We start from the raw sequence: 86436 nt of genomic DNA, 5'->3' as shown, positions 1-86436 counted from the left end.
ACGGCAGATCCATCATCAGCCACACCCGCACCAGCAGCTCGCGCGACTGCTCCGAATACCGTTTCGGCCGTGTCTTCCTGGCCGCCGGCAGCTCGCGCGGCTGCGTGCCGGCCTCGGTGAGCCTGCGCCTCGCGGTGCTTCTGCCGATCTTCAGCACGGAGCACATCTCGTCGAGGATGCGCCCCTTGTCCTTCTTCGATGCCTTCATGTACTCGTCCCTGAACCTCAGGGTGACCTGCCGCTTCGTCGCCATGCTGATCTTGCCTTCCATACGACAAGCCAAACAGGACCGGTACCGTTCGCGCTCATTTCCGATGAGGCACCACTAGCCATTACGCGCTCAAAAAACGTGAGTCACGTCGGTCACCACCTCACTTTCTTAAAAACTATATAATCGAGGTTCATGCTTTCACCCAGATACTGTTCAACAATGGCATCATGACATTGTTAATGAATCAACCATAGTAGGCAGTAGTTTCGTTACATTTATCATTAATGCATCTCGCATATCGCGCATGTTATGAGAACAGACAGGATTCGATGATTGATTTGCCGCGCAGTGTGCTAATCCATTCGCTAGGAATACCTTGCGTACCGTATACGATGCCAGCTAATCCACCTGCTACAGCCGCCGTAGTATCCGTATCAGCACCAAGATTTACCGCTTTAAGTACGCACTGTGCGTATGAATTCGTGGTCATCAAACACCATACCGCTGCCAGCAGCGTGTCTAGCACGTAACCTCCGGATCGAATCTTAGAAACCGGCAATGTCGCAACATCCTCTCGTACCACAGCTGACTTGCGCAAAGCCAGTTCTGCAGTATCACCGTTAATGAGACACCGTGCAAAAGCAACCAAACGGACACACGCGTCCGTACTAGTCGGATGCGCGTGCGTAATCGCACTCACCGCACGTATCTCTTCATCTGAAGCCGTAGTGAAAGCAAGCGGAATCGTACGCATGAGTGAACCGTTGCCATTGTCATACTCGCCATCGCAACCGTGTCCTTGAATAAGCGCCTCGACTGTAGTGTTACCGATATCAAACAGCCCATCAACCGTGTACGAACCATACCGATACCATGATTCAAACCGCTGCCGCATATCGCTGGTATCAATATGACCATCATTGACACGAACAGAATCGCATATCGCGAGCGCCATACTCGTGTCGTCGCTCCACGTACCAGCCGGTTGATCATGTGTGCCGTGCCCTGTCATGCCTGTGGCGTGGAAACTGCCACGCATCTTGAATTCGTACGGCACGCCCAGCGCATCGCCTATAGCTTGTCCGTATATGGCATCTTTCAATGTTGCGGTCATCGTTGTCCTTATCTCAGTTCGGTTTGTTGACACGAATATGTCTTTGTGTTGGACGGACTAACATTGTTCTCGTCCATGTTGCTCATTCTGGTTGATTTTTGTGAGAATCTCGCCGACTTTGGTCATGTCGACGTCACGTTCGCCGAACGCTTGACGCTCATAGGTGAGGTCCATGTTGTGATCATGCGCATAATCAATTACAGCTCGCGCCAGATTAGCGGTTTCGCCAGTTTTGTTCAGCGAGCGCCCGCGTAATATAACGCGCTGCAACAACGGACGGAGCGACTTGACCAGTCGGTAGTGGTCGGACTTCACTTTTACCATCCAACCGTCAGCAAAGTACAGGACAACGCCTTCACGGTCGGTTTGCCGCGCGTCTGCAATCGACCGCGCAATCTCCTGTGAACAGTGGCATATCGACACCACATCAGGTCTTGCAAAACCGCCGATCATAGCGAACTGAGACTCATGGTCATAGTCAATGGCGAACGCTTCTTGATTGCGAATCAGGTGCAACAGGCGCAATTCTGAACGTTCGTAGCCGACAATATGCCGATCTGACTCCCTATCCAACACCTCGAACGCAGCGGTAACATCCCACGCATGAAGTAGCTGCCACAGCTGCTCTCGAACGGCTAGGTCGGACGGAAATAGCCGTTCAATCAGCGACGAGTAATCAGTTTGTCCAGATTTCGACCAAAAACGGAACTGTCCTTGTTGCGAGGCGGCACCGATCAAGCCGAGAAAGCCGTTCTCCTTACGCTCCACTCGCACAGGAAACGCATCAGGATGCGCGTCACCGTAAGCAACCACCTTGTCGAATGTTGTCTGTTCGGTCTCGTCCACAGCGAAGAACTTTTCGAAACCACGTTGCACGACGCGACCATTCGAATCGACGAACAGTCCACGCGCGTTGATCGTACGCTCATTCCACCGCCCTTTACGAAACGCTTCCGGCGTGAAATTACAGGCGAATACGTCCGTCTCTCCACGCACCGGCACAACTCGCACATACGGGTCGGCACGCATGCGTTCGAGCAGATTGCCATTCGAGTCTCCGGGAGCGAGTGGTCGGAACATCACCGTATGGAACCGCTTCCATGACGTGCGAATATAGTCCTCAGGCACACGATCCGATTCGGCTCTACCAGCATTGCGCCGTAACAGTTCGTCCAACGGAACGTCAAAATCTTGTGTCTGCCACAATGCCCCGTGCTGCACCGCAAGACGTGCCAATTCGTTCGCATACATGGGATTAACATGTTGAGCGTCGGCTACCACATCCCAGCCGGCGTCGAGCGCGTCGGCAACCATATGTCGTCCCATCGCGACCACGAGATCCTCAAAATGATGCCCATACTTATGACGCAAACGGTCGCGATTTTCCGCAGACCCGGCAATCGCCAGACGAATCGCATCGAGCGACACCACACAATGCGGCCACGTATTGGACGGATCGCTCGCCCACTCACGAGCCCATGTCGACTTGCCAGAAGCCGGCAATCCGCGCAGAATAATCAGCTTTGCCATGAACACTCACCACCTTCTGCGTTCGGAATCCTGTTGTTCGATGCGGAATTCGTTTCCGCAGCTGGCTCTGGGAACGAAGGCATGTCCAGTTTCGGCACAGACGAACTAGCAGACGTATCACCTGCCCCTTGGCCGGCAGTGCGATGCTTCACTTCGCGGAACCATGCGGCAACCTGTGTTTGCGATACCGGCGTGAGATTCCACGCGTCCAGTCCGACGTTCAATGCTTCCGGACGTGCTCCTGCCGGCGAAAGCTGGTGCGTGTGACCGTACAGCAGTTTGTGCCCGTCGAACGGCAACGCCTGATCGTGGAAGCGCACCGCGTCGTCAGGCCAGCTGTACGCAAGATCCTCCCGATACGGGAAATGCGACAGGTTGACGATTTCGACGCGGTCAGATTCTGTTTCATTGAAACCGGTCAGCTCCACTGTACCGTTCGGTTCGATACTTTCAAACAGGTTGAGCGCCGGCTTGTCTGCCATCCACCAGTCGTCGTGGTTGCCGATAATCGCATGCAAGTGCTGGCATCGCAGCTGACGCAAGCAATCCTTCACATGGTTGATGGACGTGCGGTATCCGATATCACCGAGAATCCAGAGTTCGTCATCTTCGCCAACCTGCGTATTGATGTTGGCAATGACCGCGGCATCATGCGCATCCGTATCAGCCGCCTTGCGAAAGTTGAGCCGGGAATCGTCCAGCACAATCTGCTTAGCCCAGTCTTCGGCGGCCTTGCGTCCCTGTTCACGTAAAATATGCGTGTACTGAGCCCGATCTGGATCAAATGTAGTGAATCCGCGTAATACCGTGACGAGCGGATGGCCGAAATGCGTGTCCGTGGTGAAATACTTCATGATTACCTCTGTTTCATGGTGTTGATTGTGTTGTGTTGATTGTGTTACCGCATTGGGCTCAGACCATATCGTGATGTATCAGATACTATCAAACCAGCGATGAGCATCCTCTTTTACCCATTACAGCCGGCGATCGCTTGAATAGTCAACAGCTGCGCAGACGCCTGCGATCAACACGTATGACGTTTGCGACTTATCGTCGATTAAGTACGAAGTAGATTTAGCGGACGACTATTAGTACTGGTATTACTGGCTGCGTTTTAGCAGATCGACAGGCGAACAGTATGCGCTGCTGAATCTTGCTGAGCTGGTTTTCGATACGTTTGGACAGCGTCAACAGCACATTCTGCTGGCGCAGCATGCGACCACATCCAGTCGTAAATCCAAACTGACAACATCTTTATGAGTCTCCCAAATCGTTTCAGCCAAAGCCCAAGATAGATGTCATCGAAAACGAGCGGAGGAGCAATGGCTCTCCACTCAGGCAAGGTTTGTCCACTCATGAGTTCTCAAGCATTCGCAGCGCGTTCGGCCATGTTTTGCCGACATGATCGATTTCATCTGCCAATGTACCATCCATAACGTTATCGATCGTTCCATCGCATGACGAATTAATCAGGTCATTAGTGATCGCATTATTGGCATTCGGTACGTATACGCTCTTCCATTCAATATGCTTCGCTAATTGCACTCGCTCACCTAAACACTACTAGGAAACAGCTTCGTCTCAACCGCTTCACCCTGCTATATACTCATAGTCATGAAACTGCCAAAGTTGTCTACCATGTACTTGATCGTAACCGTAATTAACGCCCTATCCACTATCCTTGCTGTGATAGACCGAGATCCTGAGAACCGACATGATACGTATCGCATCGCAGCACGCGGACTTAACACATGCATGTGGGCTGTGCTTGCCGTTGCCTATTTCTACCACGAGAAGGAAGAACAAGAACACGAGAAAGACTACGACGGCAACGATGCTTGCAGCACTGAAACGGCGATCTCCAAGTAATCATCTGACCAAGCGATTACCACAGCCTCGGACAGGAATGAAGTAGCGCCCCTGCGGAGCGCGCCGAGAGTTGGTGAGCGCTTAAGTGAAAGCCCCGTGGAACCAGTACGATTCCATGGGGCTTTCACTTAAGCGCTCACAAACGAATCATTAGCGCTGTCAGCAGACTTTCCACATCCAATTGTGCGGATCGTCGATCTCGCCGAGCTGGATACCGAGCAGCTCGTTACGCAAAGCAACAGTCAGCTCGCCAGAACCGCCGTCAGCAACGGTCACATCGAACTTTTCGGACTTGAAACGTCCGATCGGCGTAATGATAGCCGCAGTGCCGCAAGCGAACACTTCGGTAACCTCACCGGACTTGATGTCCTCAAGCAGCTGGTCAAGCGCAATCATGGTCTCGACTACGTCGTGTCCCTTGTCCTGCAGCAGCTGGATCAGCGAGCGACGGGTCACGCCCGGCAGAATGTTGCCGGTCAGTGACGGGGTCTCGACATGACCGTCCTTGTGCACGATCATCATGTTCATGCCGCCAAGCTCCTCAAGGTAGGTCTTGGTAGCCGCATCAACGAAGCACACCTGCTGGCAACCGTTGGCAATACCCGTATACTCGCCGAGCAGAGAAGCCGCATAGTTACCACCGCACTTGGCGAAACCAGTACCACCAGGGCCAGTACGGAACCACTTGTCTTCAACCCAGATGCTTACCGGCTTAACACCGCCCGGGAAGTACGGACCAGACGGAGAAGCAATCACACAGTAGTCCACTTCTTGCGGAGCGCGCACGCCGAGGAACGGCTCGGAAGCGAACATGAACGGACGCATGTACAGCGTGTACTCACGACGAGATGGCACCCAGTTCGCATCACGCTTGACAAGAGCCGCGACAGAACCGAGGAAATCGTCAATCGGCAGTTCCGGTAGGTACAGACGCTTAGCCGAGTTCTGGAAACGCTCAGCATTCGCATCCGGACGGAATAGCCACGTGGAACCATCAGCGTGACGATAGGCTTTAAGGCCCTCAAAGCACTCTTGCGCGTAGTGCAGCACGGATGCACCCGGGTCCATCTTGAGCGGTGCGTACGGCTCAATACGACGATCGGACCAGCCTTCGCCCTTGGTCCACGTCATGTGAGCCATGTTATCGGAGAACACCTGTCCGAACGCCGGCTTGTCGATAAGCTCCTGACGCTTAGCATCGGACGCCGGATTATCGTTCGGCAGCACGGTGAACGCTTCGGTGAGCTTGTCCAGCGCCGCGGAATCGTGATGAGATTGTTCAGTCATTGCTAACTTCTTTTTATGACAGATGCCTGTTGCGACTGTCGTTATGCTGTGCGTGTCACAACCGGCATGTGCTGGTAAATACAAGCCGGCGCTTCTGGCACCGGTTCTGGTTGTTACTCTCTCACACACCCAGCGTGTCAGGTGTGCGACATTTCACATTATGAATACTCGATGTTGCTGATGCTAGGCCAACGTTCAGCCACTTGCACCGCATCGACTTCTATTGGCACATCAAACAAACAAAATCAGTACACTATAACGAAATAACAAAGTCCGCACGAGTGTATCTCGTACGGACTTGTATCATTCATCGTCCGCCAACTGCCGGCGGAATGAATCACTTAGCGTCGGCAGCCGGAGCAGCGGCGGCAGCATCAGCCGGAACGGCAGCAGCATCAGCTTCCGGAGCAGCGGTGGACTCGGTAGCATCTTCCGGCACCTCAACGGTGACGACAGACTCTTCGAGATCATCCATATCGAGTTCGACACCTTCCGGCAGAACAACGTCCTTGAGCAGCACCTTGGTGCCGTCGGTCATGCCGTCCACGTTGATCACGATCTTCTCCGGCAGGTTCGCCACATCGGCGCGAACCTTGAGCTCCTGCACGTCGACGAACGCGACAGCAACGCCCTTCGGGGTGCCTTCAACGAACACCGGCACTTCAACGTCGATCTTCTCGCCAGCCTTGACCTCGTAGAAGTCAATGTGCTCAACGATACGCTTGAGCGGGTTGCGCTGCACGTCCTTAACGACGGCCAACTTGGTCTGGTCGCCGAATGCGATGGAGAACAGTGCGTTGGTGTGACGCAAGGACAGGGTGGTTTCCTTCATCGGGAGCTTCACGAACACCGGGTCTGCGCCGCCTGCGTAGATGGTAGCCGGAATCTGCTTGGCAACGCGCATACGGCGTGCAGCGCCCTTACCGAACTCGTCGCGGACTTCGCCCTCGAGCTTAATAGTGGTAGCCATAATGGTCTCCTTGGTTAAGTGTTACTTGTCGTTCTGTCTGTTTGACGCCACGACGCGCCGCAGAACACACTCCAAGGAGTAAGTCATACGCCGAGTCGATTACGGAAAATATCGATCCTTACAAGGCTGTATTTTCCCTCGCCAAAGCAACAGCAACCTAGTATACACGCAGCGCAGACATGTCACGAATATACGTGGATAGAATGGTAGCAGAGTATGTTTTCCAAGCGAATCGAGGTTGCAATGAAGCAGGTTACACGTCGTCTACTGGTTGCCGCAGGAGCTGCCGTAGGCGCAACAGGATTATTATACGGTGCAGGCGAGTTTCTCTTCCGTTTTACGATTGATACTCAGTTTCCGTGGTCAATGATGAAACTCGTGAAAACAGGTAGAGTCAAGGGCGCTGATTTAGCTGGCGCACATCATGATGCAGATGAGGAGACTGAAGCTGCGCGATGGTTTGCTGAGTCGAAGCAGCCAGTGACGACGTTTAGTAACGATGGCTTGAAACTACATGGTTGGCTGCTTGATCCTGATTGTGTGAATCCAAAACCGCATCTTTACGCGATTTGTGTTCATGGATATACGGGCGTGCCGGACGAGATGGCAAAGTATGCGCATCGGTTTGCTCGTCTTGGGTTTACGGTGTTGGCACCTGCAATGCGCGGCCATGAGTTAAGTCAAGGCCGATATACTGGCATGGGCTGGTTGGAGCGTCGTGATCTGATGGCGTGGATTCGGCTGATTGTCGAAAGCGATCCTGATGCGCGGATTTTGCTTGATGGACTGTCTATGGGTGCGGCATGTGTGATGATGACGGTGGGTGAGCCGGATTTGCCGCGCAATGTGGTAGCGGCGATCGAGGACTGCGGATATTCATCTGTATGGGATCAGTTCTTGTATAACGCGAAGGGCATGTACCATCTGCCGAATAAGTTCTTAGCGATGCCGATAGTTGAAACCATGAGTATGGCATGTCGCCGCACTGCGGGGTATGGGTTTAAAGAAGCGTCGAGCGTTGCATCATTGAAACGTGCGACTATTCCTATGTTGTTCATTCATGGTGATGCGGATACGTTTGTCGATCCGTCGTTTTTGAGTCGTAATTATGAAGCATGTGCGAGTATTCATCGTGAGCGGTTACTCATACCGGGAGCGGGTCATGCGATGAGTGCCAGTACCGCGCCTGATTTGTATTGGCGCAAAGTAACTCGTTTTGTTCGTGACACGTTCGAGCTATAAATGCACCCCACGAAGGCGCATCTGTGCGTGGCGGTTTTCTCTCACTTAGACCACTGTCAGTGAGAGAAAACCGCCACGCACTAGGAGGAGCAACGTTAAGTCTCCCACAACGCAGATAACGCTCCGTCAGTTGATTAATGAGAACTCATTGCGTAATGCGCGCGTCGGCAAGGCGCACCGAGGGAAGCTGTACTAAGTACAGCGACCGAGGAGCAACAAGGTCACTACATTCACTGGAATTAATCAACTGACGAGTGCGGTATCAAGGCGCGGGAGACGAAGGCGTACAAAGGTACGTCGAGTCTCCCGCAACGCAGATAACGCTCCGTCAGTTGATTAATTCCTTGACGGCTGCGATGACGGATTGTAACCCCTTCTTCGCGTCACCGAATAGCATCTGCGTGTTGTCGGTGAAGTACAGCTCGTTTTCAATGCCAGCGTAGCCTTTGCCACGTCCTCGTTTCATGACGACGACGTGTTGGGCTTTGTCGACGTCGAGGATTGGCATGCCTGAGACGGGGGTGCCTGGGCGGCGTGCGGCGGGGTTGGTAACGTCGTTAGCGCCGACGACGAGGGCGACGTTGGCGGATGGAAACTGTGGGTTGATGTCGTCGAGATCGACGAGTTCTTCGTATGGCACGTTGGCTTCGGCGAGGAGGACATTCATGTGGCCTGGCATGCGTCCGGCGACGGGGTGGATAGCATATTCAACTTCAACACCGTGCGCTTTGAGTAGTTCGCCGAGATCGGCGAGTTCGCGTTGGGCTTGGGCTTGTGCGAGACCGAAACCGGGAACGAAGATGACTTTGTCTGCGTAGACAAGTTGCACGGCAACATCATCTGCTGTGGTTTCTTTCATGGTGCCTTCTGGCCCTTCTGCATCACCAGCAGCACCGGAACTACCGCCGAATCCGCCGGCGAGCACACTCATGAGTGGACGGTTCATGGCTTTGCTCATGGCGAGCGACAAGGTCACACCTGCTGCACCGACGAGTGCACCGGCGACGATGAGCGCAATATTGTTGATTGCTAGACCACTCATGGCAACTGCGGTTCCAGTGCAGGCATTGAGTACGGAGATGACAACGGGCATGTCGGCACCGCCGATGGGGATAACGAATACAAGTCCGTATCCGAGGGCGAATACCGTGGTCAAAATGCACCATAGAACCGCGTTGGACGGCTGAATGCACAGCATCACAAAGGCAATAATCGTCAGTGCAATGAGCGCAATATTCCATACGCCTTTAGCTGGCAAAGTCAGTTTGCGTAAGAATTTGACGCCCTGCAGTTTGCCGGCAGCTACCAGTGAGCCAGTGAACGTGACTGAGCCGATCATAATGCCGAGTCCAGCGGTGATGAGCACTACTAGTGTGGGCAGTCCGTCTGAGTTGAGGATATCGTTCAAAGCAACGAGCGCTGCCGCTCCACCACCTACGGTGTTGAAGATGGAGACAAGCTGTGGCATGTCAGTCATTTTGACTGTTTTCGCACTCCATACGCCTGCGATCGCACCGATAGCGATGCCAACAATAAGTAGCACTACAGCAATGCCATGTTGGAATCCGTTGGCGATTTCACCAGCGAAGAGCACGATGAATGCCATCACGCAAGCCATGATCATGCCTGCTGCGGAGATCATATTGCCTTGCCGTGCGGTTTTTGGTGAGTTCATGAGGTGCAAGCCGATCACGAACATAACGGCGGCCAACAGGTAGACAAACCATTCGATAACACCGAGTGGCGTGCTCAGTGTCTGTGCGAGCGTACCCATTTACTTGACCTCCTTGTCTTTGTCAGACTTGTCAGACTTGAACATTTCGAGCATGCGATCAGTAACCACGTAACCGCCAACGACGTTCATTGTGCCAAGTACTGCGGCTAGGAAGATAAACACCCAAGCGAGCACGCTCGTAGCATGTGCGGCTACGATAACGACACCGACGATAACGATGCCGTGGATGGAGTTTGCTCCTGACATAAGTGGTGTGTGCAGGGTGGCTGGCACTTTGCCGATGACTTCAACACCGATGAGCAGCGCGAGAACGAATAATGTGATCGCTACGACGATATCCATAATGATTGTTTCCTTTGCTCTAGTCACGCTTGTGTTGCCGTAACGGAACGTCCGGCGACGATGAGTGCATCATCGAGTTCGTCGCCTGTTTGGACGGTCAGCTTGCCGTCTCGAATGAAGTGGACGAGTACATCGGCGACATTGCGTGCAAGTAGATTAGCTGCTGTATTCGAGACTTCACTGGCTAAGTAAGGTGCACCGATGATGGTGACACCGCCGTCAGTGACCTGCTTACCAATTACAGATCCTTCGACATTACCGCCGAGATCGCTCGCTGCACAGTCGACAATTACTGCGCCACGCTTGAGCCCATCGACGCCAGCTTTGGTGAGAAGTACCGGGGGTTTGCGACCGGGCACTTTGGCGGTGGTGATAATAACGTCGAATCCTGCAGCTTTTTCGTCAACCGCAGCCTGCTGGGCAGCTTGCTCATCGGCGCTGAGAGCGCGTGCGTAACCACCTTCGCCTTGTCCTTGAGAAAAGTCGAGACCGAGATCAAGGAATTTTGCGCCAAGTGATTCAACTTCTCCACGTGAGGCTGGTCGCACATCATACGCGGTAACGACAGCACCAAGACGACGTGCCGTACCAATCGCTTGTAGACCTGCGATACCAGCTCCGAGAATGAGTACTTTAGCTGGTCGTATCGTGCCTGCAGCAGTGGTCATCATGGGAAAAAATGATCCGTACGCATCAGCTGCAAGAAGCGCCGCCTTGTATCCCATCACTGAATTCTGTGATGTCATCTCGTCCATTGACTGCGCGGAACTGAGCTGACGTGGTAGTTTTTCCATACCAACGCCGATCAAACCAGCGTGATCGAGCGCGTCAATATACGCAGTATCAGTGAACGAGCCAAGCATACCGATTACCCATGTTCTAGGCCGCAATCGTGCAAGTACGTCAGCAGATGGGCGATCTACGAATCCGAGCGCATCAGCGTTGTCGATTACCTCATCAGCGCTCAGTACACGCGCACCAACCTTCGTGTAATCATCGTCCGTATAGTGAGCAGCTAATCCTGCTCCTCGCTCGATTACACAAGACACGCCAGCTTTGCGTAATCGTGTGACGATATCTGGCGTCAAAGCAACACGAGACTCGTGTTCTGACGTTTCGTCGAGTACACCGAATGTCACGGTGGATTCCCGGGTTTCAGCCATGAGACCCCTTTCTTTTTAAGCGATCATTGCTTACACTGACCTAAGTGTAGCGAGTTGACAGAATTTGTGATGTTTTATCCCACGTTGTGGAGTGATGACTAGCAACTGATTGCTCGCGTCAATTATGCGTATATCACAAAAGCACTCGTTGAATCACATGTCAATAACACTCTCCTTACGCTACCGTAAGGTGACGTGTGCATGAAGAACGATTAAGATGTAAAGATTGATCGACCATTGAAGTGGTCCGCACAACGTCAAGGAGAGTTTTCGTGTCCGTCATCACCTCATTGAACAAACAAGCGGCCAGCCTCGTGCAGAAGGCTCTGCGTCTGGGGGGTGACTTCGTTCACCCGATCAGCGACGACACATCCGACGCGCCCGATTACATCTCTCCTGACGAGATTGTTGAGGGCAATCGCGCACTGCCGCACAGCGATGAATGGGGTCCGGGTTATCCGACCACTACGTTTATTGATCCTGCGAATGGATTACTTACTGCTGAAACTGCCGGCAATCCCCCGCTGGATGAGCATACGACGATTTACAGCGTGTATGAGGATCGTGCTCAGCGCATGGGTGATGAACCGCTCTACACGTTTAAGTCGAATGGCGAATGGGTTACTAAGAGCGCTAACGAATTCCTTGCTGAAGTTCGCCAAGTTGCTAAGGGTTTGATTCATTATGGTCTGAAGAAAGGTGATGCGGTTGCGTTCATGTGCCGCACATCGTATGAGTGGGATTTAGCTGATGCAGCGATTATGGCTTGCGGCGGCATACTCGCGTCGATTTACGATACCGATTCTGCTGAGCAAATTCGTAACATCGTCAACAATTCTGATGCGCGTCTGCTGATTGTGCAGGATACTGCAATGCGAGACAAGGCGGATGGTGCTATCGAAGACTGCCCGTCGCTGGAGCATATTATCTGCATTGAAACTGGTGGTCTTGATGAAATCGCAGCATACGGTAACTCAGTGAGCGATGATGAACTTGATGAGCGTATTAACTCGCTTCGTAAAACTGACTTGTGCTCGATTATTTACACATCCGGTTCTACATCCGCGCCGAAGGGCGTGGAGATGACTCATGAGAATTACTGTACCGATGCGTTCAATCTACGCGACTACATGCCTGATTTGTTGAAGCATGACAAGAACGGTTCTATTCTGCTGTTCCTACCGCAGGCGCATACGTTTGCGCGCGCGATTAACTATATTTGTGTGGCAAGTAGCTTGCGTATTTATATTGCTACCGGTATTAAGACGCTGATCGCAGATCTTCAAGTCGCAAAACCGACAGTAATGATTGTGGTTCCTCGCGTGTTGGAAAAGGTGTACAACGCGGCTTCTCAGAAGGCTGGTCATGGTGCGAAGGGTGTTGTGTTTGCGGCAGCAGTTACCGCAGCCCAGCAGTATATGAAAGAGGTTAGCGAATTCGGTAAGGCGAAGACACTCACTGCTATGCGCCGTGCCTCGTTCGACCCGATTGTTTATCAGTCGTTGCGAGAGGCGCTAGGTGGTCGTGCCAAGTGGATTGTTTCCGGTGGCGCGCCGCTTGACCCAGAACTCATGAACTTCTTCCGTGGCGCTAATATCCCGGTGTATGAGGGTTATGGTTTGACGGAGACCACTGCTCCTTGCGCGTTTAACCCGCTGGGTGTGCCATTCCATGAGGGTTCGGTCGGTGTGCCGTTCCCGAGTTTCAAAATTCGTATTGCAGACGATGGCGAGATTCAGGTTGGCGGACCGGTAGTCTTCCATCGCTATCACAAGAATGATGAGGCGACTGAGAACGCGTTCACTGCGGACGGTTGGCATGCGACCGGCGATCTGGGTCGCCTTGACGACGATGGATTCCTGTATATTACCGGACGTAAGAAGGACCTCATTATTACCGCTGGCGGTAAGAATGTGGCTCCGGGCCCGATTGAAGAAGTGATTCAGCGCTGCGAGTTTGTATCTCACGCGCTGGTGCTTGGCGATAAGCGACCGTTTATCTCAGCGTTGATCACGCTGGACGAAGAAACTTTGCGCCCGTGGCTTGAATCGAAGGGTCTTGACCGTAACATGTCGCTTGAGGATGCGGCAGGCAATGCGGCCGTACGTGCTGAAGTACAGAAGTGGGTTGATCAGGCTAATGAAGGTGTTTCTCGCGCTGAATCGGTGCGTAAGTTCATTATTCTGCCTGAAGATTTCACTCAGGAAAATGGTCTGATGACTGCTTCACTCAAGGTGATTCGTCCAAAGGTAATTAAGCGTTACGCAACCCTGCTCAACACGCAGATGTACATTAAGCGTAAGTAATGTGCGAAAGTAGCTATACATTGCTGCTTTCATTGTCGTAAAGCAATGAAAGCAGTTCCCCTTGTCAGCACGTTGCCTACAAACAGCGGAGCTGTTTGTAGGCAACGTGCTGACAAGGGGAACCAACAAACTGCCCGCCAAGCGCGTCCATAATTGCAGGGGAGCCAGCTATCACACTAGAATCCTAATTTTTCCAACTGCTTAACTGAGCCGTTAAACAGACGGTCCAGCGGACCGTCTGTAGGCGAAGTGAGCGGCCGCGACAGCGAGCCACGAAGCGAGCCTAAAGTTGGAGAAGCTAGAATCCTAGCTTCTCCAACTGCTTAGGATCGGACTGCCAGCTTTTAGCAACTTTCACATGCAGGTCAAGACGAGCCTTGCCGCCAACGATACGGTTCACTGGCGTGCGCAGCTTTTTCTTGACTCGCACTAAATGTTCCGCTCCCCTGCCAATAATGATCGGCTTTTGCGAATCACGCTCCACATATACCGATACCATCACCTGAATCTTGCCGTCGTAAGATTCTCCAGACTCGTTGTCCTGCGGATATTCAATCGAATCAACAACAACAGCTAGCGAATGCGGCAACTCATCATCCAACTCTTCAAGGAACGCGCCACGGACCAGTTCAGCAATCGTCTCTTCAGGACGTTCCTCGCTAATCTGATCTTCCGGATACATTTGCGGACCTTCAGGCGTGTGATCGATCAGTACATCACGTACTTCGTTGAGATTGTCATGTTCCAGCGCACTAACCGGCACAATGTCAGAGAAGTCAGCAAACTCATTAATCTCAATAAGTTTGTTGATGAGCTGTTCACGATTCAATTCGTCAATTTTTGTGACGATCGCAATCAGCGGCACTTTCCACTTGAACGTACCATCATCGCGCTTAACCGCAAAATCAGCACGCAACCTACTCAAGATACGCTTATCACCCGGGCCAATTTCCTGATCAGCTGGTAGCAAAAACGCCACAACATCTACTTCAGACAGTGACTCTTCGACGATATCGTTCAGTCTTTGTCCGAGCAATGTACGGGGACGATGAATGCCAGGCGTGTCAACGAGTACAAGTTGCGCATTATCAGTAGTTAAGATACCGCGAATGGCTTTACGCGTTGTCTCCGGACGAGATGACGCGATAGCGATCTGCTTGCCGATTAGTGCGTTAATAAGCGTTGACTTGCCGACATTAGGCCGACCGACAACAGCCACAAACCCCGAACGGTACGGCTGCTCACCCTGAACTGGTTCACTTACTGATGCTCCGTTATTCAGGTCTGTGTCGTTAACAGGCTGTTGTTCGGTGTCGCTCATATTACTCCTTGTCGTCATCGCGGCTTGTGTGTTCTTTACTGTCTGATTCACTGCCATGTTTTGCTGCGGCATCATCCGTTGAACCGCCATCTTCCCTGACGCCCTCGACGTGCGCCGGCTCGACAACGATCGTGGACACCTTTTTACGCCGTCCAGCAGAGTCCACAGCAGTCAGTCTCAAACCGCGTGTCACCGCCGACGCACCAACAATCGGCACGCGTCCGATCAGCTTGGTGAGCAGACCATACACGGTATCAACATCATCTTCATCGATATCGATCTCGAAAATTTCTTCTAAATCAGCGATAGGCGTACGAGCCGGCATACTCCACTTATTCTCACCGATTTTTTCCGGTTCGGCATGCTGCGTACGATCATGCTCATCTTCAAGTTCGCCAACAATCTGCTCGATCGTGTCTTCGATCGTCACCAAACCTGCAATACCACCATATTCATCCACGACAACTGCAACATGCTGACGAGTACGCTGCATTTCGTGGAACAAATCATCGACAGGCTTTGACTCAGGAACAAGCATCGGCTGGCGAATAATCGTATCGACCGTGCGGCTAATAGCGGATGGGTTAAATGCAGTCGCGCGCACAGCATCCTTAAGATATGCGATACCGATCAAATCATCCACATCGTCACCGATTACGGGAACACGTGAGAATCCAGATCGAGAACACAGCTTCAGCATGCTCGCAAGCGTCTGCGTACGCTCAATGCAAATCATATCGGTGCGCGGCACCATAATTTCGCGCGTAAGCGTCTCCGACAAGGTCAACACATTACGCAGCATCTCGGAAACTTCCGGATCAAAATCGTTCGCTTCAACGAGCCGATCAATAGTAGCGCGACCTTGTTCGAGCTGAATTTTCTCAAGCTCTTCATCATCCGACAAATCCGAATCCTTGTCGCGTTTCTTTGGATCGTGTTGTCCACCAATGCGGGCGAATGGTGTTAGCCATGTGACAACCGAAACCAGAGTGGCGCGTCCAAGCATGATATCAACTGGCTTAAGCACGCCCGCTGATCGTGGACGAACCAAAATAGACACCACGCCTACAATAACTGCGAACACAACGCCAGCCAGCAACTCAGCCCACATCGGTACGGAGAATAATGCAGCAATACACGTCACCAGTACGCCGTCGAGTACGTTGCACGTAATGCGGAAGAACGCACATGAGCCAGCAGTTGCATACCGGTCAGCAATTAAATGCTGTACTTTGTGAATACGACTGATTTTTTTCATCCGCAAAAACTGCGATGTTTCCGAATCAGTCTGTACTTCAAGGATGAGATTATTCAAGCTCGCTCTAGTCACACGAGATACCGCGCCTTCAGCTGCAGCTAACGTCAGAGAAAGCCACACGAGTAAAGCAGCTACGAGAATAAGGATTACGGTCAGCACTATCGCCGACGTGTCGGAAGGCATCTTCATTCCTTACAGGTTGATGAGTCGATATAGGTAGGTTAGTTGGTTCTTATGGATAGATAGTAACCCATTCGCATCACGACTGGCATATCAAACATCGGACTTACGGTTATGCCAGATTATGCCAGTCGCGTACGCAGGGCAGCGGGTTAGTGACCGAGTTGACGATTGGTTCCATGAATACGATCATATTCAGCGAGTACATCAACAGTGCCAGCAGGTAACACGACTGGATCTCCGATAGTACGTCGCACAGCAATGAACGTGAGCAGTAACTGACGTTGAAGGCCGAACATTTGCCGTTCCTGTTCAGGACCAACATGATCATAGCCAAGCAAGTGCAGAATACCGTGGATAGTGAGCAGTAACATTTCTTCAAGTGTGCTATGTCCGGCAGCTGCAGCTTGTTGAGCGGCAACCCACGGGCAAATCACGATGTCACCGAGCACACCTTCGATGACCGTTTTGCCGTCTCCAGGACGTAACTCGTCCATCGGAAAACTCATGACATCGGTTGGTCCTTCGAGGTTCATCCACCGTTCGTGCAACGAGGCAATTGGCTCAGGATCAACGAACATAATCGTGAGATCTGATTGCGTGCTGACGTGCATCTGATCCATCACCCATATGCCAAGATCGGAGAACACTTTGGGATCGATAGTCCAAGGAGTTTCGTTAGTCACGTCGACGCTCATCGTGTGGTCTCCTTTCCGGTATTGCGTTCGTCAGCTACATCAGCATACGAAACCGGTCGTAATCCACGCTGTTTCGCATCGCCATACTCACGACGAGCTTTGGTACTGTGGTCTCCGGCAATAGCCGAATGATGTTCGTAAGCAGCAACAATCTGACCGACAAGACGATGACGAACCACATCCGCTGCTTCAAGATGAGCGAACGCAATGTCATCAATACCGTCGAGGATGTGCTCGATAGTAGCGAGACCAGATCGTGGCACGGTGAGATCAACCTGCGTAATATCGCCAGTAATCACCATCGTGGTATTAAATCCAAGTCGTGTCAAGAACATCTTCATCTGCTGTTCAGTGGTATTCTGCGCTTCGTCAAGAATCACGAACGCATCGTTCAATGTACGGCCACGCATATATGCGAGCGGTGCGACTTCGATCGTACCGTCATCCATAAAACGACGTAACTGATCAGCACCAAGCATATCTGACAGAGCATCGTAGAGCGGGCGCAGATACGGATCGACTTTCTCATTCAACGTGCCCGGCAGAAAACCAAGGTTCTCCCCCGCTTCCACAGCTGGACGAGTCAGAATAATGCGCCGAATCTTACGCTCCTGAAAAGCCTGCACTGCTTTCGCCACAGCTAAGTATGTTTTACCGGTACCTGCGGGACCAATGGCAAAAGTGATGGTATGTGACGAAATCGCGTTGATATAAGCAATCTGACCAGCCGTTTTGGCTCGTACTGGCACACCAAGCGCATACGTAATCACACCGGGTACGCGAGGCTTGCGTTGTTCAGAGGTATCCACAGTATATCCATCCGTTTGCACAGACTCAGTGTGTGCGCTAAACGTCGCTCGCGAGGATCGCGGCATATGCACGTCGTGCCGCGTATCCTGTCTCGTGGCTCGCTCGTGTCGCACGCGGTTAGGAAGCACTTGCTGTTCGAGCATACGGCGAACCGTATCGGCATCCATCGGCGCAGTGTATGCAGCTCGGATGATCGTGTTCACGGTATCCTCAGCTTGAGCAGCCTGAGATTCAGTCTGCTTACCGTGTGACATGATTGCGATGCGATTGCCACGTACGATGATCGTCAGATCAGGGAATGCGCGTTCCACCTCGCGCAGCACCTCGTCAACCGGGCCAAGCACCGCGACTGGATCGAGTTCGGACGGGATAGTGATAGTTCGTGTCGTCGTTGCCACAGGCTACTCGTCCAGCGTCTCACCAGTGAGCACATGTGCATGCACGTGGAATACCGTCTGCCCAGCATCAAGTCCAGTGTTGAACACTAAGCGGTATGCACCGTGGAATTCCTTATCGGCGATCGACTGCGCAACCTCGACGATATGCGCAAGCTCAGCCGGATCAGCCCCAGCAAGCTCAGCCACATTCGTGTAATGCGTACGCGGCACGATCAGCACATGTACCTTAGCCTTCGGATTGATGTCCTTAAACGCATACGTAGTGTCATCCTCATACACTTTGGTACTTGGAATGTCGCCTGCGATGATCTTGCAGAACAGGCAGTCCGTAGACTCGCTCATATTGCTCCTTCATTCGATTGCTGTATCGTCTCTAATGCTATTGCGCAGGGTGGTCGTTTGTCGCATTGCAACACGTATGTGTACCACATATGGCAATAATCAGTTGATCACATACGGCCGAGCGCGCGTGACAGCAATGTCAGTGCCACTGGACCGGCAAGTGATGCACGCAGAATAGTGGTACCGAGCACACATACGTGAGCTCCAGCGTCACGAAATGCGGTTATTTCATCATCACTGATACCACCTTCTGGGCCGACCACCACATTGATCGTGCGCGAGCGGCCATCGTCAAAACACTGATCAGCAAGATTTCGCGCGAGCGTTTCAATACCATCCCACGTATCAGTCGCATCCTGATGCAGTACTACCACGAGATCGCCGTGTACGCAGGCACGACGGCAAATAGCTACCATTTGACGGCTGGTAATACAGTCAGACAGCTCAGGCATCCACGTACGTCGCGATTGTTCTGTAGCGGCAGCAAGCGTTTGATGCCATTTGCGATCAGTACGACCATCTTTCCACTTGGCAATCGAACGGTCAGCTTGCCAAGGAATAACCTGATCCACACCAATTTGCGTAGCAGCGTCGATGGCTTGCTCATCATGACCGGTTTTCGCCAGCGCCTGAATCAATGCGAGCTTCGCAACCGGCTGCGGTTCGCGACCAACTTCACGTACTTCAGCTACACCAGCAGTAGCATCAGCAATTACTGCACGAACGCGCAACCCTGCGCCGTCAGACAGATCAAGTTCGTCACCGTCAGATAATCGCATCGCTTGAATGGCATGTCGCTTTACTGAGGCTGGCAACGTGATTTTCCACCCTGTATTGAGTTCGTCGCTATTGACCGGCACGTCATCACGCTCAGGATCGAGAAGAAACAGAGGATTTGTCATGAACACTAGGCTACACAATCCCTGCAACGATTCATACATCGTTGCAAATACTTGCGACACGCCGAAGAGCATCCACGATTTGACGATCGGATTATCGATGGTAAAGTATCTACTCGTTGTCTGAACAACGCACTCGTCCGGGTGGCGGAATGGTAGACGCGCTAGCTTGAGGTGCTAGTGCCTATTTTATACAGGCGTGTGGGTTCAAGTCCCATCTCGGACACGAGCAAGACCCCGTGGAAACACGGGGTTTTCTTGTATTTACAGCATTATCAATACTCAGCATCACTGCATTACAGCGGAGGTTCAGCACATGCGCTTCATCACCATCGATTCCATCGACGACGAGCGTGTCGCAGCATACACGAATCTCACAGAAATCCAGTTACGCAATCGACTCGAACCAGAGAAAGGATTATTCATTGCCGAATCCCCCAAAGTAATCGATCGAGCGCTTGCTGCCGGACGCGAACCAATCTCATTGCTCGTCGAAGAGCCGTGGATCGAAGGCATGACTGACACCTTCGACTTCGTAGACGCACACTGGGGCAATGATATTCCCGTGTATGTTGCCTCCCCCGAACAGCTCAAACAGTTAACCGGTTACCGTCTGCATCGCGGCGCACTGTCAGCAATGCGACGCTGGCCGTTGCCTTCTGTCGCTGATGTTTGTGCTGGAGCACGACGTATTGCTGTGATGGAAAATATTGTTGATCACACGAATGTCGGCGCACTGATGCGCTCTGCCGCGGCCCTCGATGTCGACGCTGTGCTTGTTACGCCATCGTGCGGAGATCCGCTCTACCGACGTGCAGCTCGCGTGTCAATGGGCACGGTGTTTCAGATTCCGTGGACGCGTATTGACAGCGAGTCACGACACGCGTGGCCATTCGATGGACTCAAACAACTGCATGATCTCGGCTTTACTACAGTGGCGATGGCACTAACTGACGACTCAATCAGTCTCGACGAACTCGTTCGTCGGCTCAACACCAATTCTGACGCTCCAGACTATATTGAGCGGCTTGCATTGATCTTCGGGACTGAAGGTGACGGACTGAGCCGTCATACGATTGCCAACGCTGATCTGACCGTGAAGATTCCGATGAGTCACGGCGTCGACTCACTGAATGTTGCCGCATCAAGTGCCGTTGCTTTCTATTCGACTAGAATTCGCTAAAAAGTCATGCAAGACTTGCGACATGCCAGCGCGGCTACCTTGCGTGTCGCCGAATTTGTGCGAGTATTGACATGACACCCATACGAAGAAGCGTGGGTACAAGCAGTTCGGTGTCGCAAGACGCTGTGGATGACCAAAAGAGAGGAGCATCAGATGGCGAAGAACAAGCAGAAGATTCTGTCTATTGTCTTAGCGGGCGGTGAAGGAACTCGCCTGATGCCATTAACCCGTGATCGTGCGAAACCCGCAGTCCCCTTCGGAGGCGTGTTCCGTCTGATCGATTTCCCGCTGAGTAATCTGGTGAACTCTGACTACCGTCATATCATCGTGCTCACACAGTACAAGTCACATTCGCTGGACCGTCATATTTCCCAAATGTGGCGTTTCTCCTCACTGCTGGGCAATTATGTCTCCCCTGTACCGGCTCAGCAGCGTCTTGGCAAGCATTGGTATCTCGGCTCTGCTGACGCCATTTATCAGACGATCAATATTATCGAAGACGTGCAGCCTGACATCGTCGTGATTGTCGGTGCGGACCATGTGTATCGTATGGACTTCGGCCAAATGGTCGAACAGCATATTGCGTCAGGAGCTGAATTCACCGTTGCAGGTATTCGTCAGCCGCTTGCTCAGTCGAACCAGTTCGGCGTGATTAGCGTAGACCCTGACCACCCGAACCAGATTCGTGAGTTCCAAGAAAAACCAGCTACTACTGAAGGTTTGCCCGATGATCCGAACTCATTCCTCGCTTCAATGGGTAACTATGTAGCCAACACGGATGCCCTGTTCGATGCGCTTGCCAAGGATGAGAAAGCCGAAGACACTAAGCATGATATGGGCGGCGATATCGCTCCGTACTTCGCAGCACGCGGCGAGGCTGGCGTATACGATTTCAACTCGAATATTATTCCAGGCGCCACGCAGACTGACCACGCGTATTGGCGTGACGTGGGTACGCTTAAGCAGTTCTACGATGCGCATATGGACTTGATCGCCTATGTGCCAGAATTCAACCTGTACAACCAAGCTTGGCCGATTTACACTGATTCCGGCACGTTGCCTCCTGCAAAGTTCGTGCATGCTGGTCGCGATCGTCTCGGCCACGCCACCGATTCGATCGTCTCCCCCGGCGTGATTGTCTCAGGCGGCGAAGTACACCACTCTGTGCTTTCGCCAAATGTGCGCATTCATTCGTGGGCACAGGTGGTCGATTCCGTGCTCTTCGACGGCGTGATCATTAACCGTCGTGCACGCGTCTACAAGGCGATTCTCGATAAGAACGTCGTACTCACCGAAAACTCGACAGTTGGTATCGACACTGAACATGACCTCGAACGCGGCTTCACAGTGACTCCGGAAGGTATTACTGTCGTGCCGAAGGGTACTGTCGTCGACGACTAGCCATGCGATAGCACGGCATGAGTTGAGACTCATATGAGAAGCCCCCGACTTCAGGTCGGGGGCTTCTCATATTTCTCAATAGCGAGAAGTATACACTCAGTACTGCGGCATATTGTCGAAATTGAATCCGAGAGCTGCTAACTGATCACGACCTTCTGGCGTGATCTTGTCAGTGGTCCAACGCGGTTGCCACGTCCAATCAATACGGAATTCTTCAACTAATCCAGCTAAGGTACTCGCACACTCATCTTCAATGAGATCGGTTAACGGGCAAGCTGGCGTTGTCAAAGTCATCGTAATAATTGCACGGCCCAGCTCATCGATTTCAATACCGTATACAAGGCCCAAATCGATGACATCAATGCCCAATTCAGGATCAATAACCTGATGCAGAGCTTCCTTCACATCCTCAGCCGTGGCGCGACCGATATCATCAACAGCTTTGAGTGGAATATCATCTTCACTACTGTGTTCACCTTCATGACCACATTCATGCTTTGGATGACGACCACATGCACACATCTCGACAGACCCATCTGTATTATCCACCGTTTGAACCGGTGACGGATGTCCATTCGGGAAGCCGGCAGCCAGTTTTGGATTGGCCATCACGCGACGTGCGGCCTCCTCGTCGCCCAGTACCTCATTCACCGCGTCGAACACCGACGATTCGGGTTCGGGCACTAGATTGTCGCTCATATCACTCCAAACGTTGTATAGAACTCTTGTGCTCTTCAATATACTCCGGCTCCCCATATAACAGAGGAGCCGAAAATGATTATTTCGCAGCCAGCGCTTTAGCTACCGAGTCGCGCATGCCTTCCCAGCCGAGCAGTGCGCATTTGATACGCATCGGATACTTGGAGACACCTTGGAAAACAACCGCATCCTCAAGTTTCTCTTCCTTAGCGTCATCGTTAAGACCCGCTCCGCGAGACTCCATGAGCTCATGAAAATCACGGAACAGCTCCATCGCCTCATCTACGGTTTTCCCTGCGCACAGATCAACCATAACCGACAAGCTGGCTTGAGAAATAGAACAGCCGTGACCATCCCAGACAAGTCGTTCAATACGGTGCGGCTCAGCATCGGAAACCTCCGCATGAACAGTCGCTTCATCACCGCATGTCGGATTAAACTGATGAGATTCACCCGGCGTGCAGTACTCATGTGAAGCTCGTATCGTGGTGTTCCCCGCCTGAGCACCATGCTCAGACGATATATCAGGCGCGAACGACTCTTTGCCATGCGGATCACGCGCAGCTTCGAGAATAACCTCCTGATACATCTGTTCGAGGTCGTCGCCACTCATACCAAAATCACTCATACTTTAATACCCTAATATAGTAACGATTTCACGCTTTAAAGAACGGACGAACCTTTGCGACCGCATCAACCAATGCCTGCGCATCAGCAACCGTATTATAAACGCCACTCGATGCACGATTAGAAGCGTACAACCCGAAATGACGATGTACCGGCTGAGCACAATGGTGACCAACGCGAATAGCGATACCCTGAGCGTCGATAAACTGACCGACATCATGCGGGTGCACGCCAGCTACGTCAAAAGCGACAGTGCCGATACGATCCACGTTCTCACGAGGACCGAGAATGCGCACACCATCAATATCACCGAGCTTAAGCAGTTCGGCAGCAATCGTACGCTCATGAGCCTCGATATTTTCCATACCGATAGCCATCATCCAATCGGCAGCGACTCCTGCCGCCACGACCTGCGCAACCGGCTGAGTACCAGCCTCAAATCGTGCTGGAGGCTCCATATACTGCGCCGGCTGATCCATCCACGCAAGTTCAACCATTGAACCGCCAAAGTTCGCCGGTGGCAACGCTTCAAGAAGCTCACGCTTGCCATAAAGGAATCCAACACCAGTCGGTCCATACATCTTATGCGCACTCCATGCCGCAAAATCGACATCAAGCGCATGGAAATCAACCTTGAGATGCGGCACAGACTGGCATGCGTCGAGAATAAACACAGCCCCCACTTCATGTGCGCGACGCACAATCGGAGCGATATCAGTAATCGCACCCGTAGTGTTGCCCACATGCGTGATAGCGACAACTTTAGTCCGTTCAGTAATAACCTCGTCAGCCGTATCAGAGCGAATGCGACCATCTTCAGTCAGATCAAACCACTTCAGCGTCGCACCAGTACGATACGCAAGTTCTTGGAACGGCAGTAACACTGAATGGTGTTCCGCTTTGGAGACGACAATCTCATCACCGGGCTTCAACGCGAAACGCTTGGCAGCCTCTCCCCCACGTCCAAGGCTCGCATTACCAAACGCTGTAGCCAGCAGGTTCAGACCAGCAGTCGCACCACCAGTGACAACAACCTCTTCCTGACCTTCCTCAGCATTCGCACCGACCAAATGAGCAACTTTGGTGCGAGCTTCTTCAAACGCTACCGTCGAACGAGCAGCCAACTCATGAGCACCACGATGCACACCAGCGTTGATCGTGCGATAGAACTCAGCTTCCGCATCAATCACGCACTGCGGCTTTTGCGATGTCGCCGCCGAGTCAAGATACACCAGCGGATGCCCGTGAATCTCCTGATCTAAAATCGGGAATTCTTCCCGAATCGCTGCAAAATCAACCATTCATTCCCCCTTACGATGTCCATGCCTATGCTCAGTCACTGTAATTTCCAGCGGTGACCGCGGGGAATGGAGACATGTGTATCGTGACACGCTCCGGGCCGCTCGGCCAAGTCTTACGGTCACAATACACATATCTCCATTCCCCGCTCACTTATTACACAACCGTTGCGTATTACTGATATCTCAATCGTATTACGTAAGCTGTTAAGCTGTCTACGTTACAGAGCGTGTGGTCGAGAACAGAACATCCTGACCACACGCGGCAACCCTTGAGACTATAACTTACGAAGGTAAAGCCCAGCCTCAGGCTAGTGCGGACTCGGAGTCAGCACCTTCAGGCAGATATTCGTCGTAGCCGTGCTCTTCAAGGTAGTCAGCGAGCTCAGGACCACCGGTCTTGATGAAGTGACCATCCGCGAATACGTGCACAATATCCGGCTTAATGTACTTCAAGATGCGCGTGTAGTGCGTCACCATAAGGATACCGAAATTGTTGGCCTCCTTGGCGCGGTTCACGCCTTCGGACACGATGCGCAGAGCATCGACGTCAAGACCGGAGTCAGTTTCGTCGAGAATTGCGAACTTAGGCTTGAGCAGTTCGAGCTGCAGTACTTCGGCACGCTTCTTCTCACCGCCAGAGAAACCTTCATTGACAGAACGAGTAGCGAACTTCGGGTCCATACGCAGCCGCTTCATCGCTTCAGACAGTTCCTTGGTCCATGTGCGGATAGCCGGAGCTTTGCCATCGATCTCGGTCTTTGCAGTGCGTAAGAAGTTGGTCATCGATACGCCTGGCACTTCGACCGGATACTGCATGGCAAGGAACAGACCTTCCTTAGCACGCTCATCCGGAGTCTGCTTCAAAATATCAACACCATCGAGCAGCACTTCGCCGGAGTCAACTTCATACTTGGGATGGCCTGCGAGTGTGTAGGCGAGCGTAGACTTACCGGAACCATTCGGTCCCATAATGGCGTGCGTTTCACCCGAGTTGACAGTCAGGTTCACGCCTTTGAGGATCTGCTTACGGCCTTCCTTAGTTTCAACGGAGGCGTACAGGTCCTTGATTTCCAGAGTGGACATTAGATTCTCCTGTTTGCTAACGATAAACGATCTTTGTTTACTTATCTTCTAGAACTGCCTGCATAGCCGCATCCTCGCCGCGGGCAAGTCTGCGGTCGATTACATCCATGAGGTGTTGAGCGACAGATGGTACGCCAATTTCTTCAACGAGTTCACCGAAGAAACCACGCACAACGAGCTTGCGAGCTTCCGTTTCAGGGATGCCACGAGACTGCAAATAGAACAGCTCTTCGTCATCGAAACGACCCACGGAACTAGCATGCCCTGCACCGATAATGTTGCCGTTCTCAATCTCAAGATTCGGTTCAGAGTCGGCGATTGCACCCGGCGTGAGGACCAGATTGCGATTGAGCTCATACGAGTCTGTGCCAGGAGCAGTCGGCTCGATAAGCGCATTGCCAACCCATGTGGAGTGTGCGTCTTTACCGTCAAGAGCGCCCTTGTATACCACGCGGGACTTGCATTCAGGATAATTGTGCACAACCATCGTGCGGTGCTCGATATGCTCGCCCGGATCGACAAAGTAGATGCCGAGCATGTTGAGATCGCCTTGTGCTCCGCCAAAATCCTGATCCATACGGATACGGACAACATCGCCGCCGAGCGTGATAACAGAATGGCGTAGTGAAGCATTCTCACCGACGTGAATCCGATGGTTGCCTACATGCTTGGACCCTTTATCCCATTCTTGGATGAAGGTGGCAGAAATGTGTGAATCCTTGCCAGTTGTGATTTCTACGCCTTCTGCAAGACGCGCAGTACCGTTGTGTTCAACGACAATATCGCCGTGCGTACCGTCGTCAGCAATAATCGTCAGATGTAATGCATCGAGATCATTGCCACCGCCGATTACACGAATCAGTGTCGGCTGAGTAAGTTCGCCCTTCAACTCGATAATGGTCGCCGTATGACCTGCATTCCATTCGACAGCAGCTGCGCGATCGCTAGGCTTGGATACAGAACCAGAACCACCTTCGCCGAGCGGCTTCTGACTGACTGTGACATGCTGCGGATCGACTGGAGTGCCATCCACATTGGAGATAACGATGGCAGTTTCACCGCTTGGCTTGAACACATCAAGGAATTCACTGATACGGTCAATCGGAGTGTATCGCCAATCCTCTTGCTTGCGCGTCGGCATAGGAAAATCGTTCACGTCGAATGAACGAGGCTCTTTGTCAGCGCTTGACGGCATGGCTGCCGGAATAGCGTACGGATCGTTCGGGTCCGCAACAGGAATATTGAGTTCAGTAGTGTTTTGCATGGGATCAGCCCACCGATCCTTCCATCTGCAGTTCGACCAAACGGTTGAGTTCGAGCGCATACTCCATAGGCAGCTCACGGCTAATCGGCTCAACAAAGCCGCGCACGATCATGCCCATAGCTTCCTTTTCTTCAAGTCCGCGGCTCATAAGATAGAACAGCTGATCTTCGGAAACTTTGGAGACAGTCGCCTCGTGTGCCATAGTCACGTCGTCCTCACGCACGTCAACATGCGGATACGTGTCCGAACGAGAGAAATCATCAACGAGCAGTGCGTCGCAAACAGTCGAATTGGATGAACCATAGGCACCATCAACGATCTTGACAAGACCGCGATATGCAGAACGTCCACCACCACGAGAAATAGACTTGGCGACAATCGTAGACTTAGTGTGCGGAGCGAGATGAATCATCTTCGCACCCGTATCCTGATATTGTCCCTTGCCAGCGAAACCGAGCGACATCGTGGATGCGGTAGCATACGGTTCAGCAAGAATGCAAGCCGGGTATTTCATCGTCGCTTTGGAACCAATGTTGCCATCAACCCATTCCATCGTGCCACCTTCGCGCACATAGGCGCGCTGCGTGACGAGGTTGTACACGTTATTCGACCAATTTTGCACGGTCGTATAACGCACGCGAGCATGCTTCTCAACGATGATTTCGACGATGGCCGCATGCAGGGAGTCTTCAGACCAGATTGGCGCAGTACATCCTTCGACATAGTGCACGTAGGAGCCTTCGTCCGCAATAATTAGCGTACGTTCAAACTGACCCATTGCTGGCGTATTGATACGGAAGTACGCCTGTAATGGGATGTCGACGTGCACGCCTTTCGGTACGTAAACGAACGAACCGCCCGACCATGCGGCAGTGTTGAGCGCACCAAACTTGTTATCTTCAGGGCTGACAACCGTACCGAAATACTTGCGTACAAGATCAGGATATTCTCGCACTGCAGTATCAGTGTCGACGAAGATCACGCCTTGTTTTTTGAGATCTTCCTGAATGGAGTTGTAAATAACCTCAGACTCATACTGTGCAGCGACGCCGGAAACCAGACGCTTTTTCTCCGCTTCAGGAATACCGAGACGGTCATAGGTGGAACGAATATCGTCAGGCAGTTCTTCCCACGTTTTAGCTTGCTTATCGATCGGCTTGACATAATACTTGAAATCGTCAGCATTAAAACCACTGAGATCTACGCCCCAGTCAGGCATTGGCTTGTCGAGAAATGCCTTGTATCCGCGCAACCGCATATCGAGCATCCACTGTGGCTCGCCTTTATCGGCACTAATAGCTCGTACGACGTTTTCGTCAATACCTCGTTTAGCGGCTTCACCTGCAGCGTCTGAGTCATGCCAGCCGTAACTGTAGTCTCCAAACTGCTGGATGATTTCATCATCCTGTTTGATCTTTTCCTCGTTGACGCGCGCGCGATCAGCCACATACTGGCTCATCTCCACGTCAGCCGCGGCGTTTGGCGCTTGGTTGTCGTTCACCGTACGCTTCCCTCCAATCGACTTCACAAAGTTCCTACGCAAACCTAACAGAACACGGGGTCAAACACGAGTGTCTACATCGAATATTGGCTGACCGCGGACACGAATGTGATTCAGACGACAACACCAGTAAACGGAAACGGGCCTCGCCAAATAGCGAAGCCCGTCATAACTTTTGTGCAAGCTCAGACCTGAACATGCACAGATGTGCCCATTACAGCCCATCCGTAGAACCATTCAGCCTGATCCCATCCAATACCCACACAGCCGTGCGATGTGTTGCCAAGCTCAGCAACTTGCGCATCATTGATTGCACTCTGCGATGCAATACGGTGAATGGCACAACCTGAATGTGAGAAGTAGTTAACAAATCCCACACCTTTCACATCCCATGATTCTTGCGAGCCATCAGACAGAGTCAGGTTGCCACTCATATCTTGCGACTGGTATTTGAGCCAGATCGTAAAATCGCCGGTAGGTGTGCACAGATCACCGCCTGTGCACTCACCAGTCTTGCGATCGTTGCCTTGACCAGCAGACATGCTCATCGTACGGATAAGCTTGTCGTTCTCATAGGCGTACACCTTATTGTCAGACAGATCAACAACGACATGGCGCTTCGTACTCTTGGTCTGCATTGGATCAACGGTGCCCGTCACGCTCACTGAACCGCTTCCCTTAGCAAGGGCTGCAACTGCATCCTGTCCAAAACTTGAGTCATCGCTAATGGTCACGCCATCATGACCTTCCTTGAGTGTATCAATAACATCGCCGTTATTATTGACGATGACCTCTTGATCGACACGAGTAGACGACAACGAAGTTTTTACGGAATTGTCGAAGTATTGCTGCAACTTATCAGCGTCAAAAACCACGTAACCATTGCGCGTTTCATTCGCCGTCAACTTAGCATTTTCATTAGCATCGAGTCGCATGGACGCAGCCAATGCTGGGGCATCAACAGTAGCGATCTGATGATCACCAATCGTGACGGCTACTGGCTTATCAACGAGCTTGTCGATCGTAGCTTTTGCTTGCGTGGCAATGTCGTCCGTAACAGCAGGCTGAGTCGTGCTTAACGTAACTGCTACAGTTTGTGTCTTACTACTATCCAATGATTGCACGGCTTTGACAGCTGCCTGCGCAACTGGAGTCGGATTGACACCTTGTCCTTGCTTGCCTGCGACTACATCAAAACCTGTGCCTTCTGCGTTAAGCTGCAATGAAGCGTCAACAGGCTTAACTTCCTCAATAGACAGCTTCTCATTGAGCGTATCGGCGATCGCAGCCTGCGGATTAGCTGGTTCAGTTGTTATATCGTTGGTTTTCCAGAACGATATGTACCGCTGCCACCACGGGTCATTACGTTTCGCGTCCATGACTTGCGAAGCAATAGTTTCCGAGTCCACGCTCAGTCCAAGATCTTTAAGGGAGATCTTCGCAGTTTTGCCTTCATATGATGCAGTCACCGTGGTATTGGCTACAGCATCATCGATCTGTGAGACGAGCTGATTGTATGAACGACCAGTTACCGGAGTGCCCCACAATGTCACGCCCGGCAATACATGTGACTGGAAAAACCAGATAGACCCTCCAGCAAATGCACCGAGTAGTGCAACCACAGCTAATACAATCCACGGCCAGATCGCATGCTTGCGGACATGACGATGTGCACTCTTCGCATGAGCGTGTGCTGCAGGTGTTGCCACTGCGCTCAGGTCAAGTGGAGCGAACACTGCTGTCGTCTCGCCGTCCGCGAATGACCCTGCACTGTGCATTTCATTGTTTTCGTTCATTTGCGTTCATTCTCTTACTATGTGCGAGCAAATCCAGAAAGTGGTTTGCACTAGCCTCATTATGCATCATGGCCATGAATTCCTTGTGAAGAAATTCATGGCCATGATCTTGCATCTTTGTTCAGCGCTCAGCAATCATAATGACCGTACATACCGATGGCCCAATATGGTTTTCTCACTGCTCAGTTACGGCCAGCCTCTTGATGGTCGAGCGCTGCCTTAACCAGACCTGCGAACAATGGATGCGGTTTGGTCGGGCGAGACTTAAACTCAGGATGAGCCTGCGTACCTACATAGAATGGATGTACGTCAGTCGGCAGTTCAACGAACTCCGTAAGTTCACCGTCTGGGCTCTGACCAGAAATACGCAATCCAGCTTCACGCAAACGATCCTTGTAGGCAACGTTCACTTCATAACGGTGACGATGACGTTCGGTCACATGGGTTGTACCATACAGTTCAGCCACTAGCGAACCCTCTTCAAGTTCGGCCGGGTAAGAACCCAAACGCATGGTGTGACCCATATCGCCGTGGCCGGCAACAATATCTTTCTGCTCCTCCATAGTGGCGATTACCGGATTTGCGCATTCCGGCTCAAATTCAGTGGAGTTCGCATCCTCGATATCGAGTACGTGACGAGCGTATTCGATCACCATTGACTGCAGACCGAGACACAGACCGAGTGCCGGCAACTTGTTTTCACGCGCATACTTGAGCGCGCCGATCTTGCCGTCAATACCACGAATACCGAAACCACCAGGGATGACGATACCGTCAACCTGATCGAGAGCTGCGGCCGCGCCTTCCTCAGTCTCACACTTATCGGCAGCAACCCACTTGACATTAACCTTGGCCCAGTTGGCGAATCCGCCGGCCTTGATCGCCTCGGTCACCGACAGATAAGCGTCCGGCAGATCAATGTACTTACCGACGATCGCAATGTTTACTTCGTGCTTAGGATGATGCACACGTTCAAGCAGATCCGCCCATTCATCCCAGTCGACGTCATGGAATGGCAGCCCGAGCTCACGCACAACATACGCATCGAGACCCTCGTTGAACAGGATCTTCGGCACATCGTAGATGCTCGGCGCATCCACACAGTTGACAACACCTTCTTCATCCACGTCGCACATCAAAGAGATTTTGTCCTTAATGGACTTGTTGAGCGGACGGTCAGAACGTAGCACAAGCGCGTCCGGAGTGATGCCGAGCTGGCGCAACATCATGACGGAATGCTGGGTCGGCTTAGTCTTAAGCTCGTGCGCTGCGGAAATATACGGCACAAGGGAAACGTGCACAAACATGCAGTTTTCAGCACCGAGGTCACGGCGAACCTCACGAGCAGCTTCAAGGAACGGCTGCGATTCGATGTCGCCAACCGTACCACCGATCTCAGTGATGATGACATCGACATCATCAGATGCCTGTGCTCGCATACGCGACTTGATTTCGTTGGTGATATGAGGGATGACCTGTACACACTGGCCGAGATATTCGCCAGCACGTTCCTTACGCAATACTTCCTGATAGATCTGACCAGTAGTAACGTTCGCCTTTTGCGACAAGAAGACGTCAAGGAACCGCTCGTAGTGGCCGATGTCAAGATCTGTCTCAGCACCATCTTCAGTCACGTACACTTCGCCATGCTGGAACGGGTTCATCGTACCCGGGTCAACATTGATGTATGGATCGAGCTTCTGCTGGAGAACATGAATGCCACGGCTGCGCAACAGACGGCCGAGTGATGATGCAGTTAGGCCCTTGCCGAGTGAGGATACGACGCCACCAGTAACGAAAATATGCTTAGTGACGTGTTCTTGGGAATTGCCATGTTGTCTTCTAACCATGGAATTTCACTGTATCATCCGCGCGTGACCCGGCGTGTTCAACAATGCTAGCCGTGGAGCCGCTAGTCGTTCACGAGGTGTGCAATAGCTTCGAGTGCGAGCCGATAGCCGAAGAAACCAAGACCGGTGATCGTACCAGTGGCGACCGGGCTGATCACCGAACGCTTGCGGAATTCATCACGTGCAGACGGGTTAGAAATATGCACTTCCATCAACGGTAAACCAGCATCACCAACCATATGCGCAGCATCTGCCAACGCGTACGAGTAATGTGTGAATGCGGCCGGGTTCATCACCACTGGAGTTTTCTCGTCAGCAGCCTGATGCATCCAACGAACCATTTCAGCTTCATCATCGGTTTGACGAACGTCAACGTCAAGACCGAATTCTGCTCCCCACTCGGTGCACAGTCGACGGAGTTCTTCGAGATCTTGGCGGCCGTACACATCGGGCTGCCGAACACCAAGACGGCCTAAATTTGGTCCGTTCACTACGATCACTGTGGTCATCAATCACTCCTTATGATTTTTTCAAATCGTTATCAGTGCTGAATACGACGGAAAGCCTCTTCGACAGCGTCCGCTGGCGGATTGTCAAGATGCACTGGATGACCAATACCGTCGAGTACAACGAATCGTAGCGTATTGCCGCGTGCCTTCTTATCGCGGTGCATAAGCGCGAGAACATCGTCGAATGAACCGCCGTTCCACGAAGTCGGCAATCCAAGCGAGCTCAGCACAGAACGGTGATACTCCACCAGATCACTGTCAATATACCCGAGCAAATATGCCAGTTCAGCCGCGTACACCATGCCGACAGCAACAGCGTTGCCATGACGCCAACGGAAATGCTCGATCTTTTCAATCGCATGTCCCAGCGTGTGTCCATAGTTGAGAAACTCGCGTAGACCAGCTTCTTTAAGATCAGCTGCTACATGGCGAGCTTTAACTTGTACCGTTCGTTCGATGAGTTCTGCAACAACATCTTCAAGTGGAGAACCGATAAATGTCGAACCATCAAACGCTCGAAGTTCATCAGCATGATCTTCGAGAATATGCAGAATCTCAGGGTCGGAAATAAAGCCAGATTTAGCGACTTCGCCGAGTCCCTCGATGAAAATATCGTTTGGCAGTGAAGCAAGCGTGTTGAGATCAGCAAGTACGCCAGCCGGCGTATAGAACGAACCGACAAGGTTTTTACCAACCTTGGTGTTAATACCAGTTTTGCCACCTGTAGAAGCATCCACCATCGCAAGTAATGATGTCGGGCAGTTCACATAGCGAATACCGCGCATCCATGTTGCGGCGACGAATCCTGCCACGTCGGTTGCTGCTCCCCCGCCAACGCCAACTACAGCGTCTGATCGAGTAAATCCTTCACTGCCTAACCGCTCCCAAATGCCGTTTGCCACAGTAATGGTCTTGCCAGCTTCAGCGTCAGGAATCACGATATCGCAAACCTGATAGCCCGCCTGCCGCAACAGCGCACGAGCACGATCAGAATGGCGTTGCACAGGTTGCGTGTGGATTAAAGCAACACGCACCGGGCGATCGCCAAGGATGCCGGCAAGATGGTTAAGCGTTCCTTCACCGATGCGCACGTTGTAGTCGTCCGCGGCAACGACATCGACATGGACAACGCGTTCCTCGATCATGTTCATCACCTTTCTCGCCGCCATTTGCGGCGTGGACCCGTGGGTACGTACGTGAACATTCGCAATACGATTGAATACTGGGTCACGCTGTTGATACAATCGCATCCATCGAGCGTCAGCGTCGTCACCGGCTAACATCGGTCGTCCACCGCCACGGTTGGCGCGCTCCATTGCTTCTTTGGGATCAGCCTGCAAATAGATCACGCGGCCGCCATCAGCAATGTAATCAGCAAGCGCATCTTGTGTTGCTGGTGTCATCGGCGCTCCGCCACCGAGTGCGAATAAACCGTCGAAATCATTGAGTGTACGCTGAATGAGATCAGTTTCGACCTGTCGAAATGCCGGTTCACCGTATCGATTAAAGTACTCGGGAATTGACATTCCTACTTCGTGTTCAATCTCAATGTCTGCATCGCGGAACGGTAGTCCTAGCATCTGCGAGACTTCGCGACCAACGCGAGTTTTGCCGGCGCCCATCATGCCGATAATGACAGCGACTGGCCGGTTGCCTGTGTTACTCATCTCATGTGCTCCGGCCATGAAGCGAGGTAGCCAGCCGCGTTGCGACGGATTTCCTCGATACTGTCCCCTCCGAACTTCTCCAACACGAACTTCGCCAAAGTCAGACGAACCATTGCCTCCGCTACAACAGAAGCTGCCGGAACTGCTGTCGAATCGGAGCGCTGATTAATAGCTGCTGCTGCATCTCCGGACGTAACATCAACAGTGCGCAGAGCACGAGGAATGGAAGGAATCGGTTTCATCGCAGCGCGTACGCGAATCGGCTCACCATTCGACATGCCACCTTCAATACCGCCTGCGCGGTTTGTCAGTCTTGTGATATGTCCATCAGCGCCCGGCACCATTTCATCATGCGCAGCTGATCCTGGGCGTACTGCTTCGAGGAAACCATCACCAATTTCCACGCCCTTAATTGCTTGGATACCCATCACGGCGCCGGCCAATGCCGCGTCAAGACGGCGATCAGATTCGACATACGTACCTAAGCCAGCCGGCACACCGTAGGCGATCACTTCAATCACACCGCCAACCGTATCGGCGTTGGCTTTGATCTCATCGATACGCGAGATCATACGCGCTTCAGCGTCTTTATCGAGTGTGCGCACTGGCGACGCATCAAGGGCCGCAACATCATCCGGTGTAGGCAATACACGGTCAGCAGCCGCCTCGTCTACGCCAGCGCCACCAATCGACAGCACATGCGCAACCGTGCGAATACCGACACTCTGCTCAAGGAAACGTGCCGCTACTGCACCCAAGGCAACGCGAGAAGCAGTTTCTCGAGCGCTAGAGCGTTCAAGCACTGGACGAGCATCATCAAAACCGTATTTGCGCATGCCGGTTAGATCAGCATGCCCCGGTCGAGGACGACTCAACGGCGCATTACGTCCCTCACGAGCAATCTCATGATCGAGCGGATCAGCGCTCATTACCTCAGTCCATTTTGGCCATTCAGTATTCGCGATTTCGATAGCGACCGGTGAACCAAGCGTTAGACCATGTCGCACGCCGGTGAGTAGACGAACCTTATCTTGCTCGAATTTCATACGCGCACCACGACCATATCCGAGACGTCGACGCGCCAGCGCATCTACGATATCGCTACTGGTCACCTCCACGCCTGCAGGAAGTCCCTCAATCATGGCGACCAGCGCCTCGCCGTGTGATTCGCCCGCCGTCTGCCAGCGCAACATTCGATACTCCTTTGGTTGGTGCCCTCGTTAACTTCGCACTAGCATAGCGGTATGGCTTGCCTTGCGTTGTTACCGAGTCTGATCTGTGGACTGGCAGTGAGTATCGAAGACGTGCGTCGCCGCCGTGTGCCGCGCGCGTGGATCATAGTGGGATGCTTGACGCAACTCATTGCGAACATTATCTACGCGCTGAGTATGAACAGTTTATTTGTAGTAGTGCAAGCACTATTATTCGCTGCGATTGCTGCCATATTGCAAGGGTTGCTCGCTCTGGCGAAGCCGGGATCATTAGGTTTCGGCGACGTGACTTGCACTGCGATGACCGGTTTAGGCGTGGGATTATTTGGACTGATGGCAATTGTTTCATGGTGGCTGTGTATAGGGTTGCTGGGATTGGCATGGATGACACTATGGATTCGTTTCGATCCGCAAGCCCATACACCATATGCCGGTAAAGTACCGTTCGCGCCCGTAATTGTAGCAGCGAGCGTTATCGCGGTTGGTATCACGCTGTTCTAAGTATTCTGCATCAGAAGTTTGTTTGCGAATTTACTATCCCTTAATTATTGCGGTTCCCCTTGTCAGGGGAGCCGCAATAAAACGTAAACGGATCTCTGACACCGGATGCTAGTTTGCGTTTTCGTTGCCAGTTTTGTACTCGTTGACATACTGTTGGAATTGCGCGTTCTGCTCATCGAGCGAACCAGTTGTAAACTTTGTCTCTCCAGTAGTCAGATTCACCGTCACAAAGTAGAGCCAATCGCCTTCTTCGGGTTTAAGCGCAGCTTGAATAGCCTTATCAGCTGGATTGCTGATTGGTGTTGGAGGCAACCCCTTGTTCGTTCGCGTGTTGTACGGATTGCTTGCATCATCGAGCATACTTTGCGTAATTTTCGACGGCTCAACATTGTTACCGTATGCGATGGTCGAATCCATACCAAGCGTCATATCTTGTGCAAGACGATTTTCGATAACGCGCGTAACTTTGCCGTAGTACTCGTCCTTGTTGACTTCTGCTTCAGCAATGGATGCGATCGTCAACACACGTTGACGGCTCTCTGCCGGCACCGACAGTGAATCAAGCTTGGCAATACGCGCGTCAACCATTGCTTTGACAACATCAGAAGCACTACGGTTAGTCACCGTGTACGTTCCAGGCTCAAGCCATCCTTCAAAACTGCCCTCAGCCTCAGCTGGCAGAATGCCAGAGCCATCACCCTTAAGTACACTAGCGAAATCGTCGGCATTCACACCGTCAATTGTCGCCACGTTCGCAAGAACCGTCGATACACGCTCGCCGGGCTTGACTTCAAGGAAACCCCCCGCTTTACTCTGATCAGAGAGAATTGCCACTACATCGGAGGCTTTCATCTGCTGCTTCAGCTGATACGTTCCTGGATAAAGCGTAGCATTAGCAGAAGCGACCGCATTAGTGAATGCTTCCACCGATTTGACAATATCCTGATCAAGCAGATTCTGTCCGATATCAGCTGGGCCTTGTCCGGATTCAACCGTGAACGCCACATCATTCGCGCCCGGTCCGCTGTAATCAGCGATTACAGCACTCACATTACGAGCATTATTCCACGCACGCAAACGGTGATAGCCAGCGTATACGCCGCCAACAACCACAACAATAACAACAATTATTGCGATCAGGGTACTGATCATTCGCCGCTGACGTTGTGCACGACGCTTACGCATCTCCCGCCGCGATTTCGGTGGCTTTGGTGGTGCCGCCGAACTCACAGGCGTTCCGTGGTCCTCAACCCACTGGGTATTGTCGGAGAAAAACTCTTCGAAATCCTCAGCCATTGGACTATCCTCATTCTTCTCTAGCGTCGTCCGCTACGCCTGTCCGTACGCGACCATCCAACGCCGATTGCAATATCACCACTGCTGACTGCTGGTCTACAAACGGACGATGCCGACGTGTAGTCACTTGTGCTTGGAGTAATTGACGATGCGCGCTCACCGTAGTAAGACGTTCATCAAGTAGCACAATGGAGGGAATGTGTTCAATACTACATTCCCCATCATCCATCATTCGCTGGATACGAGTAGCAAGGTTTGCTGCCCAACGACGAGCTTTCTTCGCACTTTTGCCTTCTGAACCATCCAACAACAATGGCAAACCGACAACGACATGGTCAACCAATTCGTCTTCAATGACGTTGATAACCTCGTCGAGGGCTTGAAAAGAATCACCGTACACCCGTACATTTCCCGCAGGATGTGCGAGGGTGAGCTCCGGGTCAGACAACGCAAGTCCGACCCGAGCATCACCCAAATCAACACCGAGCCATACCACTAGGCAGCTCAGCCCTTCTGTGCCTCGTTCTTCAACGCGGCAACTGCCTCGTCAATCTTCGAGGCGTCAGCGCCACCGCCCTGCGCAAAGTCAGGCTTGCCGCCGCCACCGCCGCCGAGGATCTTGGAAGCGCCACGCACCAAGTCGCCAGCCTTAATGCCAGCCTTGCGAGCCGCTTCATTCGTGGCTACAGCAACCATCGGCTTATCATCTTCGGACACGCCAGCGAGAGCGACAACAACTGGGAATTCGTCGCCAAGCTGTCCACGCACGTCAAGAACCGTCTTGCGCAGTGCATCGAAGGAACCAAAGTGTCCAACGTTCTTCGCAGCAACCTTGACTGGAGCCTGTGAAGCGCGCGTATCAGCAACCAGTTGCGGTACAGCCGCAGCTAACTGGCTTTCATACATAGCCGCCAGACGACGATCTGATTCCTTGAGCTTGGCGAGCAACGTATTCACGCGATCCGCCAGCTCATCGGGGCGAGCATTGAGCTTGTCACTGAGCTGGGAGACAAGTGCATGCTCACGCGCGTTGAAGTCATATGCACCAGCGCCGACAAGCGCATCGACACGGCGAACTCCTGAACCGATGGAGGCTTCCGACATGATGTTGACCATACCGATCTTGCCAACATGATCAACATGCGTACCGCCGCACAGCTCACGGCTCCAACCGTCTTCACCGATCGAAACCACACGCACAATATCGCCGTACTTTTCGCCGAACAGGTGCATCGCGCCGAGGGCGATTGCGTCATCGAATTTCATTTCGCGCGTGGTGACCGCGAGATTGTCACGCAGTTTCTCGTTGACACGTGCTTCAACAGCGTTCATCACGGTCTTCGACGGGGCCTTAGACCACTGGAAGTCAAAGCGCAGACGGTTCGGCGCATCTTCGGAACCACGCTGGGTGGCCTGTGGGCCGAGCTCCTCGCGCAGTGCCTTGTGCACCATATGCGTAGCAGTGTGCGAACGAGCGATTGCACCACGACGATCAAGGTCAATGCTCGCGCTTACCGGAGCACCAACGCGCAGTGTGCCTTCCGTCAGACGGCACTGGTGAACAGTCAGACCCTTGATCGGCTTCTGTACGTCGTCCACTTCGAGCACAGCACCATCATCAGTCAGAATCTCGCCCTGATCGGCGAGCTGACCGCCGGCCTCCGCGTAGAACGGAGTACGGTCGAGAATGACTTCGACATTGGCCGGAGCCATAACAACCGGCACCGAACCCTTGCCTTCCTGCATGATGCCGAGTACGGTGCCACGGGCGGAGTATTCGGTGTAGCCAAGGAAGTCAATCGGCTTAGCAAGCGTCTTCTTGAAATCGTCGTAGACAGACAAATCCACATTGTGACGCTTCTTCAATGCGTCGGCACGAGCGCGAGATTTCTGCTCGGCCATAAGCTCACGGAACTTCGCTTCGTCGACCTTCACGCCCTGATCGGCAGCCATTTCGAGGGTCAGCTCAATCGGGAAACCGTACGTGTCATGCAGGGTAAATGCGTCGTCACCAGAAACAGTCGGGTCAGCAGTCTTCTTAGCGTTCGCAACAGCCACGTCAAGAATCTGAATGCCGTTGTCAAGCGTGCGGCGGAACGCATCTTCCTCACCATATGCAGCTTCAGACACATCATGGAACGTGGTTTCGAGCTCCGGATAGCTGGCTACCATCGCGTCCTTAGACACTGGCAGGAGTTTGGGAATAACCGGATCGGTAACGCCCAGCACACGCATGGCCTGAATAGTACGACGCAGTAGACGACGCAGCACATAACCGCGACCGACGTTGCTCGGACGCACACCGTCGGACATGATCATGAGCGCGGAACGCACGTGATCAGCTACGACACGGAACTTCACATCCGCTTTCTCATCCTCGCCGTATTTGCGGCCAGACAGACGCTCAGCAGCTTCGATAACAGGGAAGACTTCGTCCGTCTCGTAGATATTCTGCTTGCCCTGCATAAGGTAAGCAAGACGTTCAAGACCAGCACCCGTATCAATATTCTTGTGCTCAAGCTCACCTACAATGTGCAGGTCAGTCTTGGACTTAACATTGTCGACTTCATAGTTTTCGAACACGAGATCCCAGATCTCAATGTACCGATTTTCGTCAGCGATCGGGCCACCTTCAACACCATATTCAGGGCCACGATCAACATAGATCTCGGAGCATGGACCGCCAGGGCCAGGGCCACCAGTGGTCCAGAAGTTGTCTTCCATGCCCATGATCTGGATGTGCTCAGGATCGACACCCTCGTTCTTCCACATCGAACGAGCTTCCTCGTCGTCGGTGAACGTGGTCATCCACAGCTTTTCGGGATCAAAACCATAGCCGCCTTGATCTTGCGGCGTGGTCAACAGCTCCCATGCATAGTGGATAGCTTCTTCCTTGAAGTAATCACCGAAGGAGAAGTTGCCGAGCATCTGGAAGAATGTGCCGTGACGGGTGGTTTTGCCGACTTCATCAATATCAAGCGTACGCACGCACTTCTGGTTGGATGCCATGCGATGCTTCGGCGGAGTTTGCTCACCCATGAGGTATGGGATGAACGGCACCATGCCGGCAATAGTGAATAGTGTGGTCGGATTCGGCGAGATCAGCGATGCTGACGGCACGATGAGGTGGTCATGTTTGCCGAAATAGTCAAGATAGCGCTTCGCGATTTCTGAAGTGCGCATGAGTAGTATGAACTCCTTGTTTGTGAAGGGATCGTGATTCGATCCGTTCCCGATATTTGCAGATACCGTCCGATAGAACCGTCTATGAGATTGGCGTTACAAGCGATATGCGACTACCGGTCCGCACGGCTCGTATATGCCTTGTTTAACTCAGCCTCACGGGCTCGACGGGTCGCATTGAACTCGTTGATCAAACCCTCGAGTGTACGCATCGTAACATGATCCTGATCAGGACCGAGTACGAACTGACGCATCGCATCCGGTGTGTTTGCCTTGACATAAGCGTTCGCTTTGGACACTGCGATCACACCAGCTGCAAATCCGAGGCCGATCCAAAAGAGTCGTTTGAACATCACTCCCCCTTCGTGGTACCGCCAGCACGCTTCGCAAGGAAGGACTGCGCAGTTGATTTAAGCGCGTAAGTCGCGGAAGCGATCTTGATAATAGGCTTGCCGAGGAACGATCCATACAAATCAGTCAGCGCACCGACGTTGTTAGCCGTGGTAGATGCAGCGGCAGAGATACGATTGACATCTTCGAGAGACTTGTTCACCTGCTTGACCGTAGTTACACCTTCGTCAAGAGCCGGAATCGCATGTTCACCCGATTCCCGAACCGTTTCGGAAATCTGATCAAACAGCTTTCCAAGACGAATCAACGGGTAAATCATGAATCCGGCGAGCACGGCGAACGCGATCGCGGCAATCAGTCCGGCGATTTCTCCAACACCCATCTGAACCTCTTTTCTGCATCACGGCAGGACCGTGCACACAATACCCGCACAAGACTAGCCAACGGCCGCGACGCATGCAACTTATCACCAGTTGTATCGCACAATAGTCAGTGCTTCGTTAAACGGTTTTGTTGTATCGAAATCAATATCGGTAACTGATCCGTTAGCTGGACGCTCGCTTAAATCAAGTGTGTCATCGCCGAATCGATGTGCCAAACTCAGCAACGTGTTACCGTGTGAAATCTGCAACACATCATCACCGTCTTTCAGTGCTGTGTTGGCCGCAATCAATGCGAACGCACCTTCGACACGTTCCCAATATTCGGCATCCGATTCTGCATCGTGGAATGGGTCGGCTTCTTTGAGAAAGTCTCGCGTGGCAGCCAGTCCGAATTTTTCTACGATGTCATTATAGTTTTTTGCACCATGAGGACCGCCAGCCGCAGTCCACGCAAGGGACATATCTTGCCCTTCGAAATAGCCGTAACATTGCTCTCTAAAGTGCATGTCAGACACCAGTTCGGGTCGTACATGACCGGCAGCTTCATTGATGTCGAGGATGCGAGCAGCAGTGATTTGTGCGCGCGATGTATCGGAGCAGTAAGCCGCGGCAAACGTAATATGCTCAAGTTTATGACCGGCTTTATCGGCATCAGCGAGTCCGGAAACAGTCAGTGGCGCATTGCACCAGCCCTGCAGTCGGTTATAGCGATTGAATGTGGTTTGCCCGTGACGGACAAGATGCAGATGCAGAATCATGGTTTGATTATGGCACTGTGCATGGTCGTGGGCGCGCCGAGCCGCTCGAAGATACATGAACACCCCGGGCGTATGCCACGGGGCGTTCATGCGTATGTATGTCCTTAAGCTGTAAATAGTTACAGTGTGAAAGAGATCCAGATCAGCGAGCGTAGAACTCGACGACGTACTGGATGTTGACCTGAACCGGGATCTCTTCGACTTCCGGCTTGCGGGTCAGAGTAGCCTTCAGAGAGGCGAGGTTCACGTCAAGGTAGCCCGGAACTGCCGGCAGCACGTCACGGTGCACGCCTTCAGCAGCGATCTGGAACGGAACCATAGTCTGGCTCTTCGCCTTGACCTGAATGGTCTGGCCCGGCTTGACGCGGTAGGACGGGCGGTCCACGATGTTGCCGTCAACGAGAATGTGACGGTGCACCACAAACTGACGAGCCTGAGCGGTGGTGCGGGCGATGCCAGCACGCAGGACCAGGTTGTCGAGACGGGTTTCCAGATCGGTCAGCATAGCGTTACCAGTCTGGCCCGGAGTGTGGGTGCCCTGCTCGTAAGCACGACGCAGCTGCTTCTCGGACACGCCATACTGGGCACGCAGACGCTGCTTCTCGCGCAGACGGACTGCGTAATCGGATTCGGTACGGCGACGAGTACGGCCGTGCTCACCCGGAGCATACGGACGCTTTTCGAAGATGCGCTGAGCCTTCGGGGTCAGTGCAATGCCGAGGGCGCGAGAAAGACGCACCTGACGGCGGGAACGCTGAACGTTCGTCATTGGTTTATTCCTTTGGTTGTTCTGTCGTTGTCTGAACGGAACGAGGGTATCGGGTGACACCCACGCTGAGCCGGCCTCTCCAGCGCTTGTTCGCGACGTGCGCGAACGGCAGGGAACTATGCAGTTCCCAGTCGCCGACCCGCTGACGGGCTAAGGCTCCCAGACGATGTGTCTTGGCGACACACCGAGTAAATAGTATATGCACACGCCATAGACAACCGTGTGTGGCAGAAATCTCTCACTGAGCGTCGCTCAGTGAGAGATTTCTGCCACGCACCATTAAGCAGCCAACTGTCTGTAGGCGAAGTGAGCGACCCTGCCGCGAAGGCACCCAATCGAAACGCTCGCCAGAGCTTCTCAATAGCTGAGCCGTCAAACAGACAGTCCAGTGGACTGTCTGTAGGCGAAGTGAGCGGCGTAGCCGCGAAGGCGCCGATTGAAACGCTCGCTAGAGCTTTTCAATCGGCGCAACCCGCAGCATCAGCCGCTTAACCCCAGCAGAACCGAAATCAACGGTAATAACCGAGTTACGACCCTTATCCTGCGTATCAATAATCTTGCCCAGCCCATACTGGTCGTGCGTAATACGATCGCCAACGTGAAAATCAGCAATATTGAGCTGGTTATCTTTCTTGAGAGACGATGCCGGTACCCCACCATTCGCCTTAGGAGCCACACGCCGCGTAGTCACCTTGCCGCCGCGAGTCGAACTTCCTGTGGTAGAACCAGATGAACCGTATCGATTCGCGTATCTCGAACCATATCGAGACGATGATCCATATGCGCTCGCCCCTGTGCCGGAACCGTATGTTGACGATGTTGACGAGCTATACGACGATTGTCCGGCACCATATCCGCGCCGTGAACCGTACGACGAAGACTGCCCCGAACCATACGATGAACCACCGTACGACGAACCACCAAACGTAGTGCTGCCCGAGAAATCGTCGTCACCCCATCCGCCAAATTCGTCCGCGTCATTGAAGTCAGACTGCCAGCTGCCACGCATACGATCAGTACTCGTCTCGCGACGTTTCCAGTCAATCAGTTCAGCGGGAATCTCATCAAGGAATTGACTGGGCAGCATTTCGTTTGCTTGTCCCCATTGAGTACGTACCGCAGCACGCGTCACATACAGTCGCCGCTTCGCACGAGTGATACCCACGTACGCAAGTCGTCGCTCTTCAGCAAGTTCACTGGTATCTTCCAACGCACGCGAATGTGGGAACGTACCTTGCTCCATACCGGTGAGGAACACTACCGGATATTCGAGGCCCTTCGCTGTGTGCAACGTCATCAACGTCACTTTGCCGCTGTCTTCACCCTCGGATGGTAGCTGGTCAGAATCAGCCACTAACGCAGTGGTTTCAAGGAATCCAGCCAGTGTCGCATCCGGCGTATTCTGTTCAAATTCGGCAGCAACCGACTGCAACTGCGACAAATTCTCCACGCGCGACGAATCTTGCGGATCTTCAGATTTCTTCAGCTCGTCAAGCAATCCAGACTTAGACAAGACCTCAGCCACGATTTCACTCGGGCGATTCACCGGATCTGCCGCAAACTCGCGCAAAGCGGCCATAAGATCACGGAATGCACACAACTGATTCGCTGTACGCTTCGCCACGCCTTCGATCGAATCGAGACGTTCGATAGCCGTATAGAACGGAATCCCGTTCGCGTCAGCATATTCGGCAACAATCGCTTCAGCTCGCGCTCCAAGTCCTCGCTTTGGCACGTTGAGAATACGTCGCATATTGACATCATCAGCCGGATTGACAATGGCTTGTAAATACGCAATCGCATCTTTGACCTCGCGCCGCTCGTAGAATCGAGTACCACCAACTAGCTGGTAGGGTAAACCAGCGTTGATCAGTGCCTCTTCAAGCGAGCGCGACTGTGCGTTGGCACGATACATGATGGCCATGTCTGAGTAAGCAATGGATTCTTCACTGTGTAAACGTGCAATTTCATTGGCGATCCATCCCGCTTCTTGCTGCGCGTTGTCAGCCGCGTAGCCGACGATCGGTTCGCCTTTGCCAAGTGCAGTCCACAGTTTCTTTGGCTTGCGTCCCTCGTTACGTGAGATCACTGCGTTCGCTGCATCGAGGATAGTTTGCGTGGACCGGTAGTTTTGCTCGAGCATGATTGTTCTCGCGTTGGGAAAATCTTGCTCAAAATCTTGGATGTTGCGGATGTCTGCGCCGCGGAAAGCGTAGATTGACTGATCTGAATCGCCGACGACGGTAATCCATGCTTGTCCTTCGCGGCCAGCGTTGCGAGGAGTTTGCGACTGTTGTGCTGTTGGCGCCGTTGGCGCTGTCGCTGGTACGCCGGCTGGCATTGTCGGCATCATGGCTTGGTCTTCCCAACCACCCCAGTCATCCCACTCGTTTTGTGGTTCGCTGACTGGCAGAATATGCACTGGCTGTGGATTGACGGTTGGCGCAGCAGTCATCGTCATAGTCGATGATTGTGTCTGATGTGCTGCGTCAACGCCGGCAAGTTCGCGTACGAGTACGTACTGTGCGTGATTGGTGTCCTGATACTCGTCGACGAGGATGTAACGGAATTTATGTCGATAGTATTCGGCGACAGTTTGATCAGTGCGTAGCAGTTCGACAGTGCGACCGATAAGATCGTCGAAGTCGACAGCGTTTGCGGCGGCAAGTCGGTACTGGTATTCCGCATATACCACTGCGTACAGCGCTTCAACATCACCGGGATTGCCGATACGGTACCCGCGCTGTCCAGGCTTGTAATCGGGAGCGTACTGCTTGAGGCGAGTCTGCCAGCCTTCAAGATTGTTTTTATAATCTGAGATACGCGCGAGGATGGCACGCGGCGTGTACCGTTTGATATCAATGTTGAGGTCAGCGGCAATGAGTTTGATTAAACGTTCACAGTCAGCCGTGTCATAGATAGAAAATCCCGAGTCCAAGCCAATGGCTTTGCCGTCACGACGCAGAATACGGACGCATGCCGAGTGGAAGGTGGATACCCACATACGCTCGGCAACCGGTCCAATAAGCGCAGCGAGACGTTCACGCATTTCTGCAGCAGCTTTATTCGTGAAGGTAATAGCAAGTACTTGACTTGGCCATGCACCGAATTGGCTGAGAATATATGCAATACGTCGGGTCAGTACGCGGGTTTTACCTGAGCCTGCGCCAGCACCAATGAGCAGTGCCGGACCACGATACTGTACAGCCTCAGCCTGTTGAGGGTTGAGATCACCGACGAGTTCGTTCGCAGTTCTGACAATGAGATCCGAATCCTGCTGCACGCTGCTCCCCTTACGTTCATCACTTGTTTGTCCGTTGCCTTGCCCATTACTCATTGGCAACGATCATTGCTGGACTTTCTTATCTACCATATGTTGCGGTCAGACGCGTTGCGAATGCGCAATTGATCGTTCAACAACCATCTATGCTGTGCCCGCTCAACCAATCACACACCGTGATCAGCGATCCACCCAGCAATAGCATTTTTAACCGTCTGCGCATACAATTCCTGACCTTCAACGCCGGGGTGAATACCGTCGCTGCCCAATAGTTCCGGGTGAGCGCCGATTGCAGCATTCCAATCAGCCACGGTTACATTACCGGCATGCATACTCGCGTAATCAAATGCTGCTTGGTTTGCAGGCGGAATCCATGAACGGTCGCCGTAGGCAGTAACGAGAATGAAGACATGACCGTCACCAGCCGCATTGACAATATCGTCAAAGTCTTGTGTGGTAGATTGCGAATTAGTATTCAACGACACCACAACGTATTTGCGTAACTGTCCTTGAGCTTTGAGGGTGGAGACTACTTCCGGACCTTTCAAGATAGAACGCGACACTTGCGCGTCAACAACAATACCTGGTAGTAATTTGCTCAATGCTGGCGACGCGCCGACAGTCACTGAATCTCCTACAACGCTTACCTGCTTGCCGTCAAGGTTACTCAGCGCCTTTTGTATCGCTTGTTCCCGTTTACGAGCAGCTTCTTCAGCACGTTTCTTCGCCTCCGCTGCAGCCTTCGCAGCTTGCGCGTCACTAGCTCGCTTGTCAGCTTGACTATTGAGTACACCTTGATTGCGCTCAAGCTCAATCTGTATGCGAGATTTGGCTGGAGCTACGTGCACGCCAAACACAAAACCAATGATTGCCGCCACCGTCACTACAACAGTTACTATTCGTCGCAATATCACACTCGCGCGAGACGAGACTAATGCTGATGAGGCGGCAACCTGTTGCGGATTGTGAACGTCACTGGCTGTATCAAGAGCATGAGCTTCAGCCAAAGGCTGGAATGACACAGATGCCCCGTCTAGGGCGCTAGAGGCGACACGGCTTGCGGCCGGTACAGCCTGATCATGCGGAGCAATTGAGGCAGTTCCACGATTGTTGCGTATCAACATGCTAAACGGCTGCTCGATCATCCACCATGACAGTGCTGCCATACATCCGCTGGCAATAAGCGTCAATGTCCAGATCAGCCACATGCCACGCCCACGCCAACCTGGCAACAGTAACTGGAACATCACAAACAATGGCCAGTGCCATAAATACACGCCATACGAGTATCGACCCAACAGTGCGAGCGGTCGCCATGTAAACAGTTCGTTCATCCACGAATCTGGTTGAATACTGCCACAGATAAGCACAATAGTGAGTAGTGCGGCTGCGAACAATCCTCCACGAAATGCAGATGCATCCTGATCAACGTGCAAGGTGAGTGCAAACAACACCAGTAATGCACCAGTAGCCAGCCAAGGCATAATTGGACGAATGCGTTCAGGCATCGTCATCTCATGCTGCTTAATATCATGGATTGCCCAAGCGAGTGCAAGGCCAAACAAAATACCAAAACAGTGCGTATCCGTACCGAAATACACGCGAGTCGGGTCCGCGTCAGGCTTATATAGGACACCCATCAGTATTGCAGAAACTAACGCTAACGTAATCGGAACAACTACGCGCACGCGCTGCGGAACAAATTTATGTACAGCCACTACGAATAACGGCAAAATAAGTGTCACTTGTGCGAGTAACGCAACAAACCATAAATGTCGCAACGGCTGCGGCGACGTTAACGCAAAATAGCTGCTTCCACTCACAATCGCTTGCCAATTCGAGGAGAACGTGAGCGCAGCAAGGCTGGCACCGGGAATACCAACCAAGAGATCACGGTCAATAAGCAGCCCCAACGAGACGACAGCGATCACCATGAATGCCATTGCAGGCCATAGACGAACCAGACGACGCAGGTAGAAGCGTCGAAGATCAATCCGCCCATCACGTGCTATCTCGCGCAGCAAGCCAGTCCCCAGCAGAAAGCCAGAAACCGTAAAAAACATGTCAACGCCAATAAAACCGCCGTGTAGCGTTGACGCCGACAAGTGATACCACATAATACCGATTAACGCGACACCCTTAATGCCATCCATGCAACGATATCTCGTGCTCGCGGTCTGCCGTGCCGATTGTGCTTGCGTTTCCATCACCCCGATATCCTACGACGAATATGGACTGTCAGCGCGAGACTGGCCTACCACACCACTTGCACGGCGTGGCGCGGTCGAAGTCGGCGGGCGAGAGCAATGCGCAATGAAGTGAGTGCGGCACGACTCTGCTTCAACGGTCATCTGGACGGCGTAGACTGGCGGTTCACGCGATATTGACCTGTCCGCATTCATCGATTGCCAATCGATTCATGACGTAAGGAGTGACATGCAGGAACTCGAAGAGCGCATCCGTAAGGAAGGAACCGTTAAAGAAGGCAACGTACTGAAAGTGGATGCCTTCCTCAACCACCAATGCGACGTGGCACTCTACGACGCTATGGGCAAGGCATGGGCCGAACATTTTGCAGGCAAACATATCACTAAAATTCTTACTATTGAAGCGTCTGGCATTGGCATAGCGTGCGTTGTGGCACGTCACTTTGGCAATGTACCGGTTGTGTTCGCAAAGAAAGCGCAGTCGATCAATCTCGATGGCGATCAGTATGTAACCACCGTGTACTCGTTCACAAAGCAGCGCGAATTTCCAGTGATCGTTTCGCGCAAATATCTTGGTCCTGACGATCATGTACTGCTTATCGATGATTTTCTAGCCAACGGTAAGGCGCTGCACGGACTGATCGATATTTGCAAGCATGCTGGTGCAACGATTGAAGGCATTGGTATTGCCGTGGAGAAGGGATTCCAAGGTGGCGGTGACCAATTGCGAGCGGAAGGTTACGACGTAGATTCGCTGGCAATTGTCGAGTCGATGGACCCGAAAACCGGTGCTATCGAGTTCCGTCACTGAGATTCACTGAAATACTGACGGCATAGCTCGAAAAGCATACGGTACGAGAGTAAGAGAGTATTTTAAGAGAGGGATTAACATTGTCTGAGCAGTCTGAGCACAAGCAGCCCGCAGGTGTTTCAGTTGAAGCACTGACGAGTCTTGACGCACCAGTGTCGTTCTGGCGAGGTATTCCATTCGGTTTGCAACATGTCATGGCGATGTTCGTTGCCAATCTTGCGCCGATTTTCATTGTCGCATCTGCTGCGAAAATGGACGCGCAACAGTCTGCGGCGATTATTCAAGCTGGCCTGTTGGTTGCCGGCCTTGGCACATGCTTGCAACTATATGGCGCGTGGCTTATCGGTTCAAGGTTGCCGATGGTTACCGGTATTTCATTCACATATGTAGCCGCTGCGGTTGCGATTAGCGCTGATAAAGGATATGGCGCTGTAGTTGGCGCGGTTATCGTCGGCGGTTTGCTTGAACTCGTGCTTGGATTGACTGCTCGGTATTGGCGCCGATTTGTGCCGCCGATTGTTTCAGCAATCGTGGTCACGTCGATCGGTTTTTCACTGCTGACGGTTGGCGCGGAAAGTTTTGGCGGAGGTTCAGGAGCGAAAGATTTCGGTAGCTGGCAGAATCTGACCCTCGGCTTGATTTCGTTGGTTGCTTGTCTCGCGTTCCAGCTGCTAATGAAAGGTACCGCTAAGCAGCTGTCTGTGTTGTTCGGTTTGGTTGTTGGTTATGTGGCCGCGATTGTTATGGGCAAGGTGGATTTTTCTGGGTTTTCTCACCTTGCGATCGTATCCGTACCGCAATTCATGCCGTTCAAACCGGTGTTTGACTGGGGTGCGATTATTTCGCTCGGCTTGCTGTATGTGGTTTCCTCAGTTGAGGTTCTTGGTGATACGGCTGCGCTGACCAAAGTTGGTTTGAACCGTCAGCCGACCGAACGCGAAACAGCTGGAGCGATTGCCGGTGATGGTTTGATTTCAAGCGTATCTGGCCTATTTGGATGCTTGCCGTTGACTTCGTTCGCACAAAATATTGGACTCGTCGCTATGACCAAGGTCGTCAACCGCAAGGTGATTCTATCGGGTGGTTTAATTCTGATACTGGCGAGCTTCGTGCCGGCTATTGCTGAGGTGTTTAATTCTTTGCCACAAGCAGTGCTCGGTGGCTGCACGATTATGATGTTCGGCAATATCATTCTCTCCGGGTTCCAAATGATCGCTGAGGCCGGTTTCTCGCAGCGCAATATTACGATCGCCGCACTGAGCCTGACCATCGGCATCGGTTTCACACAGGTGAGCGGCATTTTCGCTCAGTTCCCGGCTCTATTCCAGCAGATCTTCGCCTCGAACTGCATCGCCGTCGCCTTCGTTGTCGCCGTCATCCTCAACGCAGTCCTTCCAAGTGAGGAGCACTTTCTTGCTGCTCGCAGCGAGAAATAGATAGCACAGCCTCGCTGCGAGCAGCAAGAAATAAACAGCTCTATTGACTCCCTAGCTCCCCTTGTCCTGACAAGGGGAGCTATTTTTCGCTAAGGGCTAGTGAGTTTACGAACTTCTGATGCGGGATACTAACTCCATGATGAATTCTCGATGAACCGTCGGCGCGGCGTGATTTCGTGCGGCACAATGGTGCCAAGGAGGCGTGTCATGACCGACGACTACACCGAGAAAATGACCGAACTGATCGAACTCATGCGGCTGATCGGCAACGACACGCAACAGTGCGAGGTCAAAGAGTGTGCGCGCCGCATCTCGTCAACCATCACCGATACGCTGTCTGCTTTCTCTAACGGGTCGGGCGGCTGGATCATTCTCGGCTTGTCGGAGCGCAATGGGTTCACACCGGTCGAAGGGTTCAATGCGCGGGCTATGCAAGAATCATTGAGCCAAGCGTGCGAGAAAATGACGCCGGTAGTGCGCCCGACGATTGTGACCTGCCCGTTTGAAGGTGCCAATCTCGTGTTCGCACGAGTCAATGAAATGTTGCCGCGTGATAAACCTTGCTTTCTGACGGAACAAGGACCATATGGCGGCTCATATATTCGCACCGGTGACGGTGACCGTCATATGAACTCGTACGAGGTCGACCGTCTCATCGAGGAACATTTACAACCTACCTATGATCTCGATCTCGTGCCGCATGCGAGTGTTGACGATCTTGACCCCACTTTGACTGCCAGACTATTGGCACGCGTACGCGAGCAGCATCCGCATGTATTTGCGGATCGCAGTGATGAGGACGCATTACTCGATCTGCAAGTGTTGCGACACGACGATTCGGATACAGCAACCGTGGGTGGCGTGTTACGTCCGACTTTAGCTGGTCTGCTTACATTGGGCCGCTATCCGCAAAAGTATTATCCACGACTGTCCATTACGATCGCGGTGTTTCCCGGAACGAGTCGAGATGATGTGTTTCGCGGTGACGAACGACTGGTTGCATCGAAGTCGATTGTTGGTCCAATTCCGGTCATGATTAACGATGCTGTTGAATCGTTGATGCATTGGATTGGAGCCAAACGACCTGATTACCCACCGCTCGTATTGCGCGAGGCTATTGCGAACGCATTAACGCACCGTGATTATTCTCCTGATGCGCGTGGCACGCAAGTCACGATTAGTGTGTTCACCGACCGTATTGAGATCACGAATCCCGGTGGCTTGTATGGTACTGTCACTCATGATGTGCTTGCTCAAGCGCATCCTGTGGCAGGTATGCCGCTTCAGTCAACACGTAATCAGTTCCTGTTTACGTTACTTGAATCCACGCCGTATCCTGGCGGCGGATTCGTGAATCCTGAGGGCGGCGATGGTTATCAACGTATCGCTGCCGCGTTGCGCGAAGCAGGCATCGAACCTGCGACAACAGTCAACACGATTAACACATTCACGATGACCATCACCCGGCACCGCACCACCACGTCGGGCAATCCTAGCGATATCGCCAAGGCAATCACCACCGTGTTGGAACGCCATTCAGCCATGAGTCTCAAAGAGATTATCCGTGAACTGCAATTAACACCACTCGCCGCAACTTCCGGCATGCGTGAATTATTGCGTGAAGGTAGGGTCACCCGAGTGAGATTGGATGATGACCCTACCCAGCGGTACCGTCTCAAAGCAAGTTAGCTAGCAATCTCATACCACTTCGGCGAGTTGCGTTTGTGTGGATGTCACGAGTGTCGAACGTGTGCGGCGAATGCGTCCCACAGCCAGTCCGATGCAGATGAACGCTATACCGAACAGCATCACCAGTCCAACCGATGATGCCCAACTCATCACATCACTGCCCTGTTGCGACGCGGTTCCGATACCAAACGCATTGTCAATCGCCACGCAATACCACCAGCCTGGCAGCATATGACCGATCGCGAGCATCGGCGCAGGCATCATGTCCGGAGGGAAGGAAATACCGGATGTGAACATAATAAGTAAGCCGAACAAGTTAGCAAACCCGTTCGTCATGGTGTCGTTTAATCCGCATTCGCCGAGCATGAATCCGCACGCTACAGTCATCAACGCATACGCGCAGGCAGCCACAATAGTCATCGCTACACCGCTTAACGCAAGTTGAGACGGATTGAGCCCAGCAGCCAGCATGAGTCCCAGCGTAGCCAATACATATACTGCTACGACGATCACCGCGAACACACAGATGACAGCCAACCGTTCGAGGCCCATAACCGATGCACGTTGCGGGGACGCGAGCAAACGCCGTCGAGTTTCACCGGCGTTGAATACGCTTATTACCAGAGCCGTGCACACAGTCATCGCCAAGAACAGTGGGTAGAGCGCGGTTTTCATGGTCGTACCAAAACCGCGAGTAGCCAACGCAACCGTATCAGTATCCGCTGCAGTTTGATCACTGTGATCTACTGCGATTGCATGATTCGCGGTCTTGTCTCGAGCGACCGTTAGTACCTGTTGTGTGGCTTTCGCTACATCATCCAAACTGAGATGCTGTACTCGACCTTCCGGCAGCATGTCCAGCGTGTCCTGACCGCTCTGTTCATTCTGGCTTTGCTGATTATTTCCGTCAGCTGTTTGCCCGTCAACGCCGTTGTACTTGGCCTTCCAATCTTCCACGCTCACCGTCACGTTGTCACCAATCAGTGCAGTGCGAGTCATGGATAGGAATCCGCTCACGCTCATTGACGCCATCGAACCAACACCAGACGTATAACTCGTCACCGTCTCAACCTTAGGCAACGTTTCGTCCGAGGATACAGCGGCAATCAAACTATTCGCATAGCCGCTAGGAATGATCACAATAAGGTCCACCCAGTTCGAGGCGACCGCCTGCTGCAACGTCTGCGGCTCGTCAGCAAGATCAGTCACATCGTGACTCACTGACAGATACGAACGCATGGTATCGGCAATATGACCGCGGTCGGCGTCGCGATCAATAACAGCCACTGTCGCCCGTCCCGGCGTATACGTGTCGTTATCAGATGTCTGCCCAGTAAGCTGCGCACCGCTGATCGTAAACATCATAATGCCAATAAGTACTAGGTAGATAATGAGGTAGAGTCGGTGTGCAGCGAGCACACGCAGCGTTGCTTTACAGGTGTTCATAGCGTTGCTCCTTAAGCATGATGACACTTACGACGAGGAATATGGCACTCATGGTGAGTAGCACTCCACAAGTGTTGAGGAACGGGCGATAGCTGTCGTAGTACAGCAGCCCATAGAATAGGTTGGTCACCTGTTGAGCAGGATTGAGCAGAGCAAAGATCGGAACGTTGCGGGTAATCCAGTTGCTCAGTGACATTGCGAATCCTCCGTACAAACCGGAGAATAATGACAATGCACACGGAATAGCACTGGTCAAACCCATTTTCACGCCCTGTGGCAATTTCGGAATGGCGCCAATCATCGTGCCGAATGCACATGCCATGAACGAGGCAACTGCCACCGCGAGTACAGCCGCGGGTTCACGACCTCCAATCTCAATACCGCACACATATCGCACATAAGCCAACGCGATGAGAAGACTCACGCCTGAGCATAGCCAGCTGGCGAGGAATCCGGCCATCAGTTGCGTTACTCGATTCAACGGCGCAATCGAACGGCGCAACCCCAGTGCAGACAGATTTGCTTGCGCTGTAGTAACTGCGGAAATCGAATATCCCATCGCCATCAGGCAAGCCATGCCAAGCATTGCATAATAATACCGGGCCATTGCCTCTGGCTTGAAGTTCGTGAGTTGCACTTCGCGGGTCATACCGGTGACGTCACTCAGCGACGACCAGAACGCTCGACTAGTTGCAGCTTGAGAATTCTGTTCAAGCAGCTTGCGAGTCATCACGTCAGTTCGGTTATAGAGATCGATTGCTCCGCCGAGTGCAGCAATGGTGATGGCTTTGGCTGAACCAGACGACATGGTATCCCCGGCGCTACCAGCCACACCCGAAGCTAGTGTCAGCTCCAAGAGACCATCCTTGTCGACAAGCACGTAACCGTCTACAGTACCGTCTGCGAGCGCCTTGCGTGCCTGATCAATGGAGTCGACTGTTGTAGCGTTGATCAGTGTGGCGATGTGGTTGTTGGTTTGCTCGGGTTGAGATTGCCCGGATTGAGATTGTGTAGGCTGTGCGGATTTGTCAGACAGTGCGTCAATGAGCGCGCTTGCTCCTGCGGCTTGCTTCCAATTGTTGTTCTCTACGATGGCTAGTGGCATGGCTTGGACGTCGTAGCCTTTGGCGAGATTGCTGAACATGCCGGTGAATAGGGTGGCAAGTACTAGTGGGAAGACGATGAGCCAGAACAGTGATGCTTTGTTGCGTAGGTTCGTCTTCATGGTCATGATGAATGTGGACCACATGCGTGTTCTCCTTTCCCGGTTAGTGTTCCGGTTGTTCACGGTTAGTCGCGTAGCGCTTTGCCGGTCATTTCAAGGAAGACGTCGTTTAGCGTGGGCGGTTGGCTGGTGAGATGACCAACGTTTGCGCCAGCGCCGTGTAGTATTCCGAGGAGGTCTACGAGATTGTGGTCGCCGCGCCGGCAGCGTATGTTCAGTTCGCGGCCGTTGTATGTGGCTTCGATGACGAAGGCAAGGGCCCGAACGTTGTCAAGCGTTGTGTCGGTCAGGTCGAGTGTTTCGATGGTGATACGTTCGCCGGTGTCGATCATGGATTTGAGCTCGTCGGCGGTGCCGAGTGCGAGATGCTTGCCGTGATCCATGATGAGAATACGGTCGCAGATTTGTTCGACTTCTTCCATGTAGTGGCTGGTGTAGATTACGGTGGCGCCGGCTTTGTTGAGCTGTGTGATGCCTTCGAGGATGGCGTTTCGGCTTTGCGGGTCGACTGCTACGGTTGGTTCGTCGAAGAAGATGAGGTCCGGTTTGTGTGCGATGCCGCAGGCGATGTTAAGTCGTCTGAGAAGACCGCCGGAGAGTTTGCCGGGACGGAATGTACGGAAGTCTTGCAGTCCGACGAAAGCGATTGCTTCTTCGACGAGTGGCTCGCGTTCGGCTTTTTTGGGTACGTATAGTGAGCAAAAATAGTCGATGTTTTCGCTCACGGTGAGTTCGTTGAAGACGGCTACGTTTTGTGGCACGATGCCGATGCGGCGTTTCAGTGCGTACGAATTCGGGGTCATTGGTTGTCCGAATACACGAATGGTGCCGGCATCGTAAGTCAGTAGTGCGAGAATGCAGTTGATTGCAGTGGTTTTGCCGGAGCCGTTTGGTCCGAGCAGGCCAAAAATTTCACCGGTTTTCACGTCAAGATTGAAGTCGTCGAGGGCTATCATATCGCCGTATCGTTTGACCAGTTTCGATACAGTGACGGCCGATTCTGTCGTCATGTTCGCTCCTTTCCGTGCGATACTTCTATTGTCGACGTGTGTAAGCGGCTGTACTATAGCCGTTTGTCACTTTTTGCGGCCGATACGATGACATTTGTCACGAATACGGTGCTTACGATACTGTGTCGGCACGCTGGGCAAGGCGATGAGATTGTGTGCGCAAATCGCACGCATCCCGCCGACCGGCTACCATAATGCACAAAGGCGAGGGGGTGAATGCATGCGATCGCTGATAGATAAAACATTGCTGTTACTGTTGGCAATGGTACTGACGTTCCCGGATGACGTTAGTACGCTGATTGGCGTATTGACAGTGATTTCATGCTCATGCCTTGTTGAATGGCTGCTGTATCAAACCAACAAATACAGTTGTATAGCGTGGATACTGCTCATCATCATTATTATGGCGTGTATTCCGATCGGTTCATGGTGTGTACTGTTACCTGTGGTGGTGTATGACATGCCGCGTTTGCCCGTGCGCAATGAGATTGCATTTGCTCCACTGTTGATGTGGATTGCGCGTTGTATATGGGTTTTGCCGCTCATGTGGCATGGTATAACCGCGTTTGATCGTACGATCGTAGTGATTGCAGTTGTCACTGTGATTAGCTTCGCGTGGGGATCATCATCCCACGATACTGCGCAGTTTCGTCATGAATTACGTCGTGTGCAAGATCACGCACGTACATTAGCCCGTACGTCACGTCGTAGCAAAGCAGAGTTCGAGGAGGAACGCGCGCAGTCGGTGCGTATGGCCACGCTCAATGAGCGTACTCGTATTGCGCGTGAGATTCATGATAATGTTGGACATCTGTTAACACGCGCGATTATGCAAGCGCAAGCTGGTAAGGCTGTGGCTGATGCGACTGGAGATGAGACAGCAGCACATGAGTTTGCTGCGTTGACAGATACTGCTTCTGCCGCGATGACGATGGTACGTCGTTCTGTGCACGATTTGGCAGATGATGGTACTGATTTTGCTGCGCAAATCGAAGATGCGGTACGCTCAGTTGGTAGTGCGTCACCTGATTTTGCAGTAACGCTTTCTAATGAAGTATCTGACGCTCCTGCCGCGGTCGCTCGATGCTTTTCGATGGTGATTCGAGAATCATTATCGAACGTGGTTCGGCATAGTGGAGCAACGTCAGCAAGTGTAACGATCCGTGAATTTCCTGCATTATGGCAATTAGTTGTGCAAGATCCTGGTCCTGCACGGCACGATGATCGGCAGCAGATTGACGACGATGATGCGATGCGTGGCATGGGTCTTGCGGATATTGACAGTCGAGTGCGAGCCCTTGCCGGTATGGCTTCTTGCGGCCCGTATGATGGAGGTTGGCGTGTGTTTGTGACTGTGCCAAAACATCGCCAAGATACATCATTGAACGGCGGTAATAATGGTTAAAGGGGATAATCATGAGAACAGCAATCGTAGATGATGATTCAATCGTATGCCAGTCACTGCAAACTATTCTGACTGCAACTAGTACTGCAAATGTGATCTGGACTGCCAACGATGGGGACACGGCTGTACGTCAGTATTTTGCTTCACCATCAAGTCGGCCTGATGTGCTGCTTATTGATATTCAAATGCCTGGTACGAACGGTCTTGATGCGGCGCGAGCAATTCTTGCGCAAGACCCCGCTGCACGTATTTTATTTCTCACAACGTTTGCTGACCGAGCATATATTGCGCAAGCCATTGATCTCGGCGCGAAAGGCTATCTCATCAAACAGGATGTTGCTTCAGTCGCTCCAGCATTACAGGCAGTGATGGCTGGGCAAATCGTACTCGGCGCTGACGTATTAGATAAACTCGCTCGGCACGATGACACGACGATCAGTCATGACACCGATCCGCAAGTATTTGATATTCTCAGTGAGCGTGATCGTGCAATCGCATCACTTGTCGCGCAAGGACTCGATAACCGAGATATTGCGACCACGCTCTACTTAAGCGAAGGTACCGTACGGAACCGTATCAGCAGTATGTTAGATAAGCTGGGACTGACAAATCGTACGCAACTCGCTATTCTATGGATCAATACTCACCGATAGTTCATTGCAGCAATATGTCAGCTGTTCTTCATCACAATACTGTCAACAGTATTGGCAACACGTTCGCAGTCATCAGCACACTGCTCAAGATGACGATACACGTCATGCCATGCAAACACTTGCAAAGCATCATTACTAGTAGTGTGCAAAGTGCGCATCGCCGTGATGAACATATGGTCCGCGTCTGTTTCAATCGTGTTGATTGAAAACACGCGTTCTCTCAATGATGCGGAACGTTTGAACTTGGGTAGCTCACTCATGAGTTCTTTGATTTGTTCACAGGCTCGCACGATCATATCCGTCATTTCGATCGCATCTTGACGCATAACGGTCACGTTGTCATAATACAGACGGTCGAGCACGCCTTCGATACTGTCAGTCACATCGTCAAGTACGTAGCTTAACTGAGCAATGTCTTCACGGTCAAAAGGCGTAATGAATGCAGTGACTAACTCATCCATCATCTCGTGCCGTACTTCATCAGCCGCTTGCTCAATGCGATGCATAGCATCCATTCGTTCACGCAACAGAGCAGGATCATAGTCATGCATAGTATCGTGAAGCAAACGAGCTGCTTCACACGCGCAATGAGCACTACGAGCGAACCCGTTGAAATAAAATGAATCATTTTTTCGTGTCATGGGTATCCTCCTTACACGTATCAGTACGGTTAGATCAGTACGGTTAGAACACGAGCATGAACAGTTTGGCCATAACGAAGCTGATCATGCCACACCCGGGAAAAGTGAATACCCATGTGAGCATCATGTCGCGTACTACAGCAAAATTGATGGCGGACAATCGACGTACGGCGCCGACTCCCATGATGGCGCTGGTTTTAGTATGTGTGGTAGAAACTGGTATGCCTAGGACCGTCATTACTAACAGGCACAGGGCGCTGGAAAGATCAGCAGAAAATCCTTGATATTTCTCCAGTTTGACCATGTCCATGCCAACAGATTTGATAATCCGCTCTCCCCCGACCGACGTGCCGACGCCCATAATGATGCTGCAGAGAATCATGAGCCACAACGGAATGATCACGTTGGCGACAGATGATTGTCCCGCACAAAATGCCATGCCGAGAAAGAGCACGCCGATAAACTTTTGTCCATCTTGCGCACCATGCATAAAACTCATGGCTGCGGCTCCAACCACTTGCGCATAGGTGAAAAATCCGTTGGCACGTCTGCGGTCAAGATTCGCGCACAATAGAGTGACCGCTTTACACACTATCCAACCCATGCCGAACCCGATGACAAGGCTTGCGACTAAGCCATAGAGTACTTTAACCCACTCGCCTATGTTGATGCCTTCCATACCGCCTTGTATGGCAATAGCAGCACCGGAAAGACCCGCGATAAGACTGTGACTTTCCGACGTGGGAATGCCCAGCAACGAAGCTCCAACGCTATAGATAACAATGGAGAATAACGCTGCGCACAATGCGATGAGTGCCGCATGGGTATCACCGCCGAAGTCAACCATATTTGAAATGGTCGAAGCAACTGACGCATTAAGCTGCGTCATAATAAGCACGCCAAGAAAATTGAATATCGCCGCCATAATAACCGCTGAGCGCACGCGCATGCATCGCGTTGTCACACAAGTTGCGATGGCGTTAGGCGCATCAGTCCATCCGTTGACAAAGATGACGCCGAGCGTTAGCAACGTTGTTACAGCTAACGCTGGGTTGGTAAGCACCTGTTGGATGAAATACGACAAGGACACGTCCAATGCGGATCAGTTCCTTCTTCTTCGAGGGCGAGCAACAACGATTCTGATTGTAGTCGAACCATTGACTACGTAGTTATTGTCATCGTGCCGTGTCGTATCAATACTGCATATCAAGAACTGTGCATGAGGAACACTGCATCATAACAGTTGATTACTGTGCGATTACTGTCTGCACATACACGATGGCCCAGAGGCACGAAGCCTCTGGGCCATCGAATACCTTTATGACCTAGCGATCAGGCTATTATCACTCGTTGTCGCCAGCGGTTGCAGCGGTAGCGGTGACAGCACCCTTCTCGTCGGTGTTCAGGCCGGAGTACACCCAGTCGGTGTAATCCGGGTGATCGTAGCCGTTATCGACTGCGAACTGGAAGGCTTCCTGACGGAAGGCTTCGAGCTCGTTGATCTTGTCGGCGTACTTGTCGGCGTCGATCATGCGCAGAGCCTCAGCGGTCAGCTCGTAACGATCGATCTCGTTCACGCGAACCATGTCGTACGGGGTGGTGGTGGAGCCTTCCTCCTCGTAGCCGTGGACGTTGAAGTTGTCGTGGTTCGGGCGATCGTAGATCAGGCCACGCACGTCGTGTGCGTAGGAGTGGTATGCGAACAGGACCGGCTTGTCAGCGGTGAAGATGTCAGCGAACTCCTCGTTGGAGAGGGCTTCGTCGTTCTCCTTAGCGGACTGCAGAGCGAGCAGATCCACCACGTTGACAACCTTGAACTTGATGCCCATAGCCTTGAGCTTGTCGGAAGCGGCCATGATCTCCTGAGTCGGGACATCGCCAGCAGCGGCAAGGACGATCTCGGCTTCATCGTTGGTCTTCGCGGTGGAAGCCCAATCCCAAGCGGCAGCACCCTTCTCGAGCTCAGCGCGAGCTTCGTCGAGGGACAGCCACGTGGCGGCCGGCTGCTTGCCAGCGATGATGGCGTTGATCTTGTTGGTGGACTTGTAGCACTTCTCAGCGATAGCCAGCAGCATGTTCGCATCGGTGGCGAAGTAGATGCCGATGACGTGATCGTTGTGGAAGCACTTGTTCAGCAGCAGGGAGGTGACACCCGGGTCCTGGTGCGAGAAGCCGTTGTGATCCTGACGCCACACGTGAGAGGAGACGAGCAGGTTCATGGAAGCGATCGGCTTACGCCACGGGATCTCGCGGACGGTAGCCTCAAGCCACTTGGCGTGCTGGTTGAGCATGGAGTCGATCACGTGCACGAAGGACTCGTAGGAGCTCCAGATGCCGTGACGGCCGGTCAGCAGGTAGCCCTCGAGGAAGCCTTCCATCTGGTGCTCGGACAGCTGCTCGACAACCTGACCGGAGACGTGCATATGCTCGTCAACCTCGTCAGAGATGTAGCCGGCATCCCACTGCTTGTTGGTGACTTCGTAGGAAGCCTGCAGACGGTTGGAAGCAGTCTCATCCGGTCCGAAGATACGGAAGTCATGCGGGTTGTTCTTGATGATGTCACGGGTGTACACACCGAGGGTACGGGTAGCTTCAAGCTGGCCCCAGCCGTGGCCATACTTCTCGACTTCCTTGACGGCGTAGTCTTCGATGTTCGGCAGCTTCAGGTCGTCGCGAATCACACCACCGTTAGCGTTCGGGTTGGCGCCAATGCGCAGTTCGCCCTTCGGCATGAAGGCAACAACGTCGTCCTTCACAGCACCGTTCTCGTCGAACAGCTCTTCCGGCTTGTAGGACTCGAGCCAGTTCTTGAGGACTTCGAAGTGAGCCTCGGTATCGCGAGCGGAAGCCAGCGGCACCTGGTGAGAACGCCAAGAACCTTCGGTCTTCTTGCCGTCGATGTACTTCGGGCAGGTCCAACCCTTCGGGGTGCGGAAGATGAGCATCGGGTAGAACGGACGATGCACGTTGTCGGTCTGGGCGGTTGCCTTGATGTCGCAGATCTCGTCCCAGATGGTCTCCCACAGCTCGGCGAAACGACGGTGGATGGACATGTGATCCTCATCGTCGAAGCCAGCAACGAACTCGTACGGCTCGTAGCCCATGCCGTGGAAGAACTCGTGGAGCTCTTCGTCGGAAATGCGGGACAGGATGGTCGGGTTGGCGATCTTGTAGCCGTTGAGGTGCAGGATCGGCAGAACGATACCATCGGTGCGCGGGTTCACGAGCTTGTTGGACTGCCAACCGGTAGCCAACGGGCCGGTCTCAGCTTCGCCGTCGCCGACGATAGCCGGCACGAACAGGCTCGGGTTGTCCATGATTGCGCCGTAAGCGTGGGACAGAGCGTAACCCAGCTCGCCACCTTCGTGGATGGAGCCCGGGGTCTCCGGAGCGAAGTGGGACGGGATGCCGCCCGGGTAGGAGAACTGACGGAAGAACTTCTGCAGACCAGCCTCATCCTTGGTGATCTTCGGGAAGGTCTCGGTGTAGGTGCCGTCCAGGTAGGACTGGGAGGTACCAGCCGGGCCACCGTGGCCCGGGCCCATGATGATCACGGTGTTCTGGCCGTGGTCAGCGATGAAACGGTTGATGTGACCGATGAGGAAGTTCAGACCCGGAGTGGTGCCCCAGTGGCCGACCAGACGGTGCTTAACATCGTCACGGGTGAAGGGAGCCTTCATCAGCGGGTTGGAACGCAGATAAATCTGGCCAATAGAAAGGTAGTTGGCGGCGCGCCAGTACTTGTCAACGCCTTCGAGGGCTTCCTCGGAAACCGGAGCGTTGAGCTTCTTCCAAGGGGTGCCAATAACAGGACTCGTCATATGTACTCCTGTACTCCTGCACTATATCGTGCGATTGGTTGTTATCGGTAGGTCATGAGCCGTGCCGCACCTTGCGATTCAGCCGTGCTCAATCCCAATCACTTGGCATCATACGATCGAAGCCCGACTTTTGACCGATTTTTTTCATGTGTGTTCGAAATTGTTATAAAAATTTCCTCTTTTGTTTTCTTTTCATGGTTGTTTTGTGAACACACACTTTACCTTCCAGTAACCCAGAAACGGCAAAATTCCAGCGAAACCAACGATTCGAACCGTTTCGCTACGTTCGTTTCCATCACCAGACACGCGCGTGTTGTTCAACTGAACATAACGTGATGTCACATTTATGACTAATACAAACCAATATAAGCCAATACACCAATTCACACACGCAATGTCGCCTTACGCCGTCACAATGGACTGGTAATTATCCGTAGCTCATCTTGCATATATAAGGGAGAATTCATGGCAACAGGTCCTGTGCTCGTCGTTGACTTCGGAGCCCAGTACGCCCAACTTATCGCGCGACGCGTGCGCGAAGCCGGCGTTTACTCCGAGCTCGTGCCCCACTCCATGCCCGTCAACGAGATCCTCGCCAAAGATCCCAAGGCCATCATCCTGTCCGGCGGCCCTGCCTCCGTATTTGAACCGGGCGCTCCACGCGTTGATACAAAGTTGTTCGACGCTGGTGTCCCCGTGCTCGGTATCTGCTACGGATTCCAAGCTATGGCTTACGCGCTCGGCGCTGACGTCGACAAAGCGGCTCTCGGCGAATACGGTAAAACAGAAACTACCATCGATCACGCCGACGGCCTACTCGCCGGTTCACCATCCGAGCAGAACACGTGGATGAGCCACGGAGTTGCCGTTAAAACCGCTCCTGAAGGATTTGAAGTCCTCGCTCACACCGAAGGCGCACCTGTAGCCGCCATGCAAGACGAATCCCGCAAGCTCTACGGCGTACAGTGGCACCCGGAAGTCAAGCACACACCGATGGGCCAGCAGCTCATCGAAACCTTCCTCCACAAGTGCGCCGGACTGCCCAACGACTGGGACGCATCCAGCATCATCGAAGATCAGGTCAAGAAAATCCGCGAACAGGTTGGCGATGCGGAAGTCATTTGCGGTCTTTCCGGTGGCGTTGATTCTGCTGTTGCCGCAGCACTCGTGCACAAAGCAATCGGCGACCAGCTCACTTGTGTGTTCGTCGACCACGGTCTGCTGCGCAAAGGTGAAGTCGAACAGGTCAAGCATGATTTCGTTGCCGCAACCGGTATTCGACTCATCACCGTCGACGCGGCCGACGACTTCCTCACCGCGCTTAAAGGCGTCTCAGAACCAGAACGCAAGCGCAAGATTATCGGCGAAAAATTCATTCGCACCTTCGAAAAAGCCCAGCGCCAAGTACTCGAAGAAGCAGGTGCCCGCGGCAAAGAAGTCAAATTCCTCGTCCAAGGTACCCTCTACCCCGATGTCGTCGAATCTGGTGGCGGCGATGGTGCGGCCAATATTAAGAGCCATCACAATGTAGGCGGCTTACCCAAGGACCTCAAATTCCAGCTTATCGAGCCATTGCGCACCCTCTTCAAAGACGAGGTACGAGCCATCGGCACCGAACTCGGATTGCCCGACGAGATCGTCTGGCGTCAGCCGTTCCCTGGCCCTGGCCTCGGCATCCGCATCATCGGCGAAATCACCAAAGAACGTCTCGACCTCTTGCGTGAAGCCGATGCCATTGCTCGCGAAGAACTCACCAAGGCCGGTCTCGACCGTGACATCTGGCAGTGCCCTGTCGTCCTCCTCGCCGATGTTCACTCCGTTGGTGTACAAGGCGACGAACGCACCTACGGCTCCCCCATCGTTCTACGCCCGGTATCCTCCGAAGATGCTATGACCGCCGACTGGTCACGTCTGCCCTACGACGTCCTCGCCACCATCTCCACGCGCATCACCAACGAATGCCGCCAAATTAACCGCGTAGTGCTGGACTGCACTAGCAAACCCCCAGCAACCATCGAATGGGAATAATGTGATGACGGAGCGTTAGCTGCGTTGCGGGAGACTCGACGTACCGTCGTACGCCTTCATCTCCCGCGCCTTGCTACCGCACGCATCAGAGCATTTCACAACGTGATCGTACGGTAACGCTTGTTGCATGGTTCCTTGATGAACGACGCGGTGTTGCGGATCATTGTCGAAGCTTTCTTTGCTGGAGTACTCCCACAAAGAAAGCTTCGATGTCATCGGAATTCTTCAATCGGATTCGTTCCTGGCACCGGCATGCGGCTCGTCATACAACTCAAAGGACAAATCGGAAGAATCCACGTCAGGCATTCTCTCGATGATGCGGCGCAGAGCTTCGATCTTGGTGGCTGTGGAGTTTCCCGGATTGAACCACAGTCCCGGTCCGATTTCGAAGCCATATTCCAAGGGATCGTTTGAGAAGTATCGCGCCGGGAACTTATCTCCGAATGCTACAGCGCGGACCGCGTCAGGATCGATCTCATACAGGGATCCCAGAATGCTCTGCATCATCTCCACCCAGGTTTTCACAGTATGTCGTGCCCCCTGGAAGACATAGGCGGCAACCTTGCGGTTCGTGAAGTTGAAATCTTCATCGAGCGGATGGCTCTCATGTTCTTCGGCCTTCGGATGATAGTCGGTGGTGATACAAGGCCATATGGTCAGAAAACGCCGCCAGATGCGGTCGTCTCGCTCCCGCATCTCAGGCTCTCCCCAAGACTCGCAAGTGGAGACAAAGCGGTTAAGTTTCAGTCCGCTGTCCTTGAATCCATGGTCGCGATCACGCTTATCAGAGAATTCGTTGTTCGAATACTGGGAGTTATAGCCGGTCAGTGTCAGATTGCCCATACGGTTGAGCCATTGCTCATGAATGGCATCGGCGTTCGTTCCGAGCGAGTCCCTCCATTTGCGTGACAGCGTTTGCGGCATGATGTGTTCCACAGAGAGCGTGCCATCTTCAAGCATATCGACGACATTCACTCGTTCCACATTGTCTCGGTTCTCCAGACAGTTGTACAGGTACAGTCGTTTGCGCCCGATGCCATAGAAATTGCGCTCAGTATACGATTGTCTGAACTCATCATCGCGAGGGAAGCGACCGTTCGACTCCCTGCGAAGCAGGGAATATTTGAGCGCCTCACAATAGTCCGCGCCATCCGACACGCCTCGAACGGCGTCATAATGAAGGTTCTCGAAGACCTTGTTGAGGGCGTTCGTCCCAATGTTGCACACCCAGCGTCTGAACAGATAGTCCTCGATGATGCCTATCGCTGCGAGAACCTGATCCTCCGCAAGGTTCCCTGCATCGGCGTAATCAAGCATGGAGAGCAGGAACGGGGCGGTGATGCTCATCTCCAACAGGCCGAGGCGCCGCAGAGCCACATCTACCCGCGAATTGGCTCGTCCCAATCCGATGATTCGGCGGTAATGCACGGAATACCGTAAAAGATCAGCCAGCGGGAGTCTGTCTTGAAAGCCTTGGCATACGACCTGAACGATGGGTATACACGACTGATGATCGGGGTCTTTCTCGTTTTCGCCGCGATGTAGTCGCGGATGAAGGAGCTGACTTCGTAGTCGGTGTTGGCCTCAATGATATTCCAATACTGCTCGTAATATCGGTTCTGCAAATCTTCGGGAAGGTTCATGAGCACGTAGTTTCGGATCTTGTCTCCCTCGCTCAGGCTCAGACCCGTCGAATTCAGACTCTCGAAAATAAGCTGCGCGTCATCGTCTGACTCCAGCATAATATCGATAACCTCAAGGCTTTCGACGGCATCCTTGAGCTGGTCGGCAGAAAGGTCAGTCTGGCTGATGCGCTCCAGAAAATACCGGTAGTTTTCGGTCACGTTTGAGCCTTCGACAAGATGGTCATCCTCGTCCATGATCTTGCCGAGGGCTTCCTGATCGTCTTTAACGAGCTTGAGCTTGAGCTTCTGGTCGCTCTCGTCGTATCTGTCCATCAGATACTCGTAGCGGATGAATTCCGGCAGCGTGTCCTTTCTGGCTTCGATCGCTCCGCTCTTAATCTGCCTCAGCAGTGCCGCAAGCAGAAGATACACGGTGGTCACTCGTTGCTGGCCGTCGATGAGAACGCGCCTATCCATATTCATCTGGGAGACAATGCTGCCAAAAAAAGCGATTCTCGGCTTTGCTGTACGACATCTTCAAGATCATCGAAGAGACGTTTACACTGTTCGCGTTTCCAGTCGTAGTTCCGCTGGTAGACGGGTATCACGAAACGTGTCTGCGCGCCCTGCAGCATTTTCGCCAGCTTTTTCGCATCACCACGCATGAGAGTTCGCTTTCCGATGGTCGGCCCGGCCTGCCAAGGACCACTTACTGTCCGGAGGTTGGTATTGGTGCAGGCCTGCTTCGCTGCCACGTTCTGCACGACAGGGAGCCGGTCTCCATTATATCTGTCGTTTTGTGGATTTCCGGTATAATCATGTCGTTTTACGACGCCGTGCGAAAGGATTGCCAATCTCTATGCGACAAGGATTCGACAACGACAAGTACATCGAATTACAAGCCGACAACATCAGGAAGCGTATCGCACAATTCGGTGGCAAACTGTATCTCGAGTTCGGCGGAAAACTGTTCGACGACTATCATGCGTCACGAGTATTGCCAGGCTTCCAACCGGATACCAAATTCCGCATGCTTGACAGCATGAAGCAGGACGTGGAAATCGTTATCGCCATCAACGCCAACCATATCGAAAAATCAAAAATGCGCGGCGATCTTGGCATCACTTACGACGAAGACGTATTACGACTCATCGATATTTTCCGCTCACGTGGCTTCTACGTCGGTTCAGTCGTACTTACTCAATATGCTGCTCAACCAGCCGCCGATGCGTATCGTCATCGACTTACTCAGCTCGGCATCACCTGCTATCTGCACTATCCGATTGCCGGTTATCCTCACGATATCGAACGCATCGTGTCGTCCGAAGGATACGGTCGCAACGATTACATCGAAACTAGCCGTCCGCTCGTCGTCGTCACCGCGCCAGGTCCAGGTTCCGGCAAACTCGCCACTTGTCTGTCACAGCTCTATCACGAGCATCAACGCGGTATCACAGCCGGTTATGCGAAATACGAGACATTCCCGATCTGGAACCTACCGTTAAGTCATCCGGTCAATATTGCCTATGAGGCAGCAACAGCCGATCTCGACGATGCGAACATTATCGACCCATTCCATTTGGATGCTTACGGCAAAACAACCGTCAACTACAATCGCGATGTTGAAGCGTTCCCCGTGCTCAAAGCCATGATGGAACGCATTATGGGAACCAGCCCGTATCAAAGCCCAACCGACATGGGCGTAAATATGGCCGGTTATGCAATCTCAGATGATGAAGCATGCCGCGAGGCCGCAAATCTTGAGATTGTGCGTCGATATTTTGCTGCAGCTGAACATTGCAAGCGTACTGGTGAAGGAGAGGATCAGGTCGAACGATTGCGTTCGATTATGAAGCGGGCCAGTGTAGATGTCGACCTCTCCCCTGCTCGTCAGGCCGCGCTTGATAAAGAAACAGCAACTGGCGCGCCTGCAGGCGCAATGGTTTTACCCGACGGTCGTGTGGTCACTGGCAAAACCGGTGTACTCATGGGAGCGGCCAGTGCGCTACTCATGAACGCGCTTAAAGCAGTAACTGGAGTAGACGCGCAAATTCCAGTCATTGATGATGCTGCAATCGAACCAATCTGTACACTCAAAACGGAACATCTGCATGCGGCAAATCGTCGTCTGCATTCTGATGAGACACTTATCGCACTGTCTATTACGAGTTCCACGAGTCCTATCGCAGCTCAAGTTATCGCAGGATTAGAGCAATTGCGCGGATGCGACGCGTTTTTCTCTGTCATCATCTCACCGGCTGATGAAGCCTTGTATCGCAAGCTCGGTATCAACGTGTGTTGCGAACCGAAGTACGAACGCACGAGCTTGTATCACAAGTAAGCAAGTGGTCTGTCTGTACCACATTACTTAGGTCGTGAGTCGTAACGCACCGACTCACGACCTAAGTATTAGAATGAGCGATATGTGTGAACAGAGCGGTCACACGGCAGTCTGTCCCCAAGCAAGGAGTTCACTGTGGCAGTTACCAATATCTACATCGCCAGTCCTGAAGGAGCTAACGGTCGCAATGTCGTCGCTTATGGCGTTCTCAAGGCATTGACCACCAAATATAAGACTGCGGTGTTCCGCCCTGCTGTCTCTAACCATGATCATTTCACGCCGATTCTGCTCGGCGCGTCGAACGCAGGCCTCGGTGTTGCACTGTCTAGCGGTCTTGACATTCATAAAGTGCGCCGTGATAAGGAAGCCTCTCGTGGCGATATTGTTGCCGCTTTCGACGATGCGATGAGCGTTTCGCGTGCTGATGCAGCACTCATCGTGGGCACCGACAAGTCGCATGTCAATGATCCGACTGCTTATGAATTCAACGCAAATATTGCAGCTGATTTGCAAGCTGGCGTTTTTCTCGCGATCTGCACGATCGACCGTTGGCCCGACGAGTTGCGTGAAACCGTACAGCTGTCGATCGAAGGCATGGAAGCGGCTGGCAATAAGGTACTCGGTATTTTCGTTACCGGTTGTGACCCACGTCATTCGGTGTTCGTTAAGAATACGCTCGCTGAATTCGGCCTGCCCGTATGGACTATCCCGCAAACACCATTTACTGAAGAAGCACAAGCAGACGCTGCACTCAAAGCATTCCAAGATAATGTGCCTACTGAAGAAGTGCTCAAGGCACTCGATGTAGACATTGAATTCCCGGTTACCTCGTACGCATTCCAGCACAGTCTACTCGGCCGTGCGAAAATCAATAAGAAGACGATCGTCCTGCCAGAAGGCGAAGAAGACCGTATTATCAAGGCGGCTGATTACCTGCTTGAACGCGAAGTTGTCAATCTCATTATTGTCGGCAATCGTGATGCGATTCTCGCGCGCGGCGCGGAACTCGGCCTGCATTCACTTGATAAGGCACGTTTTCAGTCAATGGATGACGAAAACATCGTCAAGCCGATGGTTGCTAAGTTGTGCGAACTGCGTGCGAAGAAGGGCATGACTGAAGAACAGGCTCGCGAGCAGCTCAAAGATGCCAGCTATTTCGGCACGATGCTCGTTGTACTCGGTTACGCTGACGGTTTGGTATCTGGCTCAATTAACTCGACTGCGAACACGGTGCGTCCGGCACTGCAGGTTATTAAGACGAAGCCGGGCGCGTCTCTGGTTTCCGGCTCGTTCCTCATGTGTTTCAAAGATCATGTGGCGGTGTTCGCGGACTGCGCGATTAATCTCAATCCAACTGCTGAACAGCTAGCCGATATTGCTATTCAATCCGCCGAAACAGCGAAAGCATTCGGCATTGAACCGAAGGTTGGCATGCTCTCCTACTCCACACTCGGTTCAGGTAAGGGACCGGATGTGGATGTTGTCGAAGAGGCCACTCGAATCGTTCGTGAGAAAGCGCCAGAGCTACCAGTGGTGGGCTCTATCCAGTTTGATGCTGCATGGTCACCAACTGTGGCTGCGACTAAGGCCAAGGGCAACGATGTTGCCGGTCATGTGAACGTGTTCGTATTCCCGGATCTATGCGCAGGCAATATCGGTTACAAGGCCGTGCAACGTTCCTCGGGCGCGCTTGCAATCGGCCCGGTGCTGCAGGGACTCAACAAGCCGGTCAACGATCTGTCACGTGGCGCGCTCGTACAAGATATCATCAACACGATTGCTCTCACCGCTATTGAAGCGCAACAGTAAGCAGTAGTACTACGGTAATACGCAAGTAGCAGCAGGATTACTCGCAGTTTGTAGTAAGCAGCGAGTAATCTGACAAACGGTAACCCGTGTCAGCGGGAAACAGACAAATTACAATGGAGGATGCCCACAATGGCGAAAACCGTCCTTGTCATCAATTCCGGTTCCAGCTCGATCAAGTACCAGCTGGTTGATCTTGAGTCCGGCGAAGGTCTCGCTTCTGGTCTTGTCGAGAAGATTGGCGAGCCGATCGACGGTCATTACAAGCACGAGTACAACGGCGAGAAGCATGAGCTTGAGGAGCCGATTCACGATCACGAGCAGGGCTTGAAGCGTGTGCTCGGCTTCTTTAAGGAGTACGGCCCGGACCTGTCCGAGGCTGGCATTGTGGCCGTTGGTCACCGTGTGGTTCAGGGTGGCTCCATCTTCCCGAACCCGGCTCTGGTCACCGATAAGACCATCAACCAGGTTAAGGATCTGGCTGTGCTCGCTCCACTGCACAATGGCCCGGAAGCCAAGGGTGCTGAAGTTATGCGCGCACTGCTGCCGGATGTTCCGCAGATCTTCGTGTTCGACTCCTCCTTCTTCTTCCAGCTGCCGAAGGCTGCCAGCACCTACGCGCTGAACAAGGAAATCGCCGACCAGTATCACATCCGTCGTTACGGTGCTCACGGCACGTCTCACGAGTACATTTCCTCCGTGGTGCCGGAAGTCATTGGCAAGCCAGCTGAGGGTCTCAAGCAGATCGTGCTGCACATCGGCAACGGTGCTTCCGCTTCCGCTGAAATCTCCGGCAAGCCGGTTGAGACTTCTATGGGTCTGACCCCGCTTGAGGGCCTTGTTATGGGTGGCCGTACCGGCGATATCGACCCGGCCGTGGTCTTCCACCTCATCCGTAACGCTCACATGAACGTGGATGAGCTGGATGCTCTGTTCAACAAGCGTTCCGGCATGATGGGTATGACCGGTTTCGGCGATCTGCGTGAGGTTCACCGTCTGGTTGCTGAAGGTAACGAGGACGCTAAGCTGGCTCTCGATGTGTACGTGCATCGTATCGTCAGCTACATCGGCAACTACACTGCTCAGATGGGTGGCGTAGACGTGATCACCTTCACCGCTGGTGTTGGCGAGAACGATGATATCGTGCGCAAGATGGTGTGCGACAAGCTCGCTCCGTTCGGCGTCAAGCTCGACGAGGAGAAGAACGCGACTCGCTCCAAGCAGCCGCGCGTCATCTCCACCCCAGACTCCTCCGTGATCATCGCTGTGATCCCAACCAACGAGGAGCTGGCCATCGCTCGCAAGTCCGCTGCTATCGCGGAAGCTGGCGAGGATGCCTACGGCAACACGTTCGCCAAGTGAGTAACTGACTCACTACACTGAACGTTTGAGTCGTTACAGGCTGGTGATTTCCCACAGAGGGAATCACCAGCCTTTTGCTTATACGCTATGTCCCCTTCCTGCGTGGCGGAAAACGCTCGCTGAGACAGTGCTCAGCGAGCGTTTTCCGCCACGCAGCATACAGGTTGACCCGCTACGACAACATGCTGTTCCACATACCAACAAAGTCAGGCAGGGTTTTGCGAGTGGTTGCCACGTTGACAATACTCACGCCCGGCACTGCCAGTCCAATCATCGCTGCGAACGTAGCCATGCGATGATCAGCATACGATTCCATCACCGCGCCGTGCATTGTTTCGCGCGCAACCGGCGTAATCTCAATACCGTCCGGCAGTTCGCATGCTACTCCCCCAACACGTTGGATCTCTGTAACAAGTGCCGCTAATCGATTCGTCTCATGACCGCGCAAATGGCCAATGCCGATCATACGTGTCGGCGCATCAGCGAACACGAGGATTGCAGCCAGTGACGGCGCAATCTCTCCAGCTGCAGTCAGATCGAAATCTCCAAGACCGTGAATATGTCCATCGGACGATACCTCACAGTACCGAACACCCTCACGTTCTGGGAACAACACTCGCGCACCCATCTGCTCAAGATAACCAGGTAACAAACCGCCCGGTTGAGTAGTTTCCACCGGCCAATGCGGCACACGCACGGTACCACCAGCAATCAATGCAGCGCCTAAAAATGGCGCCGCATTCGACAAGTCCGGTTCGACAACCACGCGTTCTGGCAACTGCAACGAGTGCGACGAAACCGACCAACGATGATGTTCCTCGTCGGCAAGTGCGTGGCCGCCAGCACCGTTTACGTCTGCAACGGTCATACGAATGTGCGGTAAGCTTGGCGTTTTTTCTCCCGTATGCGTCAACGACAGCCCGCCGGGCAGACGTGATCCGATCAACAGCAGGCCGGAAATGAACTGAGACGAGCCAGATGAGTCGATGCTTACTTGGGCGAGGCTTTGCGGCAATGTTGCGGGCGGCGTGATCGTAAACGGCAAGTAGCCGGGTTCTGCATGATAGTCGACGCGTGCGCCGAGCTGTTCGAGTCCGTCGAGGACCGGCTTCATAGGGCGTGCGTACGCTTGTTTATCGCCGTCGAAATGCACCGGCCCGTCGGCGAAGAGAGCAAGCCCCGGCACGAATCGCATAACCGTGCCGGCAAGTCCACAGTAAATGTCGACGTTACCGTGGAAGTGTCCGTCTGCCGGTGGTGTAACCGTTACTGTGGTGTCAGTATTTGGGTCAACGTCACAGTGCACGCCGAGTTGTTCGAGTGCGCCCATCATAAGTTCAGTGTCTCGTGAACGTAACAGCCCGACGAGGGTGACTGGCTGCGAACCAAGAGCCGCGAGGATGAGATATCGGTTCGACAGTGATTTGCTGCCGGGAATAGTGACAGTAGCGTTAATCGGTCCGTTCGGCATTGGCGCGGGCCAAGGATCGGTGATTGCTGGTGTTGTCGTTTCGCTCATGAATGTTATCGTATCGGTTACGGTTACTTTTTGTATCCGTACGTCCGTGTCCGAGTTATATAGATTGTCGGATAGTGTATGGTCAGCGTAATCTAATTCGACAAACTAGCTATGATTACGGCTCCTCATACGAATCCTCTATACCGATTATTTAGATTATTTATGATGCTTGGCGCACAGATTCTTTCTCGATAATCGCGCAACGAATGTGACCGTGATCGACCGATAGGTCTGGCATTACTGCGTCAGTGACTACCGTGTCAAGCGCATCACTCAAATCGCGTCCTTCGATCATTGAGATGAGTTTGCACGCACCCCAGTATCCCATTTCATAGTGTGGCAATTCAATAGAGGTCAGTCGAGGTTCAAAAAATCCGGCGAGCAATTCAAAATTATCAACGCTCACAACAGACACATCTTGGCCGATGTGCAATCCTCGTCGTTCAGCTTCCTCGTAGATGAATCGCACGCGCACATCATTGAAACAGAAGATACCGTCTGCACCGGCGTCGAATACTGTTGCAGCTCTCTGCGCACCGTTAACATTTTCGTCTACTGTTAGAGCAAGTCGATTTTCAGGCGCAATGCCAGCATGATCTAATGCTGCTTCATATCCAGCCAATCGTCTCGGTTGTGCAATGAGCACAGGAGGACAACCAAAGTACGCAATGCGCGTGCATCCAGCAGCGAGCAAACGATTGGTTGCATCCTTGCCAATGCCCCACTCATCTGGACCGATGGATGGGCATTGCCCGTCTGCATCTTCAGCATCAACCATAACAGTTGCACAGCCATCGAGCGCATCTGGCAGTGTGCGAATTTGGTTGTACATGGTTGCGTAGAGGAATCCGTCAACACCATATCGACGCATCATAGTGATCTGTTCATGTTCGAGTTCAGCGTCATCGCCAGTGTTCACGACTGTTAATAGGTAACCGAATGCTCGGGCTGCATCTTGCGCACCGAGAATGATGCGGCCAGCGTATGGTGTGGTGGCGATCGCGTCGCTGATCAGTCCGATCATATGACTGCGATTAGTGCGCAAACCGCGGGCAATCGGATTGATCGTGTATCCCAGTACTTCGGCTTGGTGACGCACTTCGCGAGCGATTTCTGGTTTGATACGTCCTTGATCTTTACCGTTGAGCACGCGTGATACTGTTGCTGTAGATACGCCTGTTTTCAGCGCGATATCTTTCATCGTAACCATGCGTGGCTCCCGTCGCGTTAAGTGTTGTCGCAGCACCGATCATAGTAGCCTATCCCGTTCTTTTTCTCGCATGTTGCGGGTAATCGTGTAATAGCGAGATGGTACAAACGGACGGCAAGTCGATACGGAAAATATTGATTCCGATTGACTTGCCGTCCGTAATCTGGTACGTACGTTCGATCATAGTGAATAGCCGAACGTGAATAAGCCGATCAGCCCTTGACTGCTCCGAGCATGACGCCCTTGTTGAAGTACTTCTGCAGGCACGGGTAGAGCACGAGCAGCGGAATCGTAGCCACGATAATCACACCGAACTTGATCTGATCAGCGAGTTGCTGCTGCGCAGCGGCGTTGAGGTTCGAGGCAACTGACTGCGAGACGAGCAAAATCTGCTGGAGCACGACCTGTAGCGGCTGTTTGTTCTGATCGGTGATGTAGATAAGACCGGTCATGAAGTCGTTCCAGTGTCCAACGAAGTAGTACAGACCGATCACCGCAAGAATTGCTGGGCTCAGTGGTAGGACAACGCGGAAGAAGTAGCCGAGATAGCCAAGGCCATCGATCTGTGCCGCGTCGTGCAGGTCTTCCGGAATGGAGGTTTCAAAGAATGAACGAGCGACAATCACGTTATACACGCTCACTGCACCGGGCAGAATGAACACCCACATCGTGTCGATAATGCCGAGTTGTTGGAAGAGCAAGTAGTTCGGAACGAGGCCACCAGCGAAGAACATGGTGACAGTGAACAGGAATAGGATAACGCGACGCGGCTTGAACTCACGGCGCGACAGTGCGAACGCGCACGGAATAGTCACCACCATATTGACTGCGGTACCGAGCACCGAGTAGACGATCGTGTTCCAGTAGCCGCGCCAAATCTGTGCGTTTGCGAAGATTTTCGCGTAACCCGCGAAGGTGACGCCCGTGGGGAGCAATCGAGTCTGACCAGATGCGACGCTGTTCGGGTCAGAGAATGACGAGATGATAACGAACCATAGTGGGTACAGTACGATCAACACGACAACCACAATCAGGGCGTTGATAACACCGGAGGTCACCCAATCTCCCATAGTGAGATGTTGCGGTTGCTTTTTGTTCCACGGAATATCGTTGCCGTTTGATTTGGAAGCTGGATTGCCATTCATGGCGATTGATGCGCTCATTGCTGTGTTCCTCTCGTTTTAGAAGATGCTCGCGTTCGAGACGCGCTTCGAGATTGCGTTAGCCGAAACTAGGAAGATGAAGTTGATAACCGTATTGAACAGGCCGATGGCCGTAGAGTAGGAGAACTGGAAGTTGATCATGCCGATCTTGTACACGTAAGTGGAGATCACTTCGGTGGCCGGCAGGTTCAGCGTGTTCTGCATAAGGTAGATCTTGTCGAAGCCAACATTCAGTACGGAACCCATGTTGAGAATGAGCAGCACGCCGCAGGTAGGCAAAATTGCTGGGAAGTCAACGTATCGGATGAGTTGCAAGCGACCAGCACCATCGAGTTTCGCAGCCTCATATAGAGACGTATCGACTGAGGATAGTGCAGCTAAATAGATAATGGCGTTCCATCCGCAATGCTGCCAAACTTCAGAAATCCAGTAGACTGCGGTAATTGCGCCGGTGCTACCCATCAAGCTTTCGTCGCCGAAGAACTGACCGATGATGCCGGTATTCGGAGCGAGGAAGATGTTGAGCATGGAAACGATAACCACGATCGAAATGAAGTGTGGCATGTAGGTGATGGTCTGCACAAAGCCTTTGATCTTCGGTGAATGAATCTGGTTGATGAGCAGAGCCAGAATAATCGGGAAGAGAAAGCCCATTACTAGGGTCCACAAGCTGATGCGGACTGTGTTGGTCATAATCTCACCGAATAGTGGCGAGTGGAAAAATTTGTTGAAGTATTTGAATCCGACGAAGTCGCCACCAGTCAAGCCTTTGTCAGGATCAAATTCGCGGAAGGCGAGCTGAATACCCCACATTGGAACGTATGCGAACAAAGCAACGAATACGAGTGCAGGCAGGGTGAGCAGCCATAGTTCCCAGTATCGGCGAAAATGTTCGGCAATACGGGATGGCAAGCTAGTTTTGATCGGCTGCTGTGGGGACCGGCTGGATGCAGTGATAGTGGTGGATGACATGATGTGCTCCAATGTGATAGGAACCGTATGTTGTTTGTGCTGTAAGACCATGTGTTGTGGCCACTGCGGATACTGAGAAAGATAAGGACATGTCGGCCGGATTGGCGGTCACAGCCGACGTAGTCCTGTAGGAAGTTGCGCCGGAAAAGGAAAAAAACGACGCAAGTATTATCTGTGGTTGAGAATGATCAGCCGTGTGACAGAGCACAGGTGACGATGGTCACTTGACAGCCTTGTCGTAGTATTTCTGCCAGATCGCAATATTCTCTTCGAGTCCAAGCGTAGGTTCGGCAATGTTCTTGAGATACTTATCCCATTCCTTATCGATGCCGCCACTCTGTACCCACTTTGCCAACTGGTTGCCGGCGTAGTTACTGATAGACGTGTTGTTGTCGGATAGCGTGTCGAGATCATCACTGCTAGGGCGCACGTAAATCGGGATGACATCTTTGGTTGGATCGACGCGACTCAATGCTTCCTCTACGGCATTGTTGGCTTCAGTTACCTGATCAGCGTTATCATCGTTGACGATCGTTGCTTCATCGGGCACCCATCCAGCGAAACGATCCTGCAATGCGATAGCGCGTGTATCTGGGTACTCGGCGTATGCCTTAGCGCGGTCGATGGTGTAAGTGTGATTACCATCGTCAGATAATGTGGTCGGGATAGAACCAAAATATCCTTCCACTGACAGTTTCTCGCTGTACATTGCGTTTATGATTTTGTAGACGGCAATTTTATTCGCGGCCTTCGGGCTAACAGACAAGCTGTATGCGAACTCAGTAGCGTCTTGTGAATAATCCCATTTAACGTCCTTATCTGGTGTGGAAGCGGACTGCTTGAGAGGCGGAATGCTCATGTACTGCTTGGCAAGTCCGTTGCCGAATTCACTGTACGCAGACCATCCAAAGGTGACGCCAGTCAATGCAGTTTTACCATCGTTGACTGCCTGTGCAACGTATTGCGAAGCATCGCGAGTAAACGTATCTTTCGGAATCAGGCCGTCAGCCATCAAGCTGTGCAGGTAAGTGATCACATCTTTGAGTTCATTAGATGTGTAGTAACTCTTAACCTTGCCATCCTTGACATAGTAGCCTTGCGTAGAAGCACTAGAACCCATAAAACTGGTGACTATTCCAGTAGAGTTGAGCAATACGAGCGGGCTCCAAAGGCCGAATCCGAGACCGCGGATGTTCATCGGCACTTCGTCAGCTTTACCATTGCCGTTGGGGTCCTGCGTTTTGAACGCTTCAAGAACATTCTTGAGCTCATCCCATGTGGTTGGTACCTTCAGCCCAAGCTTGTCCAGCCACTGCTTGTTGATGAACATATGCGTGGCAGAAACACGGTAACCTTTACCACGGTCAGATGGCAGCAACTTGATCTCACCGTTGCTGTTTTCAACCATCTTCTTAGCTACTGGATGTGCCTGGAAGAATTTTTCCACGTTTGGCAGCTCGTTGAGATGCTGTGAAATATCTTCAAACTGATTCGGGTAACGGCTAACGTCGGTTGGATCGTAAAGAGTCAGGCCGATATCTGGGAAGTCGTTAGCCACCATCTTTGGTGCTTTCTGCTGACCCCATGAGCTATCAGCGATCTCTTCCCAGTTAATAGTGCAATCGCAAGCTACTTCCAGTTGCTTGGAATATTCCGTGTTCTTCATTGGATGATCGGTGACGTTACGACGCACCCGAATGGTCACAATCGGTTTGCCGTCTGCGTCGACGGTGGGCTTCTTTTGTCCGCATCCGGCGAGCGTTGCGCATAGTGACGCAATCAGGACGGATACGACGAGTTTGTTAACATGCAAACCACAGCGTCCCATGAAGTTCTCCTTAACCATGTGTTCTCTTCCATCCAAAATGCAACATATTTCGTTGTTGCTAGCGGCGATCATCGCCGTCTCTCGGATGTAACTAAAGATAACACGGCAATCGATTTCCGGCAATCGATTGCCACTCGGCGTGTCGAACCGATTCGATACTACTGACTTACTATCTCAACTCTGTTGTATTTCCACATATCTCAACAAATCATCTCGCGTTTGTTCCCAGCTGCCGTGGTGTAACATCCACAGCAAACGAGCTAGCAACGATTGAGCGCAGCATGGGGGCACATCTACTGAGAAACCTATACTCAGTAACCAATGACTGAAAAATACCGTGCACACACATTTCGCGTTATGGTGATCATATGCATATCATTGAGCAGTTCTGTCAGGGTAAGCGTGATGATCAATCCTTGAATGAGGATGGGATGGTTGTCACAGATGGGTTTGCTGCTGTTGTGGATGGGGTGACCAGCAAAAGTGTACGCCACTTGTGGCATCCAAGTGCTGGCGTTGTAGCGAAGGATCTGCTACTGGACGAGATTAGTCAACTTGCGCCTGACGCGACCATGCGTCAAACGCAAGCCGCACTTGACGAGCGGTTGCATGCACAGTATGAACACTGCACTACCGACGATGCCACTGTGTTCACATCCGAGCCGTGGGAACGACTGCAAGCAAATGCGGTGATATATAGCGCGTATCAGCATGAGGCATGGCTGTTCGGTGACTGTCAGATCATGGTTAATAGCGTTCACATTCCCACAGTCAAACGTGTGGACGTGCTGCTGGGTGATTTGCGAGCGTTCGTCGCACAAGCACTAGAGCTGAGTCCTGAGTCTGTCGAACAAACAGCCTCTGCTACAACAACATCCGATCCGACACGCGATACGATCATGCCATTCCTACGATTGCAGTCACGGTTTGCGAATCAACGCGGCGAATATGGTTATTTTGTGTTCGATGGATTCACCGACCTCACGTATCCGATTCGCACAGTTTCCATCAACCCTGACGACGACGTCGTGCTTGCCTCGGACGGCTATCCCCTGCTTCGACCGACACTCACTGAATCAGAACAGGAGCTGAACCGATTGCACATCACCGATCCGCAGCTCACTCATGAATATCGCACTACGAAAGGCTTCTCCCCCGATCTTGCATCGTTCGACGATCGCACTTACCTGCGTTTCATTGCATAAACACACTTCTTACCGAGAAACTCATAGGAATACAGTTGCGTTACTTGCATTACAACACATCCTCCGGCTCTCGTTAAACCAACTTTGATATACGCTCGCACACTATTCCTCAGTCAATTATCCTTTGTCGACTGAAGAGTAGCCTGAAGGGTAGTCTGCCAGCACATGTCAAAAATGGTTTAACAGAGCCTATCCTTTAGTCATTGAGCCGCATAGTCATGTGCTGTAGACTGCAACAGTATTCCGGGAAATGTTCAATCATTTCAGCATCCGATGTCACTACATAATCAGCATGTGCCTGCCGCGCCGCTGCGATGATGAGATCATCCTCAAAATCATTATGCCGTGCACGATAGGTCATCACATCATCACATGTCTGCTGGTCAACAGTAACGACTTCGCACAGTTCACGAGACTGTTCAATACAACGCCACGGTACACTATCGATCAGCATGCGTAAAGTAGCTTTCTCCAGTTCCGAATCTCCTGGCTTACACTGCCGTTTGATCATCGCAACAGATATATAAGCAATATCCTTCAATGACATTGCAGTACAAAGCATAGTGACATCCCTGCGTACGCAGCATTCCATAAATCTTTTCACAGCATCTGCCCGCTCGTCACGTTGCAGTAGATGATCAAGTAGCACATTCGTATCGAGCAATACGCGACGCACACGGTCAACAGTCATACTCACACTCGTTTCATATTCAGATAGTCGTCAAGCCGCTGATCATACATATCATCATGCAGTTGCTCATATTGCTCATCCTCCACCAGATCAACATCATTGTTAGCCACACCAGCTTTGACGAGTTCCTGCTGAATATATCCCGAAGAATGCTCAATTAACGACAGCTTATGCATCTTGCGCTCTTCGCGAATTCGATGCTCCTGCAAAGTCTCCAATTGCGGAATCTCATGGTGGTCAGCAATGTACGACCATAGTGAACGAATAACATCGCTCGTTGATATTCCTTGTTGTTTCAGCACTTGTTCAACTTCATCTTTCACGAGCGTATCAATACGCACGTTCAATTGTGTCATCGTCATTGCCCGCTCCTCATCGATCACATATCGCTGCTATACAGTATAGCAGCGATGCGTAACCTTCGCGATTGCCCATCCGTTATCAGATTGACTCTGTACATGCTCAATATGCCGCGCAACTACAATGAACGGACACGTTCAGCGGTTCAGTCAATATCACTGAGCCACTGAGCATGCCCGTATTGATGACGATACTTGTGAAGTTATAGATTCACTGCTCGCTCAGGCTGCGAGCGCATTTTTGATTGCGCCGACGAATGCGTCGAGATCGTCGGGTTTACGTGAGGTGATGAGTTTCCAACCGTTTGTATCATCTACCGTGAGTTCGCGGTCGACGTAGTGTCCACCCGCGTTTTCGATGTCGGCAGCGATGTAGCGGCATGGTGATGCGGTTTTGCCTGCGATGAGTTCGGCGTTGACGAGTAGCCATGCGCCGTGGCAGATTGCGGCGATTGGCTTGCCTTCGTGTGCGAATTCTTGTGCGAGCGTGATCGCATCCTTGTTTACGCGAATGCGATCGACGTTGCAGGTGCCTCCCGGTACGACGAGCAGATCGTAATCGGCGGCTTGCACGTCGGATAGCAAGGCATCCGGGGTGAGTGTCTCGCCTTCGTAGCGGTCGTGTTGTACAGTTTCGCACGGTTCGAGTGTGGGTGCTGCGAGCGTTACTTGTGCGCCGGCTGCCTTGAGATCGCGCAGTGGACGGGTCAGTTCGGTTTCCTCGATGCCCCAGTTGGTTACGATGATCAGTACTTTGGCGTTGTTAAGTGTCATGGTTCCTCCTTGTGCTGGTGAACGTGGGTCTATTCCATTATGCGTGTGAGTTGGAAGACTATATGTCACTCGAATATGGTGACCCAATGAGGATCGCGATGTGCAGCAAAGCACATGGCAATTTGCTCGGTAGTGTTCTTTGCTTCAGCGAGTTCAGGAAGTTCGTTCTCGGCGAAATATCGCGATTCTGTAGTTTCGATATTCGTCGCAAACTGCCCGCCAATACGCGTGCATAATACGAAAATCTTGCATACGCCGTATGCATATGGAGGTTGATTGTGTCGTGCGCGATCTTGAATGGCAATGATTTTATCTGCAGTTACGTCAAGACCGGATTCTTCTTTGGCTTCCTTAATCGTGTTCGATCGCACTGACTGGTTGACGTCCACCCAGCCGCCGGGCAGTGACCATAAGCCGTCGGATTCGTGTACGAGTAGAATACGATCATGCTCGTCGAATATGGCGGCACGTGTGTCGAGTTTGGGTGTTTGATAGCCGATTTCGTTGCAGAATAGGTCACGTACTCGTTCGATCGGCATATCAGCTTGTACTGCGAGCATTTCGGCGGCAATGTCTCGAATACGCTGGTAACGTTCGAGATCATATGGACTCGCACCGTACGTGAGTCCGGCTTGCGCTAGCGATTGCAGTTCGATTGCCCAGTCCAACAGAGTATGTTGAGATGGCTGTTCAGACTTCTTGTTGGCTGTGTCGACAATTGCATTCGTAGATTGCGGTTCCTTGTGAACAGGAGCAGTTCCGTCTGCTGGCAGCGATGTTCGTTCATCTTTTATGTCACTCATGATGCTCATCGTATATCGAATATCCCACTGTGAGCACATGTGCAATGTGATATCCGCGATTCCCGCACGTTGGAGCACGTCCATCGTCGTGGATACACATATGCATAAGTACAAAACAAGTACAAAGGTGGGTGTGATGGCCCTGACCATTCGAGCATATACAGCAATGCCACGCGAGGCGCGAGACATTCGTGAGCGTGTATTTATCCGCGAGCGCGCGTGGCGCCCGGAATTCGACGCAAGAGACGAACAGGGAGCGTCAACACATCTGCTGGCGTTTGATGCTGTCGGGCAGGCGGTAGGAACATGCCGGTTCTATAAGGACGATCAGTATGCGAGCTCTGACGACGAACGGTCTGTGCATCCTAACACGTTTGTGATCGCACGACTAGCAGTACTACCTGACGCTCGCGGTCGGCGAATCGGCTCTACGCTACTTGATGAGGCAGAGCAACACATCGCAGCAACCGGAGGCACTGCGGCAGCGGTCCATGCGGAATGTGATTATTACCAGTTCTACGAACGCCGCGGCTACCGGCTAACCGATGACGTATATGAGAACGGACGTCATGGCTGGCTTGTCAAACCGCTTACTGTTACTGATTAGCATCCCCACGAACATCAGATTTTCTCAAGCTCAGCCAAGGCCGCATAATGCAATATGTTGAACCGTTCAGGAGCGATACGTTCCAACATCGCAAGATGTTCTCGCTCCCATGCGGCAATCTGCTCCGGCGCAAGCGATGCGCCAATGCCACGGCATGCTTTCATACGGCCATTCCATCTGTCTCTCGTGAACGGGACCGTGAACTTACGCTCCTCATGATAAGCAAGCGTAAAACCATTCGAGTAGCAGGCAGGAATATCAATCGGATGCATGCGTTCGCCAGCACCACTCCAATGTGGACTGTATTTGAGCACGAGCTGTTCGCTCGCACCAGCGATCCGGTCTTCAAACGGTAGCCATTCCATAACCAAAAACAGTAATCGACCACCCGGTTTGAGTAAACGATGCAGTTTCTTACACGTGATTTCATGATCGAAATACCAATAGCATTGGCATGCGGTAATCACGTCGAACGATTCATCCGGGAAATCAACGTCTTCTGCTGACGATACCTGATATTCGATATTGGGTATGTTTGTTGACAGTCGACGCGCCTGTTCGATCTGTTGTTCCGATACGTCGACACCAATCCATGTGGCACCGTATTGTGCCATGTTTCTTGGAAGCACGCCGGTACCCGTACCCAAGTCAAGCACATGCTGCGCGCCTTGGCACAGTCCCCTGTCGAGAATCATCTGGTAAAACTGCTCAGGATAAATGTCACGATACTTGGCATAGTCCGCCGAAGCGCGTCCCCAGTCGAACGGCGTGCCATCATCAATACGTTTGTCAACAATCATGAGAAACCCCTTATTACTCCATAATGTGGTAAAACTCCCATGATGCGGTTAAGCATAATGGCTTTATTCTGCGGATATTACGCTGATCGCGCTTCGACATAAACCGCACCATGTGAGATTTACCGCATCATGGAAGATTTACCGCATCATGATAAGCATCATTTTGGATGGTTCTACCGCGTACACCGCGTGTGGCAGTCGAGTCGGAAAATGCAGGATACCGCCCGGAACGAGATCCACAGTTTTACCACCACCGGTCACTTTGAGATGACCTTCGAGACACTGGACCAATACTGGCATGGCAGCGGTATGTTCACTCAGTTCCTGACCTTTGTCGAAGGAGAATAGCACCACATTCGCGCCCTCCACCTGCATTACCGTTCGTGACACCGTTGCTTCCGGTTGAACTTGCACCAACGGAGCGAGCTCATCAATGAACTCCATTACCATCGGCGGATTATTGTCGATCGTAGTAGTTGTAGGATTTGTTGATACATCTGCCATAGCGATACTCCTATATTTTTCTTGTATGTGATCGTCATATTATTCGTAAGCAGCAATGCTGACACAACACTGTACGACACCTATGTATACAGCATATCCGTATCAAACAGGCCGATCACGAGATGGCATTTCGCAACGTTTTCCATACCGTGATCGAAGCATTACTCACGCGATGGCATGATACCGGTTTCATGCCATCGCGTGACCTCAATTATTGTAAGAACTCGCTGCTGTCGAAGTAGCCAGCGATATCGTTGCTGTCGATGATAAGCTGCGGATCGATAGCAAGCGTGTGATGCGCATCCTCGGTCCCACAGTACACCCTCTCATGTTCTAAGAGCCGTTTATCGAAGAACATACGCGTGCCACCCAAAAACAACGGGCCGACCGTACCAACATCATATCCGGTATGTTCTCTAACAAGTTCAGACGAGGCCAAATGAATCTGATGCAGGCCCAAGGCTCGGCCAAGCGAACGCCATTTCAGATGCCCTACGGCTGATGCAACAATAGCGAACACACCTTCCTTGGCTTCTACGATATAAGTGGCGGCAGCTTTGGTAATGTCGAACACTTTCGCACCGGACACCAGATCGATGATTGCCGTTTTGTGTTCGATAATCTTCGCCTGCTGCGGATAATTATTGACGAATTGCTCAATCTGCTCGAAACTAGCCACGAGCATGCTCCTTATAGGGTCTTTCATATTCTCGTTGTAATTGTATCGAAGAATGCTGCTGCCCTTTCATGGAGACGCTTTGCAAAACCAACTATTTTGAGTGGACCGAATACCATTGCAATCAAGCCGATTCTAGACGGTAGTGCCCGGATTCTTGCGCACTTTGGTCTTCGCCCGGCTCTGCGACGATGATCAGTTCGCTACTGGTACGCTCTCACCGAGTCGGGACATGTCGAGGTAGCGGCGCGTCGACCACTCGTTGGAGGTCACGTAGCGGACGCGCGCGCAGATGAGCATCAACGCGCTTCTGCCATCCGGGAACGAGCCGACTACGCGCGTGCGTCGCCTGATCTCGCGGTTCAGCCGTTCGATCATGTTGTTCGTACGGATGCGCCGGCGATGCTCCCTCGGATAGTCGTCGAGCAGGTAGGTCGTCGTCTCGCCGATGCCTTCGCGCAGGCATTTGGCGGCCTCCTTGAGCTTGCGCGATTCCATGTCCTTGGCAACGGATTCCGCCTTCTCCAACGCCTTGTCGCGTGATTCCATGCTGAACACGGCCTTGAGCGCGTCCGCAGCCCATTCCCGGTTTCTGGGGTTGACCTTGGCAAGGATATTACGTTCGAAATGCACCATGCACCGCTGATAACGGGCGTTGGGCAGCAGTTCGTTCACGGCGGCCACGAGCCCCGCGCACCGGTCACCCGTTACCAATCGCACGCCCTTCAACCCGCGTGCGAGCATGCCGGTGATGAACAAACGCCAGCTTTCCGCGTCCTCCTTCATACCCTCCGCCACGGAGAGCACCTCGCGCCGCCCGTCCATGCCAACACCGATGGCGACCAGCACACTCACGTTCTCCACCGAGCCACCCCAGCAGCGCTTGTGCCATACGCCGTCCATGAACACGTACGCATACTCCTGCACGAGCGGGCGCTCCCGCCACGCGTCGATATCCGCGTAGATGCGCTTGAGCTTGTCGGAAAGGGTCTGCGAGGGCATGCGGTCGCCCCACAGCAGCTGGCTGACGTCATCGATCTGACGCGTGGACACGCCGGCCAGATACATGTCGATCAACGCCTCCTCGACGCTCTCCTCGCGCCGTCGGTAGCGTTCGATCACGGCCGACTCGAACAACGCGCCCTTGAGCTTGGGCACCTTCAGGCTCATTTTCCCGGCCTTGACGGTCAGGTCGCGCTTGTAATGGCCGGCCCGGTACGCCTTCCGATCCCCGCTGCGCTCGTAGCGCGCGGCGCCCGTGATCTCGTCGGCCTCGGCGTCGAGCATCGCGTTCAACGTCTCCTCGACGCTTCTACGGACCATCCGGTCCAGGGTGGTCTCCAACATGGCCTGGTCGACCTGTAGAATCTGCTGTGACATGGCTTCGTGCCCTCTTTCCAATCGCGATTTGTTTTGTTTGGCGACAGAAAATCGTACACAGGACACGAGCCATGCCCTTTCATCTCAAGCCCAAGCCAAAGTGCGCAAAATTTCGGGCCTTATCACTCTTGAGAATCTGAATAAAAGAAAC

General features: G+C 52.6%; 73 protein-coding genes, 1 tRNA gene and 2 pseudogenes. 18 read left to right on the top strand and 58 right to left on the bottom strand.

Translation table 11 applies throughout. From position 1 onward, the window contains the following. The 5 genes and pseudogenes from BHAP_RS06170 to BHAP_RS06150 all read right to left on the bottom strand — a co-directional run. Window positions 1-271, bottom strand: a pseudogene (locus BHAP_RS06170) (integrase catalytic domain-containing protein); the annotation flags it as partial. A 247-nt stretch (window positions 272-518) separates the two neighbouring features. Further along, complete coding sequence (locus BHAP_RS06165) at window positions 519-1325, bottom strand: ADP-ribosylglycohydrolase family protein (protein WP_094729859.1); 807 nt, start codon at window positions 1323-1325, stop codon at window positions 519-521. A gap of 57 nt (window positions 1326-1382) precedes the next feature. Beyond that, window positions 1383-2855: an RNA ligase gene (locus BHAP_RS06160; protein WP_094729858.1), complete on the bottom strand. Its 1473-nt coding sequence runs from the start codon at window positions 2853-2855 to the stop codon at window positions 1383-1385. Further along, window positions 2843-3709 carry a metallophosphoesterase family protein gene (locus tag BHAP_RS06155; protein ID WP_094729857.1) on the bottom strand — a complete coding sequence of 289 codons (867 nt, stop codon included), beginning with the start codon at window positions 3707-3709 and terminating at the stop codon, window positions 2843-2845. Before BHAP_RS06155 ends, BHAP_RS06160 begins: the two co-directional genes overlap by 13 nt. 499 nt (window positions 3710-4208) lie before the next feature. After that, entirely contained in the window at window positions 4209-4400 is a 192-nt protein-coding gene (locus BHAP_RS06150) for a hypothetical protein (RefSeq protein WP_094729856.1), read from the bottom strand. Between the two features lie 69 nt (window positions 4401-4469). Between BHAP_RS06150 and BHAP_RS06145 the strand changes: the two genes are divergently transcribed. Further along, the gene (locus BHAP_RS06145) at window positions 4470-4724 is read left to right on the top strand and encodes a hypothetical protein (protein WP_143248749.1); all 255 of its coding nucleotides are present in this window, start codon (window positions 4470-4472) and stop codon (window positions 4722-4724) included. Between the two features lie 159 nt (window positions 4725-4883). On the opposite strand, the gene BHAP_RS06140 is transcribed toward BHAP_RS06145, so the two are convergent. Beyond that, window positions 4884-6011, bottom strand: a complete 1128-nt coding sequence (locus BHAP_RS06140; protein ID WP_094729854.1) for a branched-chain amino acid aminotransferase — start codon at window positions 6009-6011, stop codon at window positions 4884-4886. Between the two features lie 337 nt (window positions 6012-6348). Then, window positions 6349-6981, bottom strand: coding sequence for a 50S ribosomal protein L25/general stress protein Ctc (locus BHAP_RS06135; protein WP_094729853.1), 633 nt, complete (start codon window positions 6979-6981; stop codon window positions 6349-6351). Between the two features lie 216 nt (window positions 6982-7197). On the opposite strand from BHAP_RS06135, the gene BHAP_RS06130 reads away from it, so the two are divergent. After that, complete coding sequence (locus tag BHAP_RS06130) at window positions 7198-8223, top strand: alpha/beta hydrolase (protein ID WP_244569322.1); 1026 nt, start codon at window positions 7198-7200, stop codon at window positions 8221-8223. A 328-nt stretch (window positions 8224-8551) separates the two neighbouring features. On the opposite strand, the gene BHAP_RS06125 is transcribed toward BHAP_RS06130, so the two are convergent. Genes BHAP_RS06125 through BHAP_RS06115 form a run of 3 tightly spaced genes read right to left on the bottom strand, consistent with a single transcriptional unit; the run spans window position 8552 to window position 11463 of the window. Beyond that, complete coding sequence (locus BHAP_RS06125) at window positions 8552-9997, bottom strand: NAD(P)(+) transhydrogenase (Re/Si-specific) subunit beta (protein WP_094729852.1); 1446 nt, start codon at window positions 9995-9997, stop codon at window positions 8552-8554. Then, window positions 9998-10300, bottom strand: a complete 303-nt coding sequence (locus BHAP_RS06120; RefSeq protein ID WP_094729851.1) for an NAD(P) transhydrogenase subunit alpha part 2 — start codon at window positions 10298-10300, stop codon at window positions 9998-10000. It abuts the gene before it with no gap. 23 nt (window positions 10301-10323) lie between these two features. Further along, window positions 10324-11463, bottom strand: a complete 1140-nt coding sequence (locus BHAP_RS06115) for an NAD(P) transhydrogenase subunit alpha (protein ID WP_094729850.1) — start codon at window positions 11461-11463, stop codon at window positions 10324-10326. 272 nt (window positions 11464-11735) lie between these two features. On the opposite strand from BHAP_RS06115, the gene BHAP_RS06110 reads away from it, so the two are divergent. Then, window positions 11736-13769 carry an AMP-dependent synthetase/ligase gene (locus BHAP_RS06110; protein ID WP_094729849.1) on the top strand — a complete coding sequence of 678 codons (2034 nt, stop codon included), beginning with the start codon at window positions 11736-11738 and terminating at the stop codon, window positions 13767-13769. A 298-nt stretch (window positions 13770-14067) separates the two neighbouring features. On the opposite strand, the gene era is transcribed toward BHAP_RS06110, so the two are convergent. The 6 genes from era to BHAP_RS06080 form a co-directional block, all read right to left on the bottom strand. Further along, window positions 14068-15090 carry a GTPase Era gene (era, locus tag BHAP_RS06105; RefSeq protein ID WP_094729848.1) on the bottom strand — a complete coding sequence of 341 codons (1023 nt, stop codon included), beginning with the start codon at window positions 15088-15090 and terminating at the stop codon, window positions 14068-14070. A 1-nt stretch (window position 15091) separates the two neighbouring features. After that, a complete protein-coding gene (locus tag BHAP_RS06100; RefSeq protein WP_094729847.1) occupies window positions 15092-16531 on the bottom strand; it encodes a hemolysin family protein in 1440 nt (479 codons plus the stop codon). A 149-nt stretch (window positions 16532-16680) separates the two neighbouring features. Further along, window positions 16681-17226 (bottom strand): rRNA maturation RNase YbeY, encoded by a 546-nt coding sequence (ybeY, locus tag BHAP_RS06095; protein ID WP_094729846.1) that lies wholly within the window; start codon window positions 17224-17226, stop codon window positions 16681-16683. After that, window positions 17223-18434, bottom strand: coding sequence for a PhoH family protein (locus BHAP_RS06090; protein ID WP_094729845.1), 1212 nt, complete (start codon window positions 18432-18434; stop codon window positions 17223-17225). The genes ybeY and BHAP_RS06090 overlap by 4 nt, the downstream gene beginning before the upstream one ends. Window positions 18435-18437: 3 nt before the next feature. Continuing rightward, window positions 18438-18776 carry a histidine triad nucleotide-binding protein gene (locus BHAP_RS06085; protein WP_094729844.1) on the bottom strand — a complete coding sequence of 113 codons (339 nt, stop codon included), beginning with the start codon at window positions 18774-18776 and terminating at the stop codon, window positions 18438-18440. Window positions 18777-18883: 107 nt separating this feature from the next. Next, on the bottom strand, window positions 18884-19678 hold the full coding sequence (locus BHAP_RS06080; protein WP_094729867.1) for a 16S rRNA (uracil(1498)-N(3))-methyltransferase: 795 nt from the start codon (window positions 19676-19678) through the stop codon (window positions 18884-18886). A gap of 135 nt (window positions 19679-19813) precedes the next feature. On the opposite strand from BHAP_RS06080, the gene BHAP_RS06075 reads away from it, so the two are divergent. Continuing rightward, window positions 19814-19901, top strand: a tRNA-Leu gene (locus BHAP_RS06075). Here the strand turns inward: BHAP_RS06075 and BHAP_RS12130 are convergent. Further along, complete coding sequence (locus tag BHAP_RS12130) at window positions 19860-19964, bottom strand: SWIM zinc finger family protein (RefSeq protein ID WP_420807718.1); 105 nt, start codon at window positions 19962-19964, stop codon at window positions 19860-19862. The genes BHAP_RS06075 and BHAP_RS12130 overlap by 42 nt on opposite strands. 27 nt (window positions 19965-19991) lie before the next feature. Between BHAP_RS12130 and BHAP_RS06070 the strand changes: the two genes are divergently transcribed. Together BHAP_RS06070 and glgC are read left to right on the top strand one after the other, a co-directional pair. Beyond that, window positions 19992-20858: a TrmH family RNA methyltransferase gene (locus tag BHAP_RS06070; RefSeq protein ID WP_094729843.1), complete on the top strand. Its 867-nt coding sequence runs from the start codon at window positions 19992-19994 to the stop codon at window positions 20856-20858. A gap of 129 nt (window positions 20859-20987) precedes the next feature. Further along, entirely contained in the window at window positions 20988-22259 is a 1272-nt protein-coding gene (gene glgC / locus BHAP_RS06065; protein WP_275542099.1) for a glucose-1-phosphate adenylyltransferase, read from the top strand. A 96-nt stretch (window positions 22260-22355) separates the two neighbouring features. Here the strand turns inward: glgC and BHAP_RS06060 are convergent, their stop codons facing one another. The 11 genes from BHAP_RS06060 to aroC form a co-directional block, all read right to left on the bottom strand. After that, complete coding sequence (locus BHAP_RS06060; protein WP_094729841.1) at window positions 22356-22958, bottom strand: metal-sulfur cluster assembly factor; 603 nt, start codon at window positions 22956-22958, stop codon at window positions 22356-22358. A gap of 79 nt (window positions 22959-23037) precedes the next feature. Further along, window positions 23038-23586, bottom strand: coding sequence for a Fe-S cluster assembly sulfur transfer protein SufU (sufU, locus tag BHAP_RS06055; RefSeq protein ID WP_094729840.1), 549 nt, complete (start codon window positions 23584-23586; stop codon window positions 23038-23040). Between the two features lie 28 nt (window positions 23587-23614). Beyond that, entirely contained in the window at window positions 23615-24886 is a 1272-nt protein-coding gene (locus tag BHAP_RS06050) for a cysteine desulfurase (protein WP_094729839.1), read from the bottom strand. A gap of 303 nt (window positions 24887-25189) precedes the next feature. After that, window positions 25190-25969, bottom strand: a complete 780-nt coding sequence (gene sufC, locus BHAP_RS06045) for a Fe-S cluster assembly ATPase SufC (RefSeq protein WP_094729838.1) — start codon at window positions 25967-25969, stop codon at window positions 25190-25192. 37 nt (window positions 25970-26006) lie between these two features. Continuing rightward, window positions 26007-27233 (bottom strand): Fe-S cluster assembly protein SufD, encoded by a 1227-nt coding sequence (gene sufD, locus BHAP_RS06040; protein ID WP_094729837.1) that lies wholly within the window; start codon window positions 27231-27233, stop codon window positions 26007-26009. Window positions 27234-27237: 4 nt separating this feature from the next. Beyond that, window positions 27238-28692: a Fe-S cluster assembly protein SufB gene (sufB, locus tag BHAP_RS06035; RefSeq protein WP_094729866.1), complete on the bottom strand. Its 1455-nt coding sequence runs from the start codon at window positions 28690-28692 to the stop codon at window positions 27238-27240. 227 nt (window positions 28693-28919) lie between these two features. Beyond that, window positions 28920-30530, bottom strand: a complete 1611-nt coding sequence (locus BHAP_RS06030; protein ID WP_094729836.1) for a L,D-transpeptidase family protein — start codon at window positions 30528-30530, stop codon at window positions 28920-28922. A gap of 182 nt (window positions 30531-30712) precedes the next feature. Next, window positions 30713-32380, bottom strand: coding sequence for a CTP synthase (locus BHAP_RS06025; protein ID WP_094729835.1), 1668 nt, complete (start codon window positions 32378-32380; stop codon window positions 30713-30715). A 62-nt stretch (window positions 32381-32442) separates the two neighbouring features. Beyond that, on the bottom strand, window positions 32443-32889 hold the full coding sequence (aroQ, locus tag BHAP_RS06020) for a type II 3-dehydroquinate dehydratase (RefSeq protein ID WP_094729834.1): 447 nt from the start codon (window positions 32887-32889) through the stop codon (window positions 32443-32445). Between the two features lie 32 nt (window positions 32890-32921). Beyond that, complete coding sequence (locus tag BHAP_RS06015; protein ID WP_094729865.1) at window positions 32922-34556, bottom strand: bifunctional shikimate kinase/3-dehydroquinate synthase; 1635 nt, start codon at window positions 34554-34556, stop codon at window positions 32922-32924. After that, complete coding sequence (gene aroC / locus BHAP_RS06010; protein WP_094729833.1) at window positions 34553-35749, bottom strand: chorismate synthase; 1197 nt, start codon at window positions 35747-35749, stop codon at window positions 34553-34555. Before aroC ends, BHAP_RS06015 begins: the two co-directional genes overlap by 4 nt. Before the next feature lie 51 nt (window positions 35750-35800). Between aroC and BHAP_RS06005 the strand changes: the two genes are divergently transcribed. Further along, window positions 35801-36268 (top strand): prepilin peptidase, encoded by a 468-nt coding sequence (locus tag BHAP_RS06005; protein ID WP_094729832.1) that lies wholly within the window; start codon window positions 35801-35803, stop codon window positions 36266-36268. Between the two features lie 108 nt (window positions 36269-36376). Here the strand turns inward: BHAP_RS06005 and mltG are convergent, their stop codons facing one another. From mltG to BHAP_RS05955, 9 genes are all read right to left on the bottom strand, one after another. After that, the gene (mltG, locus tag BHAP_RS06000; RefSeq protein ID WP_094729831.1) at window positions 36377-37564 is read right to left on the bottom strand and encodes an endolytic transglycosylase MltG; all 1188 of its coding nucleotides are present in this window, start codon (window positions 37562-37564) and stop codon (window positions 36377-36379) included. Between the two features lie 10 nt (window positions 37565-37574). Next, window positions 37575-38060: a Holliday junction resolvase RuvX gene (gene ruvX, locus BHAP_RS05995; RefSeq protein ID WP_094729830.1), complete on the bottom strand. Its 486-nt coding sequence runs from the start codon at window positions 38058-38060 to the stop codon at window positions 37575-37577. 8 nt (window positions 38061-38068) lie between these two features. Continuing rightward, window positions 38069-40747, bottom strand: coding sequence for an alanine--tRNA ligase (alaS, locus tag BHAP_RS05990; protein WP_094729829.1), 2679 nt, complete (start codon window positions 40745-40747; stop codon window positions 38069-38071). 113 nt (window positions 40748-40860) lie between these two features. Further along, window positions 40861-41100: a hypothetical protein gene (locus BHAP_RS05985; protein WP_094729828.1), complete on the bottom strand. Its 240-nt coding sequence runs from the start codon at window positions 41098-41100 to the stop codon at window positions 40861-40863. Further along, a complete protein-coding gene (locus BHAP_RS05980; protein ID WP_094729827.1) occupies window positions 41100-41480 on the bottom strand; it encodes a DUF948 domain-containing protein in 381 nt (126 codons plus the stop codon). The genes BHAP_RS05985 and BHAP_RS05980 overlap by 1 nt, the downstream gene beginning before the upstream one ends. An 84-nt stretch (window positions 41481-41564) precedes the next feature. Beyond that, on the bottom strand, window positions 41565-42239 hold the full coding sequence (locus BHAP_RS05975; RefSeq protein WP_094729864.1) for a histidine phosphatase family protein: 675 nt from the start codon (window positions 42237-42239) through the stop codon (window positions 41565-41567). A 142-nt stretch (window positions 42240-42381) separates the two neighbouring features. Continuing rightward, window positions 42382-43008, bottom strand: a complete 627-nt coding sequence (gene rpsD / locus BHAP_RS05970) for a 30S ribosomal protein S4 (RefSeq protein WP_094729826.1) — start codon at window positions 43006-43008, stop codon at window positions 42382-42384. Between the two features lie 448 nt (window positions 43009-43456). Further along, on the bottom strand, window positions 43457-46345 hold the full coding sequence (locus BHAP_RS05965; RefSeq protein WP_338024685.1) for a UvrD-helicase domain-containing protein: 2889 nt from the start codon (window positions 46343-46345) through the stop codon (window positions 43457-43459). Window positions 46346-46455: 110 nt separating this feature from the next. Next, entirely contained in the window at window positions 46456-48495 is a 2040-nt protein-coding gene (locus tag BHAP_RS05955) for an acyltransferase family protein (RefSeq protein WP_094729825.1), read from the bottom strand. Window positions 48496-48724: 229 nt separating this feature from the next. On the opposite strand from BHAP_RS05955, the gene BHAP_RS05950 reads away from it, so the two are divergent. The 3 genes from BHAP_RS05950 (at window position 48725) to BHAP_RS05940 (ending at window position 52431) form a co-directional block, all read left to right on the top strand. After that, a complete protein-coding gene (locus tag BHAP_RS05950; protein WP_094729824.1) occupies window positions 48725-49306 on the top strand; it encodes a xanthine phosphoribosyltransferase in 582 nt (193 codons plus the stop codon). An 80-nt stretch (window positions 49307-49386) separates the two neighbouring features. After that, window positions 49387-50742 (top strand): nucleobase:cation symporter-2 family protein, encoded by a 1356-nt coding sequence (locus BHAP_RS05945; protein ID WP_094729823.1) that lies wholly within the window; start codon window positions 49387-49389, stop codon window positions 50740-50742. A 207-nt stretch (window positions 50743-50949) separates the two neighbouring features. Continuing rightward, window positions 50950-52431, top strand: coding sequence for an ATP-binding protein (locus BHAP_RS05940; RefSeq protein ID WP_094729822.1), 1482 nt, complete (start codon window positions 50950-50952; stop codon window positions 52429-52431). A 9-nt stretch (window positions 52432-52440) separates the two neighbouring features. Here BHAP_RS05940 and BHAP_RS05935 read toward each other — a convergent pair whose 3' ends face one another. Genes BHAP_RS05935 through BHAP_RS05925 form a run of 3 tightly spaced genes read right to left on the bottom strand, consistent with a single transcriptional unit; the run spans window position 52441 to window position 56112 of the window. Further along, window positions 52441-53877: an ABC transporter permease gene (locus BHAP_RS05935; RefSeq protein WP_094729821.1), complete on the bottom strand. Its 1437-nt coding sequence runs from the start codon at window positions 53875-53877 to the stop codon at window positions 52441-52443. Further along, window positions 53864-55126, bottom strand: coding sequence for an ABC transporter permease (locus BHAP_RS05930; protein ID WP_094729820.1), 1263 nt, complete (start codon window positions 55124-55126; stop codon window positions 53864-53866). Before BHAP_RS05930 ends, BHAP_RS05935 begins: the two co-directional genes overlap by 14 nt. Before the next feature lie 41 nt (window positions 55127-55167). Next, window positions 55168-56112 carry an ABC transporter ATP-binding protein gene (locus tag BHAP_RS05925; protein ID WP_094729819.1) on the bottom strand — a complete coding sequence of 315 codons (945 nt, stop codon included), beginning with the start codon at window positions 56110-56112 and terminating at the stop codon, window positions 55168-55170. Window positions 56113-56332: 220 nt separating this feature from the next. Between BHAP_RS05925 and BHAP_RS05920 the strand changes: the two genes are divergently transcribed. Together BHAP_RS05920 and BHAP_RS05915 are read left to right on the top strand one after the other, a co-directional pair. After that, window positions 56333-57517 (top strand): sensor histidine kinase, encoded by a 1185-nt coding sequence (locus tag BHAP_RS05920; RefSeq protein WP_094729818.1) that lies wholly within the window; start codon window positions 56333-56335, stop codon window positions 57515-57517. An 11-nt stretch (window positions 57518-57528) separates the two neighbouring features. Then, window positions 57529-58170 carry a response regulator transcription factor gene (locus tag BHAP_RS05915; RefSeq protein WP_169713175.1) on the top strand — a complete coding sequence of 214 codons (642 nt, stop codon included), beginning with the start codon at window positions 57529-57531 and terminating at the stop codon, window positions 58168-58170. A 17-nt stretch (window positions 58171-58187) separates the two neighbouring features. Here the strand turns inward: BHAP_RS05915 and BHAP_RS05910 are convergent, their stop codons facing one another. From BHAP_RS05910 to BHAP_RS05900, 3 genes are all read right to left on the bottom strand, one after another. Next, window positions 58188-58811: a DUF47 domain-containing protein gene (locus tag BHAP_RS05910; protein ID WP_094729816.1), complete on the bottom strand. Its 624-nt coding sequence runs from the start codon at window positions 58809-58811 to the stop codon at window positions 58188-58190. A gap of 43 nt (window positions 58812-58854) precedes the next feature. Next, window positions 58855-59907 carry an inorganic phosphate transporter gene (locus BHAP_RS05905; protein ID WP_094729815.1) on the bottom strand — a complete coding sequence of 351 codons (1053 nt, stop codon included), beginning with the start codon at window positions 59905-59907 and terminating at the stop codon, window positions 58855-58857. Window positions 59908-60154: 247 nt separating this feature from the next. Next, complete coding sequence (locus BHAP_RS05900) at window positions 60155-62632, bottom strand: phosphoketolase (RefSeq protein ID WP_094729814.1); 2478 nt, start codon at window positions 62630-62632, stop codon at window positions 60155-60157. 465 nt (window positions 62633-63097) lie between these two features. Here BHAP_RS05900 and guaA point away from each other — a divergent pair, with 465 nt between their 5' ends. Beyond that, a complete protein-coding gene (guaA, locus tag BHAP_RS05895) occupies window positions 63098-64660 on the top strand; it encodes a glutamine-hydrolyzing GMP synthase (protein ID WP_094729813.1) in 1563 nt (520 codons plus the stop codon). 225 nt (window positions 64661-64885) lie between these two features. On the opposite strand, the gene BHAP_RS05885 is transcribed toward guaA, so the two are convergent. Continuing rightward, the gene (locus BHAP_RS05885; protein WP_143248747.1) at window positions 64886-66007 is read right to left on the bottom strand and encodes an HNH endonuclease family protein; all 1122 of its coding nucleotides are present in this window, start codon (window positions 66005-66007) and stop codon (window positions 64886-64888) included. A 32-nt stretch (window positions 66008-66039) separates the two neighbouring features. Continuing rightward, window positions 66040-66920: pseudogene (locus BHAP_RS05880) on the bottom strand (DUF262 domain-containing protein). Window positions 66921-67144: 224 nt separating this feature from the next. Here BHAP_RS05880 and BHAP_RS05870 point away from each other — a divergent pair. The 3 genes from BHAP_RS05870 to BHAP_RS05860 all read left to right on the top strand — a co-directional run bounded on the left by BHAP_RS05870 (window position 67145) and on the right by BHAP_RS05860 (window position 71794). After that, a complete protein-coding gene (locus BHAP_RS05870; protein WP_094729808.1) occupies window positions 67145-68626 on the top strand; it encodes a DUF1846 domain-containing protein in 1482 nt (493 codons plus the stop codon). A 135-nt stretch (window positions 68627-68761) separates the two neighbouring features. Continuing rightward, entirely contained in the window at window positions 68762-70435 is a 1674-nt protein-coding gene (pta, locus tag BHAP_RS05865; protein ID WP_094729807.1) for a phosphate acetyltransferase, read from the top strand. Window positions 70436-70564: 129 nt separating this feature from the next. Continuing rightward, window positions 70565-71794, top strand: coding sequence for an acetate/propionate family kinase (locus tag BHAP_RS05860; protein WP_094729806.1), 1230 nt, complete (start codon window positions 70565-70567; stop codon window positions 71792-71794). A 172-nt stretch (window positions 71795-71966) separates the two neighbouring features. On the opposite strand, the gene aroA is transcribed toward BHAP_RS05860, so the two are convergent. The 5 genes from aroA to BHAP_RS05835 form a co-directional block, all read right to left on the bottom strand. After that, window positions 71967-73313 (bottom strand): 3-phosphoshikimate 1-carboxyvinyltransferase, encoded by a 1347-nt coding sequence (aroA, locus tag BHAP_RS05855; RefSeq protein ID WP_094729805.1) that lies wholly within the window; start codon window positions 73311-73313, stop codon window positions 71967-71969. A 160-nt stretch (window positions 73314-73473) separates the two neighbouring features. After that, complete coding sequence (locus tag BHAP_RS05850; protein WP_420807719.1) at window positions 73474-74556, bottom strand: LacI family DNA-binding transcriptional regulator; 1083 nt, start codon at window positions 74554-74556, stop codon at window positions 73474-73476. 179 nt (window positions 74557-74735) lie between these two features. Then, complete coding sequence (locus BHAP_RS05845; RefSeq protein ID WP_094729803.1) at window positions 74736-75686, bottom strand: carbohydrate ABC transporter permease; 951 nt, start codon at window positions 75684-75686, stop codon at window positions 74736-74738. Window positions 75687-75704: 18 nt separating this feature from the next. Next, window positions 75705-76658: an ABC transporter permease gene (locus tag BHAP_RS05840; RefSeq protein ID WP_094729802.1), complete on the bottom strand. Its 954-nt coding sequence runs from the start codon at window positions 76656-76658 to the stop codon at window positions 75705-75707. A gap of 220 nt (window positions 76659-76878) precedes the next feature. Further along, a complete protein-coding gene (locus BHAP_RS05835; RefSeq protein ID WP_094729801.1) occupies window positions 76879-78486 on the bottom strand; it encodes a type 2 periplasmic-binding domain-containing protein in 1608 nt (535 codons plus the stop codon). Window positions 78487-78854: 368 nt separating this feature from the next. Between BHAP_RS05835 and BHAP_RS05825 the strand changes: the two genes are divergently transcribed. Next, window positions 78855-79691, top strand: a complete 837-nt coding sequence (locus BHAP_RS05825) for a hypothetical protein (protein ID WP_169713174.1) — start codon at window positions 78855-78857, stop codon at window positions 79689-79691. A gap of 196 nt (window positions 79692-79887) precedes the next feature. Here BHAP_RS05825 and BHAP_RS05820 read toward each other — a convergent pair whose 3' ends face one another. The 4 genes from BHAP_RS05820 to BHAP_RS05805 form a co-directional block, all read right to left on the bottom strand. Continuing rightward, window positions 79888-80382, bottom strand: a complete 495-nt coding sequence (locus BHAP_RS05820) for a type II toxin-antitoxin system VapC family toxin (protein WP_094729800.1) — start codon at window positions 80380-80382, stop codon at window positions 79888-79890. A gap of 2 nt (window positions 80383-80384) precedes the next feature. Further along, window positions 80385-80744, bottom strand: a complete 360-nt coding sequence (locus BHAP_RS05815) for a type II toxin-antitoxin system RelB/DinJ family antitoxin (protein ID WP_094729799.1) — start codon at window positions 80742-80744, stop codon at window positions 80385-80387. A 219-nt stretch (window positions 80745-80963) separates the two neighbouring features. Then, the gene (locus BHAP_RS05810; protein ID WP_094729798.1) at window positions 80964-81515 is read right to left on the bottom strand and encodes a type 1 glutamine amidotransferase domain-containing protein; all 552 of its coding nucleotides are present in this window, start codon (window positions 81513-81515) and stop codon (window positions 80964-80966) included. Between the two features lie 65 nt (window positions 81516-81580). Further along, complete coding sequence (locus BHAP_RS05805) at window positions 81581-82318, bottom strand: NUDIX hydrolase N-terminal domain-containing protein (protein WP_094729861.1); 738 nt, start codon at window positions 82316-82318, stop codon at window positions 81581-81583. 136 nt (window positions 82319-82454) lie between these two features. On the opposite strand from BHAP_RS05805, the gene BHAP_RS05800 reads away from it, so the two are divergent. After that, entirely contained in the window at window positions 82455-82925 is a 471-nt protein-coding gene (locus BHAP_RS05800) for a GNAT family N-acetyltransferase (protein WP_094729797.1), read from the top strand. Between the two features lie 14 nt (window positions 82926-82939). On the opposite strand, the gene BHAP_RS05795 is transcribed toward BHAP_RS05800, so the two are convergent. From BHAP_RS05795 to BHAP_RS05780, 4 genes are all read right to left on the bottom strand, one after another. Then, window positions 82940-83725 (bottom strand): class I SAM-dependent methyltransferase, encoded by a 786-nt coding sequence (locus BHAP_RS05795; RefSeq protein ID WP_094729796.1) that lies wholly within the window; start codon window positions 83723-83725, stop codon window positions 82940-82942. A gap of 138 nt (window positions 83726-83863) precedes the next feature. After that, window positions 83864-84175: a cupin domain-containing protein gene (locus tag BHAP_RS05790; RefSeq protein WP_094729860.1), complete on the bottom strand. Its 312-nt coding sequence runs from the start codon at window positions 84173-84175 to the stop codon at window positions 83864-83866. 265 nt (window positions 84176-84440) lie between these two features. Beyond that, window positions 84441-84908: an aminoacyl-tRNA deacylase gene (locus BHAP_RS05785; RefSeq protein ID WP_158216442.1), complete on the bottom strand. Its 468-nt coding sequence runs from the start codon at window positions 84906-84908 to the stop codon at window positions 84441-84443. Window positions 84909-85100: 192 nt separating this feature from the next. After that, the gene (locus BHAP_RS05780) at window positions 85101-86285 is read right to left on the bottom strand and encodes an IS256 family transposase (protein WP_094729794.1); all 1185 of its coding nucleotides are present in this window, start codon (window positions 86283-86285) and stop codon (window positions 85101-85103) included. Window positions 86286-86436: the final 151 nt, after the last annotated feature.

It is taken from the genome of Bifidobacterium hapali, assembly GCF_002259755.1.
Lineage (GTDB): Bacteria > Actinomycetota > Actinomycetes > Actinomycetales > Bifidobacteriaceae > Bifidobacterium > Bifidobacterium hapali.
Note: the sequence above shows the minus strand (reverse complement) of the source record. Positions and strands in the feature narration are given on the sequence as shown.

What these genes read in the sequence shown, in the direction of transcription:
- BHAP_RS06165 (WP_094729859.1), bottom strand. Translation starts at nt 1,325, where the DNA reads ATGACCGCAACATTGAAAGATGCCATATACGGACAAGCTATAGGCGAT.
- BHAP_RS06160 (WP_094729858.1), bottom strand. Translation starts at nt 2,855, where the DNA reads ATGGCAAAGCTGATTATTCTGCGCGGATTGCCGGCTTCTGGCAAGTCG.
- BHAP_RS06155 (WP_094729857.1), bottom strand. Translation starts at nt 3,709, where the DNA reads ATGAAGTATTTCACCACGGACACGCATTTCGGCCATCCGCTCGTCACG.
- BHAP_RS06145 (WP_143248749.1), top strand. Translation starts at nt 4,470, where the DNA reads ATGAAACTGCCAAAGTTGTCTACCATGTACTTGATCGTAACCGTAATT.
- BHAP_RS06140 (WP_094729854.1), bottom strand. Translation starts at nt 6,011, where the DNA reads ATGACTGAACAATCTCATCACGATTCCGCGGCGCTGGACAAGCTCACC.
- BHAP_RS06135 (WP_094729853.1), bottom strand. Translation starts at nt 6,981, where the DNA reads ATGGCTACCACTATTAAGCTCGAGGGCGAAGTCCGCGACGAGTTCGGT.
- BHAP_RS06130 (WP_244569322.1), top strand. Translation starts at nt 7,198, where the DNA reads ATGTTTTCCAAGCGAATCGAGGTTGCAATGAAGCAGGTTACACGTCGT.
- BHAP_RS06125 (WP_094729852.1), bottom strand. Translation starts at nt 9,997, where the DNA reads ATGGGTACGCTCGCACAGACACTGAGCACGCCACTCGGTGTTATCGAA.
- BHAP_RS06120 (WP_094729851.1), bottom strand. Translation starts at nt 10,300, where the DNA reads ATGGATATCGTCGTAGCGATCACATTATTCGTTCTCGCGCTGCTCATC.
- BHAP_RS06115 (WP_094729850.1), bottom strand. Translation starts at nt 11,463, where the DNA reads ATGGCTGAAACCCGGGAATCCACCGTGACATTCGGTGTACTCGACGAA.
- era (WP_094729848.1), bottom strand. Translation starts at nt 15,090, where the DNA reads ATGAGCGACACCGAACAACAGCCTGTTAACGACACAGACCTGAATAAC.
- BHAP_RS06100 (WP_094729847.1), bottom strand. Translation starts at nt 16,531, where the DNA reads ATGCCTTCCGACACGTCGGCGATAGTGCTGACCGTAATCCTTATTCTC.
- ybeY (WP_094729846.1), bottom strand. Translation starts at nt 17,226, where the DNA reads ATGAGCGTCGACGTGACTAACGAAACTCCTTGGACTATCGATCCCAAA.
- BHAP_RS06085 (WP_094729844.1), bottom strand. Translation starts at nt 18,776, where the DNA reads ATGAGCGAGTCTACGGACTGCCTGTTCTGCAAGATCATCGCAGGCGAC.
- BHAP_RS06080 (WP_094729867.1), bottom strand. Translation starts at nt 19,678, where the DNA reads ATGACAAATCCTCTGTTTCTTCTCGATCCTGAGCGTGATGACGTGCCG.
- BHAP_RS12130 (WP_420807718.1), bottom strand. Translation starts at nt 19,964, where the DNA reads ATGCTGAGTATTGATAATGCTGTAAATACAAGAAAACCCCGTGTTTCC.
- BHAP_RS06070 (WP_094729843.1), top strand. Translation starts at nt 19,992, where the DNA reads ATGCGCTTCATCACCATCGATTCCATCGACGACGAGCGTGTCGCAGCA.
- glgC (WP_275542099.1), top strand. Translation starts at nt 20,988, where the DNA reads ATGACCAAAAGAGAGGAGCATCAGATGGCGAAGAACAAGCAGAAGATT.
- BHAP_RS06060 (WP_094729841.1), bottom strand. Translation starts at nt 22,958, where the DNA reads ATGAGCGACAATCTAGTGCCCGAACCCGAATCGTCGGTGTTCGACGCG.
- sufU (WP_094729840.1), bottom strand. Translation starts at nt 23,586, where the DNA reads ATGAGTGATTTTGGTATGAGTGGCGACGACCTCGAACAGATGTATCAG.
- BHAP_RS06050 (WP_094729839.1), bottom strand. Translation starts at nt 24,886, where the DNA reads ATGGTTGATTTTGCAGCGATTCGGGAAGAATTCCCGATTTTAGATCAG.
- sufC (WP_094729838.1), bottom strand. Translation starts at nt 25,969, where the DNA reads ATGTCCACTCTGGAAATCAAGGACCTGTACGCCTCCGTTGAAACTAAG.
- sufD (WP_094729837.1), bottom strand. Translation starts at nt 27,233, where the DNA reads ATGCAAAACACTACTGAACTCAATATTCCTGTTGCGGACCCGAACGAT.
- sufB (WP_094729866.1), bottom strand. Translation starts at nt 28,692, where the DNA reads ATGAGCCAGTATGTGGCTGATCGCGCGCGCGTCAACGAGGAAAAGATC.
- BHAP_RS06030 (WP_094729836.1), bottom strand. Translation starts at nt 30,530, where the DNA reads ATGAACGAAAACAATGAAATGCACAGTGCAGGGTCATTCGCGGACGGC.
- BHAP_RS06025 (WP_094729835.1), bottom strand. Translation starts at nt 32,380, where the DNA reads ATGGTTAGAAGACAACATGGCAATTCCCAAGAACACGTCACTAAGCAT.
- aroQ (WP_094729834.1), bottom strand. Translation starts at nt 32,889, where the DNA reads ATGACCACAGTGATCGTAGTGAACGGACCAAATTTAGGCCGTCTTGGT.
- BHAP_RS06015 (WP_094729865.1), bottom strand. Translation starts at nt 34,556, where the DNA reads ATGAGTAACACAGGCAACCGGCCAGTCGCTGTCATTATCGGCATGATG.
- aroC (WP_094729833.1), bottom strand. Translation starts at nt 35,749, where the DNA reads ATGTTGCGCTGGCAGACGGCGGGCGAATCACACGGCGAGGCGCTGGTC.
- BHAP_RS06005 (WP_094729832.1), top strand. Translation starts at nt 35,801, where the DNA reads ATGGCTTGCCTTGCGTTGTTACCGAGTCTGATCTGTGGACTGGCAGTG.
- mltG (WP_094729831.1), bottom strand. Translation starts at nt 37,564, where the DNA reads ATGGCTGAGGATTTCGAAGAGTTTTTCTCCGACAATACCCAGTGGGTT.
- alaS (WP_094729829.1), bottom strand. Translation starts at nt 40,747, where the DNA reads ATGCGCACTTCAGAAATCGCGAAGCGCTATCTTGACTATTTCGGCAAA.
- BHAP_RS05985 (WP_094729828.1), bottom strand. Translation starts at nt 41,100, where the DNA reads ATGTTCAAACGACTCTTTTGGATCGGCCTCGGATTTGCAGCTGGTGTG.
- BHAP_RS05980 (WP_094729827.1), bottom strand. Translation starts at nt 41,480, where the DNA reads ATGGGTGTTGGAGAAATCGCCGGACTGATTGCCGCGATCGCGTTCGCC.
- BHAP_RS05975 (WP_094729864.1), bottom strand. Translation starts at nt 42,239, where the DNA reads ATGATTCTGCATCTGCATCTTGTCCGTCACGGGCAAACCACATTCAAT.
- rpsD (WP_094729826.1), bottom strand. Translation starts at nt 43,008, where the DNA reads ATGACGAACGTTCAGCGTTCCCGCCGTCAGGTGCGTCTTTCTCGCGCC.
- BHAP_RS05965 (WP_338024685.1), bottom strand. Translation starts at nt 46,345, where the DNA reads ATGAGTAATGGGCAAGGCAACGGACAAACAAGTGATGAACGTAAGGGG.
- BHAP_RS05955 (WP_094729825.1), bottom strand. Translation starts at nt 48,495, where the DNA reads ATGGAAACGCAAGCACAATCGGCACGGCAGACCGCGAGCACGAGATAT.
- BHAP_RS05950 (WP_094729824.1), top strand. Translation starts at nt 48,725, where the DNA reads ATGCAGGAACTCGAAGAGCGCATCCGTAAGGAAGGAACCGTTAAAGAA.
- BHAP_RS05940 (WP_094729822.1), top strand. Translation starts at nt 50,950, where the DNA reads ATGACCGACGACTACACCGAGAAAATGACCGAACTGATCGAACTCATG.
- BHAP_RS05935 (WP_094729821.1), bottom strand. Translation starts at nt 53,877, where the DNA reads ATGAACACCTGTAAAGCAACGCTGCGTGTGCTCGCTGCACACCGACTC.
- BHAP_RS05930 (WP_094729820.1), bottom strand. Translation starts at nt 55,126, where the DNA reads ATGTGGTCCACATTCATCATGACCATGAAGACGAACCTACGCAACAAA.
- BHAP_RS05925 (WP_094729819.1), bottom strand. Translation starts at nt 56,112, where the DNA reads ATGACGACAGAATCGGCCGTCACTGTATCGAAACTGGTCAAACGATAC.
- BHAP_RS05920 (WP_094729818.1), top strand. Translation starts at nt 56,333, where the DNA reads ATGCGATCGCTGATAGATAAAACATTGCTGTTACTGTTGGCAATGGTA.
- BHAP_RS05915 (WP_169713175.1), top strand. Translation starts at nt 57,529, where the DNA reads ATGAGAACAGCAATCGTAGATGATGATTCAATCGTATGCCAGTCACTG.
- BHAP_RS05910 (WP_094729816.1), bottom strand. Translation starts at nt 58,811, where the DNA reads ATGACACGAAAAAATGATTCATTTTATTTCAACGGGTTCGCTCGTAGT.
- BHAP_RS05900 (WP_094729814.1), bottom strand. Translation starts at nt 62,632, where the DNA reads ATGACGAGTCCTGTTATTGGCACCCCTTGGAAGAAGCTCAACGCTCCG.
- guaA (WP_094729813.1), top strand. Translation starts at nt 63,098, where the DNA reads ATGGCAACAGGTCCTGTGCTCGTCGTTGACTTCGGAGCCCAGTACGCC.
- BHAP_RS05885 (WP_143248747.1), bottom strand. Translation starts at nt 66,007, where the DNA reads ATGAGCATCACCGCCCCGTTCCTGCTCTCCATGCTTGATTACGCCGAT.
- BHAP_RS05870 (WP_094729808.1), top strand. Translation starts at nt 67,145, where the DNA reads ATGCGACAAGGATTCGACAACGACAAGTACATCGAATTACAAGCCGAC.
- BHAP_RS05860 (WP_094729806.1), top strand. Translation starts at nt 70,565, where the DNA reads ATGGCGAAAACCGTCCTTGTCATCAATTCCGGTTCCAGCTCGATCAAG.
- aroA (WP_094729805.1), bottom strand. Translation starts at nt 73,313, where the DNA reads ATGAGCGAAACGACAACACCAGCAATCACCGATCCTTGGCCCGCGCCA.
- BHAP_RS05845 (WP_094729803.1), bottom strand. Translation starts at nt 75,686, where the DNA reads ATGAGCGCATCAATCGCCATGAATGGCAATCCAGCTTCCAAATCAAAC.
- BHAP_RS05840 (WP_094729802.1), bottom strand. Translation starts at nt 76,658, where the DNA reads ATGTCATCCACCACTATCACTGCATCCAGCCGGTCCCCACAGCAGCCG.
- BHAP_RS05835 (WP_094729801.1), bottom strand. Translation starts at nt 78,486, where the DNA reads ATGGGACGCTGTGGTTTGCATGTTAACAAACTCGTCGTATCCGTCCTG.
- BHAP_RS05825 (WP_169713174.1), top strand. Translation starts at nt 78,855, where the DNA reads ATGCATATCATTGAGCAGTTCTGTCAGGGTAAGCGTGATGATCAATCC.
- BHAP_RS05820 (WP_094729800.1), bottom strand. Translation starts at nt 80,382, where the DNA reads ATGACTGTTGACCGTGTGCGTCGCGTATTGCTCGATACGAATGTGCTA.
- BHAP_RS05815 (WP_094729799.1), bottom strand. Translation starts at nt 80,744, where the DNA reads ATGACGATGACACAATTGAACGTGCGTATTGATACGCTCGTGAAAGAT.
- BHAP_RS05810 (WP_094729798.1), bottom strand. Translation starts at nt 81,515, where the DNA reads ATGACACTTAACAACGCCAAAGTACTGATCATCGTAACCAACTGGGGC.
- BHAP_RS05805 (WP_094729861.1), bottom strand. Translation starts at nt 82,318, where the DNA reads ATGAGTGACATAAAAGATGAACGAACATCGCTGCCAGCAGACGGAACT.
- BHAP_RS05800 (WP_094729797.1), top strand. Translation starts at nt 82,455, where the DNA reads ATGGCCCTGACCATTCGAGCATATACAGCAATGCCACGCGAGGCGCGA.
- BHAP_RS05795 (WP_094729796.1), bottom strand. Translation starts at nt 83,725, where the DNA reads ATGATTGTTGACAAACGTATTGATGATGGCACGCCGTTCGACTGGGGA.
- BHAP_RS05790 (WP_094729860.1), bottom strand. Translation starts at nt 84,175, where the DNA reads ATGGTAATGGAGTTCATTGATGAGCTCGCTCCGTTGGTGCAAGTTCAA.
- BHAP_RS05780 (WP_094729794.1), bottom strand. Translation starts at nt 86,285, where the DNA reads ATGTCACAGCAGATTCTACAGGTCGACCAGGCCATGTTGGAGACCACC.